Raw genomic sequence first — 115,343 nt, 5'->3', positions numbered from 1 at the left:
TTCATTTATTAAGGGGGAACAAAAGGATGAAAAGGTATGACACATTCCCAGAACCAATCGGCAGCTATACCGCCGCTCGTACCCAGATGGATTTTGAGTACACAGCATCAGATGACTCAAAAAGAGAATTGACCGCGTTTGTGTACTATCCGTCCGATAGCAGCGAAGGGAAGACTCCATCAACGTACATGTTTCCTGAAGTCTACGAAATGCTTCATGAGCAGTCACTTGTCACTGAGTATCTGAAAGAGAAGAATTTTTTCTCTATCGATATCAAGACTCATTGTTACGACGACCTTGCTCTTTCTGGGAAGAAAAAGCGCTATCCAGTGTTATTTTATGTTTGCGGCGGGGGCGGTTCACCGGAATGGGGGACAGCCATCTGTACAGACCTGGCAAGCCTGGGTTATGTTGTCGTCAGTATCGGCCATCAGAATAGCACAATGTATAAACGGAAAGATGAGAAGCTGTTGAATGTATCAAAGGATTTTTCGGATGTCATTATGGCGTTTTCTGAAGATCCGGAGATGATGGAGCTGGCTGGCAAGATGAAGATGCGGCCTGACGATGAAACGGCTATTGAGATGTGCCGTAACGTCCTGGCTCTGCCAATCATTAATCAGTTAACATTATATAGTGAACGACAGGCAGAAGATGTAAGGTACGTAGCCGATCATCTTCACAAACTAAACTCTGAAGAATTGGATTCTATCTTTCATGACAGACTGATGCTTGACGTCGGCATGGGCATCGTCGGACACTCTTATGGAGGACCTACGGCAGCGGTTGTTTGCCGGGATGACGACCGGTTTTCCTGCGGAATTGGCTTGGACAGCGGGGCATTCGGCCTTCTCGACAGCGACCTCAATAAACCCTTTTTGCTACTGTTTTCTGAACCGAACTATCATATGAATGCGATCATTGGCGCTAACAACAGCATGGAAACCTATTATTTCTCCGTTGATCGTGCTGCACATTTAGATTACTGTGACATCGTGTTTACCGGCGTAGATGAGCAACTGAGAGGCACAAGGGAGGCGGTAGAGATGCGAAATCTTGTGACGGATTATACGAAGACCTTTTGTGATCATTACATTCTGCAAAAGGCTGCACGTGTGGAAAGCCTGTCATATGATGGCGTGGACTTAATCAAGAAAACGAGCAACAAGTAATAACGGAGAAGCTGCTGATCAAAGCCGTTTCAAGCGTCAGCTTAAAGTTGAATATCTCAGCTTTTCCGTTAAATACCGAATGCTGATTGTTTGGAAAAGAAGAGACCGTCCTAAAAGATCTGTATTCCAAACAGCTTGTAGTGAATGAAGAGAAAAAAATGTAAAGTGGATAATCCATCATCTTGATGATTAAATTAAAAGGGAACCATTTCAATGATTGCTCATATTAGCCTACAAATACTTCTCCCTCCGGATAACGTATTGGGCTTTTGGTTCGTTTCATAAAGATAAATACAATGGTCAGAGAACCTACTCTGCCAATAAACATCAGAATCGAAAGAATCACCTTACCTAAAAACGTTAACTCCGGTGTTAATCCCATAGGTCAAATGAGTGCATTGGCGCTTTGATGATCCAGCAAAAGCAGAAGGAACAGAAGAAGAGAAATGGGCATTTTCCCAAAGGGTGAGAGATGAAATTGGGGGCTGATTACAGCAGTTTGCTGTGACTGAAAAATATAGTTTTACATGATAAGCCATATTGAATCAATGGCTTATTTTTGTTTCGACCAATTGAAGACGTTCAGGCAGCGTGACTTTAAAAGACTTGATATTTAGTAATAGCACATTTACAGCCATCTTGAATGAAACAGGAAGATGATAGCAGACAAGATAAAAACATTTGATCCAACTCAAAAAGATATCTAGTGAATAAACGCCGCAAAAAACGATTTTTCATTGTTCTAATGAGCGATTGAATTGTTTTCGAAAAACTAGGCATGAGACAGCAAATACTGCGAATGCGCCTGCTGATCCAGCAGCAAACATCAGCTCAAATTGTTCTGGTTTGGATTTGAATAACAAAGGGACAGAAAGAATGAGAGCAGCACCACTAAAGCTCAATCCTAATATCAACATTGCCAATAATTTATTCATAGAAACACCTCGCAGACTCAGCATTGAAACATTAGGAACCGACTGATCTAAGAATCATGTTATGATTTGAAATCCTTTAAAATCCCTAAATCGAAGTGTCCAATTTATATCCTATGGGTGTCGGATGATTGGGTTCATTACAATTAAAGCACAAATTCATGAAATAAACCATTTTAAACGAACACTGTTCTTTACGAACGATGTTCGTTATAATATAAATGAGATGTGGTTTTACACTACTTCCATAAAGAAGAGGAGATGCATACGATGCAGGCATTATCTAAAAAACAAAAGCAAATCGCTATCATTGGAGGAGGACCAGGAGGGCTAACACTCGCCTTAATTCTGCAAAATTACGGTATACAAACAACCATCTATGAACGGGAGATGCATGACAAGAGTCTTGAAAGAGGAGGCTCACTGGATATTCACGAAGAAACAGGTCAAAAAGCCTTAAAGGAAGCAGGAGTTTATGAGAAATTTCAAAAGAACGCTCGCTATGAAGGAGAAGATTTCCGGTTATTTGATAAAGCAGGAAGAATTTATCTAGACGAAGAAACTGAATCACATGAAAAAGGCACTCGGCCAGAAATTGATCGTGGTGTTTTGTGTGAAATGCTGTTAGATCAAATTGATGCTGAAAACATCAAATACGGATATAAACTAGATAGATGTGTTTCATTAGAAAACGGCATGACAGAACTTCATTTTGAAAACGGTGTTGTCGAGACGGTTGACCTTTTGATTGGGGCAGATGGTGCATTTTCTCGTGTACGTCCGCTGTTAACAGATATTGATATTGAATACTCCGGGCTCACGATGCTGGAACTGAATGTCCTAAGCGTAGAGGTGAACCACCCTGATTTAGCTGAATTTAATAAACGTGGTAAGATGTTTGCTTTAGCTGATCACAAAGGAATTATTGGTCAGTTAAACGGAGATGGACGAATAAAAGTGTATGCAAGCCTTATGGTAGAACGCAGCTGGATCGAGACTTGTGGCATTCCATTTAATCAAGCGAATGAAGCGAAAGAACCATTATTAGAGTTATTTAGTGATTGGGATGATCAGCTGAAAAATTATATTCGTTATGCAGAAGATGTCATCATTCCAAGACGTATTTATACGCTTCCTGTCGGTTTTAAATGGAACCGTCATAAAGGAGTAACGCTTATCGGTGATGCAGCTCATCTCATGACACCATTCGCAGGTGAGGGTGTAAACATGGCGATGTTTGATGCAATGGAGCTTGCACTTGCTATTGTCCGAAATCCTAATGATATTGAAAAGGCTATTGAAGAGTACGAAGAAATGATGTATGAATATTCATCGGAAAAGGCTCAGGAATCGGAGAATAGTTTAAAACTGTGTTTTTCAAAAGACGCTGCGGTCAAGCTTGCAGATATGATGAATTCTTTTCAAGTAAACGGTGATTGATGCTCAATTTACTATTTTACTTTGACATGTTATAAAGAGAGTATGAACAATTCAAATCGTCATATTATAAGTCGCCGGTCTCGGCCGGCTAAAGAGCCCTTAAGCCGTGAGCTTATTGTTAAAACTGCCTATGCGCTTCTTAAGGAGCAAGGGATAGAGGGCATGAGTATGCGTAAGGTGGCTAAAGCATTGGATACGGGGCCTGCATCCTTGTATGTCTACGTGAACAATTTTCAAGAACTAAGTGCTTACGTATTGGATTATGGTCTCGGCCAAATGGTTTATCCAGATTCAGTGGATGGCACATGGAAAGAAAAGTTATGTGAAATATTGCATACTTATTTCCTGCTGCTATTAGAAAAACCTGGTCTTGCTGAAATTTCTCTTTCCACCATTCCACAAGGAACGAACTTTCTTCAGTTGACCGAACATATTCTCGCTGCATTGCATGAAGGCGGGATCAAATCTACATCCGCAGCATGGGGAGTAGACCTATTGCTGTTATACGTATCTTCCGTAGCTTACGAAAAGGTCTCTTGGAAGAAACAAGGCTCTTCGCAGATTTCAGACACAAAAAAAGCATTTCATGATGCAGACAAAACGCGTTTTCCTTTCATTCATAGTGTAAAAGAAGAAATGTTTGCAGGTGATCCCGTATCAATGGAACGGTTCCGATGGGGAATTGACGTCATTTTGTATGGAATCCAGAAAGAAAGCAATTAGAAAGGAGCACAAGCAAAAAGCAGTCAATGGCTGCTTTTTTTATATGGTTATTTTCACATTTGTGATCTTGTGAGCATCATGATATATATATAAATAAATCTATATATTGTTTTTATATATAAAAAATTATATAATCTAGTGGAATAAAAAAATGAGGTGCTTAGGCATGGAACATATGAAGAATTTATTAGAGAGTTATATTCCTTTAGCAAAATCTACTGCAAAAATGTTTGGACCAAATTGCGAAGTGGTTATTCATGATTTAACGAACCCTCAAGCATCTGTCATGTTTACAGTAAATAACCATGTGACAGGAAGAGAAATCGGCCAATCATTTGATCATCTAGTAAAGACTGTATTACAATCAGAAGATTTTAAAGAAGATTATCTTGCTGGTTATACATTTGTAACAGAAGATAAGCGTACGATTCGTTCCTCGACTTCATTAATACGTGATTCAAAGCAAAAAGTGATTGGTGCTTTCTGTATCAATTTTGATGTTGAAGCCCTAAATCAAATGCAACATTTTATGGATACTTTTCTTTCTACACAAGTGGAAGCTCAAGAGAAAGAAACAACATCAAATGATGATCTTGAAAATGTGGAAGAAATAGTAGATCAATTGATTCAACAAATCATTCAAAACAGTGTTCATCCAGTCATGAAACGTCATGAAAAAATTGAACTAATTAAATTTATGGATGAAAAAGGCATCTTTTTAATGAAAGGATCTGTTGAGAAGGTCGCATCTATGTTAGGCATTTCCAAAGTAACCGTCTATAGCTATTTGGATGAAATCAAAAATAAATCGAGGTAAGGAGCGTCAAAATGGAAAGCATACTCGAGGTAGGAAATCTAAAATCAAACGGACACTATGCATTCGCAACCATTCATCAAAACACGGTCTATGTTTCAGGACAATTTGCCATCAATCCCGAAACGAGAGAAAAAGAATTCGGCACTATTGAAGAAGAGACATTGCAAGCGCTTAAGAATGTGGAAATGATTGTAGAAGCTGCTGGAAGTAAAAAAGAAAAGATTTTGCGCATGACATTATACATTTCGGATATTCATTTATGGGACAAAGTAGATGCTGTTTATACTGAATTTTTCGGTGAACATAAACCAGCACGTACTATTGTACCAACTAATGAATTACATTTTGGTTTCAAAATTGAAATTGATGCTATTTCATATATTTAAGATATTTTTTTGCCTATGATATATAAAAAATTATATTCTATATAAAAAAGTATTCGAAGGAGTTGATGATTGATGAATCAATTGATTTGTAACCATTGCGGGAAAAAGTATGAGATGACACCAACTCTATGGAAATGTGATTGTGATGGAGTATTAAACCTGGTGAAAGATACCCCAAAAATAGATATCGCAGCTTGGGATCACTATCCAAACTCATTATGGCGTTATGTTGAAACCATGCCATTTTCAAAAGGTTCTAAGACTTGGGAAACTGTCACAATGGGGGAGGGTCAATCACCTTTAATCGTTCTAGATCCTAATGAGCCAAACACTTATGTAAAAGTTGATTATATGATGCCGACCTTATCCTTTAAAGACCGAGGAGCCGCTGTTTTGATGACAAAAGCTAAGGAACTCGGGGTATCAAAAGTGATTGCTGATAGTAGTGGGAATGCAGGAACGGCGATTGCAGCTTATGCAGCACGTTGTGGTATTCCCTGTGACATCTATCTTAGCGATGAAACTTCGCCTAAAAAGGTCGCTCAAATAAAAGCACATGGAGCAACGATTAAAGAAATTCACGGGACACGAGAGGACATTGCAGCTGCGGCACAAAAGGCAGTAGACAATGAAAACGTTTTTTATGCAAGCCATGTCTATAACCCTTATTTTTTTGAAGGTACTAAAACATACGCCTATGAAATCTATGAGCAACTAAAAGGAGCACCTGATGCTTTAATCATTCCGGTTGGAAATGGTACTCTCCTCCTAGGTGCGTATTATGGCTTTAAAGAGTTATTTGAAAATGGTCTCATTCATAAAATACCGAAAATCGTTGCCGTACAAGCGAAAAACTGTGCACCCCTTGTGAAAGCGTATCAAAATAAAGAGGAATCAGCATCACCTGTTACGAATAAAGGGACCTTAGCAGAAGGGATAGCCATTGCTGCCCCAGCTCGTTCCAAACAAATTTTAGAAGTTGTACAAGATACGAATGGTACGTTTATTGATATTGAAGAAGATGAGATCCTGAATGCACGATCTAAACTGAGTGAGAAAGGATTTTATGTCGAAGTGACATCTGCAGTCAATTTTGCTGGCTACATGAAATATAAAAAGGAATCAGAAGAAACCATTGTCATACCTCTTTGTGGTGCAGGGATTAAATCAAAATAACCCTATTAGTATTGTCTCTCTTTGAAAATATGGAAATCCGCCATTGCGAAGCAGATTGGTCTTACACCGACTTCCATTTGAAAACTATCAAGATGACATCATTCCATTGCTGGATCTTTAGGATTCTGATAGTTACTTAATGCCAGATGTGTGTAAGACCGTTGCAGTTAGATTACGTCAACTAATCCGCACTTGGCCTGATGATGATATAGATAAAAAGAACGCTCTCTATTTGGTAGGAGGAATGGAGCTAGCGCATCAACAAAATGAGCCATTGGGATTTATATAAGAATAGGAATTGTCATATGACAGACCATTGAAAGAAATGTAGATCCATTTTATGCTTTATAAACAATAGTCAAATAAGGATTCTACAATAATCAATTTTTTTGATGAATAAAAAATAAAAGAAAAAAACATTAATCAATAATTTTAACGCGAATAAATTTTTGTTCAAATCATATAATCAATTGATTATATAAGTATTCAGTTATATAATATTGGAGGATTTGATAACAGGGACCGTCACCAATATTTAAAAGAGGGAGGGAATCATTGTGACTTCAGATGTTTCAATTGGTTTGTTACATATGTCGAATTGTTTAAAAATACTCAGTGATCAAACAAGACTCATTATGATGAAATTGTTTTTGGAGAAGGAATATTGTGTTTGTGAACTGGTAGATATGTTCGAAATGAGTCAACCAGCGATTAGTCAGCATTTACGAAAATTAAAAAAAGCTGGATTTGTTCATGAGAACAGAAAAGGGCAGTGGCGTTATTATTCAATCAATACACTGTCTCCAGAATTTGAGACGATTCGTATCATCTTAAATCAAATTGATAAAGAAGATGACCTTTTAAAAAGTATACAACATAACGCAACAAACATTTCTTGTTCGTAAGGAGGGATGGGTTTGAGTTTTGCCGTTTTATCATTACTCATATTTTTGTTAACTTTGGTATTGGTTATTTGGCAGCCAAAAAATTTATCCATAGGGTGGTCCGCATGTGGAGGGGCCGTTTTAGCATTAATCGTAGGTGTTGTGAATGTTGACGATGTGATCACCGTGACAGGCATCGTTTGGAATGCGACTTTAGCTTTTGTTGCCATTATCGTCATTTCACTCATACTTGATCGAATCGGCTTTTTTGAATGGGCAGCATTGCATATGGCAAAGGCTGCAAAAGGCAGTGGGCTGCGTATGTTTGTGTATGTGACCATCCTTGGTGCAATCGTCGCTGCTTTATTTGCAAACGATGGTGCAGCACTTATTTTGACACCCATTGTTTTAGCCATGGTCAGAGCATTACACTTCAATGAAAAAATTGTATTCCCTTTTATTATCGCGAGTGGGTTTATTGCAGATACAACTTCGCTTCCCCTTGTCGTAAGTAATTTGGTGAACATTGTAACAGCCGACTATTTCAACATTACGTTTATTGAATATGCATCCAGAATGGTCGTTCCAAACCTTTTTTCATTGCTAGCGAGTATCACTGTACTGTACCTTTTCTTTAGAAAGAGTATACCTAAACGCTATGATCTGACTGAGTTAAAGCACCCTAGTGAAGCAATAAAAGATCCAAAGATGTTTAGATTATCTTGGTATATATTAGCTTTTTTATTGATTGGTTATTTTGCATGCGAATTTTTATCTATACCTGTATCGGTCATAGCTGGTGTGATTGCCATTTTATTCTTGGTCATTGCACAAAAAAGCCCTGCTGTTCAAACAAAAAGCGTTCTAAAAGAAGCACCATGGGCGATCGTTTTCTTTTCCATAGGTATGTACGTTGTTGTGTATGGCATGCGAAATGCAGGGCTCACTGATGCTCTTTCAAGCGTGATCCAAGCTGTAGCAGATCAAGGTTTATTGGCAGGGACTCTTGGTATGGGATTTATCGCAGCAATGCTTTCATCTGTCATGAACAATATGCCGACTGTCATGATTGATGCATTAGCTATATCCGGTACCGATACACAAGGAATAATGAGAGAAACGTTAATTTACGCAAATGTCATTGGTTCTGATTTAGGACCAAAAATTACGCCCATTGGCTCCTTAGCAACACTACTATGGCTCCACGTCCTTTCTCAAAAAGGTGTGAAGATTTCCTGGGGCACATATTTCAAAATAGGAGTCATTTTAACTGTACCAACACTATTCATTACACTTTTAGCTTTGTATTTCTGGCTATTGATTATACATTAAAGGAGACGATCAACATGTCAAAGAAAACAATTTACTTTTTATGTACCGGTAATTCTTGCCGCAGTCAAATGGCTGAAGGTTGGGCTAAAAAACACCTTGGTGATGAGTGGAAGGTTTATAGCGCTGGTATTGAAGCTCATGGATTAAATCCGAATGCTGTAAAAGCAATGAAAGAAATAGGGATTGATATTTCTAATCAAACGTCTGACCTGATTGATCAAAAGATATTGCATCACGCTGACTTAGTCGTAACACTATGCGGTGACGCAGCTGATAAATGCCCGTTGACTCCTCCTCATGTCGAACGTGTCCATTGGGGCTTTGATGATCCAGCAAAAGCAGAAGGAACAGAAGAAGAGAGGTGGGCATTTTTCCAAAGGGTAAGAGATGAAATTGGAGATCGATTGAAACAGTTTGCTGAGACTGGAGAATAATATCTTTTATATGTGAAAGGAGACATCAATTCAGTGGATTGCGATGATCGAGTATGCAAAAATTCTATGGGATTGGCTAATAAGTCAAGCAAAGGAAAATGAGTGTGAACAATTTCATTTAGATTCTGGTGTTCATAGGCATGATGCACATAGATTCTACCTTAAAGTTGGATTAGATATTACTTGTCACCATTTTCAAATGTCTCTTTAACAAATGGATGGTCAGCATCGATTAGGTGGAATTAAGTTATATTTAGAAGAAACAAATGCATTCATTAATGTGCCATTTTTAGCTTTTCATTATTTGGAAGATGAGGAAAAGATCAGTTTATTTGATACTATCAACACTAAAGCTAAAGGTATAGGGTCTTCTTTAAGCCGATATCTAAAAAAGGAGAGAAGAAGAATTATGGAGATAACGCCTGTAGTATTAATAGGAGATAGAGTAAAGATACAACCTATGGAAGATTATCACGTACAGGAATTATTTGATGCGGGAAACAATCCAGATATATGGGCACACATGCCAATGAGGGTTCAATCGATTGAAGATATGAAGTCCCTTGTGAATGGAGCACTTCAAGCGAGAGAGCAAGGAAGCGAATTTCCTTTTGTTATCTTCGATAAGAATTCGGGGAAAATTGTGGGAAGCACTCGTTTTCTTAATATATCCATACCAAACCGTAACTTGGAAATTGGTTGGACATGGCTGTCTCCAACTGTTTGGCGAACTAGAATAAATACAGAATGTAAGTATCTTCTTTTGAAACACTGCTTTGAAACACTTGGGACAATTCGTGTTCAGTTGAAAACAGATAGCAGAAATGTGCGGTCTCAGCAGGCAATTGAACGGTTGGGTTTGGTAAAAGAAGGGGTGCTTCGAAATCATATGGTTATGCCTGACGGTTATTTAAGAGACTCTGTGTATTACAGTGTAATCGACCAAGAATGGGTGCTAGTGAAGGACAAATTGGAGAGTATGCTACAATAATCTCGTATTTTCGAAGTGTTGCTTATAAAACTAAAGGGTGCTTTGACTTAACAAAGGAGGTAGCTGCGGCACCTCCTTTTCTTATTGAACAAACGGAGCAACTAACTTTACTTGAACAATTATGACCCTAAAAAATATACATATAATAATAATTGTAGAGGTTTTTGATATTACATACAAAAGAGGCAGTTGGAGATGGATAAGAGGGACTGTACAACAATGGATCCACATTTACCTTCTAGTACATATGAAGCTATGAAGACGAAATCTTATTCATTTCTTTTTATTAGTTTACATAATATATATTCTAGGAAGTTATAAAAAGAATGTATTTCTTTTGTCTCAAATCTAAGTATACTTATCTTATTGAGACAAAAAAGAAAAAATCAAAATCCTTGTTTATTCGCCAGATTTTAATTCACCAAGATATTTTATGATTTTCGCAGGATTTCCGTCAACCACGACGTTTGCTGGAACACTTTTTGTCACAACGGCACCAGATGCTATGACAGCATTGTCGCCAATCCATACGTGGTTTCCAATGGTGACTGGTTTGCCGAATTCAATGCATTTTGCACGTTCTATCGGGTCAAGCGGGTGTTCAGCCGTATAATTATGTACATTCGGACCTAATAAACAGTGATGTCCAATGGTAATTTTGCAAACGTCTAATAATACTGCATCAAAATTTGCAAAAAATGCTCGCCAACCTCGATATTGTATCCGTAATCGCACTGCAGCCTTCCTTCAAAAACGACATCATTTCCGCAAGCGCCTAATAATTCCTTTAAAATGGATGTTCTTTTTTCTGGCTGATTGGTTTGCTGGTATGCAAATGTCAATTGTCTCGCTCTTTTTCGATCTGCAATTAGGGTTTGGTCACACTAGATACATAATGTTCTCCTTGGATCATTTTTTCCTTTTCACTTTTCATGTTGATCCTCTCCTCCCCTTCTATTTATCCTGATACATCATTTGGTAACCAATTGACCATTCGACATATTCCAAATGACGTCTGAACCTGTGATAGCGCTGCCTTTAAGTTTGTTTGTACATTTCTGGCTCAATCCCGTCTCCTTTCACCGACATGCTTCCTCCCCCTTTATGTTTATTTTACCTTCTCGTCAGAAGAATTAGGAAGGCAAGATTCCTTTTGACTAGAATTGTTCATGTTCCTGCCTCAAGTTATTTACGAATCAGCCCATCTCATTTATAATCGAGTAGATTTGTTCAGTAACAGATACATCTTTAAATGTGAGGGATTAGATGGAATTAAAGTGGTATAAAGCGATCATAGTTATTTTCACGATGTCTGGTATTTCCATCTCTACATGGTTTTCACGGACACCGGAAGTCAGAGATTTATTACAAGCCAATACAGGAACGATGGGACTTATTTTACTTGGCTTATCTGTTGGTTCAATTGTTGGGCTTGTTCTTTCAAATGTATTTGTTCGAAAAAAAGGCGGACGAGTGGCGATTGTGATCAGTGCTTTTTTGATGTTCCTTGGTTTCACCACTCTTGCCATTGGTTCAACACTCTCTTCTATCTTTGTCGTCACTGCCGGTCTATTTCTTTTTGGAGCAGGCTCAGGTATGTGCAATGTGGCGATGAACCTAGAAGGGACAGAAATTGAATACAGTATTAAGAAAACCATTTTGCCTATATTGCACGCTTCCTTTAGCATTGGCACTTTAATTGGAGCAGGAGCTGGCATTCTTTTTATCCATCTAGGGGTCTCTGTGTTGAATCACCTACTTGTCATTGCCCTTCTTTTCTTTCTCAGCATCTTGATTTGTACCCGGTTTATTCCGCACGGGACAGGAATGGATCAGCATGAGAAGCAGTCAAATACAATAGATGATACTCAAACGGCATGGCTGAACAAACGAACGGTCTCTCTTGCGATGATCGCCTTATGTCTTGCATTTGTCGAAGGGTCTGCCAATGATTGGATTCCACTTGCGATGGTGGATGGCTACCAGGTTTCACATTCCATGAGTACAGTCATCTATGCTTTATTTTTATGCGGGATGATTAGCGGCAGACTAATCAGCGGACGTTTGATCGATCGTTTCGGCAGGGTGTTATTGCTAAGAATTGCGATTTTATCAGCAGCCGCCGGACTATTTCTGGTCATTTTAAAGATTTCACTTGTTGTATGTATGATATCGATCTTTTTATGGGGACTTGGCGCTTCTTTAGGCTTCCCGCTAACCATTTCTGCAGCTGGCGATGATAGCCGGTACGCCGTGAAACGCGTCAGCATTGTGACCTTATCAGGTTACACAGCCTCTCTTTCTGGGCCGCCTATATTAGGGCTGCTTGCCAATCAAGTAGGACTGCTTCATGCCTTTATTTTTGTTTTATTCGCCATATGTATTGCAGGAATCTTCACAAAAGCTGTCGCGAAACCGCGTACATTACAAGTTCACTAAAAGTGTCTGATCCTCGATCATGGCACTTTTTTTAAATTAAAAAAATAAAATTGAAACCTTTCATGAAGTGAAACAGTCCTATAAATGTCCTGATGTTTATCGCTTTTTTAAAGAGGGAAAGTAAAAAAATAAGACTTTTCAAATAACAGAAAACGTGGTAAGATCATGAAAATAAACAGGAAGGGGTGAGATAAATGAAAAAAAATATGCTGCTAAAATTAGCTGTCTTATTCATAGCACTTGCAAGTTTTCATTTGTTCTCAATGCCTCATTCCGTTCAGGTATACCATCATGCAAAGGTGGTTGCCGATCAAGAATCACATGAAATGAAAATCGCTCAGACAATGGGTGATGAAAAGAAACAAAAACATGTGAGCGCAGTATTTGCCGCATTTACAGTACTGCTGATGATTGGCAGTATGACAGCTGGATTTGCACGCATCACTCATACTGATCAATTTGACCGGAAAAAGAAGCATTTACTTGCAGTATTCTATCAATCTTCTTATTTCCGACTATCTCGTGTTTAACCCAACCATCTAAATCAAAACAAAAATTGGGAGGTTTTACACGATGTTATTTTTCTTAAGAGTATTCATTCTAGGTCTATTCTCTGTCACTTCACTTTCTCTTTTCGTCTACCAAGGAATTGAAGTAGTGCACGCCATTACAAGCATGTTTGGCAACCACGAGAGCTAAATGACCCGTATATAAAAGAAACCCCCTGTTTATCGCAGGGGGTTTTCGTTTGCTTATTTATTGTCATCTGGTGCAGGTTGAGGTGTGACAAGGACATGTGTTACTTCTCCCTGCTCTTCCTCATCTACAATAAATGATCCATTACTATAGCGGTCATTCGCTCTTAAAGTAGAGATATCAAGCGGAATCGTTGCACCCTTCTCCGTATCAATTTCAAGTGTATCGTGCAGTGATGCAGCAATAACAGCCACAATACGGTGCGGGTTTTTCTTTAATTCTCTTAGCATCAGAACTCCGCGTTTGGCTCTAGATGTTTTATCAAATTCAGAGAGGTTCATTCGCTTCACAGCCCCTCTTTGTGTCGTCAGTACGAGGACATCGTTTTTCGGATCAATGATCTGGCCAGAGACTACTTCGTCCCCATCTTTCAAGTTGATACCTTTGACACCGGCCGCTCTCGGACCAACAACACTTACTTCTTCTTCATCAAACCACAATCCATAGCCATTCTTCGTCGCAATAAACAATTCCTGCTGTCCTGTTGTCACATGAACATCCACGAGTTCATCGTCCCCTTTTAGGTTCAAGGCGACAAGCGGTTTCGAATAGCGCTGCGCTTTATATTGAAGAAGCTCTGTTTTCTTCACCATTCCACCTTTTGTAAAGAACAGAAGATACGACGTTTCATCAAATTCTTTAATTGGTATGGCTTTTTGAATTGATTCATCACGATCAATTGAAATGATATTCGTAATATGCTGCCCCATGTCTTTCCAGCGTATGTCTGGCAGCTGATGAACTGGACAATAAATATAGCTCCCTTTATTCGTGAACAATAGGAGGACATCCGTTGTATTCATTTCAAACTGATGAATCAGGCGGTCTGTATCCTTCATGCCAAAGTCCTTACCGTTAGATGCAGCATAGGAGCGCTGACTTGTCCGTTTGATGTACCCATCCTTCGTCACCGTGACGTAAACATCCTCTGAGGCGATCATCACTTCAAGGTTAATCTTAATTTCTTCGATTTTTTCCTCAATGACAGATCGTCTCTCATCAGCATATGTCTTTTTGAGCTTTTTCAAACTGTTTGTAATGACCTTTAGCAACTTTTTCTCGTTACCTAAAATGTCTTCAAGTTCTGTTATACGCACATCAAGCTCACTAGCTTCGTCTCTTAATTGCGTAATATCCGTATTCGTTAAACGATATAACTGGAGGGAAACAATCGCTTCTGATTGTGCTTCTGTAAAGTCATATTTCTCCATCAAGTTGTTTTTCGCATCTCGCTTATCATTAGAGGAGCGGATTGTGGCAATGACTTCATCTAAGATGGAAAGCGCCTTAATTAATCCGTCTACAATATGGTGGCGTTCCTTCGCTTTTCGAAGCTCATATGCTGAGCGGTTCGTCACCACTTCTTTTTGATGGGCAATATATGCATCAAGTATAGTTGTCAGCGTCATTAAAGTTGGTCTACGATTATGTATCGCCACCATATTAAAGTTATATGGAATTTGCAGATCTGAGTTTTTATATAAGAAATTCAAGACACCATTTGCATCTGCTTCTTTTTTCAGCTCTACCACGATTCGAAGCCCAGTTCGGTCAGTCTCATCTCGAACCTCTGAAATTCCTTCAACTTTTCTTTCGATTCGGAACTCGTCCATCTTTTTGACAAGATTGGCTTTATTCACTTCATAAGGAATTTCTGTGATCACGATTTGCTGGCGTCCGCCGCGGATGGTTTCAATTTCCGCTTTTCCGCGAATCATAATCTTTCCTTTTCCTGTTTCATAAGCCTTCTTAATGCCGTCGACCCCTTGAATGATACCGCCTGTTGGGAAATCTGGACCTTTGATGACTTTCATTAAATCCTCAACCGTACAATGCGGCTGTTCGATTCGTTTAATGACACCATCAATCACTTCTCCCAGATGATGCGGCGGGATATCGGTGGCATAACCTGCTGAAATCCCTGTTGATCCATTCACGAGAAGGTTTGGAAACATCGCTGGTAAAACAACTGGCTCCTTGCTTGTATCATCAAAGTTTGCGACAAATTCGACCGTTTCCTTGTCTAAGTCCTTTAATAGCTCTGAAGCAATGGCAGAAAGCCTTGCTTCCGTATAACGCATGGCAGCAGGCGGATCTCCATCGATACTCCCGTTATTCCCATGCATCTCAATGAGCACATTTCGTACTTTCCAATTCTGACTCATTCTCACCATCGCTTCATAAACAGATGAGTCACCGTGCGGATGATAGTTACCAATCACGTTACCGACTGTTTTCGCGGCTTTACGGAAGTTTTTATCTTGCGTGTTTCCTTCTGCGTACATCGCATATAAGATTCTTCGTTGTACAGGCTTTAGTCCATCTCGCGCATCTGGAAGCGCACGGTCTTGGATAATATATTTACTATAGCGACCAAACCGGTCTCCGATCACTTCTTCTAATGGTAAATCATGAAATCGTTCTTGTTGTGCCATGTTTAAACCTCCTCAGCTAGCGACAAGTTTTCATTTTCAAGAATGTTGCTTTCCTCATCAAGTCCAAAGGCGACATTCTTTTCAATCCATTTACGTCGTGGTTCTACTTTGTCACCCATCAATGTCGTGACGCGGCGTTCCACACGTGCAGCATCGTCGATTTTGACCCTGACAAGTGTTCTCGATTCTGGATTCATTGTCGTTTCCCATAGCTGGTCGGCGTTCATTTCACCTAAACCTTTATAGCGCTGAATCGTGTACCCTTTTCCAACTTTCTTCAGTACGTCATCCATTTCTTCATCAGACCATGCGTACTCAATGATTTCTTTTTTCCCTGAGCCCTTGCTGACTTTATATAAAGGCGGTAGTGCAATAAACACTTTGCCATGCTCAATCAGCGGCTTCATATAGCGGTAGAAGAACGTCAGTAGAAGCACTTGAATATGCGCTCCATCTGTATCAGCATCTGTCATGATCACGATTTTGTCATAATTGATGTCTTCTACATTAAAATCGACACCGACGCCTCCACCGATCGCATGAATAATGGTGTTGATTTCTTCATTTTTGAAAATATCAGCAAGCTTCGCTTTTTCTGTGTTGATGACCTTTCCACGAAGCGGCAGCACCGCTTGGAATTTACGGTCACGCCCTTGCTTTGCTGATCCGCCCGCTGAGTCGCCCTCTACTAGGTACAATTCGTTTCTTGCCGGGTTTCTAGATTGAGCAGGTGTTAATTTTCCGCTCAGTGTTGCTTCGGACTTTTTCCGTTTCTTGCCGCTCCTTGCTTCTTCACGTGCTCTTCTAGCAGCTTCTCTTGCCTGCTGCGCTTTAATCGCTTTTTTCACAAGAAGAGTGGCTGTTTCCCGGTTTTCTTCAAGGAAATAAGCCAGCTTTTCAGAAATAACAGCATCAACAGCCGAGCGAGCCTCACTTGTCCCAAGCTTTCCTTTTGTCTGGCCTTCAAATTGAAGCAGTTCTTCAGGAATTCTGACAGAAATAATTGCTGACAGTCCTTCGCGAATATCAGTGCCTTCTAAATTTTTGTCTTTTTCTTTTAAAAGGGCTACTTTGCGCGCATATTCATTAAAGGCTCTCGTCATCGCCGTTTTGGCACCAGACTCATGCGTACCGCCATCTTTTGTTCTGACGTTATTGACGAAAGAAAGAATATTCTCCGAGTAGCCGTCATTGAATTGAAAAGCAAAATCTACTTCGATGGATTGATGCTCTCCTTCAAATGAGACCACTTCACTCAGAACATCTTTTTCTTCATTTAAATAAGCAACGAAGGCTTCAATGCCCGTCTCATAATAAAAGGTTTCTTGTACATCATGTCGTTCATCAATCAGCTCTATTTTTAATCCTTTTAATAAAAAGGCAGATTCTCTTAAACGTTCTGATAAAGTATCGAAGTTATAGGTCGTGACACTGAACATAGTTGGATCAGGTTTAAAATGAATCAGTGTTCCTGTTTTTTTCGTTTTTCCGACTTTTTCAAGTGATGTGGCAGGCTTTCCGCCGTTTTCAAAGCGCTGATGATAAATAAAGCCGTCGCGTTCAATTGTGACAGTGAGCCATTCTGACAGCGCGTTTACTACAGATGCCCCAACTCCGTGAAGCCCACCACTTGTTTTATATCCGCCTTGACCAAATTTTCCGCCTGCGTGAAGGACCGTTAAAATGATCTCAGGTGTCGGTTTTCCAAGCTTATGCATACCAGTAGGCATCCCGCGTCCTTTATCTTGGACGGAAATGCTATTATCTTTATGTATTTTGACAATGATATGATCTCCATGGCCAGCGAGCACTTCATCGACAGAGTTGTCTACAATCTCATAGACAAGGTGATGAAGACCGCGTGAATCCGTAGACCCAATATACATCCCTGGACGTTTACGGACCGCTTCAAGTCCCTCTAGCACCTGAATAGAATCATCGTTATAATCTACTTGCTGCTTTTTAACCAAATGCTTAATCCCCTTTCACTAACAAACATAACCGGCAAACCATCAAATGATCTCTCTAGATTTTAATGATGATCATGCTGCTCATTACTGTCCACTTTAATAAGCTGCATCATCACCATGCATGTGTGAATCAACAAAACATGCTCTTTTGCACGGCTATGAGAATGTTCTACATTCTGCAATCAGAACTAGAAGTCCATTATAAACAAGACTGTTTGATAAGCCAAATGCAATCATATGATGGTTTTCACAAAACAGAACAAACGTTCTACCTTTATCTTATCGCTCTTTTTCTTGATATGCAAGGTCACCGCTATGTCCCTGTCGCCTTATTTTATCGCTTTCTTCTAGAATCGCAAATATATTTCTGCAACAAAAAAGCAAAAATCCTTGAAAACCAAGGATTTTTGACGATTTAATGAGTTTTTGTCATTGCATGAGCCACCTTGATACATAAATCCATGATGGCGACCTTGCCATTTTCCTCAATCAGCCTTTTCGCTTCTTCGTGATAGATGCCTTGCTGCGCCCAAAAAACAGGTGCGTCCATTTCAAGAAATTCTTCTGCCACCTCGGGCAAAAACTCTGAACGTCTAAAGACATTGACGATATCAACAGGATCTTTGATGTCCTTTAAAGAAGCGACTGCTTTCACACCAAGTGCTTCATCAATCGTTGGGTTCACCGGAATGATCTCATATCCGGCATCCTGCATCGCTTTAGACACCATATAAGACGTTCGGTGCGGCTGATCTGATAATCCAACAACAGCAATTCGTTTACTGCTCTTTAATATACGGCCAATTTCTTGTTTCGTAGGATGATTCATCCAAACACCCCTTTTCCTCTATTTTAGCGAACTTCTGCTTAAAAACAAAGCTGAATCCATCTGCTTTTGATTTTTTCAAAAAAAGATCCCCATGTTTTTCATAAGATCATGTTAAAATGTAAGACAAGAGGGAGAATATAAAGGAGTTATGCAGATGTTAATTGCTTTGATGTTTATTTTGGCTTATCTTCTCGGCAGTATTCCATCCGGTCTCATTGTCGGGAAAGCTGCAAAGGGTATCGATATCCGTGAACATGGCAGCGGAAACCTAGGTGCAACGAATGCATTTCGTACACTTGGCGTAAAAGCAGGGTCTATCGTGATTTCAGCTGATATTTTAAAGGGAACCCTTGCTTCTGCTTTACCGTTTTTCATGCAACTGGACATTCATCCCTTATTAGCAGGAGTTGCTGCTGTTATCGGTCACAGCTTTCCTGTCTTTGCAAAATTTAAAGGGGGAAAAGCAGTCGCTACATCTGGCGGCGTGTTATTATTTTATGCCCCATTCTTATTTATTACGATGATCGCTGCTTTTTTCTTATTTTTATACATTAGTAAATATGTTTCACTATCATCTATGCTGACCGGTATCTATACATTCATTTACAGCATTTTCACCAAAGACGTATTCTTAATCATTGTTGTTGCCGTTCTAGCTGGTTTTGTAATCTACAGACACATCGCCAACCTCAAACGAATCCTCAACAAAACTGAACCGAAAATCAAATGGCTCTAGCCGTTTCATAAGTTTCATTATGTGGTAAAAGGAAAGAAAAGCTGTTTTTGCATCCTGCATTTAAAAAAACAGCATGACTTCAAAAAGGGGCGATCACATTGAAATTAACGATAAAAGAAGATGCACTCAATTGGTACAAGGATGAACTAGATTTAGAAAAAGGTGATCAAGTTCGCTTTTTTGTGAGATATGGCGGGTGCAGTAATGTACAAAAAGGCTTTTCTCTCGGCGTCGCAAAAGATGAACCTCAAAATGCCGGCGCAACCGCTGAAATAGAAGGTATTACTTTCTTTGTTGAAGAAAGTGATATTTGGTATTTTGACAACCATGATCTGCATATTGATTATAACGAGTCCGTGAAAGAACCAGAGTTTCATTATGAATAAACAAAAAAGATACCTCATCCCTCGGGTATCTTTTTTGTTTTATCCTTCAATATATAGCCCATACTCATGAATGTTTCCTAAAGACCGCTCCTTTTGCAGGATTCTTTTTTGTGGTTCACCAATCAAGTCAAAGTGTGGAAACCCTGCGCGGTCATGAATCCATTCTTTTTTGAGTCCATGTTTTTCTCCCCACTCAATTAACTGCTTCATATCCTGACAGGCTGCTTTAGTGACGGTATTGGCATGCGGGAAACGGTCATCAAGCCAATAATGGGTTAAAAAGGCCAGTTCTCCTTGCTGGACAGCTGATTTCCACGCATTTAGATCGCTTCTTTTAATACCAAACGCCATGAATTAAACCTGCTTCTTCGACTGTTCGTATACTTTGTGCCAGGCAGGAAAAGCTTTTCTAAATTGAATAGGTCTAAAGGTTTCTTTGTCTACACAAATATGTGAGGTTGTCCCTGTAATCGCTGTTTGTCCATCAGGCTTTTGAATTTCGTAGCCATACACCGTTTTGAGTCCATTGTATTCTTCTATCCATGTATGAACTGTCGCTGTTTCACCGTACAGCAATGGTTTTTTATATTGCACCTGTAAATCTATAACGGGTGCAAGAGCGCCGTCTGCTTCTAGCTGCGCATAGGAAAATCCTAATTCTTTAATCAGTGCTGTTCTGCCGACTTCCATCCAGATTAAATAATTGGCATGATACACGATGCCCATTTGGTCTGTTTCTGCATAACGGACTTCTATTTCTTTTTTAGATACATACACGTTTTCATCGCTCTCCTATCAAAACCTAAGGTCTCTGCCATTTTACCACAATCGAAATGGTTCTTCTAAAAGGAGGCAATAAAATAAACCAGGAATCCCTGGTTTATTCGGTATAGCCATTTTTTCTTGCTGCTTCTTCGTCCTTGATCTCAGAACGCATGGCATCAATACTCATTTTTCTATTTTCATTTTTTTGCTTGATCATCTGTTTTTCTTGATCTGTCGAAAGGGCCATCGCTGCTTCAGATTCATCGATATTGTCAAGAGTGTTTTCGATCATATCTTGCAGCTTTTCAACATTATCAGAACGATCATCTGGATTGGATTGATATGACTTTCCATTCATCATGATACCCTCCTTATTCGCCCTTCGTCTGTATGACATCAGGCTGTTCATTTGATTTATTATGCATCTTTTTTCCTTTATTACGTTTGTATGCTACAGGTTTTGTCCCTAAATGGTCTGGTGTAAACTGCGCTTGTTTATCATGCTCTCTACCCATCATTCATCCCTCCCTCTTCTTTAGGATGAACGAAAAAGGATAATTCATAACTTATTTCTGTCTAAAACGCTCTTCCAACTTTTCTTCAAGCTGGTTTAAAAATTCCTCATTGCTTAATAATTCTTTTTTATTTTCAAGTACAAGCTCTTCAAATGTACGTCGTTTTCTTCTTCTCATTGTACTCACCTCCAGTGTTTGTATTTCATTTTCGCCAAAACATTTAGAAAATAAGCAAAAAAGCTGAATCATTATAGATCCAGCTCTTGCTCAATTTCTTTTTTTGTCAGCATTTGATGCTTTACAGACACGATTCGTCCTTTTTCATCTAATATGTATGTCGTGGGGTATGAAAGCACCTGATATCGTGCTTGAATGCCTTTTTGATCCAATAAAATAGGAAAGCTCAGCTTTAATTCATCTGCAAATGCTGCAACATGATCTACACTTTTTTCAGTGGTCGTCAAATTCACCGCAAGTACTTCGACCTGATCATGTTCGCTTCTAATTGCGTCTAGATCCGGCATTTCTGTCCTGCATGGCTTACACCATGTCGCCCAAAAATTGACGAGCACCTTTTTCCCTTGGTAATCAGATAACGAAGCCGTTTGACCATCAAGGGTTTTAAGTTCAAAATCAGGGGCTTGATCCCCTTTTTCAAGACCGATTGCGGGCTCTTTTGGTCCAAGTAAATTCCACGCAAGTAAACCAATCAACACAAGTAAAACAGCGCTTGCCATTCCTTTTTTCCACATGATTGATCCTCCACTATTTTAAAAAAGAAGAGAAAGCTGTCTAGGCGCCTTCTCTTCTTTGCTGTATGAGTATTAATTGCTTGCCAATTTTTCACGAAGTACCATTTGAAGGATACCACCATGACGATAGTAGTCAATTTCGACTTCACTGTCAAAGCGAACAACCACTTCAAATGTTTTCTCATTGCCATCTGTATCAATTGCTTTCACAGTGACAAGATCACGTGGACGAACTGTTTCATCAACTTCAACTTCAAATGTTTCTGTTCCTGTTAGTCCATAAGTTTCTGCACTTTCTCCGTCTTTAAACTGTAACGGAAGTACACCCATGAAGACAAGGTTACTTCTGTGGATACGCTCAAAGCTTTCAGCTAGAACGAATTTAATTCCAAGAAGGTTTGTTCCTTTTGCAGCCCAGTCACGCGAAGAACCCATTCCGTAGTCTTTACCTGCTAAGATCGCAAGACCTGTTCCATCTTCTTTATAACGCATGCATGCATCATAAATGGATGTCACTTCACCAGTTGGCCAATAAGTTGTATATCCGCCTTCTGTCCCTGGTGCAATTTGGTTCTTAATACGGATGTTTGCAAAAGTACCTCTCATCATGACATGGTGGTTACCACGGCGAGATCCATATGAGTTAAAGTCTCTAGGCGATACGCCTCTTTCTTGCAAGTATTTACCCGCAGGTGTGTCTTTACCAATCGCTCCAGCAGGAGAAATATGGTCAGTTGTCACAGAGTCACCGAACTTGGCAACGACGCGCAAGCCTTTAAGCGGTTCAACTTTACCAGGTTCAACTGATAGGTTTTCAAAGAATGGCGGGTTATCAATGTATGTGGAATTTTCATCCCATTTATACAGTGCATCATCTGTCGTTTTAATTTCATTCCAGCGGTCATTGCTATCAAATACAGTTTCATACTCTGAACGGAAGAGTTCAGGTGTTACTGTGCTTTTCACGACGCTGTTGATTTCGTCCATTGATGGCCAAATATCATCGAAATAAACGTTCTCACCATTTTTATCCACACCGATAGGGTCTTTTGTTAAATCAATATTCACCGTACCAGCAAGTGCATACGCCACAACTAATGGTGGAGATGCAAGGTAGTTTCCTTTCACAAGCGGGTGGATACGCCCTTCAAAGTTACGGTTACCTGATAAAACAGAAGTGATCAGCAGATCATTTTCAGAGACAGCATCCTCGATTTCTTGCGCAAGCGGTCCTGAGTTTCCGATACATGTTGTACAGCCATACCCAACGATGTTAAATCCGAGGTCTCTTAAGTATGGAAGAAGTCCTGAGTTCACGAGGTATCCTGTAACAACCTTAGAACCTGGCGCTAGTGACGTTTTCACGTAGTTTGGCACCTTCATACCAAGCTCACTTGCTTTCTTCGCAACAAGACCTGCTCCGATTAAGACGTATGGATTCGATGTATTCGTACAGCTCGTTATCGCTGCAATCGCAATCGCACCTGTCTTCATCACAGCTTTTTCACCATTTGCTAGATCAAATTCAATTTGTTTATCCAGCTCCGATTTTTCTAAGCCAAAACCTTGGTTACCAGCTGGGCTTTCAATGTGTTGATGGAACGTCTCTTTCATTTCAGAAAGTGGAATCAAATCTTGTGGACGCTTTGGACCAGATAAGTTTGATTCAATTTTAGAAAGATCAATTTCCACAACATCCGTAAAAATTGGCTCTTCTGCATCTGGCGTATAGAATAAGCCATTTGCGCGAGAATATTCTTCAACGATATTAATTTGCTCTTCATCACGTCCAGTAAGGCGAAGGTAAGCAAGAGCTTCCTCGTCTACTGGGAAGAATCCGCAAGTAGCACCGTATTCAGGCGCCATATTCGCAATCGTTGCACGATCCGCTAACGGCAGCTGTGCAACTCCAGGTCCGAAGAATTCAACGAATTTGTTCACTACGCCTTTTTCACGCAGAACTTGTGTCACTTTTAATGCAAGGTCAGTTGCAGTCGTTCCGTTTGGAAGCTCTCCAACTAATTTAGCACCAATGACTTCTGGTACTGGGAAGTATGAAGGCTGACCAAGCATACCAGCTTCTGCTTCAATACCGCCAACGCCCCATCCAAGTACGCCGATACCGTTGATCATGGTTGTATGAGAGTCAGTACCAACCAATGTATCTGGGTAAGTGATGATCTCACCATCTTCTTCAATCGCATGAACAACACTTGCAAGGTACTCTAAGTTTACTTGGTGAACAATTCCTGTTGCAGGCGGAACAGCTTGATAGTTATTAAACGCTTTCTTTGCCCAGCTAAGGAAGTTATAACGCTCTGCGTTACGTTCGAATTCTAAATCCATGTTAATGTTTAAAGCATCTTCAGTTCCAGCTTTATCAACTTGTACTGAGTGGTCAATGACAAGGTCAACTGGAATTTCAGGGTTAATTTTATCCGGATCCCCGCCTACATCTGCCATTGCTTTTCTTAAAGAAGCAAGGTCAACGACGGCTGGTACACCCGTGAAGTCTTGTAAAATAACACGAGAAGGTTTAAATGGAACATCAATTTCTTTGACCTCGGCAGTTCCCCATTTTGCCAAGTTTTCAACGTGTTCCTTCTTGATCACTCTACCGTCTACTTGGCGAAGCACTGATTCTAAAAGTACCTTAATGGAATAAGGCAGCTTAGAAACATTTCCGATTCCTTGTTTCTCTAGTGCTTCTAACGAATAATAGTGATACGTTTTCCCATTTGTCGAAAACGTTTTTCTAGATTGAAAAGCGTCTTGTTTAGCGACTTGCTGCTGTTTCGACATGTCCAAAATCCCCCTTTTGATGATCAAGATCAATTTCAATTCTCAGAAAAATCGTCGTATTTCACCACAATTTTCTCACAATTTCATCTTAAAACAAATTCATACATAAGTAAATAACAATGCTTTTATTAAATTCAATAAGTTTAGCTTATCATCAGGAAATGATTACTCTTCATAAACCAAGCAGGGCGGGATCATACTACAATTGAGGTGATAGAACATGACAAAACGCAAAGCAAATCATGTGATTGACGGCATGAACGCAGCCAAAAGCCAAGGGAATGGTGCAGGTTATATTGAAGATGACCAACTTGTTTTAACAGAAGAACAAAGACAAAACAATAAAAAACGTAAAAAAAACCAATAAGAAAGGAGCAATCACCATGACGAATAAAAACACAGGAAAAGACATCCGTCAAAACTCACCTAAGGAGCATCAAAGCGGACAGCCTGAGCCATTATCAGGCAGTAAAAAAGTGAAAAACCGCAACCATACAAGACAAAAGCACAATTCTCATCACGATATGTAAACATTCACCTCTCATCCCGTGGCAAGGCGGGATGTTTTAGGTCTTTCACACATTTCAGTTCTCAACATATCATTTATTATGAGATGTGATGGAGGAGTGTTTATGGAGAATGAAAAGCAATCGAATTCCTCTGATTTTCTAGAAATAGATGATTGGCTCAATGTCTTAATGGATGATCCATTTGCATGGTATGATGAACACCTCCCAATTGATCTTTATGAAACAAGCCGCGATTATATTATTGAGATTGATGTCTCCACCCTGTCGATCACTGATGTAAAGCTGACCTTCGCTGGACATGAGCTGACTCTCGCTTACACGGTACAAAAGCCAAATGATGAAGGCGAACAGCCAATTGAAAAAAGTGTCATGCTCCCTTTTTATCTGAACGACAAAGATATTGAAACAGAATACGAAAACCGAATCATTTCGATAAGAATTAAAAAAAGTTCTGACCATCCAAGCGGGGCATTTTCCTTTCAAATCCCGCACTTCAAACATTAAGAGCCCACCTTCATTTGGTGGGCTCTCTTCCGTTCGTGTCAAGTCAATACCTTTTGCGAACCACCATGGCCAAATAGTAGAGTCGCTATATGATAATGTATTCTCTTTCTACTAGATGGTTTGGGTTTTTCTAGTAAATGGGCAGTTATGAATGAAAAAAGGCGTTCATAGAGATGAGAGACATACATTTTTGTTATTTTCTTCTATCATCTCTTCATGTAAAATAAGATAGAGAGACGAGGGGTATAAGGAGTGAGAACATGTTAAGCGGCTGGTTTTTGTGGTTCATTTTATTTTGGGGTACGGTGATGATCGGATTACTCGCAATCGGTGGCTTTTTTATGTTTCGCAAATTTTTAAAACGATTGCCGAAGGAAGATGGGAAATCAGAGCTTGATTGGCAGGATGAATATATTCAAAAGAGCCTCCACCTATGGCGGGAAGAAGACAAAAAGCTTTTAAATGAACTCGTATTACCTGTTCCAGAGCTGTTTAGAGATGTCGCCAAAGAAAAAATCGCGGGTAAGATTGGCGAGCTGGCTTTAAAAGAACAAGCTGCCAGCATTAATTTAGACTTAATCATTCGCGGCTATATTATCGCTACCCCAAAGCGGGATCATAAGTTTTTACTGAAGCGCCTTCAAGAAAAAGACATCGATCACACGCCATATGAATCGTTATTAAAATAACCTCCTTTATCAAAAGGAGGTTTAATTCATTTGAACCTGCTGCGGATCTAATTGCTTAGACAGCTTTCTAAACGACAAATACATAGCAACGCGCCAAGGTACGATCATGCCAAAGGCAAGAATCCAAAACATCCCGCTTAGAGAACCATAATCAATAGAAGAACTCAGGATGGTCTTCATCCCGATACGAAGAACAAGAAGTCCAATGAGAATAAACACAAATGCTTTTGATCGCTTTAAATAAATGTCATTCCCTCTAATTTCAAACTTCGATGTTTTGATTAAAAAGATGGAGAAAAACATCCCCACTGTGATCGCCTCTAGAAATTCAGCCCCAGTTACTCGAAACATAGGAACAAAAAACATTAGTGCCCCAGTGCTCATGAAAATAGGAGGTAATATAATTTTTTTCGCGGTTGCCGGTTTTGCAGATGACTTAATGCGAATAAACATGACGGCTACCGCCATACATATCGCAATTATAGAAGAGATCAAGACCATCATATCAAATCATTCCTTTATTCTTTAAGGTCAGCCTATGTATAATATACTCCAATTGACGAAAAAAAACCATTCGCCGCGACTGTAGAAAACGATTTCAAAAGCCTGTAAATCCGCCGAACAATGAGGAGAACATGATGATAATCCATGTGAGAAGATCAAAGAACAGCAATATCCCTACCACAATCATAATGATCCCGCCAATTCTCATGATAAGCTGCTGGCGCTTTCTGATCCACGTCATTTTCGTGATGAAAAAGGATAGAACAAAAAACGGAACGGCAAATCCGAATACATACGCAATCATATATGTGACAGCCGACTCCGGATTGTTACCAGCAAGTGTGATAACAGCAGATAAAATAGGTCCTGTACAAGGTGTCCATCCAGCGGCAAAGCCCATTCCGATGAGAATTGACCCAAAAAAACCAGCAGGACGATTTTGGAACTGCATTCTCTTTTCCCCCATAAGGAAAGAAGGCTGGAAGACACCAAGAATCATAAAACCAAAGAAAATAATGAGAATGGCTCCAACCTGGCGAATTGCTTGATGGTAATCATAAAAAAACTTCCCAACAAACGATGTCCCAAAGCCAATCGCAATAAATATAATAGAGAATCCAATTAAAAAGAATAAAGTATGAAGCAGACTTCTTCTTCTCAGCATCACCTTCTCAGATTTCACTTCATCTATACTAACGCCCGTAATATACGATAAAAAGGCTGGATAAAGCGGCAGACAGCATGGTGAGATAAAAGAAAGAAACCCTGCTCCAAAAGCTAAAAAGTAATTCAAATCTGTCAAAAGAACACCCCCTTCTTACAATATACAATAAGAGATGACAAAATCATTTCATTTTTTTTACATCCTCTCAATAAAGATGGTCTATTCTCTTAAAACCTTATATAATTTAATTTGACATCAAGATAACGAATCCTTTAAATTTGAAAATAAACCTTAAAATGGATATAATAAAATCGATTCTTTTTATCAAGATTTGCATGAAAGGAACATGACTTTGGTAAAAACATCATTATTAACTCAAATCGAAGAAAAAAGAGAAGAGCTGATGAAAGTTGTCTTGCATAATGGGATGACATCAACAGTGACCATCGAACATAGCCAGCAGCTAGATCATCTTCTCTTACAATATCAACGACACTTACACTCAAACTCAGCCAACTAATCATATCTCATGATATCTATCATGCTGCACGATTTTTAGAACAGTTGATATGTGACCATAAACGAAACAAAAACCTCTGATTACAGGGGTTTTTTGTTTTTAACAGGAGGCTGACGCCAAAATAAAAACCACCTTCCCTGCTTTATTCATGCAAGTACAGTGGTTTTAAAGCGTCTGATGAAGGTGAATTCAATAAAGATAGGACAACGCTTGTCCATTCTTTATAACCATGTTCCATCTATGATCATAATATCGTACGTATTATTTCGCTTGGTTGTTCATGGCTTTCATCATTTGATTGATTTTCTTCTGGGACGGTTTCATGCCCATTTGCATCATCATCATTCGAAGCATTTGTTCATTAATTGGTGGATTCTTTTTCAAGTAGCTCATCATATACTTACGAGCAATAAAGAATCCGAGTGCAACTCCTGCAAGCAGTGCAACAACGCCTACAAGGATGACAACCCATAAATCCATAATTCTTCCTCCTTCATGTTGTCTCGTATAAAGTGTACTAAACAAAAGGCTATTATACAACATTTCACGTTCAATTTTATTTTTTTAAACAAAATTCCTCACTTTTACCGGATTGAGCCACCCATGCTTCTTTGAACCAAAGTCCATCGCAAGAAAGCAAGGACTAATTTTTCTCAGCACTTCAAAAAACACCGCTTCTGCCTCGTAACTGCCGGTGGCAGACATTTGGATATAACGGTCTTTTATGATAAATGCAGCCGTTCCTTTTCCATCAGGTAAGGAAGCGCTGTATATCGAGCCAATTTGTGTATAGTGAATGTTCGTTAAGTTGTTCATTAATCGCTGGTGCATATGAAAAGCAGGGATTCGTTTCGTCACGTAATCCACTTGTTTCACAAGCATCACCAATTCATCTTCCGTGCGGTTCGTCCAGTGTAACGACTCAAACAAATGAAACAAAATCGATTCTCTGCCAAAATAATGATGTGCAAATTCATCCTCAATCCAATAAATATAATAATGGCGTTCCATGTCTATCCCTTCCTTTCACATTTCGTCAATCTCGTATATTGCTTGTATTATACAAAAATGCGAAAGAAAGAATTGTCTATATATGAAGCAAGAAGAAACTAGTTTTGTCAAAAAAACAAGAAAAAAGAAAAAAGTTTGCAGAGCGGATGAAAATGCTCTGCAAACAGATGAAAAAAAGCATGATGCTTGGAGACTGGTTATTTGTTCAGCTTCGCTTTCACACGGCTGACCACATTGCTGACCGTAAATCCGTATTTCTCAATAATGGTTTCACCTGGTGCAGAAGCGCCAAATTTATCAATGGCAATCACGTCACCATCAAGACCAGTGTAACGCTCCCAGCCAAGTGAAGCCCCCATTTCAATCGCAATACGTGCCCGCACTGCTGTAGGAAGGACTGATTCTTTGTATTCATCTGACTGCTGATCGAAACGATCCCATGCAGGAAGACTGACAACAGACGCGCGGATCCCTTCTTTTTCAAGTGCTTTTTGCGCTTCAATCGCTAAACCGACTTCAGATCCAGAAGCGAGTAGAAGTGCTTCGGGCTGTGCATCAGCAGCTTCAACGACGACGTATCCACCTTTTTCTACTCCCTCATACGCCTTCTCTGGTGCTTGGTCAATCGTTGGAAGGTTTTGACGAGTCAGTACTAGAGCTGTCGGTTTATCCGTTGAAGATACAGCAAGTTTCCACGCTGCAGCTGTTTCGTTTCCATCCGCTGGGCGAATGACAGAAAGATTAGGCATCGCACGTAATGAAGCAAGCTGCTCAACCGGCTCATGCGTCGGACCATCTTCCCCAACAGCGATACTGTCATGAGTAAAGACATAAGTGACTGGAAGTCCCATTAAAGCAGCAAGACGAATCGCTGGTCTTAAATAATCTGAGAAAACAAAGAACGTTCCGCCGAATACACGAAGGCCGCCGTGAAGTGCCATACCGTTTAACGCGGCACCCATTGCAAATTCTCTGACGCCGAACCAAATATTCTTGCCGGCATAATTATTTTTACCAAAGTCGTCTGTATTTTTAATCGTTGTTTTGTTTGAACCTGCAAGGTCAGCAGACCCGCCAATGAAGAAAGGTACTTGCTTCGCAATGCCATTTAATACTTCGCCTGAAGAAGCGCGGGAGGCAAGACTTGAACCTGCTTCATAAACAGGAACCTCTTGATCCCAATTCTCAGGAAGCTTTCCTTCAATCGCAAGCTTCAGTTGAGCTGCAAGCTCAGGGTATTCTTTTTCATATTGTTCAAATAGTTCATTCCAAGCTGCTTCTTTTTTCTGACCAGCGTCTTTTACAGCTTCTTTGAAATGATCGTACACTTCAGAAGGTACATGGAAATCTTCTTCAAACGTCCAAGAGTAAGCTTCCTTCGTCAGCTTGGCTTCATCGCTGCCAAGCGGTGCACCATGCACACCAGACGTTCCTGCACGGTTAGGCGATCCGAAACCAATCGTTGTTTTCACTTCAATCAATGTAGGTCTGTCTGTACTTTGTTTCGCCTTTTCGATAGCAGCCGTCACTTCTTCAATGTTGTTGCCGTCTTTCACATAGAGAACTTCCCAGTTCATCGCTTCAAAACGATTCTTCACATTTTCAGAGAATGAACGATCTAGGTCGCCATCTAATGAAATATCATTTGAATCATAAAGAACAATTAAACGGCCTAAGCCTAAATGACCAGCAAGTGAAGCAGCTTCAGAGGAAATTCCCTCCATTAAGTCCCCATCTCCGCAAATGCTGTATGTATAGTGATCTACAACATTAAAGTTGTCTTTGTTATACGTTTCCGCAAGATGTCTTTCTGCAAGTGCCATACCAACTGCCATGGCAATCCCCTGCCCTAAAGGACCTGTTGTAGCATCTACGCCCTCTGTATGTCCAAATTCAGGGTGTCCAGGTGTTTTGCTACCCCATTGGCGGAATTGTTTTAGATCATCGATGCTCAGGTTGTATCCGCTTAAATGAAGCATGCTATATAGAAGCATAGAACCATGCCCCGCAGATAAAACAAAACGGTCTCTGTTAAACCAATTAGGGTTTTGCGGACTTACGTTTAAGTGATTCGTCCATAAAGCGTATGCCATTGGTGCAGCACCCATTGGCATTCCAGGGTGACCGGAATTCGCTTTTTCAATTGCGTCTATGGAGAGAGTACGTATTGTTGCAATAGATTTCAATTCAATCGTTTCCATATAAATCCCCTTCCGTATCTTGTGTACACCATTATCATAAATCTACTGTCCTTTTTTCACAACTATTTCACGCTGAAAAAGAGTGATTTTGTCACATTTAGTTTATCGATCACCTAAAAAGTTATGCAAATATGAAAAAAGATGAGAATATACTTCCCATCTTTTCAAAATTTAAGAAATCACAGACTTAGTGAAGGTTTTGATCTCTTTCTCTTTTTAATTTTTCTGGTGTGACATCGTTTCCTTCAGGATCAACGATTTTCACGGTTTTAAGTGTATTTTTCATAGAAGAACGAAAAGCTTTTAAATACTCTTCTCTCAATAGCTTTTGTTCTGTTTTTTCAGCGTCTGATAAACCGGTCTCTTTCGACTTTTTTGAAAGCTCATTGATTCTTGCAAGCTGCTTTTTAGAAATCATGACAAACTCCTTTAAAACATTTTCTCTACATACTACTAAATATCAATCATTTTGACAACAAATCAAGCTTTAGGTGGTCAGACCTTTTTCATATTCTTGATACCTTCTATGGACCGTTGCTTTTGAAATGTCAAAACCTAGTGCCTGAAGAGTTGCTGCAATTTCTGCGAATGTCATGTTGTTTTTTCTTAATCGAACAATTTCTGAAATCGGCACTTCAATACGCTCACGGCCAGGCGCATGATCCTGCTGTTTTAAATTCAGTTCGGGCTGATACCCGCGCTCAACAGCTCTTCTCATTCCCCGCTTGATTTTCAGGTTATGAATTTTTCGTTGATACTCTTCAACTACTCCTACGATCTCAATAACCATTTCATCTGCTTCTGAAAGCTCAAGCTCGCCTCTATGAAACGTACTGTACACCTTTACGTTCTCTTTAAAAAGACAATGAAGAAGCGCAATTTTTGCTTGTCCTCTTCCGAGACGCGTTTCATCCTGGATAAGAACGGCATCAATTGACTCTTCTTTTAGTGCAGCTAGCATATCAAACACACCATCACGATCTAGATCATATCCGCTTGCTTTTTCTTTGATGACTTTCACCACATTCATCTTGTGCATAGCAGCTAAAGCCAGCAGTTCTTCTTCTTGTCTCTTCAGCGAGGTTTCCTGCTCTTCTTTGACAGTGCTTACTCTCGCATAGATGATTGCATTCATGACTTCAATCGACCTTTCTATTGTACTGTTGCAAGTTGATATACGACTGGATGCTCTTTTTTGACTGGTATGACAAGAATGTCACCAGGCTGGATTTCCGTTGAAGCAAGATCATTGTGTTCGGTGACCCAGTCAATAAACGCATTTTTGTCGATTGATTTGCTGTCGTTTACTTGATCAGCTAACCCCCAAAGAGTATCACCTGATTGAACCTCTATTTTAACATACTGATTTGGATCATTATGGCTTGTGACTGCAATAAGTGAGAGAAATATGCCAACGATGAATGAGAATACCCCAATAAAAATAATAGATTCTTTTAACCTCATAATGTCATCTCTCCTAACAGAATATGTGTTCGCTCTTTCTGTCACTCATTATAAATACGAACAAACGTTTCTGTCAAACGTTTTTTTCGAACCTATGTTTGTACTGTTAGGAAAAACATGCTATAATTTCTTTAAAATTGACGTTTTGAGGTGCAAAAGATGACGAAGCTATCAAAAAGACAACTCGATATCCTGACATTCATCAAAGAAGAAGTAAAAAGTAAGGGCTATCCCCCATCCGTTCGTGAAATTGGAGAAGCTGTCGGTCTAGCATCAAGTTCAACGGTTCATGGACATTTAGCTAGACTAGAAACAAAGGGCTTAATTAGAAGAGACCCGACAAAACCTAGAGCGATCGAAGTACTAGATGAAGAGGAAATGAATATTCCAAAGACTGCTGTAATGAACGTACCAGTCATCGGAAAAGTAACAGCAGGCCTGCCTATTACGGCTGTTGAGAATGTAGAAGAATACTTCCCTCTTCCAGAGACTTTTGCAGCACCAGATGAACAAGTATTTATGCTTGAAATTATGGGAGAAAGTATGATTGATGCAGGAATTTTGGACAAGGACTATGTCATTGTGCGTCAGCAAAGCACCGCTAACAATGGAGATATTGTCGTCGCCATGACAGAGGAAGATGAAGCGACAGTGAAACGTTTCTATAAAGAAGATACACACTTTAGATTACAGCCAGAGAACCCATCTATGGAACCGATTATTTTACAGAATGTAAGTATACTAGGTAAAGTGATTGGCGTATTTAGAAATATTCACTAAAAAAAGCCGGTATTTCATCAGCTGCTGATGAGAACCGGCTTTTTCTTTTATGAACAAAAATAGGCAAGGATACGCGAGCTTGGGAAGGAACCAAATGTAAAGTTCGGCCAAATAAAGCCAGTTGTTCTCCCGAAAGGCTGTGAGGATAGGACATACATTAAAAATACTTGACCGTTTCTCATGAACACAATCGTCCATCTTCTATTACATCCCGCTGCAAATTGAACAGATTGCTGGCCTCCACCTGTTTGCCCTGAAATAAGTGACTGCATGCTTTGAGGCTGTGATAATGCTTGCTGATACTGCGAAATGATATGCTGCGGCGGAGCTGGCGGAGCTGGCGGAGCTGATCCGCTTGATCCGGGTCCAGTGCCTCCTCCTCCGATTGGAAACCCTGGAAATCCTCCAACTTGAGGAATAGGGAGCGATGGCCATCCTTCCATCTGCCTGTCATATGAGTACCCATTCCACATACCTTCATACGGATGATACATATTCAACACCACTTTCTTAGACATTCATCACGATAGTATATGTCATAAATGAGAAAGCGTGTTAAACGTCCAAACAGAAATTTTTCCAAAAAACGTTTTGTTCTTCTTTAGAACGGTTAAATACTAGATATAAAGAAAAAAATAAAAAAATGAAAACTTTTTGTCACCCTCAAACGTTATATATATAGAAAGAAAAGAAATAAAAAACATTTAGATTTAATACTTGTAATATCACTGTAATTATTGTAACATTTGTAACATAAGAAGTTTTCATTGAGAAAAGGAGGCAATCGCCTTGAAAAAATTATTCGTTTTATTAACTGCTATTATGCTTATGATCTCATTACAATCTACAACATTGGCCGCTTCTAAAAAACCAGCCGCTTTGACAAATAAAGAAGCGTTACATATTGCCCTTGATGCACGAGAACACTTTTGGAGTGCGATGTCAGGCTACAAAATTAATGAACATTCTGATTACAAATTAAAATCATTTAGCTATAAAGATATGACTTACAACTATCTTTCGAAAACATTTGATACAAAGAAAAAACTAAACAGCTACCTATCTCAAGTTTTCACAAAAGATGCCATCAATCAAGGTTTAAAAGACTACCAGTTCATTGTTCATAAAGGCAAAATGGCTGTTCCAGTCGGTGATGGAGACAACATGCTTAATTGGGATAAAGCCACACCTAAACTTGTCTCTAAAAAACAAACGGTCCGCACCTATGAATTCACCGTCCCAACACTTGATGGACGCAAAGTAAAACGAACTGTTACGTACGAAAAAGTACAAAAAGATTGGAAAATCACAAAAATTGACGCTGTCATCTAAATCAAAAACCAGGCCTTTCAATCGGCCTGGTTTTTATATTGGAGAAAATTCAGTCATGCGATCCAGCGCGTGAGCAAGTGATGATGCCGTGCGAAATTCATTAAAAGGAAGCCCAAGCTGCACGGCTGTTTGGGCAATTTCTGGTCTGATGCCTGAAATGGTCGTCTCTACTCCAATTAACCGAAGTGATGTGACAAGATCAAAGATTTGATGAGCCACCATTGTATCAATAATGACAACGCCCGATAAATCAATACATAAATGCTGTACACCTTTTTGCGAGCACTGTTTCAGCGTATTTTCTAAAATCATCTTTGCTCTCGCTGTATCAATGTCACCTACTAACGGCAATAACGCAATATGATTTTTTAAGACAATGACAGGTGAGCTCAGCTCGTCAATCATGTCTCTTTGTGCCACGAGCTTCCTCGTTGTATTTTTCACATATTGCTGGATAAACACATGAATTGAAATATTAAACGCCTCTGAAATTAAATCATACCAATAAAAGATGCGGTCAATATCAATTTCATCTTGACGCTGTTTAATAAATTCTTTTAAGTAATGAAGGACCACTCTTTGATTGGACATGTATTCTCTCACAACATAATCTAATGGTGTATTTAAATGCTTCAGGTCACTGGCTAAGTCTTCAGACCACTTTTTAAACTCAGTATGTAAATATGTCTTGTCTTCAATAAGAGCACGTATAAAATGCTGGTAATAATCTTGATTTTGCCGTTTCAGCTCTGCTATGATGCTGGAATCTGTTGAACGATATATTGATTCTGGATCATCATCCTCAATTGATTCATACCAAGTTTCAGTCAGTTTCTCTGCATGTTGCATGAAAAAATCGTATAATGCACGGTTCTTATCCATAAGCATATGTCCCTTCACATTTTCTTCTTGTCAGTATTTGTACCTTATAGATCCATTGTACCTCTGAATCTTTTGTCCCTGCTAACTCCAATACGCTCTGATCATCAACAAAAAAGGCACCTACTCACAGGTGCCTCTCTTCCAGTTTTATTTCACAATAAATAAAATTCTTTTCCCATCAGGATAACTGCTAATCTGGTGTCCAACCCATGAGCCTGCTCCCCTATTATCAGATGGGCTGACATATTGAACACTCGCACCTTTTCCTCCCTCAAGACAAACCGCCATCGGCCACTCATCCCGGTCAAAGCCAGGTTTAGTCGGAATTCCTTTTAATGATTCTTGCCTGCGGGCATCTGCTCCATTTCGGTCTATCGTACACACATCTGAATGCCCTTTTCGAATGGCTTCTTGAATATGGCTGCCTGTTTCAGGGTACCGTTCCTTTGGAAATTGAATGACATGATCATATCGATCCGCACCTTTTGCCGCATGTTTCTCCCCAAATCCACCTAACAACGTGCCCATCCATATCACAAAGCATAAGGCGACACCAGTGATCCAGCCTCTTCTCATTTTCAAAAGTGTGAGACCTCCTCATTTTTCTCAAGCAGAATCTTGACTTAAAGGAAATGTGTCATTTTAATGTATGAGCGGTTCACGAATGACATGTGAAAAAAATGATGAGGCTGAGAACTCAATGAATCTCTCAAGCGTAGACAGATAGAAACCAGTGATTCTATCCATATAAAAAAGCTTGTCCCCTATGAAGGAAACAAGCTTTGTGCTCTAACTCTTATTGCGCTTTTGCATAGTTGATAAATTCAACAAAGGCAGCTGTCGCTTTTGGACCGCCATTAATCGTTCCGTTTGAATACCCTGCGTTATGAACCCCAACGATTTGCTGATTTTGATCTAGCATCGCTGAGCCTGAATTTCCGCTAAATGTATCAATCGTATAGTATGCGAGATTTGTATCTTCTCTTGTCACAGAACCTGACATCTCCCACTGCGACACCTTGCCAGTCGATCTCATTTTATCACCTGGATATCCAGAAATTTTAATCGTTGTCCCAGTTAAGTTTGTCACCTGACGGATAGAGCGGTAACCGACCGTATTGCCAATGTTCGTATCTGTTTTGATCACGGCAAAATCATATTGGCTCGCGCCTGTATTGATATATCCGCTTGGTACATAGAACTCCGTCATGTTTGCTGAGCCATTCACCGCAGTACTATCGTTCATGCCTGGATACACCGATCCTTTTGCACTATAACTTCTCGATGCTGTATTGTACACGCAGTGCCCGTTTGTCAAAATTTTGTTAGGGGCAATGAGTGTCCCCGTGCAGCTTGAGCCGCCAAATGTAATATAAGCAATTGAATTATATGGTGCCACTCTTGTGTTTGCTACTTTTGTTCTACCATCGTCTCCAATGACGACTTTTGTTTGAAAGTCTTTTAAATATTTTGATAGTGGTTTTACTTTTTCGCCAACAGTAGAAGAAAGATCATCCACTTTGTCAAAGGATGAGGGGGATTTCGTATCATTGTGGAAATCACTTGAAGAGATCACCTTCCCATCAGAAGTCACCATGTCATAATCAGACGTTAGTACTGAATCCGATGTGGCATGGGCAAAACTAGGCACACTTAAAGCACCAAAAACGAGTAGAGAAGGGAGTAACATTTTCACCTTTTTCATCATATTCCTCCTTTATGTCCTATATCAAAAATCATACGATTGTTTCATATTGGAGTAAATGAGAGAATATTCTTATTTTTTACAAAATATTTCATTTTTAAATTAGGTGTTTTGTATCTTTCCAACCTTCTTTCTATTGATCTCTCTCTGAAATAGAAAAAACCGCCTAATTGGCGGTCTTCCTAATTTTTCAGCTCCACACATCTTTTACATATCTATTGTCATTTGCAAGGGTTGTCAGCCAATTTTCAGCTGTTTCCTTCGAGCAATGTTTCTCGTTTTGATAGAGGTCGATAAGCGTAGCCTCTACGTCTGGTGCCATAACTTTTCCGTCCCCGCACACGTAAAGATACCCACCTTGGTCAAGTAACTTGATCAGCATGCCGCCGTCTTCTTTCAACAAATGCTGGACATATACTTTTTGCTCTTTGTGACGAGAATAAGCCCGGTGGATGTGAACAACTCCTTTTTGCGCTGCAAGCTGCATTTCCTCAAAATACAGATTATCTTCAAGAGGGTGACGGCAGCCAAAATACAGGTGAGCTTCGCCTAGTGGTTTTCCTTCCTTCTGCCACACTTCTCTTGCCTGAACAAACCCTCTAAATGGAGCGATTCCTGTACCCGGTCCGATCATGATCATCGGTACTTCGGATGAAGGTGGCAGCTGGAATCCTGCCTGCGCTTCGTGGAGGAAGCAGGCGACTTCTTCTCCTGCCTGCAGACCGCATAAATAGTTTGATGCGACTCCGGCATATTCTCCGCGGCCGCTCCACGCTTTACCTTTCACAACCGCCACTGTGATACTGACTCTTTTTTCTTCGACCTTTGGTGAGCTAGAAATTGAGTAATAGCGCGGCTTCAAACCTGGTAAAAGTGCTAAAAAGTGCACAAACGGCAGATCACACGCTTCATATTGATCTAATAAGTCCAGCATGGTTACTCGTTTCTTTAAAACGGCTTCTTGATATGCTTCACCAGCCATTTGCTCAAGCTCCACGCGGTGAGGCGGACAAACTGTATATGCTGCGAGCTCTCTTAGCTGCGTACGTGTTGCAGGCTCTTGAAGCTCAACATGTGACGCAAGTAATTCTCTCATTTGAATCGGCTGATCTAAAGGTAAATGACTTGCTTCTTTCTGAGAAGAAAGCTTGATGTGCTGCTTAGGATCAAGATTGAAGCGATTGATCACCTGCTGCACGAGTGCATCACTATTTTTCGGAACAATTCCGATATGATCCCCTTCTTTGTATTGTTTCCCTTCAGGCAATTGCAGTTCAATATGTCTTGTTTGCCGCTCACTTTTTTCAGATTGTAATTCCTCATTTTTCAGTACAACAGCTGAAAAAGCACCATACGTTTTCGCCACAGGACGTTCTACTAGCTCATTTGTATAAACAACTGATAGTTTTGGCTTTTCCTTACCTTTCTCTTGGAAGGTGAGCTTAAATTCTTTTGCAAGCTGCTTGAAGACCGTTTTCTGGAATGTTTCTTTATCCTCATCCATATCTCCGCCTGCATCGCCTTCTCCTAAATCAGCTACACGCTTTGCACTTTTTCTTTCAAGTGCTTCATCAATGAGACGCGGAATACGCTGGTACGTACTCGCCCAATTTCGATCTCCGCATCCAAAAACAGCAAATGTCACGTTTGATAAATCCTGCTCTTCATCCTGCGTGACCCAATCCACAAATTTTTTCGCATGGTCAGGCGGATGTCCATTGTATGAAGCGGTCACGATTAAGACTGCACCTTTATCTGGTAATTGGCGTGTATAGTCATCAAGCGGAGCAGTGGTCACGTCAAACCCTTTTGCTTTCCCGTCTTCAGCAAATTCGTTTGCGATTTGCTGCGCTGTGCCAAGATTTGATCCATATAGAACAAGCAGTGGTGTACCGTGACTGGCCACTTTTGACACATCAGATTTTGTGCTTTTTTTCGCCTCTTCTTTCGGTGGTGCCATAAAGAGTAGCTGCTTCCTTGGCCGCACTTTGATTTTAAAATCGTTTGGCTTAATCGTCAGAGATTCTTTTAAATCAAGTTCATATGATGTGTGATCAATCAATTCCAGATTGTGCAGAACCATCGCTAGCACCATAGTGGCTTCATGAAGAGCGAATTGCATGCCGATACATGCACGCTGCCCATTCCCAAAAGGCTTGTAGGCATGCTGCGGGATCTTTTCAGGGTGTAGAAACCGCTCTGGTTTAAATTCTTCCGCATCCTCTCCCCATACCGCTTGATCACGATGTAACTTAGGGAGCAGCACGGAGACACTTTGATTCTTTTCAATCGAATATTTCCCTCCGATGACGGTGTCCTCTTTCGCATAAAGAGAGAACGTAGGCGCTGTTGGCCAGAGGCGAAGTGATTCATTTAAAACCATACGAGTGTAATTTAGTTTTTGTACCTGCTTAAATGTTGGCAGTCCGCCTTGCAGCACATCATCTGCTTCTTGGACGGCTTTCTTTAATTTTTCTGGATTCTTTAATAAGAAATAAATCGCAAAGGATAGCAGCCCGCTTGTTGTTTCGTGCCCAGCTATTAAGAAGGTAATGATTTGATAGCGGATATTTTCATCTGACAGGCGCTCTCCTGTTTCAGGGTCCTTTGCATGCAGCATGAGGGACAGTAAATCATCGCCCGTTTTATCTTGTTTTTTTCGTTCTTGAATAATGTCATCTACTAATTGCTTCATAAAATCGACATTTTGGTCAAATTTTTTTCTTCTTTTGATCATTAGCTTATCTGCAACCGGCAACCGGCTCGCCTGATCCATCGCTTCGTTTAAACCATTCAGCATACTTTCGATGAATGGATGCTGATTTTCTTTATAAAAGCTGTTAAATCGAAAATCAAAACCGCAAAGTCCGATCGTATCTAAAGTAAGCTTTGTCATATCCTCTGCTACTTCAATTTCTTCATCACGGCCTGTTCTTTGCCATTTTTGTACAAGCTGTGTGGCAATATCGAGCATCATCTCATGATAGCCCTTCATGGCCTGCTGGCTAAACGCCGGCATCAAGATGTGGTGAGCCTTTCTCCAGTTCGGTTCTTCTGTCCAGCTCGTAAATAACCCATCTCCTGCAAATGCTCTTACTTTATTGAGACTGCTCCCAATGTATTTATCAAAACGGCTCTCATCACATATTTCTTGGACAAGTTCATGGCTGGAAACAAAAATACTTGTTGCTTTTGAAAATTCAAACTGAAAGATCGGTCCTAATTCATCTGCAAGACGCCAAAAGGTTTGAGAAAGCTCCCCCTTTTTGATATGGGGAATATTTTTAAAAGGTCCGTATGTTTTTGGTTTTGGAATGATTGATGTTTGTTGCATGTGCCCACTCCCTTTATATCATTAAGAAGCAACGCTAATGGCGCGCCATAAACATTGCTCAATGTCCTCTAGAAATTCAATCGTTGGCTCTATTTCTTCTGCAAGAATTTGTTTATGCAGCTGTACAAAGGCACCAAATACAATCGATAAAATGGTTCTACCTGAGAGATTTGGATGAATCCCATCCTTTTTCCCTTCTTCAAAGATAAGGAATAGCTCATGTAACAAAAGCTGCATTTTCTCTTTGCTCGTCTCGTCTAAGTAATGGGATCGTTTATCAATTTCTAAGAAATATAGCCCGCTTGGATTCTCCTTTGTAAATAAAACCAAGCAATAAAATACATGCTTAAAGTACGCCCGAATACTTGCCTTTGGATCTGGACTGTTTGTGTTCATTTTTTCGATAAATGCAGAAAGGCTGCGCTGGTACAAAATATTAACGAGGGCCTCTTTACTGTCGAAATAACGGTAAATGGTTCCTGCTCCGACATTTGCTCTTTTTGATATCATCGGCATCGTGGTCCCATCAAAGCCCCGTTCAATAAATAAATCTAGTGAAGCCTTCATAATCTGTTCTTGTTTATCAGTCACTGCTGGCACTTCATCCCCTCCTCATTTCAGGAATGAATGTTCATTCCGCATGCGGTATATTATATTAATATTTTAATTCCTTCTATATATACTTAAACACACTTATTTTTCTCCGTCATCACATTTTCTGAAAATAATAATAATAGAGAAATGATGCCTAGTCAGACAGCATCCAAAGGACTTAGAAATATTGGCAGATATGTGTCATGCGGGTGACCTCTGCACTACACGTTCATTCTTGATCAATCGGAGACTGAATATGGCCGTCATATGTATCAATCTGTTTGCTTTCCAAGAAGACGTGCTCCACCAAATAAAATCGCAAAAGCAAACATCGTTCGAAGAATCACTTCAATATGACCAGGCATATATGGGTCTACCTTTCAATTGCATCAAAAAAAGCCTTTTCCTTAGAAAAGACTCATGTTTAGACTATGCATTTATTTCATCATTATTCAATTGGGCAGCATCGCTTTGCTCAAATAGTGTTCGCAGCTCAATAATTGAGCTATTCCTGACATCATTGGCATCTTGCTCAAGAAGCCACGTATAAAATCTAGCTTGCTCCGCTGTTTGCAAAGCGTGCATATATTTTTGCGAGGAACGCTTCTCTGCGACGCGCTGCTTGATCGCGCGCATCTGCTTCCAGAATTGATAATAAGGGAGCTTGAGCTTGGTCATGAATCCGCGATGATCCTCTATGACAAATCCCTCTTCTTTAATCGAGTCGTCATGAGAGACTGCCTGATACCATTTATAAAAAGACGTCCAATCATGGAACACAGCCACTTCCTGCTTGCAGGACATTCCAAGCTGTTCGCTTAACCTTTTCACTTCAGTGAATGGTGCTTTTTCATAGCTTAGCTGACGCTTCACAATATCAAGCAAAATGAGTTGATCTTGATCATATGTGATAATATGTGGGTCTTTCTCTGGTAAAATGACTTCAAACACAAGAGATACTTTGTGGTCACGTACGTATGATTTGATGTAGTCGATCTGCACATCTCCGAAAGTCTGATAGAATAGCTCTTCGACCCAGGAAGCATGCAGATTTTGTTTCACATGAGATGTATACGATTTGGACGTAAACACCAATTCATCATCCATTTCGTTATACCCAACCGTTCCTAAATATCCATTTGCTTTATCATAGACGGTAACAGGGAATTGAAGATGGTTCACTAGATGATGCATTTTTGTCTCTGGACGCTCGTCAATCTTAAAAAATTTGTTGTAGCTTCTTGAAACAATCTGCTTTGACACCATATTGACAAACAAACCTCTTGCCTTCACATTCACATCATCCCACTGCCGTTCACTAAAAGCTTTTTTCGTAAAATTAAAAGATGAAATATGGTGAGGAAGCTTTAATTCATGTACATATTCATGCTGATCTAAGTGAGCTAAAAAGTCATCCAGTGAGATATCTGGTTGAATAGCAGCCGATGGGTTTTTCTCAGAAGCTCTATAGACTGGGTTGTCAATTTCATGAGTCTCAATCCCGTCAGCTGTGATTTTCAAGACCCTCAGCTGCCCCCCGAATTCAACCTGGCCTTCTAGATTATAAGACCTTTCCGATGCTTGAATAGGCAGCCTGTATAAATTGCGATGCCCGTGAATTTGAATGACATCTAATCCAGCGGTGTTTTGAACAAACAAGTGGTCAATGTCATCTGAATATTCACCTACACCGTGAATGAGCTGCTGTGTTGAGACATGCAGAAGCTCTTCTGGCAAATGAGCAAGCCCCCCGTGGGTAACAAGAAATGTCTTGCCATGGTACGTAAAATAAGTAAGCTGATGAAATGTTCTGACAAACTTCCGTACTTCTTTTAAATTAAAGTCTGCTGCTTCGATTTCAGGTGCAGTATGCCGGTTAAACATATTGCTTCTTACTTTTTCACCATGTGCAAACCGGTATAAATGCTGATCATGATTGCCCTCAATCACGATGACATTCCGGCATTCTCTATGTGCGAGCATCCATTCTAATACTTCCTTGTTTTCTATTCCTCTATCAAGTAAATCACCTGCAAAGATATAAAGTTCGTTTTCTTTAATGTCTCCTTGTAAATAGGTGGTCAGAGCGGTATGACAGCCGTGAATATCTCCAAAGACATGAATGGCCTCATATTGATCGAAGGATCGAGGCTGATAGGTCATCACTTGCGGATATTCCTCAGGCTGCAAAACAGTCACCCATGATGGGACCTTTTCTGTTTTTAACCGCTCGTTCATTTGATATAAAACAGACTCCCGCACAACTTTGTGAGGTTCCCGTGAGCGATTTTGCAGGAGAGCTGTTTCAAGCGGCACCTGCGTGAAATCGACAACATACACCCTGTAACGATACGATGTGGCTAACGATTTATATTGAGATATCGATTTGCTTGAAATATGTGTCGCATCAATCACAGTAAAGTCTCCGCGTTCCATACGTGCTGTAAGCAATTCAAATAACAAAGACCAGACTTTGTGGTCATGTTTGCTTGAAATTTCTGGTTTCCCATTGACAGATAACTGCGGCGGCTGGGTCAAAAGACGGATCTGATCCGCTGATAAAGTGTAGGGCTCTAAGCCTTGAGCTTTGATCCAAGTTGATTTACCTACGCCTGGGAGACCTCGTAAAAGGACTAAAGTTCTCATATTGGTTCTCCTTTAATGAGTGATATTTTACCTATTATAGATAAATTATGGATAAATCTCAATCTTTTATTGATTATGGTAATATATAGATAGAAAGGGAGGTTTTACGTATGTCTAATGGAGCGAATATGGCATTCAATCTTGGAGATTTTTTATTTCAAGTGTTCTCTCTTCTATTCATTGCTGTTATCGTGACTATGATTGTCACCTCTTTTCGAATGATCAGAAGAAGACGAATGGAATTGAAGAAGGTTGAGGAAAGATTGAACAAAGTGATTGAAAAAAATGATTTAAAAGAGTAAAAAATCCGGGATTTAACCGGATTTTTTTGGTTTCATCACAATTCCTTGACGCTGCTGCATCAAAAAGAAAAAGACGCCTAAAAGGACAAGAAGACCGCCAAGCATTTGAAACAGCGTGACTTTCTCTCCAAGTAGCCATACAGCAAGAATCGTGGCCCCAACAGGTTCGCCAAGTATACTCATTGAAATCGTTGTGGCATTGACATAAGTTAAAAGCCAATTATTAATGACATGAGACATGGTGGGAATGATGGCAAGCAATAAAAAAATCCCCCACTCTTTACCCGGATAGCCTGTAAAAGGAGTTTGCTGCATTAGGTTGAATAGAATTAAAAAAAGACCAGCAAAACCAAACACACAAAAACTATAAATCCAATGAGATATTTTCCTTACAGCCTGTTGACCTATTAATAAATAACAAACAACCGCGATCACACTTAAAAAGGATAAAATGTCTCCTAGGATGGCTTCCTGGCTATGACCTATGTCTCCCCATCCAATCATGAGTGCACCAGCAATTGCGGCACACATTGTCAAGAGTGCGGGCAGCGTGGTTCGTTCACGGAAAATGAGAAAGCCGCCTAATAAGGAGACCATCGGCTGAAGGGCGATAATAATAGTAGAGCTTGCCACAGTCGTCAGCTTCAGTGAGCCAAACCACAACACAAAGTGGAGTCCTAAAAAGAAGCCTGACATACATAAGAAAAACCAGTCTCTGCGCTTAATCGAGAGAAATTCTTTTTTTCGTGGCAGGATAAACGGCAGCATAAAAGCCGCGGCAAAGATCATTCGATACATGCTTAAAATAGCAGCAGGTGCATTTGACCATTTCACAATGATAGCAGAAAATGAAATGGCAATAATTGAAATCACAAGCGGTAGTGCAATTGATTTCTTTTGAGCAGTTGACTTCATTTCCATAAGCAGCTTCCTTTACATCAGCAGTAGATGAGAAGTTCATCTTGTATGTCGTCATCTTACTATGTCCAATCCGCTAGAGGCAAGATGATTTTAAAACTTGTGTGAGCTTTTTTGCATGAAAAAAAGGCTTTCATCTCGAAAGCCCTACTCATCATCTATCAATAGATAAACGGCCCGAACTGGACCATGAACACCTACCACTAAATTCATCTCAATATCCGCAGAGTTACTCGGACCTGATATGAAATGAATAGCACCTTTCGCCTGCTCCCCCTCTTCTACCGAACGATTAAGAGCCGAAACAGCCTGAATCATCCGCGGAACCACTGTGCTTTTTTCGATACACACAATATACATCATCGGTAAAAAATGCAGCGCTCTGCCTTGGCCTTGATGGGATGAAAGGACGACTGTACCTGATTCTGCAAGGGTGTAATCACTGAATTCAACCGAATATGTCGCTTGTTCTGCCAGCCTGATATTTTCTTCCCTTGATGCCTCAGCATTCCATCTGGTGACTGCGAATCCTTCGTGCTGCAAGCTGTCAAACATCGGATGAAATCCATATTGTTCAAAACGATGATCGACAGGCGTCATCACAGAACCCTCTCCATACTCTGTCATCAATAATCTTAATACAGAGGGCGCTTCCTCTGGTGTTGTTTCGACCACTCTTGTGTGAATTCGTTGACATTGCTTCTTCAGTTGCTCGACTATTTCTTCTTTAGCCAAAAGTCCGTTTGTTTCCCACTGGACTTGATGCTTCCAAGCTGGACGCTGAATAGATGCAGACGGGGAGGAATCTTTACCTAATTGCTTACGGATATGAGCTAAAAACGACTCTCGGTGAGAAATGGTTCCCTTCATCACTGCTCCTCCTTCTGTCTCTTTTTAAACCAATCCCTGAATCTTTCTTTACTTGGAGCTGGCAGGTCACGAATATCTGTCCAATTCTTTAAAGGACCTATTCCTTTTGAAATCTGTCCGTTTGAAGCCACACGATTCATCAATACAGGGGCTGCTTTTGTTCCGAATTGATACATTCCGGGAGTCGATGCGCCCATTCCGAACATTTTCATCGCCATCATTTCAGCTTTAGACGCTCTCCCCTCTTTTTCAACGATGACTTGTCGATGTTTTATTAATAACTCGTGAAGCGGGATCTTTACTGGACAAGCATCTGTGCAGGCTGCGCAAAGGCTTGATGCAAAGGGGAGCTCTTGGTAGTCATCATAGCCGCCAAGAAGCGGCGAAAGAACAGCGCCAATTGGCCCCGGATAAATCGATCCGTATGAATGTCCGCCCACATGCCGGTAAACTGGGCACACATTAATACAGGCTGCGCACCGGATACATTGGAGAACAGGCTGAAAGGCAGTACCTAATATATTGGACCGCCCATTGTCTACAATGACCAAGTGAAATTCTTCTGGTCCATCCACTTCTTCTCCTCCTTTTGGCCCGACGACAGAAATATAACTTGTTAATTTCTGACCAACTGCACTTCTGCACAAAAGACCAACAAGGACATCCAGTTCCTCCATCGTTGGAACAATCCGTTCCATGCCCATAACGGCGATATGTGTCTTCGGGATAGCTGTGACAAGATCCGCATTCCCTTCATTTGTCACAAGGCAGATGGAACCTGTATTGGCGACAGCAAAATTACAGCCAGTGACACCAATGTCAGCTTCGAGGAATTTTTCACGTAATATGGCTCTTACAAAACTCGTCATGTCTTCAGGTGTCTCTGACATCTCATACCCTAGCTTCTCATGAAATACTTCCCGTATTTGTTCTTTCGTCATATGAAGAGCAGGTGCCACAATATGTGAAGGAGGTTCATGATCATCTACTTGCAGAATATACTCGCCAAGATCGCTTTCCACCACCTCACAGCCGATCTCTTCAAGCGCTTGATTCATTTCAATTTCTTCTGTGACCATTGATTTTGATTTAACGATCTTTTTGGCCGCTTTTTTCTGTGCCACATTTTGTATATACGCCGATGCCTCTTCCTTTGTTTTTGCAAAAAAGACATGTCCTCCACGTGCACTAACGCTTTCACTTAATTGGTATAAGTAGTCATCAAGATGCGTCAGCGTATGCTGCCGGATTTCCTCGCCAAGTTCTCGCCACTTTTCCCAGTTGCCAAGCTCTTCGCTCGCAGATAGCCGCCTTTCATACAGGCGTTCCTGCGCTGAGGAAACAGCACCTCTCATGACAGTATCTTCTAACCCTTCCCCGATTCGTTCTTTAAAGCCCTTCTCTCCAATTTTCATACTCATGTGCCGTTCCCCCTCTTAAAGTCAGCGGCTATTTAATACTTCTGCGATATGCATCACTTGAATGGGCTTATCAAGACGATTCAGCCTCCCGCCAATATTCAGCAGACATCCGCAGTCAGCACCAATAATGTATTCAGCGCCTGTCTCCTCTATGCTTTGGACTTTCTCATCGACCATTTGCTCAGAAATAGGTGTCATTTTTACTGAAAAGGTTCCTCCAAATCCACAGCAATTTTCTGCGCGCGGCAATGGTGTCATCGTCAAATCTTTGACATGTGACAACAGTGTGAAAGGTGCTTCCTTAATTCGCAGCAGTCTCGTCATATGACAGGATGTGTGATAGGTTGCGTTTCCTTTCAGGCTCGCTCCTACATCTGTGACGTGTAATATATCAACAATAAACTCGGTTAATTCATATGTTTTCTCAGCAAGTGCCTCAGCTTTTGCAGTCCACACTGGTTCTTCTTTTAAAAGATGAGGATATTCTAAAAACATCGCCTTACAAGAACCTGATGGCGTCACGACATATTCAGCTGATTCAAAGGCTTTGATCATGTTTTTTGCTGCTTTGATGGTTTCTTTTGTATAGCCGCTGTTAAAGGCTGGCTGTCCGCAGCACACTTGTGCCTCTGGAAATTCCACCTCTACACCGAGCCTTTCTAGTACTTCCACTGTCGCCTTTCCTACATTTGGCTGCATGGTGTCAATTAAACAGGTAACGAATAAATGGACTTTCATCGGCGAACTTCCCTTCTTTGCTGCAATTTGAATCATCACTTTGGTCATCTGATGACGAAATAACAGGCCCTATTTTCATTTTAATCCCAAATTTCTGAAATTTCAACGAAGTGATTTGTCTAAATTTGGACATATGGCTCGTGTGGATGAATGAAAAAAACGCCCTTTTAAGGGCGCTTGAGAAGATTTATTTTGAAGTCAATTCACGAATTCTTTCTTCGATAGGTGTTAAGGGCCGGCCTAATAATGTTTCGAAATCACGGCTTTCAACAGCTAAGGCACCATCGCGAATGCCGCTTTGAATGGCTTTGACGAACGGAACAGCTTCTTTTGGTACACCATTTGAAGCTAAAAACTCTCCAAATGTGTCGACATCAATTTGCTCGACTTTGATCTCTTTTCCGCTTACCTCACTGACAATGTGTGCAAGTTCAGTATGCGTCCGAAGAGGTCCTGACAGCTCATATATCTCCTGATCATGTACAGGAAGTGTTAACGCATTTGCGGCCGCTTCTGCGTAGTCATTTCTTGTTGCCCAGCCAACCTTGCCATCACCAATTGGACTTAAAAATGGTGCGCCGCTAACGGCTGCTAGAATCGTATCTTTTTCGTTTTCTACATACCAATTGTTTCTTAAAAACACATGAGGAATGCCAGAGGCCACAATCGCTTCTTCTGTTTTTGCATGGTCATGTGCAAGGACAAGCTGACTCTCTCTTGCACTCACAACGCTTGTATAAGCAATAAAGGATACACCAGCTGCTTTCGCCGCTTGGATGGCAGCCGTATGCTGCTGCACGCGGTCTCCTTCTGCAGTTGAAATCATCAAAAGACGGTCAATGCCTTGAAAGGCTGCCTTAAGGGTGTCTGGCTGAGTAAAGTCTCCGTGGCGTACATCCACCCCAGATTCCTTCAAATGTGCTGCTTTTTGCGGGTTTCGAACACTGACCGCAATTTGTTCAGCCGGTACCTTTGTAAGCAAATGCTGGACGACGAGCGATCCAAGTTGTCCTGTTGCGCCTGTTACTAATAACTTCATTTGTTTGACCTCCTCATTTTGTGATTCGACGGTGATGTTTTGGTACAGTTTTACGTATCCGTTTATTCGTTATAACCATCTCGATTACAACAACTGGTGTAAAAAAAGCTCAAGTTCAGCCTGAGCTTCTTTTATTCTGACTCTGTCAACAATTGCTGGATGGTCACTTGTTTGAGGTGATTTTCAAGCGCTGCCTGAGCTTCTTTTAGTTCACTCCTCAGTCTTGTATCCATTGCTTGACCAATCGGACATGCGATGACTGGCTGATGGAAGTTAAATAATTCTTCATCCTCGCTTACATCGACAGCACGGTACACATCTAACAGCGTGATTTCCTCTGCCGGCCTTTTTAAGTAAGCACCGCCTACTCCGCGGCGTATCTCAATAAGTCCCGCCCGTTTGAGCATTGCCATCATTTTTCGAACAGTGGCTGGATTTGAATTCACACTTTCCGCAATAAAATCCCCTGTACACTCATTTGGAACACCTGCAATATATGACAAAATATGAACAGCAATTGGATACCTGCTGCTAATTTGTTTCACAATCTTTCACCACCGTTGTAATCAATATAGTTACAATTAGTGAATTTGTCAATCAATAAACGGATTTTTCTTTCTATCCCAGTCCTCATATGTCATGATATCGTAGTCTTCTGCTGTATCAAGTTCAAGCGGGGCAATGCATTCAAGCAAATTCTCATCTGGGTCAAGAAAATAGATCGCTGCATGAAATTGCGGCGGATTATCCAGAACTAAAGGCTGTTCCTCTTCTGAAAAACCAAACATTGGGTGAATACTGATGCCTTTTTCAACCAGCCAAGCCTTGATCTGTTCGATACTGGACGTTGTAATTTGAAAGGCAACGTGCCGAGTCGAGGGATGGTATGGAAAGGCATTTATATCTACTTTCCACAAGCCAAGCCAGCTCTTTCCTTTTTCAATCCATAAAAAAGCAACTCGTTCATTTTCGTGAGCAAGTGTCAATTCCAATTTTTCATAAAACGCAATAGATGCCTTCAAATCACTCACAGGTAAATGGGCTTCATACAAACCTTTTATCATCATCAAAACCACTCCTTTTCTCCCTTCTATTCTCCTGGATTTGATGAGATTCCGCCTCAGCAAAACGATGTATTTTATCCCCTTCATTGGTTTGAGAAGAATGATATGTTTGATCTATTGCAGATGGGGGAAGGTGTTCAAATAAAAGAAAGGAGCGGTTCATATGCCTTGGACGATGAACGATTATCCAGCTTCATTTAAATCATTAGACAACGTCATTCGAAAAAAAGCGCTTGAGATTGCCAACAAAATGATACAGGAAGGCTATGAGGAAAATAGAGCCATTCCAATTGCAATCAGTCAAGCGAAAGAGTGGAAGAAAAACGCAACGGAGAAAGAGATAGAGAATTTCTCATCTCATGGTTCTGTCAAACCTTCTGAGGGCAGCAGCTCCGCAAGACCAGAGCTCATGGATCATGCGCAGCATGTCGTCAAACATGAAGAAGGCTGGGCGGTTCAAACAGAGAAAGCAAAACGAGCAAGTGAGGTCAAAGAAACGAAACAAGAAGCAATTGACCGGGCAAAGGAGATTGCATCTAATAAAGGGACTTCTGTTGTTATTCACAGAAAAGACGGGGAAATTCAGGACGTGTTAAAACCGCAATAAGACCGCCCGTAAGCGATCTCAGCGTGTAGGCAAACCCTCGCATTCGTTGTCAGGTATGCGCTTCGGTGCTCACGAATGTCAAATTCGCTCCGCTCCGGTGCTCGTCCTTCCTAGACTTTAAAGGTTTTCTATCACGCTGAAAAGAAGAAAGTGAAGACCGCCCATAAGCGGTCTTTTCTTATGCATTCTTTTCTTTTTTCGCTGGTGCTTTTCTTTTTTTAGGTGCTGCTTTTTTCGCTTTGGCTGGTTTTGATCGATCGATTGAAGCCTGTAGAGCCGCCATTAAATCAGTCACATTGGATGCCGGATCTTTTTTGCCTGTCGTTTCTGGCTGAACCGTATGTTCTCCAGATATTTTATCGCCAATTAAATTCATCAGCTGTTCTCTGTATTCATCTTGATATGCCGCTGGATCGAATGTCGTGGTCAGCTGCTCGATTAAAAGGAGCGCTGTATCTAACTCCTTTTTCACAATGTTTTCCTCTTGGGGGATATTCGGTACATCTGATACCTGTCTAATTTCATCGGGGAAATGAATGGTTTCCATCAGCAAAATATGTTCATAGCACCTAACGATTGCTAATTGCTCCTTTGAGCGGATCATAATCTTCGCCACACCAATTTTTCCCGATTCCTCTAAAGCTTTTCTTAATAATGAATATGCCTTCGCACCGCCAGTATCCGGGGATAAGAAGTAACTTCTTTCATAATAGATTGGATCAATCTCTTCTATCTTCACAAAATCAATGATTTCGACGGCTTTTTCTTCATTTTCTTTTCGCAGTTTTTCTAGCTCTTCATCGTCTAATTCAATGAATTTATTTTTCGCATACTCGTACGCTTTGACGATTTGTTCTGGTGCCACCTCTTCCCCGCAGTTGGCACAAACCTTTTTATAGTTAATGGGCGTGTGACACTCTTTATGCAGCTGTCTTAATTTAATATCTTTGTTCTCTGTAGCAGTAAACAGCTTAACTGGAATATTGACTAGTCCAAAGCTAATGCCGCCTTTCCAAACTGTATGCATCGCGTCGCCTCCGTTCTTTTCTCCTTACTATGTAATGTTTTCATCAGACTTATGTATGCGAATGAAAATTTCATCCCACTCTAAGAACACATCATATGAGGAAGTGACATGACAATGAAACCTATGCGATTAACGGCGGCACATGATATTCCTACCGGTTCAGACTGGGTGTATGAATTAAAATATGATGGCTTTCGGACCATCCTGATGTGGGAGGAAAACGAGATTCATTTAGAAAGTAGAGCCGGAAAACGATTAAACGAACAGTTTCCTGAGGTTATTGAACAGTGCGAACAATTAAGGGACCAGTTTGCTCCTTTTTTACCGCTGACGCTTGACGGGGAATTGGTCTTTTTACTGGATGAACAGCAAAGCGATTTTGCAAAGGTTCAGCAAAGAGGCAGGCTGAAAAACAAAGATGCTATAAAGCTGCAGGCTGAACGGTTTCCATGTCATTTGATTGCATTTGATCTATTAAGATGCACAGGGAGATCCCTTGTTGATTTACCGTTGATGGATAGGAAAAAACAGTTACAGCAAGTTTTCCAAGAAGCAAAACTTCCGCCAACTGTTCAGCTGGAGCACCCTTCCCTTCTTCAACTCATTCATACAGACACAAATCATGAATATATGAAAAAGCTGATGACGGAGTATTTAGCGGAAGGACTCGTTGCGAAAAAAAAGACGAGTAAATGGCACGACAATACCCGGTCAAAAGAATGGCTGAAAGTCAAAAACTGGCGCTATGTCTCTGTCATTGTGACTCGTTTTGATAAAGAAAATGGCTATTTCCAAGGCTGTATTTATCAAGATCATCATCTCACCGAGGTTGTCCAATTCAAGCATGGGTTTTCTAAAGAAGAAGAACAAACGCTGCGTACACTCTTTCAAACAAAAGGCCAGCTAAAAGGAGCATCAGGATATGAAATCCCTCCTTCTATCGTCGCCAGCATTGCTTGTATATCCTTTGATGGATCCGCCTTAAGAGAGCCGCGTTTTTCTTCCTTTTTACTAGATACTGACCCAGCAGCGTGTACGTTTCAGCAAATGCTCAAACAGCTGTATCCGCTCCCTGCCGTGATTGACGTCACTCATCCTGAAAAACCGATTGTGCCGGCTCTTCATCTGAACAAGGCAGATTACTTACTTTATTTGAGACAAGCGGCTCCCTATCTCTTGCCCTTTTTACGTGAAAGACGACTTACTTTAATTCGGTTCCCTCATGGCGCTGGGGATGAATTCTTTTATCAAAAGTCGACACCTGATTATGCACCAGATTTTGTGTTGACCGATCAAGCTGATGATATTGCTTACACGGTCTGTAATGACCCTCAGACGCTTCTTTGGCTCGGTAACCAGCTTGCGATGGAATTTCATATTCCTTTTGAAACAAGGGATACGGACCGGCCGGTCGAAATCGTCTTTGATTTAGACCCGCCATCTGTTAACGAGTTTCACCTAGCCATAGAAGCTGCCAAGCGAATCAAAGCGCTTTTAGACGGGCTCTTTCTTACAGCCTTTATTAAAACAAGCGGCGGTAAAGGACTGCAAGTGTATATTCCATTAAAGAAAAATGCCTTCACATACGAAGAAACGAGATCATTCACCGCGTTTATATGCCAATTTTTATGTGAACAAGCTCCTGAGCTATTTACTTTAGAACGTCTTAAGAAAAAACGCGGCAATCGCTTGTATTTAGACTATATTCAGCACGATGCTGGAAAAACAATCATCGCGCCCTATTCACCAAGAGGAAATGAGCTTGGACTTGTAGCGACACCGCTTGAATGGGATGAACTCCATCAAGATGGACTTCATCCTTCTTTGTTTACCATGCCAGCTGTTATAGAGCGTCTAAAGGAAAAAGGAGATCCATTCCGCCGTATGAGGCATCTTGTAAATGATGACACTTTCAGACAAGTTTTGCATCGGCTTGAAGACATCATACCGGCACATAAGATGGACATACGCGGTCATTAAGCGTTACACTTATTCATTAGAGAGTAAGAAAGGGATGACCATTTTGACCGCACATTCATTTCGAAATATAGCACTAATCTTCTTGTGCCTTTCCGCAGGAATTGTAGATGTGATTGGCTATTTGAGCCTAGGGCATGTGTTTACAGCCAATATGACAGGTAATATTGTGCTGCTTGGCATTGCAGCAGGAAGCTCCTTGCAGCTAACAGCCCTTCATTCCATCACTGCACTGAGTGGATTCGTTCTAGGGGTTTTACTTGCTGTTGTGATAGGCGGAAAGCATGAGAAAACATTTTGGCCAAAAGCCGTTACACGTATCTTTATCATAGAAGTCATGATACTACTTCTATTTGCTCTCATGACCATATTCCCTTATACACAAGGTGCTTATTTTATGCTGATTATCCTTTTAAGTATGGCCATGGGTCTCCAGACAGCGGCCGCCCGCAAATTAAATGTGGCTGGCATTTCCACAACGGTTCTAACGAGTACACTCGCTAACCTATTTGAAGATTTGGCTCAGCGCATTTCACACCGGGAAAAAAGAAAAACTCCTATTCAGCATGTCAGTTTCATGCGAATAGGCTCTATTGTCTTTTACTGCCTAGGTGCCGCTTTAGCGGCATACACAGATGCGTACGATCCGTTTATCATCATTTGGCTGCCTATCTCTATCCTTGGGGTGATTGTGATCACTGCTGCATTTAAGAACTTTCACCAATTGAAATAGCCAATCGTTAGATGGCTATTTCAACGTTCACTCATAACTTCTCACATAAAAACCAGGAGGCCGCCCCATAATGAACGTGGAGCCATACGGATATCCAGAAAATGTCCCGAATCCCCCGTATCCAGGGAAACCGCCTAAACCAGAAAACACACCAGGGCTCACATAATACCCGCCAAAGCCGATATGAGAACCAAACGATCCGATATGTGCTCCCCCACCGCTAAAACCGCCTCCATGAAAACCTCCATAAACTCGTGGATACATACAATCACCTGCTTTCGTCTAACAACTCATCACATCATATGCATGACAAATGGAGCGGTGTTCCGACTTTTCCTTTTACTTCTATGTACAATAGACCAATTTGATAAAATGTGAATGAAAAGTCCTGCAAAAAATTAAATTAAGCAAAGAAAGGTGACCTTTTTAACTTGTTGCGCTGCCCTATGTTTATTTAGAATAATGGGGCAGGTAACAAATTTGCACACCCCCTTTGTTGCGAATTCTTCTTATTAAACGTTCTTGTAGCGTTTAATAAGAAGAGCCTATTAACAACATACAAAAAACCCTTGCTGACGATGATCAACAAGGGCGAGAGATAAATGGTGGATTAACCACCAATGATTTTTTCTGCTACTTCGAAAGAACCCGCAACGTTTTGAGTCAGAACTGACGCAGCGATCGCTAAACCTACAACGAATAATACTTTTAAACCTGTTTTCATCTTAAATCAACCCCATTCTTTTCATATGTAAATCCGCTTCTAAACTTTTGTTCAAGTAAAAAACAGACTGCTCATAAAGTGCTTGCTTTTCACAATACTTAGCCGCAAAATGTGAAAGCTCTTTTACTTCATGATATTCATTCTTCTCTTCTAACTTTCTTAATTTCTCATCAATTTGCTGAAATCTTTGTGGTGCATTCGTTAAGTAAAGGTCATGGACGATGCCTATTTTCAGCTGAAACACTTCATGAGAAGCATCTTTTATTCTGGCATACGCAGCCTCTATATATTGGCTTGCACGCTGCTTTTCACCAATCACACAGAGTTCCCGGCTGATCAGATACGTAGAATGGAAAAAGAAATCCGACTCATAATATTCTTGATGGGACAGTGCTTTTTCAAGATGACGTATTGATTCTTTCGGTTTGTTCCAAAATGAATATAAAATGGCTACATTGTGATGGAGCTGAGCCAGCATAAAGTCATCCTGCTCGTTTGTCAAAACCTCTTCCGCTAGGCGATAATTTTCAAGCGCCTCTTCATACCGGCCGATCTCTGTTTGATTCGCCGCAATGAGAGAGTATGAAAGTGCCGTTCTTCTTTCATAATGCTTGTGCCGTTTATAGACGTGAAGTGCTCTGCGGATATAGCTTAATGAGAGCATGATATGACTAAGTCGGTAGTAAAGCCAGGCCACCTTAAAATCGAAATCAGCACGTTCGATCTCACTTGGAATTTTATCTAAGAGCTTTTCAGCACTTTGATACATTTGCAATGCAACCTCGTAATTTCCTTGATGCTGCTCATACACACCCTCATAAAAATCAAAATAGTAGGCAAGTCGGTTAGACAAGTCATCCTCTTTTTTCCCGTGATGACCTTCTATACTTCTCGTTGAAACACTGCCCTTTTGCCCTCTTAAATTGTACATGAGAATGTGATGCCTCTTCTCAAGAAGAGAATAGTACATAAGAATGTCCGCATCGTCAATTTCCTCTACCGCTTCTTTCGCTTTAGCAAATAACCGTTCTGCCTCATCTGCATGATCTTTTTTGATTTCCATGTTCCAGTCATTTAATAATGATGCCAATTCCGCAACAGGAATCTTGCTCATTCTACACCCCCAATCACCTTCAGCTGCATCACATGATTTCACTAAATATGGAACTTCTATTAGCAATTGCTAATTAGTCCATTTGAGATCATTTTAATATGAATCACTTGAATCTTCAATAACCGTTTCCATTGAAAATGCGTTTCTTTCTTCTAGTCAATGATGTTTGTGTAAAAATTCCGCCTTTTTTCGGTTTTAAAGTAACCAATCATCTCGTAATGAAATGAAAAAGCCCTTTTTTGGGCTTTTTGTCCTTGAACGCTTGTGAGTAACGCCTTCATTTTTGTTTGATAGTTTATCTCTTTCAGTTTACTCATCAACAGGTTTGTCACCTTCTATCAGTCCAATTCAATGCTGTATACAAATCCATATGGTCTTTTATCATATGTGCCTTTGACTATTTTGTGCGATTCGCGTAAAGATCAGCGGCAGAAAGAGAACCCATGGAACTAATCGCAAAATTTACCGAACGAAAAGTCACTTTTAAAAGCTGTTCAATTCATCTATCGCATAATACGATATTACGTCATGCTCCGCCAAAAACGACGCCAGTTATACGCAAATAAAAAAACAAATCAATAAAGCTTTAAAAGTGTTAAAAGGTTTATTCATACATTGTGAAAATTATCACCTTATATAAATAGGTAAATTTAAGGTATTTTTACAAAATTCGACACAAAATGCTTTTTCTCTTTGATACTATTGAATTAACCTATTTACAAATAATAGGTTAATTCAAATTAAGGAGTTGTTTTGTTTGAAAAAATCAACATTAAAAAAAGCTGTATTATCTATCGCCTTTTCTGCAACAATGTTATTTTCTATGAATACTGCAAGTGCTGCTCCGTTAGAGTGGGTCAGAGATGCTTATCCTGATCAGTGGGATTACGTATTAATTAAACAAAATGGGGTAAGTTACACTCAAGTTTGGACAAGTAGTAACAGTTATTTCCTTGTAAAATGCGAAGTATTATCTAACGGAAAATGCTTTGTTTCAAAATAAAAATATTTACAAAACGACTTCCAATTTTGGGGTCGTTTTTTACTTCAAAGTCAAACTCCTCTAAACGGGTGCTTTAAATTAAACCTCATTGAGAGCATAATCCAGGTTTAGGAAAGTCTTTGCTTTTAAACGTGTATACAATCTTTCACTCATACCGATTTCATTATATACCTTGTAATAGTTAATTTTGGAGCATATTTTGGTTTAATCTCCCTAATCTCTTTATACATAGGTTTTTCTTTACAATAACCCTATTAGCATTTTACTATATATAATAAGATCAATAACTTCCGCGCCTCAGCAGCTCTAGAAGGCTAGAGCACTGTAAAACGAATTATAGCTGGCGAGCCGCAAGGTAAGGGTTTCAGAAGCATCAAAAAGCACACTGAGACAGGTGAAATTCCGTAGGGAAGCGTGTTGCCCCTAACCTATGCTTACCGGGTTCGAATCCCGTCTGAGACGTATGAGGTCGATGGAATTGGAGGATAAAACATCATGCATGTGTTTGAAGAATATGTAAGCAATATCGGTAATCCAAAGCTGAAGCAGCGCACACAAGACATTTTACAATGGATTTTAGACACATTCCCTCAATTAGAGCCAAGAATTGCTTGGAATCAGCCCATGTTCACAGACCACGGCACATTTATTATTGGGTTTAGCGTAGCAAAACATCACATTTCTGTCGCACCAGAAGGTAAAGGAATCGATCACTTTTCAGCTGACATTGTACAAGCGGGTTACGATCATGGAAAAAAGATGTTTCGCATGAAGGAAAGCTTGCCAGTTGATTATCCTCTCCTAAAAAAAATTATCGAATTTAATATCGAAGACAAAGCGGATTGTTCAACGTTTTGGCGAAAATAAAAAATACCCCGATCTGAGCCATTAACAGATCGGGGTATTTTGCTGCAACATGTTATTTTGTTCTCTTCCTTACAACTTTCTGCTCAAGCCACTCATAACATGACAAAATGGCATTAACGCTCCTTTGGCATATCGGCAAATATACAACAGCGACCGCTGTTAAACACGCTATGACAGCACCTGCTAAGACATCAAATGGATAATGGACACCTACCCAAATCCTTGAAAAACCAACGGCGCACGCAATGATCAGCCAATAAACATGGCGCTTGTGAAAAAGCCAAAAGATCAGACAAACAGAAAAAATAAAGATGGTATGATCACTCGGAAAAGAGTTATTTACTTCCTTTTGAATCAAAAGATTGACATGACTCATTTCGGCAAAGGGCTGCTGGTTGGAATAAAAAATTCCTGCAATTTTGCCAATTAACTCTGCCAATATGAAAGTAAATCCGGCAGATACGACCATCGCCCTATTGCTGCTTCGATTTTGAAACCAAAAGAACAGACACATGAGCGCTGCTAACAGCACTGTATATTCAGCTAGTCCAATGAATAACGGATTCAAGTAACCATGATCGATACTGAGCTGATTCACCCACCTAAATAAATCTTCATTATATCCCTGCATCTAATTTCATCCCTTTTTCCTCGATTTATGACAAGGATAATTGAAATGAGATGACCGCTCCATCGATCGAACGAACAAACCATGGAATCATATGACATGTTTGTCACTTTGCCGTCACCTGAACATCATTCACTAACTGCTTATAGAGAGTGATGTTGCTCCCATTCCTTTTTTAGCAAAGCATATTGGTACGTGTTTTCATATTTAGGGGTGCCGTCCTCATATGTAGTAAATGAAATAAACTCAAGAAAAAGGCCTTCTTTCCGCATGCCTAGTCGCTCACATAATGCCTGCGAACGGACATTATCATCTTCTACATAGGCATAAAGCCGCCTTGCTGCCTTTTCTACAAATAAATAGGACAAAAGAGCCTCAGCACTCTCACGTGCATACCCCTTTCCTTCATATGCTGCATTGAAATTCCAGCCGATTGAATACGTATCAGGCTCCTCTTTTAAATGAAACAACTCACCGATAATCTGTTGGCTTTCTTTTAAACAAACCGTTACATATGAATGGTCTTCTTTTCTCTGTTGCACTTTAGCCACAGCTTCTTCTAATGAAGAAATTCGATCACTAAGAAAACAATTTACTCTTGGATTAGACAAGTATTCAAGCATCCCTGCCGCATCTTCATCGCAAAACGGTCTAAGAACTAAACGATTCGTTTCTAATTGATTCATAGATGACTCCTCTTTGCATACTTTCGTGTTTTCTAGTCTCTCCATATTTTAGATGACATACACTAGCTTTGACAATCAAGTTGTTGTGAACTGTCTTCAATAACTGTAAAGGGGTCATGGGCGCTGGATTAGCCAAACAAATCAAAAGCAAATACCCCAATGTATACAAAGAGTATAAACAATTATGTACAGAACAAGGAGATGACTTGTTAAGCTCCGTTCAACTCATCACAACTAATGACGGAAAAACAATTGCCAACTTATTTGCTCAAACTGGATACGGAAGAAAAAGAATGCAAACTGATTACGATGCCTTACGCAGCTGCTTACAAAGCCTAAAAGATACAGTAACCCATTCACATGAAGAGAAAAACCGAACTTCCATCGCCATTCCTTACGGGATAGGCTGCGGACTGGCGGGCGGCGATTGGACGATTGTTGAAGACATGATTGAAGAGGTATTGGGTGATTGTGAAGTGACGGTTTATTGGTTTAGATAAAGTGAAAAGAAAGATTTAATTAGAAAAGAATATTGTGTTTTTCGATATTTTTGCTTTCGTGAATCGGTTTCTTTGACATGCTAATCAATACACAGTTGATTCCATATGTATTGATTTTTATTTTGTTGCTAAGTGTTGAATAAGAGCACCATTTCTGCTTGGAATGATGCTCTCAATATGTTCTCTAGTCTTTATTTCTTTAATCTATCAAAACGAATTTTATAACATCTCAAAAAGTTACTCCAATGTAGAGAGGTATTTTTCTAAATGTTTTTTACCAGAATTACTTTTAGGTATAATACCTAGATGATTATATTTCCAAATAGTTTTTCTTTCATGAGGGTTTGTATTCAAAAGGTCATCATAATTAAATTCTATATTAAAATGCCCCGTTTCATCAAATATCATTGTGAAGTTTGTCCAAGGTTCTTGACCATTTTGTTCAAACTCTCTCTTAAGTTCTTGGATACAGTCAACTAATTGATGCCATCTTTCTTTGTATTCATGTTCACTCACTTCAAAAAGTTCAGTGATCTCATGACTATATACCAGTTTACCCTCATTTTCTTTAGATGAAAAATAAAAGTAAACAGTTTGAGAACCTTCAACTACCTCACCATATAAATACACCTTTCCCCATTCAATTGGTATTGTTCCCACTACAACATCAACTATCTCTTTATATAAATGTTCTATTTTTTCTTCATTCATTACTTTTTACCTCCATACACATTGTCGAACCTTTTGAATACCATAAGGAGTCTGACACTTTAATCCACTTTATCGTTTTTTAACCAATTATCCTCCAGAGCTGCCTTTTGATGCGACTGTTTGGACATCATCATGTAGAAGTTGAATCAAACCACTTGATAATAGATTTTTATTTTATACAAAGAGTGCTCTGAGTTTCTTTAGACTGTTTTTCGTTTAGATAGAACGTTGTCAACAACAGTGACTACGACAGCAATAGCAAGGGTAAAAGCCCCAATCCAAGGAAGATAATTCAACAAACCATTTTTTACAGCAATACCGCCGATACCAGCTCCACCTGCCATTCCAAGTTGTCCCAAAGCACTGTGTAAACTAAGCACAATACTTGCTGCAGCAGGAGCAAGTCTTATTAGCTGAAATTGTATTGGCGAACCGGAAGACCAAGCTGCAAGCGCCCAGAAAATAAGCAATACATAGAAAAGAAAAGCAAATTGACCGATAAACGGGAATAACAATAGTGCAATAGCGTGGAGTACCATTCCTCCAGTTAATGTCCGAAATGCTCCCCACTTATCTGTACTAAAACCTCCTAATTGGGCTCCAATAGCACTAGCAATACCAAATATAAAGAGAGCTGTCGTTACCCCATGGTTACTCATTCCGAAAATGTCTAGGAAATATGGCGAAATGTACGTAAATACAACCGAATATGCACCTAACCATAGAAAAGTGATAAGCAAGTAAGCTGCGATACGTGGTTTCATAAAAAATTTAAACTGCTCACGCAAAGGTACGGGTTCTTCAGCGACTGTTTTTGGAAGAGCGAACAAAGTTAAGACAGAGAAAAGTAATCCTACTACACCAAGTCCAATGAATATGACATTCCAATCATAATGTGAAGCCACAACTCTACCTATAGGTACACCTGCAACCAAAGCAGAACTTTGTCCCATAATAACTGTAGCAATCGCACCTCCTTGCTTTCCTGGAGCTGCTAAAACTGCTGCAAGGGTTAGAACTGTGACTTGCATAACACCAGCACTAAGGGCAGAGATTATTCTAGCTGCCATTAGCATTTCATATCCTGTAATCATCGCAATAAGAATATTTATGACAGAGAAAACGGTTAAAGCATAGACAAGAAGTTTTTTTCGGTCCATTCGAGCAAACATAGCAATTAGAAAGGGTGTCCCTGCACCAAAAGCTACTGAAAACACAGTGATTAACTGTCCTGCAGATGAAACTGAAATGTGATTGCCCTCAGCAATTTTGTCTAAGATTCCTGCAATCACATATTCTGATGTACCATTAAGAAAACTAATGGCAGCTAATAAATAAATTTTCCACATATTTGACAAAATAATTCACACCTTTTATTTCTATATTTCTAGAACAATAGATTTAAGTTCAAAAACTAACCGCACGTTTAAAAAATTAATGAGAAAGAGCTACTCTTTACACGTGGGTAGATTGACCTTTATAGTTTTTTATTTAATGTTTTAAAAACTGACAAACCATGAATTTAACACGATTATGATAACGATAGGTGATTGCTTTAGTGATTTTTTCTAAAGTACTAGTAATAGATAGACTTAGAAGTCCCAATAAAAAACCGAAGATAGCATACCAAGCAAATCAGCCATAATCGAGAAAAGTGAAACTATACCTTTTTTTGCATATCTCTGTAAGTTCAGAAACACAAAAAAAGAGAAATCACGTCATCACATATGGAGCATACTTTCTGATCAACTCACGGTCTAAGATGTAGTATACATATGTGCTCTCTTTATGAGTACTAAGAAGTCCACAATCAGTTAACTGTTTTAAGTGATGTGATAAAGTTGATCCAGCAATTGATTCAAGTCTTATCCCGATATCCGAACAACATAAATTTGCTTCATTAACAAGCAAACGAGTAATTTTTAATCGTGTTGGTTCACCGAGTGCTTTATATATTTTAACCGCTTGCTGTAAATTCGAGTTATTCTCCATTATTATCACCCCCTTTCTGAATAAATACATCATATGAGTACAAGCTAACCTTACAGTTACAAGAATAGATTTATTTCACAGATAACCCCTCTTCTTTAGCATGAGCTCGCTTCGTAATTTTCCATCCCAGTAACATAACAATGAAACCTAAAAGTATAAGAACATATAATGTCGGAACGAAGCTTCCTAGACAATCATGAAGAAAGCCGATGATAAATGGGCCCACTGCACCAATCATATATCCAATTGCTTGAGTCATTGCTGACCAAGTACTTGCTTCCATAGGGGACGATGCCTTATCTATCGGTAATAATAAAGTTAGTGAGACAAGACCACCACTACCAACCCCTAAACATATACTTGCAACAATAGGTGTCACGTTTGTAAAACATAAAAGGGATAATCCAGTCATTACACTGAGGGTAAAGATTGTAATCCAAAGTCTTCTACTTGGTAGCACCCTCAAGAGACTAGGCAATAAAAGAGTAGCTGGCAACTGTGCAATCATAGCTATTGTACCTACAAGACCACCAAATGCTGACGTCCATCCTTTTTCCTCTACGATGGCTGGCAGCCAAGCTGCAAAACAATAAAACATAAGAGTGACAAGCCCTACAAAAGAGGTTAATAACCACGCCTTTTTATTTTTTAATGGCAAGGAGGCATTTCTCTTTTGTGATGCTGTATGTGTATGAGAATGTTTAATGACCATAAGCCAAAGTGGAACAGCGATTAGAGCAAGAATACTCCAGAATGCTAATCCGTTTTTCCATGAATTATTGAGCCAGTGTTGAAGTGGTGTCGTTAGCCCAATAGAAATGGATGCTCCAACTACCATTGAAGTAGAATATATGCCTATCATGGATGCTGCCTTCTCCGGAAAGTGACTTTTAATGAAACCAGAGAGTAAAGGACTTACAATCCCAATTCCCGCGCCAATGAATAAAGCCGTTATCAATAGATAGACTGACGAATTTGTAAAGACACGCGAAAACGTTACAATACCTATAAAAGCGATAAAGAATGTGATGGTTTTCTCTGATTGATAGCGATTTGCTAGACGACCAGCGAATAACGAACAAAAACCAAAACATAATAAAGGAATAGATGTAAGTAGACTAGCCGAAGCAGAACTCATACCTAATTCATTTGTTATTCCGTGCAAAACTGGACTAACTGAAGTTATACCAGGCCTAAGATTAAATGCAGCTAATATAAGTGCAAATAGAAATAATCTATTACGATTGATCATACTTGTTACCTCCGATACTTTTCTTGATGCGCAATCCTATTTAATGGTACATGAAGTCACAGCATAAATAAAATGCATATTAATCATATAATATATAACAAAATTGATATGATGGTTTCAGTGTAGAAGCAAGCTGCTGTTATGTAATGCAGATGAAAAAAGCTGAAGCCTCCAACGTTAGGAGTCATCAGCTTTTTAAGCTTACTTTTTCTATTCTTCAATTAGGGAAAAGCATTTATCAAATCTTATGGATCTGGCATCGATAAGATTTTAATGGTTCGGAACCTGATATGGGGTCGATCTCATCTGTACCTATTAATTGATTCACATTTGAACCTTCTACTGAAAATGGATCAAATCCAGCTAATTCTAGTTCATCACACTCATCCCACCAGCCCGCTTGAGTATATATCGTACCTACGGGTATACTTTCTGTCAGTCGAGCGACTGCCTTCATCCTGCCATGAGGAGAGGTTAAATGAATCCATTCACCTTCATTTAGCCTATACACTTGAGCTGTTTGGGGATGGATTTCAACAAAAGGATCGGGATGCATTTTCCTTAGTCTAGCAATATTACGATGCTGGCTATGACAAAAACCTTTTAGTTTAAATGAAGAAAGAACTAACGGAAAATCATTAGATTGATTCTGATATTGCGGAACAGTTAATGGTTTTTCAAATTGGGGCAGTGGATCATACCCATGCTCTAACAAAAACTCGGAATAAATCTCCAGCTTTCTTGTCGGGGTAGAAAAGCCTTTGACTCTTTTATTTATTTTTTCTCTATATTTACAATATTTTATTTTTAGGGGCACAGACAGACCTTCAGGATGAGATCGAAGTTGGTCTAATGTTACATTCACTGGTTCAAGATAGTCATTAAACGCTTCCTCAATATTTCCATTCCAAAACTCTTTTTGATAACCCATTTCTAACGCTATATCCATGATTATTTGCAGATCAGGACGAGCTTCCTCAGGAGCCTTTGACATTGCAGGTTTGTATTGAATATGTTGAGCCGTTTGTAAATTCCCCTCAAAACCGGCTAACAGACTCGGGGACTCCCATGCGTGTGCAGCAGGTAACACAATATCTGCAAACCGCGTCATTGGACTATGAAACATGTCAACGTGCACATGAAATTCTAATTTTTTTAAGGCTTTTATCATATTCTCGCTTTCTGGGTTTTGAGTGACCATATTACCCCCAAAACTTAATAACCCTCTCATAGAATACGGAGATTCGTTTAATACAGCATGAACAAAATCATACCCTGAAGCAGATATCTTTGGGGCACCTAAAGGTCTCTTATCTAACCCTAGACGCTTCTGCTCTTGTGAAGGTGGTAATAAATCTTGACCTTTTATTAAGTTTACTGGTAAAGATGGGAGGACAATATTCCCTCCTTGCTTATCAAAACAACCAGTCAGACTATAAAGGATACATAATGCTCGATTGGTTGATGAACTATTTACATGCTGTTCTAAGCCATTCCATGAATAATAGGCGATCGGATTTTCTTGGCATAATAACCCCTTAAGTTCCGTTAATTTCTCAGCTGGAATACCCGTTATTTTTTCTACATGTTCTATTGTAAATGAAGAGACTTGTTTCAATAATTGAGAAAAGACGGTTTCTGAAGAAACATTCTCATTTTCGTATTCACCTGAAAGTAAAATATGTTCTGACCATGTCTCGGGATCTTCCCGAGTATCGATTTTAAATGGCTTCTGTTTCTGATCAAGAGCTAAAAATTCATATGGCTGATGATGTTCCGGGCGAAGGAATTTTCCCGTTCGCTTATCCACTAAGAAAGGGGCATTGGTCCAGTGGAGCAGAAATTGCTCATCATATGAATGGTTCTCAATCAAAAACTGAAGACACCCTAATATTAAAGCGATATCAGTTCCATGATTCGGAGCAATCCATAAATCTGCCGCAGCAGCTGTCGTTGTTCGGCGTGGATCGATTACTACTAGTTTACTTCCTCTTTTTTTGGCTGCCATGAGCCTTTTCCAAGTCTGAAGATTCGTATCTGCTGGATTGTGTCCCCATATCAATATCAAGCTAGCATGTTCAAAGTCGGGTTGAGGCAATCCAACACCATATGTGTATTTTGACCCCTCGTCCCTTGCCCACTGGCAGACATTGGTATGAGAAATATAGTTGGGGGTGCCGTATAGATTCATCAAGCGCTGCAAATATGGCCCCCAGCTAAAGCTTCCGCTTGCACCAATCGTTGGAAAAGTGTAAGAAACAGTTTCTGCCCCTGTTTCAGAACGAATCTGTTTTAGTTTATCTGCAATGGTTTGGATGGCTTTTTCCCATGTGATTTTTTCCCATATCGGGTCTTGTCCCTTTGGGTTAGTTCTCTTTAAAGGAACAAGGATACGATCAGGATGATTGACGATTTGAGGTGCTGCTGCTCCTTTTGGACAGATTCCCCCATTCGGATGATTTTTATCCGGGAGCACCTTTACTAACTGATCATTTTCTGTAATGGATATAACTCCACATTTTGAAACGCATTGCGAACAAAATCCCGCTCTTCTTTTTTCACTAGTACTCATCGTCCTTCTCTCCTTTTTAAGATTGAAGTCATTGGTCAAAAACTAGGAATCTTTTCGGGCGCATGATGAAGCATACATAGGATAATTAACCTCACTTATTGTCTCGGATTAAATCTTGAAGTTCTATTTTCTTTTATGGTACATTAAGTTTCAATACAATTAAAATGCATATTAATCATATAGGAGATATCAAAAAAGCTATGAATAGATCACAAATTCAACTGATTGTCCAAATTTCTGAAACAGGAAGTTTTACAAAAGCCGGTGAGGAATTACACATGACACAGCCTGCGGTAAGTCGAGCCGTAGCAACAATTGAATCGCAACTAGGAACAAAGTTAATTGAAAGAGATAAGAAAAATGGGTTGTTTTTCACAGATGTAGGGGAGCGTATATTAGTTATTTTCAGAAAGATTCTGAGTGAATTACAAAAAGTAGATGAATTAGTTGCAGCTGAACAAGGATTAGAGATTGGGAAGTTACACATTGGAGCCTACCGAACTGCTTGTACTAGATTTGTTCCTAAAATCATACGTGCAATGGAGAATCAATATCCCGGCCTAGAAATCAAACTTTCAGAAGGGAGTGTAGGTCAAGTTAAAGAGTGGTTACGTTCTAAATGCATTGATGTAGGCATTATTATTCCTCCTGATAAAGATTTTGATACCGTACATTTAATGAAAGATCAACTGATTGTACTTATGCATTCAAGCCATCCTTTATATCAGAAAGAAACAATAGGTATTCCCGACTTACAAGGTGAAGATATACTAATGGGAAAAGGGGGTTATGAGGTACAGGTTCATGATTTATTTAAAAAGTATAACTTGACTCCTAAAGTTCGGTTTGAAATGGAGTATATAGAGACAGGATTAAGTATGATACAAGAAGGGTTAGGAATAACCATTACAACTAAAAAAAATATTTGGTCGCTGCCAGACCAAGTCGTTTTTCGTGAATTAAAACCAGATACGTTCAGAGATATCAATATAGCAGTGCTAGATATGAAAGATATATCAAAAGCAACAGATGCCTTTATTCAAACAGCTCTTACGCTTTTTGCTAACAAAGATGTTTAAATGTCGCTCAATATTTTTCAAGAAAAAATTTATAATATAGTACCTAAATAAGTGACCTTTTTCCTTATTTCTGATATTGTTCTATTTCACTGTGTTAGACAACTTAGAACTTTCTGTTCATTTTATGGAAAAGGCAAGCAACTTGGACAACCTACAGCATATAAAAAACCAACACTTATTATATAACCAGCTACCCCTTACCTACTTCAGTAAGGGTTCTTTGCTATTTTTTGATTGGACAGGCAAGCTTACTGCAGTAGCTACATAAATTATAGGTTGACCGTCTCTGTTTGAGTAAAATTCAGCATCATGAAGTTTAATTTCAAGGAAACTATCATTTACATTTTCTAACTCAAAATTCCCTAGATTCTCTTTCTCTGCTGCCCTTCAAAGAAAAGATATTGATTTGAAGAATCGAAACATAAATAAATCACTATTTCCAAAGAAAACCTGGTGAAGAAGCATTCGGGTAACATCTGATATTTATCTCATATCATCAAAAAATTTACAGGATTAAATGAATAAATATGAAGAGTATATCTCCAAGATCATGGAGTGATTTTTTCATCATTTTTTTGTGGGTGAATTGTGGGTGATGCCTGTTTTATTTTAAAATATAAGAAACACCCACAAAAACAAAAAACCCCCTGAAACCAGTGGTTCCAAGGGGTTTTCTCTATTAATACTGAGACATATACTGATCGCGTTCCCATGGGTGTACTTGGGTGCGGAACATATCCCATTCGATTTCTTTTGATTCGATGAAGTGTTCGAATAGGTGATCGCCTAGTGCGTTGATCATGACTTCGTTTGATTTCAGCAGCTCAAGTGCTTCTGCAAGTGTTGCAGGTAGGTCAGAGATGCCGTTTTCAAGGCGCTCTTCTTTGTCCATGACATAAATGTTTCTGTCGATTGGTGCTGGTGCGTCTAGTTTATTTTTGATTCCGTCAAGACCTGCTGCAAGTAATACGCTTAGTGCAAGGTATGGGTTTGCAGATGGGTCTACGCTGCGCACTTCTACACGTGTACTAATGCCGCGTGATGCAGGGATACGGATCAATGGGCTGCGGTTTTGTGCACTCCATGCCACGTAGCAAGGTGCTTCATAACCAGGTACAAGACGCTTGTAAGAGTTAACCGTTGGGTTTGTGACCGCTGTAAAGCTTGTTGCGTGCTTGACGATACCTGCGATAAAGTGTCTAGCAGTCTCGCTTAATTGTAAATCTGCTTTTTCATCAAAGAATGCGTTTTTGCCATTTTTGAATAATGATAGGTTACAGTGCATACCAGAACCGTTTACACCGAACAATGGTTTTGGCATGAATGTCGCATGAAGACCGTGCTTTCTCGCAATCGTTTTGACAACGAGTTTGAACGTTTGAATGTCATCACAAGAACGGATAGCGCCAGCATATTTGAAATCAATTTCATGCTGTCCAGGTGCTACTTCGTGGTGAGATGCTTCAATTTCAAAGCCCATTTCTTCAAGCTCAAGCACGATATCACGGCGGCAGTTTTCGCCTAGATCTGTTGGTGCAAGGTCAAAGTATCCACCTTTATCGTTTAGTTCAAGCGTTGGCTCGCCTTTTTCATCTAATTTAAATAAGAAGAATTCTGGCTCAGGTCCAAGGTTGAAATCACTAAATCCTAGTTCTTCCATTTCCTTTAAGACACGCTTTAAGTTATTACGTGGGTCTCCATCAAATGGCGTCCCGTCCGGCTTGTAAATGTCACAAATAAAGCGTGCAACTTTACCTTTTTCTGCTGTCCAAGGGAAAATAACAAATGTGTTGAGATCTGGGTATAGATACATATCTGATTCTTCAATACGTACGAAGCCTTCAATAGATGAACCGTCAAACATACATTTGTTATCGAGAGCTTTTTCTAACTGGCTCACAGGAATTTCAACATTTTTAATCGTTCCGAGAATGTCTGTAAATTGCAGACGAATGTACTTTACGTTTTCCTCATTTACTAATTTTACGATATCTTCTCTTGTGTATTTTGCCATTTCGTAAAACTCCTCCCCTACAAAAGGTAAAATTGTATAGCAATGCTTTTGCTAATTCGTTAACGGAAGAACCTTGACATATCCCCCTGCCTAAAGGTCGTTCCTTGTTGGAAACGTCCAGCCTGAATGAGTTCCTTCTTCAGTAGCTTCCTGAGTTCATCATCTGTCAAGTTGTGCTTGGCTGTGGTTTTCTCCTCGGTCTTTGTGTCAGACGCTGGATTTTCTGCCTCAGCTTTGGCAAAAAGTTTTTTGATTCCTGCCATGTTTACACCTTGTTCGATGAGGTTTTTAATTTCTAGTAATTTATCAACATCATGGAAAGAAAATAATCGGCGATTCCCATCACTTCTTGCTGGAAATACTAACCCATTTTCCTCATAATAGCGAATTTGCCTTGCAGATAATTCTGTTAGCTGCATGACAATCCCAATTGGGAATAAAGGCATTGAGCGGCGAATGTTATCACTCATCTCAACTGTCTCCTCCTCTTTGCTTAAATTTATTATATGTCATGTTATATTATGTGTCAACACTATGTTAGGAATATTAACATGGATTTTTTATTGAGCAGGTATGTCGATAAAACCTTGTTCCAATAAGGCATCTACAGCACTGCAAATCGCATTTTTCACATGGGCATACGTGAGTCCGCCTTGAACGTAGGCTGTATAAGGCGGTCTGATCGGTCCATCGGCTGACAATTCGATGCTAGCTCCTTGGACGAAGGTGCCCGCTGCCATGATGACATCATCCTCGTAGCCCGGCATATAGCTCGCATGCGGTGTGACGTGACTGTTGATCGGAGATGCATATTGAATCGCCTGGCAGAATGCAATCATCTTTTTAGGATCGCCAAATTCGACGGATTGAATCAAATCCGTTCTTTTCGCATTCCACGCTGGGTAAGTTTGGAATCCGAGCTTCTCAAGAAAACGAGCCGTGAACACTGCACCCTTTAAGCTTTGCCCCACAACATGCGGTGCTAAGAAAAATCCTTGATACATTTCCTGAAGCGAATACAGCGAGGCACCCGCTTCACTGCCGATGCCCGGAGATGTCATTCGATAAGAGCAAGCTTCTACCCATTTTTCTTTTCCAACGATGTAGCCGCCTGTTTTGGCAAGCCCACCGCCTGGATTTTTAATAAGGGAACCTGCCATAAGATCCGCTCCCACATGACATGGCTCTTGTAATTCAGTAAATTCACCATAACAGTTGTCCACAAACACAATGATTTCTTCATTGATCTCTTTTACAAATGAAATCATTTGCTCGATTTCTTCTATTGTAAAGGAGGGTCTTGAAGCATAGCCTTTCGAACGCTGAATGCCGATGACTTTTGTTTTCGAGGAGATCGACTCTTTTACTTTGTCATAATCGACGGATCCATCTTGCCTTAAATCAATGGCCTTGTAATCAATCTGGAAATCTTTTAATGAGCCTGTCCCTTCTTTGCCGCGGATCCCTACAATTTCTTCTAGCGTATCGTATGGTTTTCCTGTCATATAGATCAATTCATCGCCAGGTCTCAGCACACCAAATAACGCAATGGAAATCGCATGTGTGCCGGAAATGATCTGCGGACGCACAAGGCCGCTTTCTCCTCCGAAGACATCTGCGTAGATCTTTTCTAACGTGTCTCTTCCCATATCATCATAGCCATATCCAGTTGTCGGGTTAAAGTGAGAGTCACTGACTTTATGCTTTCGGTAGCTTTCAAGCACCCGCCACTCATTTTGTTCGCTCTTTTGATCAATTTGCTGATGCACGTGTAAAATGTCTTGTTCTGTTTCTGCTGCTACTTTTTCTAAAATACTGCCGTGTTTTAATGTATGAAACATCTTGATTTAATTCCTTTCTTACAACATATACTTCTTGATTTGACCTAAAATGGTCTGCTCCTCACCACTAAACCCGGTGATGTCATAAAGTTCTGCTTCTTTTTGAAATTCTAGTGATTCCACGAGCGTTTCTGATTTTAATGCGGAGATGAGCTTTCCTTCATACGCTGGAATCTTCACATGATATGGCTTTAAAAAGGTTTTTTTCAGTTCAGCCATGATATCCGCTTTTAACCGTTTCACATCTTCTTCGCGTCTCGCACTGATTAACAGATGACGATGCTTTGAAGATGGGATGAAATCTGGTCTGATTTGATCTTCTTTGTTATAAACCGTCAGCATCGGAATACGATCTGCTTCTAATTCCTCTAAAAGCTCATGAACCGTCCGTTCGTGACCTTCGTAATCCTCATTAGAAGAATCGATGACGTGAAGCAAATAATCAGCTTCCTTCACTTCTTCAAGAGTGGAACGAAATGCCGCAATCAGTGTTGTTGGAAGGTCTTGGATAAAGCCAACAGTATCTGAAATCAGCACACTGTAGCCAGATGCTAATGTCATCTTACGTGTCATTGGATCAAGTGTCGCAAACAGCAGATCCTCTTCATGACTATCTGCTTCTGTTAATTGATTAAACAAAGTAGATTTTCCAGCATTCGTATATCCGACAATGGCAATTTGGAACACCCCATTTTTCTTCCGGCGTTCCCGGTATCTTGTACGGTGTTCTTTGACTGTAGATAATTGCCCATTAATTTCGTGAATACGGTTTCGAATATGGCGTCTATCTGTTTCAAGTTTTGTTTCACCTGGACCTCTTGCGCCAATTCCGCCTCCTTGTCTTGAGAGGCTGATCCCTTGTCCGCTTAGTCTTGGCAAGGCATACTGAAGCTGGGCAAGCTCTATTTGCAGCTTCCCCTCTCTTGTACGAGCCCTTTTTGCAAAGATGTCTAAAATCAATTGTGTACGATCAATAATTTTCACATCTAAGGCAGTTGCCAAAGCTTTCAGCTGACTTGGAGACAGTTCATCGTTAAAAATAATGACATCACATTCGAATTCCTCGCAAAGCACTTCAAGCTCTTCTACTTTGCCTTTACCGATATATGTTGCGCTGTCTTGTCTATTTCTCTTTTGCGTCATCACGCTGACAGCTTCACCGCCAGCTGTTTTGGTTAAGGAAGCTAATTCTTCCATTGAGTATTGAAAGCGTTCATCCGTGACATGCGGCAATTGACAGCCGACAAGGATCGCTTTTTCTGTCATTTCATGTTCATTCAACGTCAGTTGTTTCCTTTCTGTACTTAAGTTTTCAGTAGTACCATCATACCAAACACATCACACGTATACCACTATTCGGATGGTTTATTTTAGTATCTCTTTATAAAAAGGATACGCCATTTTAAGAAGGCGTATCCTCTTTCATTTGCAGATCGTGACTTTTAATCGTGAGCAAATCTTTTTTATCATAATGATCCACAAGCAGGAGTCTCATCGCTTGGGTTCGAATGGCCTTTTCAATCGTGTTTCGCACAAAGCGGCCGTTACTGAATTTTGCAGGACTCGTGGTGCTTTTAATGTGCATTAAGTAATCTCGCAGCTTCCATTCAGCTTCTTGGGTAAATATATATTCTCTGTCAGCCATCATTCGTTTGGCAATGTCCATGAGCTGATCGACGGTATAATCAGGAAAGCTGATATTGATTGGAAATCTTGATTGCAGGCCGGGGTTTAATGATAGAAAATGATCCATTTCCTTAGAGTAGCCAGCAAGAATGAGAATGAATTCATGCTGTTTGTCCTCCATATGTTTTACTAGGGTATCAATCGCTTCTTTCCCAAAATCCTTTTCGCCTCCGCGGGCAAGAGAATAAGCTTCGTCGATGAACAAAATGCCGCCTAGTGATTTTTTAATTAAGTCTCTTGTTTTTTGAGCAGTATGACCGATGTACTCACCGACTAGATCTCCGCGTTCCGCTTCAATTAAGTGACCCTTTGAAAGGACATTCATTTCAAAGAAAAGCTTCCCGACAAGTCTTGCAACCGTTGTTTTCCCTGTGCCTGGATTCCCTTTGAACATCATATGAAGCGCTTGTTTGCCTACCTTTAACCCTTGTTCCTGCCTTTTTTGATTGACAAAGATCCAAGCATAAATCTCTTTTATGTTTCGTTTCATTTCATCCATACCGACAAGGCTGTTCATTTCACGCTCTATTTCCCGTAAGATGCTGTGCTTTGCCTCATTTTTCTGCAAGGCTTCTAAGTATTCTGCCTCTGAATCTGCATCAACCAATACTTGCTTTTGTCCGTTAAGTATAATATTGATTTGGCCGTTGTTTTTATATGTGACAGCTCGCTCCAACGTATTCACCTCTCGCTCTTCTCTCTTTATTCTATTCGGGTGGAGCTGTAATCGTGACAATCGCCCGCTTAAGCCCAAGTTTGCTGTCAAAATGACCCGAGATACCGAATATTGTAGGGATTTCTGCGGTTTCCCAGGAAATGATGTGCTATTTCCATTGTATTCATCCAATTTAGGCGGACAAACCAACAATTTGTTTTTTCTTAGAAAAATGTAGCTTTCTCATCACAAATTGTGCAGAAAAGAGTCTCAATGATTTCCGCATATTGTACAGGCAATTCTTCTATTTTCTCATAAAATAAAGACGAGGTGATGAATAGATGGTGAAAATTTTTATTGATCCTGGCCACGGAGGAACAGATTCTGGAGCTGCTGCAAATGGACTTTTGGAGAAAAATATAACACTGCAAATCGCGATTTTACTGAGAGATATGTTGATTAGTGATTATGATGACGTTTCTGTCCGCTTAAGTCGTTCAATTGACCAGTCCGTCACTTTGGCCCAGCGTACAAATGCGGCAAACAGCTGGGGAGCTGACTATTTCGTGTCTATTCATATTAATGCAGGCGGGGGCACAGGTTTTGAAAGCTTTGTGTATCCTGGCGTTTCAGCACCGACCACCACGTATCGCAATGCCCTTCATGATGAAATTGTTCGCTCGGTGGATTTTGCCAACCGCGGCAAGAAAACAGCGAACTTCCACGTTCTTCGAGAAACTTCTATGCCCGCTATTTTAACAGAGAATGGTTTCATCGATACGACAGCTGATGCCAATAAGCTCCGCAATGCGACCTTCCTTCAAGGCATCGCTCGCGCTCATGCCACTGGATTAGAGAAAGCCTTTCAGCTGAAAAAAAAAGCTAGTAATCTTTATAAAGTACAGGCTGGAGCTTTCAAGGTGAAAGCCAATGCAGATGAATTAGCAGCCACGCTAAAATCAAAAGGCTTTGACGCCTTCGTTGTATTAGAGGGAGGTATGTTCCGAGTGCAAGCTGGGGCTTTCCGCACAAAGCAAAATGCGGATGAGCTCGTCGCAAGATTAAAGCAGGCCGGTCACGACGCATTCGTTTTCCAATAAGCTGAAGCTATTATAACGAAACAAACCGGCTCAAGTCTGCTGCTGAGCCGGTTTGTTATTGATTCATTTATGCTAAAATGTTCACGACAAATTGAGACCACGTTTCAAGTCGATCGAAGTATTCGGGCTTTTTCAAATCGGATGCTTTCATCCATTTTCCTGAGATTTGATCTGTTTCTTTCACTTCTACATGAGCACCCGGCGCTAATTCAAGCGCTGATAACAGGCCAATGTGCACACGGCCGACACTGTTGTCATCATCATTAATTAAACCAAGGGTTTTCATCTCAAGTTTGTCTTCTTCTTGAATAGAAAGTTCCTCGTCCAGCTCACGATCCGTATTTTCTTTTAGAATTTCAGCAAAGTTTTTCCCTTCGATGAAATTCATGTGACCACCAAAGCCAAGAGACAACATATGATGCAATCGAGTCTCTCCCCCGCCTTGAAGCCTTTCATATACATACACTTCGTCCTCACGCATAATCACGACATAAGGAATCGGCTGCTTGAAGTCAGGATTTTCTTCCGCATCGCCTCTGCGCATCTGTTCGAAGTGCTCTTCGATTTTTTTCATAATGGTGTTGATTGTTTTCTCTTCACTATTCACACCATTAAACGCAAGCGTTTCGTTTTGGAACACGCGTGTGCGCGGTGCAACTAGTATGATTTCATCCATCTTTCCCATGCTCGGTAACCTCCAGTATGTAACGCATTGTATGAAATGGCAAAAAGCCAAAACGAGTGATGCGTTTTGACTTTTACGCCTTACTTATGATTCATCTCCAAAGAAGAAGTCATCATCTTTTAACGGCTCTACAGTTGCTTTTTTGTAGCCGTTCCCTTTCATTGAGAAGAAGTCATGTGACTTTGTTTTTGTATTGAGTCCGTTCAATACAATTGGGTTGATCTCTTCTTCTTCAAAGTAAGGGGCAAATCCAAGGTTCATTAACGCTTTATTGGCATTGTAACGAATGAACTTTTTCACATCATGTGATAAATTGACTTGGTCATATATATCTTCCGTGTAATGAAGTTCATTTTCATAAAGCTCGTTCAAGAGGTCAATCGAGAAATCATAGAGCTCTTTTTGCACTTCAGGTGTTTGTTTGTTGTAAATTTCTTGCGCTAATAATCCAACGTACACACCGTGAATCGCTTCATCACGCAAAATCAAGTTGATGATTTCACCACTTTGCATGAGCTTTCCTTGTCCATAGAAATAAAGCGGGTAGTAAAAACCACTGTAAAATAGGAAGCTTTCTAAATAAACAGAAGCAACCATTGCTTTAAAGAGGGAAATCGGATCGTCCTTTTGAATCGAACGGTATAAACTGACAATCATATCTGCTTTCTTTTGCAAGAATTTATTTTTCTTGACCCATTCAAACACTTCACTGATCGTTTCAGTTGGTGCGAGGGTCATGAAGATATTTGAGTATGATTTTGCATGTACCGCATTTTCCATCATCGCCATAAAGTTTAATACAGCTTTACGCTGATGGCCGTCTACATGTTCAGCCACAATCGGCATCCCTGTATTTCCTTGTTCTGTATCAAGTAAAGTCAGGCCAGCAAGTACCTTCATGTACGTATCTCGCTCTTTTTCACCTAAATATTTCCATGTTAAGAGATCCCCGTTTAAGGAAATCTCTTCAGGAAGCCAGAACTGCTTCACATTTTGGTTGTAAAACATTTGTGTAAAATCGTCTTCGTGTTTTGACCAGTTGGCTGCATCATAAATTTTTGTCACGTTAAACTCTCCTTTAATCAAACAACACAAGAAAGACAGCCTTCCTGCCCTGTATCCTTCGTTCTTGCATAATAAAGTGTCTTAATGCCTTTATGGTGTGCATACAGATCGATACGGTTTAAGTCACGCGTTGTCATCGTATCTTTCAGGAATAGTGTAAAGCTGATTCCTTGATCGACGTGCTGCTGAATCGTTGCGATCATATCGACCACTTTAAACATGTCCATATCGTACGCTTCTTTATAGAAGAACCAGTTCTGCGCTGAAAGACCTGGCATTGGGTAATAGGTTTTGCTGTTGCCGTATGTTCTTTCTTCGATACGTTCCATAATTGGCATAACAGAGGCTGTGGCCGATTGCACATAAGAAATGGAACCTGTTGGTGCAATACATAAGCGGTAGCTATGGTACATGCCATTTTCCGCTACAAAGTCTTTGAGTGCTGCCCAGTCTTCTTTTGTTGGAATGTGCATGCCTTCAAATAGTGCTGTTGCTTTTTCTGTTTTTGGTGTGAAATCATTCTCCACGTATTTATTGAAGTACTCACCCGTTGCATAGCCAGAGCCTTCATAACGATGGAATGTTTCTCCTTTTTCTTTTGCAAGCTCACTTGAGCGTTTAATTGAATAATAGTTCACCATCATAAAGAACGTATTCGCGAAATCTCTTGCTTCTTCACTTTCATAGGCAATTTGGTTTTGAGCCAAATACCCGTGAAGGTTCATCGCGCCAAGTCCGATTGATTTCATCGCTTTGTTCGCTTTTCGAACAGCCGGTGCATTGCGAATGTCTGTTGTTTCAGACACAAGTGTTAGTGAGTCTGTTGCAAGTTTGACCGTTTTTTCGATCGATTTGTTTTTCATGACATTCATGATATTTAATGAACCAAGATTACAAGAAATATCAAGACCGATTTCATCTTCTTGATCATAGTCCGTGTAAGAAGAGACCTCTGAAGCCTGAAGCACTTCTGAGCAAAGGTTTGAGAATTTCACTCGTGAAATATGGTTTAATGCATGCTCTCTATTCACATTATCTTGGAACATGATATATGGATAGCCTGATTCTGAGCGAAGAACAGCCAATTTTTCAAGAAGCTTTCTCGGATTGACTTTTTCTTTTTTGATTTCCGGGTTTTCTACAAGCTCATCATACATTTCTTCCATGTCCATCTCATCAAGATGCTGTCCATATTCTTTATAGACTGTGTGCGGATAGAAGGTGTAAGCTGTTTTATCTTCTCTTGCCAGCTCGATAAATTTGTCCGGGATGACGACACCGATGGACAATGTTTTCACACGAACATCTTCATCAGCAGAGATTTTTTTTGTATCTAAGAAATCATTGATATCTCTGTGGAAAATATTGAGGTAGGCACTGCCTGATCCTTGTCTTTGTCCCATTTGATCTGCATATCTGAATGCATTATCAAGAAGCTTCATCACGCCGACGACACCTTTTGTCGCGTTTTCAACATCTTTGATCGCTTCGCCTTTTGCACGAAGTTTTGACAGGTTCAAACTGACGCCGCCGCCTAGTTTTGAAAGCTGCATTGAAATATCAATCGCTCTTGAAATATCGTTTAATGAGTCATTCACTTCAAGCAAGAAACAGCTCACAAGCTCACCGCGTCTTTTACGTCCAGCGTTTAAGAATGTTGGTGTACTTGGCTGGTACTCCTGATTGATCATCAGTTCTACAAACTCAAGTGCTTTTTCTTTATCTCCGCCCGCAAAGAAAAGCGCTACAACTGAAATGCGGTCTTCATAGCGTTCAAGGATTTTCTTTTTATCATTTGTTTTCAGTGCATAGTCGTTGTAAAACTTAAACGCACTCATGAATGATGGGAATCTAAATTTCTTCGCATATGCAGCTTCGAATACTTCTTTAATATCTGCCATGCTGTATTGTCTTAAAAATTCTTCCTCATAGTAGTCGTTTTCTATTAAGTAATCAATCTTCTCTTCTAAGTTGTGAAAGAAGACCGTGTTTTGATTAATATAATCTACGAAATAACTATGTACAGCTTCTTTGTCCTTATCAAACTGAAACTTTCCTTCTTTTTGAATCATAATCTCGTTATTTAATTGTATCCACTTTGGAACCTGATTTTGTGACAATTCTTTCTACCTCCTGTGTAAACAATTCAACATCCCTTTTTGTTCCGCTTAGTTCAAAGGTGTGCAAAATAGGAACTTGATATTGTTTAGAAATCGTATCGGCGCTTTTGGCAAAATTATCTCCCCACACTTTGTTTCCACTCACCGCTACACCTAGTAAAAGGTGAGCATTTTTCTCTAAAAAGGATTGAGTGGTACTAGGGACTTGTCCAAATCCTGTCGTAAAGGTGACGAGAATAAACGGCGTATCCAAAAACTCTTCTCCAGTCAATTTTCGTTTGTCTGTAAAAGGGGTCTTGTCCAAAAAGCGTTGAACATTTCCTGTTTTTGAATCAAATACGATTTGAATCAATTCCATCACGACCTAGTTTTTAGTATTGTTGATCATTTCGTTATTCACTATATATAGTATACTATGTTTTTTCAAAACACAACATATAGATGTTCGAAACGAAAAAAATCAACCAACCCGGCCGAACATTCATAGCCGAACTCGTACGTTCAAATAAATAGAGCAGAACAGGATCTAAAAATAGACTGCTCTACTCCCTATTCAACTGAAACCGAAATCTATCATAACACGAAAAAAAATCGCTTAGTAGACTAGACTTTTTGTTTTATTTTTTGTAGGCATCGCACTGTAAATCTTCTGACACTTCTGTAATTTCCACTTCAACACCTAATTCTTTTAGCACCGCTTCAAGCGCAGAGACGATTGAAGCTTCTCTGACTAATTCTTTCCCATTTACAGAAACGCTTGTTCCATATTCGAAACAGGAGTCGTCTTCACAAGTTTGTTCCCAGTGATTAATTTTAATTTTGTGTGTCATGAACTCATCCTTTTCTGTCTAGATGTCTGATGCATGATTATAGTGTAGCGACTTCACATTCATTTGTAAATTTACGTGCTTACTCTTCAACAGAATCATCATCATATTCCTCGTCCCATTCATCTATGTACTTCGTTTTAACGAGGGTCAGTTCTCCCTCTTTTTCATCAAACCGGTACACATGTACTTCCTCATCTTTCACAACAGCAAAGTGATTATTTTTTAGTGCAACAGCTGATTGTAAAAGGCCCTCTATATGTCCATTATCATCTTGATTAGCATAGTTATGCGAGCTTTCCTGTCTCGATTCAATGTTTGAAATGGCGCACGATCCAAATAAGACAACAATCCCAATCAATAGAAGGATCACTCTAATCCTTCTTAATTCAAGCTCTGCATTTTCCATATCGCTTCCCTCACCTTTCTTCATATCCAATAAGGGATTATACGTAAAATAGACAGAAAAGTTTCACGGCATGCAAAATAGCCCCTCTGCACTGACAAAAAACGTAGCGGGTTCCGGCCGGTTTATTCGCAGATGCATGGGGCTATTAGGTCGAACATATCCTATTCTAATTCTAGATTTACATTCTTTTGAGGTGCAAATGTAGAAATGGCGTGTTTATAAATAAGCTGCTGCTTCCCTTCTGTTTCAAGCAGCACCGTGAAATTGTCAAACCCTTTCACTTGACCGCGAAGCTGAAAGCCATTCAGTAAGAATACTGTGACAAAGGTATTGTCTTTACGGATTTGATTCAAAAATTGGTCCTGAATATTAATCGGTTTCATGTTTCGTCCTCCTTGGTTCTGATAACTACAGTTTCGCTTTAAGTTCAAGCTTTCCTGCTATATATGCGAAAATTTCCTCTTTTTTGTCTGAAAAGTGGCAAGGCGGTGTCATGTCGAACCAAGTGACATCCATTTTATTACGAAACCACGTGAACTGACGCTTCGCATACCTGCGTGAATTTTGCTTTAATTGCCGGGTGGCTTCATCAAGTGAGCAGTCACCTTGAAAATACGCATACAGCTCTTTATAACCAATCGCTTGAACCGATTGACAATCCTTCAAGCCAGATTGATAAAGTGCGCTCACTTCCTCAATTAAGCCTTCATCTATCATCATATCAATTCTTTGGTGAATGCGCTCGTACAAAAGCTCTCGATCCATTTTCAGCCCAATGAAGGCTGTATCATAAAGAGGAACTTCTTGATGACCGTTTTGCATCTCCGACATTTTCTGACCTGTTGTATGGATCACTTCCAGCGCCCGGATCACGCGGCGGACATTATTCGGATGAATGGCTTTTGCAGCATCAGGGTCTACTGCCTTTAGCTTTTCGTGCAGCTGAAGGGGGCCATGCTGCTGTTCAAACAGCGCCATTTCTTCTCTAAAAGCAGGATCACTTTTCTCATCGGTAAATGTATAATCATATAAAACAGATTGGATATACAAACCCGTTCCGCCGACAATCATGGGTGTTTTCCCTCTAGCGGCAATCTCTTTGATTTTCAAACGGACCAGCTGCTGAAATTCAGCTGTAGAAAAGGATTCGTCCGGCTCTTTAATATCAATTAAGTGATGCGGGACACCATCCATTTCTTCAGGGGTGATTTTAGCTGTTCCAATGTCCATTCCTTTATAAATCTGCATAGAATCACCGCTGATAATTTCTCCATTAAATGCTTTGGCTATATGAATGCTCAGTTTTGTTTTGCCGACAGCCGTCGGTCCTACTAATACAATCACTGGTTGTTTCGTTTTTTTCATAACATCACTCTCTTTTACAAACTGCCTACAGTATAGCATAACTTCTCATTCTCTCCTATATACGGCCTATCACCAGCCGAGTGGTTCATTTCCGACCACTTCGTATGTTTTTCCTTTTAAACGGTGCGTATGCGTTGGCCGCTCTTCGTCCGGACTATAGACGACTCCTCCATACGGAATAGGGACAGAATCGTTATAGGCAGAAAACGTGACTTCCTCAATCTCGTGATAGTGCGTACCATCCACTCTCGGTATCGCAGGCCCTGTGATGCCGTAGTATCTGTGGAAATGCCCCCTCTCAAAAGAGGTGATCCCGCGATAAAAATGTGTATGCTGATCTGTATTGCTTCCATTGACAGGCTGAGAAATGCCTTCTATTAAATGATAATGCTCCTCTGTTACATCCGTTCGTGCTTTATAGGCATGAGCATGCGGCGGGCATTTTGCCCAATCAGATGGATACAGGCCCATTTTTAACATTCCTCCTTATATTAGGCATTCACCCAAACACATATAGGCCATTCGAATACACTGATGTCAGTTACAGTGATTTTATGTGAGAGGAGCCTTTTTTTATGAATTATTTTGACGCACAGCCATTTATGCAAGAAGACATGAGAAGACCTTTTGGTTTTGGACGCCCGGGCTTTGGGTTTGGGAGACCTGGATTCGGTTATGGTAGACCTGGATTCTTCGGACCTCCATTTTTAGGTGGTTTTGCTGGAGGTCTGCTTGCTGGGTCTCTGCTTGCGCCAGGATATGGATATGGGTACCCTTATCCGCCGCCGTATCCGCCATATGGACCATACCCTTATTATTAAATATGACGTTTTAGTGAAAATATCTGTTCATCAAATGAATCGATTGACACACTCGTTTTTGATGGGTTAACATTTACTTTACCGACCGTTCAGTAAAGTAGGTGTTTTTTTTATGTCTAAAACCAAAAAAGAGCAAATCTTTGATGCAGCTGCCCGCACGATTTTAGAAGAAGGATTAAGCCAGCTTACCCTTCAGCAAGTGGCAGAGCATGCACATATGACCAAAGCCGGCCTGCTTTATCATTTTGCAAGCAAGGAAGAGCTCATCCAAAAAATGAATGAGCACGCGATTCTTTGCTTTCGTCAGCAGCTCGAAACGTATCAAGAAACTTACAAACACGAAAAAGCGCCTTATGTACGTGCCTATATATTGGCCACATTACATGATCTTGATCATCAAAATACGACCCAGCTATGTACAAGTATGATGGCTACCATGTCATTTGATGAAGCGTTATTGAACCCTTGGCGTGATTTTTATGCGGAGTTCAAAGCGAAAGCAGCTGAGGAAATAAACGACCCTGCATTGAGTCAGCTAATTCGACTCGCATGTGATGGGATATGGTTTTCAGAAATGTTTCAGCTTGAACCGCTGAATCGAGAAGAAAAAACCCTTTTACTTCATCGGATTTTACACCTATTAGAGGAGGGATGATCATGATCCTCGGATATCTTTTTCTGGCTGTGGCCATTTTTTCAGAAGCCATTGGCGCCGTGATGTTAAAACTCTCAAATGGCTTTACGCGCTTTAAGCCTAGCGCTGTCGTTGTTGCTGGCTATACACTTGCATTTTATATGCTGTCATTGACACTTAACATCATTCCGCTTAGCATGTCTTACGCAACATGGTCTGGGGTTGGTACAGTCCTCACGGCTATTTTTGGCGTGCTTTTTTTCAAAGAAACCTTGAACCAAAGAGCAGTCATTGGGATGGCGATGCTTGTCTCAGGGGTTGTACTTTTAAATATGTCATAAAGGATGTGGGAGATCATGAAAGGAATGCTCTATTTAACAGGAGCCATTTTGACGGAGGTTTTTGGCAGTACGATGCTGAAGCTTTCACAAGGTTTTTCGCAACTGCTACCGAGTATTGGGGTCCTGATCGGATTTGGCTGCGCCTTTACCTTCCTCAGTTTGGCACTTAAAACGATTGAACTTTCGTCTGCTTATGCGACATGGTCTGGCGTTGGAACAGCACTCACTGCTCTTATCGGACTCGTGCTGTTTAACGAAACCATTCACATAAAAGGCTTCATCGGCCTTGCACTTGTGATATGCGGCGTGATTGTCTTGAACCTGTCCAAAAAACAAAAGGAAGAAAACAAAGAACAAATCGATCAAACCGAATGGACGTCATAAAAAAAGTCATTTTCTCCATTTAATAAGAGAAAATGACTTTTTTGTTTTTACCCGCCAACTTGAATGGTTTCTTCTAAGGAAATGGCCACATTTCCTTGAACAGCTCTTGAGATCATACATGAGCTTTCGGCTTTATGCGCGAGCTTGCGGGCCAGCTCAATATCTTGCGGGGAAGCGGATTGTTTGAGGATGATGACAGGCCGGTGAATGATTTTTTCATATGTAAACACACCATTGGTCACATCTACGACAGCCTCAGAACTCATCGTTAGATCCTCTTTCTCTAATTGGCTCCGCTCCATCATAGCGGCAAGTGTAATAATATAACACGTAGCCGCTGCACCTAAGAGCATCTCATCTGGATTTGTTCCAATGCCGGGACCGTCCATTTCTTTTGGAATTGAAATCTTCGTTTTTAACTGTTCACATGAGATTGTACCCACATCGTTACGCAGACCAGGCCAGCTCGCCTGAAGATGAAAATGATGACGCGCCATATTCGTCTCTCCTTTTGTTATACTTTTTATAGTGTAACAAGAATTCACGCTGCTTGTCTTAACATGTGCACCATCTTTATGTATATTCCTCATCCAGCACTGTCCGAATCGCCCTGACATACCGGTAGAACGTCTCGTTTTTTGTACTCGACCGCCGCCGAAAGTCAAAACTGTCAAATAAAGCTTCACGCTGACTTCTACTAATCTCTAGCTGTACACTTTGCCCTGTTTTTGTAAGATTATTAATATTATGATTGCTTGTTCCGCTCAGGGTTGCGTGTGCGACAGCCAGTTCAGCAGAAAATCCGTTCCGCTCTAATGAGTTCACAATTTTTTCTGCACGGTCGTAATCTGTTCCGCCAACGAGAGTATGGTCAATTCCTTCCTCACCTTTGTATCCATGAACTGCTAAGATATAATCGTGTGCTTTTGCCTGCGCGACGCCGACTGGCTCATCAAAGTTTGTGCTTGTAATATGAAGTTCTGACGCATTCTCTCTTAAGCCTTCAAACAGATACGTAGAGAAATCATTATCGAAAAAATGGACGATCTCGCTCACGCCGCCTTCAATCCTCCCGCCATGGGGTGACATCACTAGAAGACGGCTTCCAGGCACTGGGTTGGCTGTAATCTGATAGCTGCTTGTTGATTCGTTTTCTTCCAGTTCTTTAAAATTGCGATAAATATCATTTGAACCGCTTTCGTCTTCCCCACCTGATGACACTGGCTCATCATGTTCCTGTGCTTGCATTGTATAATAAACGCCCCATCCGATCGCAAGCAGGAGAAGCAAAGCAAAAAACTTCTTCATTCCCGTTCTCCTTTAACAGATTTCTAAGCCGTTTCTATGATTTATATTGAATCATCATTTCTTTTCATTTTTTCCACTTTTTCTCTTCAAATTTGATCATAACACTCTAGATCATGAGATTCCTCAAAAATAAGATAATTGCATTTATATACACAGAAACGCCTCTCCTCTTTGAAAACAGAGTTAGAATAGTATGACAGACAAATGAAGTTATGTTTAAAATGGCCTAGTTCTATCCAGTCTGTTTTCTTTAATTCGGCTTGTATTTATATGGATTTGATTTTTTTCCTCTGTGACAAGTCACATTTGTATGAGCATTGACCCTGTTTATCCCCCCTTTTTTCTGCAAAATCGATTGTTTCACCGGTTCTCTTTGAAGAACTCTCCCACCTATCATCGGCAGATTCTACATGTTTTTCACCTTTTTCTATTATTTTACAAAATGTAAGCGCTTTTCTTTTTAAAGAGAAATCAGTCAGCCGCCAATATGAAGAAAAGGAGGGGCATGAATCCGAACCAAGCAGCTCTCATTCTCATAACGTAATAGTGTACAAGAATGGATAGCTAGAATGGAGGGCATTACATGTTTGGATTTTCTATGGTGCAAATGGTCAGAACACATGCTAGTAAACTGGATCAGCCTTTAAGAGAAACCGTCCTTCACCTTTATAAACCTTTTAAATGGACGCCATGCTTTCTTCATCGTTTCTTGGAAGGAAGATTAAAGAAGAGAAAGAAGCTTCGTGTGATCATTGAATTTAAGGAAGGTGCGGTCGAAGCAGGTATTCAAAGCGCAAAACAGTTCATGAAAAAAAATAGAAAAACAAAAATTAAACGGCACTTTTCACATATCGACTGCTGCGCTGCTGACCTAACACCGGATGCTTTAGAGGAGCTGTTAGCGAATGGTGAGCATATTCGTAAAATTTATTTAGACAGGAAAGTTCATGCACTTCTGGATGTGGCCACACAAGCAAGTCATACTGATGAAGTCATCCGAAACGGTACAACCTTAACAGGGGAAGGTATTACGGTCGCTGTCATTGACACAGGGATTTATCCGCATGAAGATCTAGAAGGAAGAATTCGCGATTTTGTGGATTTAGTCAAGCAAAAAACAAAGCCTTATGATGATAACGGGCATGGCACTCACTGCGCTGGAGATGTAGCTGGAGACGGAGCTGCCTCAGATGGCTTGTACAAAGGACCTGCTCCAAAAGCTAATTTAATTGGCGTGAAAGTGTTAAATAAACAAGGGGCTGGATCACTTTCTACTATTATAGAAGGGGTTGAATGGTGCATCCAGTTCAATGAAGATCACCCTGATGATCCGATTCATATTATGAGTATGTCACTAGGCGGAGAGGCCCAGCGTTATGATGACGAACAAGACGATCCGATGGTGCGCGCTGTCAATGCTGCTTGGGATCAAGGCATTGTTGTATGCGTCGCTGCCGGAAACTCTGGTCCTAACAGCCAAACGATTGCGAGCCCTGCCGTCAGTCAAAAAGTTATTACCGTTGGCGCTTTTGATGACCGGAATACACCAGAATCAAACGATGATATCGTGGCACCATTTTCGAGCAGAGGCCCTACTGTTTATGGTGAAACAAAGCCTGATATTCTCGCACCAGGAGTAAACATCGTCTCTCTCAGATCACCAAGGTCCTTTCTAGATAAACTCGATAAATCAAGCAGAGTCGATGACGATTACACGACGTTATCTGGCACATCTATGGCAACACCGATTTGTGCTGGTATTTGCGCTCTTCTTTTAGAGCATTCACCAGATTTAACGCCCGATGATGTCAAAACCCTGTTAAAAGAAAATACAAGCAAGTGGTCTGGAGATGACCCGATGATTTACGGAGCAGGTGCCATTGACGCAGAAAAAGCCATCAAAGAATAAATTAAAAAAGCCCTTTACGTTGATTCGTAAAGGGTGTTGTTTGTCTGTTATTACGTGTGAAGTCTTTCATCTACTTGAGCAGCTGACATGTTATGCTTCGTTCTCATACATCTCATCTCCTTTTTGAATGTGCGTACGCGCTTCGATCACAATCTCAAAAAAAGTGGAAGATTCCTTGTACATGTCGCGTTCCTTATAATAATTAGCCGCATCAAGTGCTAATTCCTCTAAATCAGCAAACATTTTTTTGCTTCGCAGACCAAAAAGGGCCGACCTTAATTGCTCACAGCTGTCTTTTTCTATATAAAGCGCCTGCAAAAATTGGAATTTCAACTGATAAATTTCATCTTCCAATAAACAAGCCTCGTTCATTCCTTTACGTATAGCCTCGCCCGCCCGCTGGATATCTCCGAGTTTAAAACAAGTAAGGGCAAGTGAAAATAATGATTTGATCATCGTGGATGCTTGATCTTTTTGATAAAGGGAAATGGCTTGTTCAAAAAAGACAGTCGCTGTATGATACGTTCCCATACTATAATGACAAGCACCTAAGTTATTAAGAGCCATCGCTTTAAAATAAGATGTGCATTCTTGCCGTTCCATCGCTTCACAGACCTTTAACGCTTTTTCTAAATAAGGAAGCGCTTTTTGGTGCTGACTCACATCAATCCAATTACCTGCCATGACAAAATCACATTGAATGCTTCTTTTTCCATAAAGCTGATGTTTCTTATAAATGTCTCTCGCCTTTTTAGCATAATGCATGGAGAAATAAGTTTGTTTCATATGATAGTATACTTCAGCGATTTTATAGTAAAATTCCGCTTTTTCAATCTCATCTGTCACTAAGATCAGTTGATGTTCCGCATGCTTGTAATAGGAAATAGCCTCGATATACCGGCGCTGGATAAACGCATACATTCCATGGAAAAAATGAAAGTAATAGCCGAGCAAGCCTGTCATCTCATCTTCTCCATCTTCCATTTCTTTCGGAAAAGACACGGCTTGAAGCGTTTCACTCCCTGCATGGACTGGCGTTAAATGCTGAAGCATCATTTGATGGCGAAAATCCATTAGAGAATAGTATAGAAGTAAATCTTGATCCTCTTCCATCTCATGAATTTCTTCTTCAACAAGGCGCTTCATATCGTTTGCTTGTTCGACTTCAAATTTGCAAATATGCGTGTACCATTGATTGATCTTTACACCTACTTCGGAAGATGGTATTTTGTGTGCCATCCACTTCAGCCCCATTCTATCATATCAAACTGATAACTATCATTTTACATAATTTATGTTTTTAAGGCAAATTGTAAGTTATTACATAATTTATGTCTATTTCGCATATTTCTATCTTTTTTACCAAGTTTAAATAGAGTACTTTTGCCCATCAAAACGGTTTTTCTACGAAGATGGGTCAAATTCTCTTAATACTTCTTTTAAAGCACTGATATAACGTCTGAATGCTTTTTTCTTTCCTTTTCTCGTATCAAAATTGTCAAAAAAGGCTTCTCTCTGCGCCGTACTAATTTCTAGCTGAACACTTTCACCACTCGCATTTCGATTATTAATATTTTTGGGATCTGTTCCTGAAAGCCGTTCGCCTTCTTGCACCATTTCTGCAGAAAATCCTCGATCCTTTAATTCTCGAACAACTGCTCTTTGCATTTTTTCGTTTGTCCCGCCAACTAGCGTGTGTCTTTTATCACTTTTATAGCCGTGGATGGAAATGGAGAAGGGATACGTTTTAATCATTTGAACCAATATCGGTTCATCAAACTTTGTGCTTGTAATATGCAAATCACGATTATTGTCTTGTTTTGTTCCTTCAAACAAATACGTAGAGTACTTTTCTTGAAATGCTTCTACAATTTCACTTGTTCCTGGTTCAATTTCCCCTCCATGAGGAGAAAATACGAGTAAATCACTTCCACCCTTTTCGTGAAATTCTATTTCATAGCCTTCTCTTTCATGTCGGATAAGCTGTTTAAAGCTTTCATATTGATCCCCTTTTTTTCGCTCTTTATGATACTTTTCTACCTCTTCTTGATATTGCTTTTGCTCTTTTTTTTCTTGAACAGAATGGCTGCATTTCACCATTAAAAGAGCACACAGGATCAGAAAGATGAATCCACATATCAGTAGCCTTTTCATTTCACCGCTCCTTTTCATTCTCTTAGGTGTCATCTTATCGCATTATTTTACTATCAATGGCTAACAGAATTCAAAGGTTGTCCGGCTCATTTGAACGAATCAGGAGAACTTACCTGTTTTTTTATGCTGCCCTAGGTATTTCTGACTTCTTTGAATCATTCATTGCTTGAATAAAAACTGCATCGTATGACCTTATTTTAGCTTTAGTTAAAATCACCTACAAAAATGGACATATTCTTCTGATTTCAAACAAAAAAAGCCGTAAACAAAAGGTATGCCCTTCTGTTTACAGCCAATTACTGTATATCCATCATTAAACTCTTAGTTCATTCTCTAAAGCTGAAAGGACTTCATCTTGCGACAGTCCTTGTGCAAGAGAAATCTCACTCACTAACATGCCTCGTGCATCTTCAAGCATCTTCTTTTCACTTGAATTTAATGCTTTCTTCTGATTGCGTCTCATCAGATCTTTGACAACGTCTGCACCATCTTCGATCGCACCTGTTTTTAGCTTTTTCAGATTTTCATCATATCTTTGCTTCCAAGTAAGCGTGTCGTCGTTTGTTTCTTCTGCAAAATTGTTCATCACAACTTTCAGCGTTGCTTGATCTGCTACCGGACGTATACCTAGTTGATTGATTCTGCCTCTTGGGATCATCATCTGCATATTCGGCATTTGAATCAGAAAATATTCCTCCGTCTTACCTAAAATCTCTTTTTCTTCCATTCCTTCAATCACACCGGCACCATGCATAGGGTAAACAATTTTATCACCTATTTGAAACAAATCCGCCACCTCCGAAAGTATTCACATTATGATTATAACACATTTCATCGGTGGATAAAAATTTATATTCTATCATGTTATTTTAGCACTAGTCAATTCTTTTTATTTGAGTTTTTCAGAAAAAGCCTTTTTTTACAAAAAAAGCGCCATCATCCAGTCCCCTTGTCTTATTCTTGCATATACTAGCATTGAGTCACATTTAGGAGGGATGACAATGTGCAAATGCAAGTGCAAGTGCAAACATTCCCACTCAAACTGTTATAAAAAGCATGACGATCATTGCCATGAGGATCCATGTAAAGAAAAAAAGTTTCATCATAAAAAAGATAAATGGTTTGAGAGCGATTTCTGGGATACTTCTAGAAGCTACGATCCCTATTACTGTCCTAAAAGTGTCTGCAGCAGCTGTAAGAAGCGTCGTAGAAGAAGACATGGCTTCTCATATTAGCAATTGACGCTTTCACCTGCTTTTCGTTTTCCCGGCTGAAAAGCCGGTTTTTTTCATATGGATAGGCTCATGAAACGGATCATGCTCATAGGATATGGCAACCTGACATAAAGGATGAGATATCAAATGAACAATATGAATAGCCCAATGAATCATCATCACCAAGAAAATCCCTATCATACATTTGAGAATGTGTATACAGCCAATCATGAGCATGTGGTCGCGCCAAACATGCAGGATCCTATGAATATACCAAAGCATTATCATACCGGTAAAAAAGATATGTACAGCGGACACTATCCGCATCATCATTCAACCTATTCGACGTTTCCAAATCAGCATGATGTCTTTTCACATGTTCCAATGAAAGATCACCATCATCTTGGCCACTATGGTGGATACGGAATGATGCCATATCATCCATCCGGATATCAAGATATGCATATGATGATGCCAAATCAGCAAATGACAGGCCATGGTTATGGAATGAACCAACCAAATGCGTTTTTCCCCCGTTATTACTAAACAAGTGACAAAATAAGGGTATAATATACCATTTAATACCATATAGGAATATGGTAACCTTGTAGGTAAATAATGGGTGTAATCATCTATTATTTACCTATATTCAACAAGGGGGAAGGAAGAAATGAAAAAAACATGGACAATGATCATGATGGGAATGCTTACACTGGTCATGGCACTATCGGTACCGATTGCCGCATCCGCAGAAGGAGTCAAAACGGAGGAAGGCAAAGCATCAACGAATGCAAGACCAGCTGAACTTTATGCAAAAATTACAGGTACAAGTAAGCAGGAATGGTCTTTTTCTGACATTGAGCTGACATACCGCCCAAATTCTGTTTTAAGTATCGGTGCCATTGAGTTCACATTGCCTGCAGGCTTTCAAGCGACAACAAAAGACATCTTCAATGGAAAAGCATTAAAAGACAGCTACATTTTGAACAGTGGAAAAACTGTCCGCATTCCAGCTAGAATCGATTTATTAGGAATCTCACAATATAAATTACAACTTTCACATAAAGTACTTCCTGCTGCAGGTACATACACGTTCCGCGCAGAAAACCGTGCGCTTAGCATTGGTTCTAAATTTTATGCAGAGGACACCCTTGATATTCAAACACGACCAGTTGTGGTCACACCGCCAAATCCTTGTGGATGCTAAATAAAAAAGCGCTCTAATAAGAGCGCTCCAATTGACAAAGGGCTAAAATGATTTTTATTTTAGCCCTTTGTCTTTTTTTCATTTGATCACATGACCCGTTTAAACATTTTTTCCATTTCATATGTCGAGTGATGAATGATGATCGGCCGGCCGTGCGGACAAGTGAAGGGGTCCTTTGTCTGCCGGAGTTCATCTAATAGGGCTTTGATTTCATCATTTCGCAAATGGCGATTTGCTTTGATAGAACCTTTACAGCTCATCATGATCGCCGCTTCTTCTCTCAATTTTTTGATATCAACACGCTTCTCATCTAGCACTTGCTCTATAATCTCTTCGATCAGTTCAGCCTCTTCCCCTTTTGGAAACCACTGCGGATGCGACCGAACAATGTAGCTTCCTGAACCGAAAGGCTCTAAGAAGACGCCCACTTTCGTTAGTATCTCTTTATGCTCTTCAATAATCAGCATATCGTTTTTCGAGTAGTGGAATGTTAATGGGACGAGCATTTCTTGCACTTCCTGCTTGATCTCTCCTACCTTCTCACGATAATACTCATACTTGATTCGCTCCTGAGCCGCATGCTGATCGATAATATAAAGCCCTCGTTCATTTTGAGCCAAAATATATGTGCCGTGCATTTGCCCGATGGGATACATGACTGGAACACGTTCGTTTTCTGAAATGGTTTCTGCAACATCTTCTCTCAGTACCGTCTCTTCATATTCAAGTGAAGCGGCGGATTCCTCTAAATGAACACGCTCAGATGGAGCATCTTCATAAAATACGGGTGATGACGCCTCAGTCTTTTCCTGCTCAGGCGTCCCATATGTACCCGTCTGACTTGTCTCGTATACAACCGATTCGAGAGGCTCCGGCTGATAGGATAGCGGCGTTTCCGACACGCTTGTGTTTATTTTTTTCGCATCAAAGGTTAAGGATTGCTGCTCATTTTTGATAGCTGGCATTGGTGCTTTCTTTGGTACCGAAGCACTTGGAATGAGTTGCTGCTTTTGAAATACTTCCTTAATTCCTTGTTTGATTAGCTCATGAAGTTCCTGCTCTTTACTTAGTCTCACTTCAAGCTTCGAAGGGTGAACGTTCACATCCACTAAAATGGGGTCCATCTTCATCTCAATAAATGTAATCGGATGGCGGCCAATCGGCAGCAGGGTGTGATACCCTTCATGGACCGCTTTCACGAGCGGAAAATGCTTAACATATCTGCCGTTTACAACAGAAGACATATAATTCCGTGATGCCCTTGTCACTTCTGGCAAGGAGATATATCCTTTCACTTCAAAATCAAGTGATTGCACGTGAAGCGGCACCATTTTTTTCGCAACAGCTGTCCCGTAAATGGCCGCAAGCACATGCCGCACATCTCCGTTTCCATTCGTCTGAAGCAGAACTTTCCCTTGATGTCGCAAGCGAATTGATACTTCTGGGTGAGCCAGCGCAATTCGATTGACGACATCCGATATATTGCCAAGCTCCGTATGAACGGTTTTCATGTATTTTAAACGGGCAGGCGTATTGTAAAATAAGTTGGTAACGACAATCTCGGTACCGCGGCGGCCAGAGGTTTTTTTCTCTGAAATGATCTTTCCGCCTTGCAGTACCAGGTGCGTTCCAGCTCCTTCACCAGTACTTGTTTTCATTTCTAGATGAGAGACAGAAGCGATACTTGGCAGCGCCTCTCCCCTGAATCCGAGTGTTCTGACACGGAACAGATCATTTTCATCTTTGATTTTACTCGTTGCATGGCGCTGAAAGGCGAGCTTACAATCTTCAGCATCGATTCCAACACCATTATCAATCATTCTAATAGAGGAAAGACCTGCTTCTTCTACATCGATTTCAATGACTGTACTGCTTGCATCGATTGCATTTTCCATAAGCTCCTTTACGACAGAAGCCGGACGCTCAACTACTTCACCAGCAGCAATTTTATTGGATAGGTCATCGGATAACTGAATAATCTTTGCCATTTTGCTCACCTCACCTTATATTATAATTTCTTTTGCAATTCATATAGCTTTGTCATCGCTTCGAGCGGGGTCATATCCATTAGGTTGAAAGACTTTAATTCCTCGATCACCGCTTGATCTTTCTGTTTTAGAACTGGTTTAGTTTGCGGTTTTTCTTCTACTTCAAAGAAAGAAAGCTGCTGTTTTTCCTCGGTCTTTTCTGTTTTTGGGGCTGCAGATACGTGCGGGGTCACTTCATGTGATCCGCTCTCAAGCTCCGTCAAAATGGTCTGGGCCCTATCGATGATGGCATCAGGCAATTCAGCAAGCTGCGCTACATGAATACCATAGCTTTTATCAGCTGCCCCCTCTTTGATTTGATGTAAGAAAACGACCGTGCCTTCATGCTCTTCAGCACGTACATGGACATTTTTCAGCTCGCTTAATTGAGACTCAAGGACTGTGAGCTCATGGTAATGTGTAGAAAATAGCGTTTTGGCACCAATATGATCGTGAACAAATTCAATGATTGCCTGCGCAAGAGCCATTCCATCATAAGTGCTTGTCCCGCGTCCAATTTCATCAAATAAGATCAAGCTGTTTTTCGTTGCATGCACCATCGCATTTTTTGCTTCAAGCATCTCTACCATAAAAGTACTCTGACCAGAAATCAAATCATCTGCCGCACCAATGCGTGTAAAGATTTGATCAAAGATCGGAAGGGTCGCCTTTGATGCCGGCACAAAGCAGCCAATTTGCGCAAGAATTGAGATAAGCGCCATTTGTCTCATATACGTACTTTTCCCTGACATATTCGGTCCAGTAATGAGTAAGGTTTGCCGGCCTTTTCCCATATGGCAGTCATTTGGCACATACTCCTGATGATCCATCACTTTTTCAACGACTGGGTGACGGCCATCTATGACATCCACCTCATCCTCTGAGAATTCCGGACGGATATAACGGCGCTTTTCACTGACAGTCGCAAAACATTGGAGGGCATCCAGCTCACTCATTTGTTTTGCGAGCAGCTGTAATCTCGGAATATAGACTTTCACTTGTTCCCTGAGAGCTGCGAATAGTTCATATTCCAGTTCGCTTATATTTGATTCTGCCTCAAGAATCAGCGCTTCTTTTTCTTTCAATTCAGGTGTAATATACCTCTCTGCATTGGCAAGCGTTTGTTTTCTTTCATAACGCCCTTCCTCCAGAAGATGCGTATTCGCGCGTGTCACTTCGATATAATAACCGAACACTTTATTAAACCCGACTTTTAAGGAGCGAATGCCTGTGTATTCTCTTTCTTGCTGTTCAAGCCGTGCAATCCAGTCCTTCCCATTTCGGCTGGCATCACGGTATTCATCTAATTTTGCATTGTAGCCGTCTTTAATCAAATTGCCTTCTTTTAACGTCATCGGCGGATTCTCATATAGCGCATCTTCTAATAAATCAAGTAAGTCACCACAAGGGTCAATATCATTCGCTCTTGATTTCGCCATTTCCTCTGGCAATGAATGCACAAGCTCTTTAATGGCTGGTACTTGTTTTAAGGATTCCTTTAACTGAATGAGATCACGGGCATTCACGTTGCCAAATGCGACGCGTCCAGCTAAACGTTCGAGATCATATACTTGCTTTAATCGTTCTCGCAGATCCTCTCGTTCAAAGAGATGATCCATCAAAATTTGCACCATTTCCTGACGTTCCTTAATTTGCGAAAGACGAATTAACGGCCGGTCGATCCATTGTTTGAGCAGCCTTCCGCCCATCGCTGTTTTTGTTTCATCTAGCAGCCATAATAAAGAGCCCTTCTTGCTTTTTGAGCGGATCGTCTCTGTTAATTCAAGATTTCGTTTTGAGTAAAGATCAATTTTCATTGTTTGTTCGAGCTCAAACACTTGAACTTGCTGAAGGTGATCGAGACTTCTTTTTTGCGTTCTTCTTAAATAAGCATATAATGTCAAAAAGGCCGATCTTAGATGCTCGTTCAGGTGGGACACGAGTCGCTCAGCTTCATCGATCAAATCATCACTATCTTCGTATGAAATGGTCGCTTGGCACCGATCCTTTAAGGTCTTGACTGTTTCTTCATCCAGCTGCTTTGACACCACAATTTCTTTTGCACCGACAGAATAAATTTCAGACACGACTTCATCTAATCGATCGATGAAAGCCACCATATTTTCACCTGTAGATAAATCGGAAAGTGCAAGTCCGTATCCATTTTCAAATCTTGTAACAGATGCAATGAAGTTGTTTTCGTTTTCACTTAAGCCTTTACCATCCATCACCGTACCTGGTGTAATGAGTTGAACGACTTCTCTTTTGACGACACCTTTTGCCGTTTTAGGATCTTCCACCTGCTCACAAATCGCGACCTTGTAGCCTTTTGAAATCAATTGTTCTATGTATGCAGAAGCAGAATGATAAGGAACACCGCACATTGGTATTGTCCCGCCATCTCTGCTTGTTAACGTAATTTCCAATTCTTGTGCCGCTTCTTTTGCGTCATCAAAAAACATCTCATAAAAATCGCCTAAGCGAAAAAATAAAAAGGCATCTTGATACTCTGCCTTGATCTTTAAATATTGCTGTATCATGGGCGTATAACTTGCCATATTTCTAATCCCTCACTATATTACATTCGAATTCATACCATCTTTCATTATAGCATAAAAAATCCCCTTTTTTCTCCTAGATAGGACACAAAAAAACTAGGGGGATATGCGCCCTAGTCATCAATTACTCTTCTGGATCACCCGCTAGGAATTCTGGATGAATATCCTCTAACTCCTCATCCACCTCTTCTTCCCACTCGTGATCATCTTTTTCTTTCCAGCTTGAATTGACCTCTACAACAATTTTTGTTTCTCCTACCACTTCAGCAATGAATTCCCGCTCTGCTTGAACGATAATTTTATTGCCGTTTGGAGAAATGGTCACTTCTAAGCAATTCGGCTGCTGCAGCACTTTTGCAATCACTTCATGCTCATCATCAAGGAAATTTTTATCTTTATATCTCAGTTTGATGATGTCTACATATTTCACTCGTTCTGTGACGACTTCTGTTTTTGTGTTATCAGCGTAAGAATACCATACGTTAATATCAAAGGTTCCTTCAATCTCAACAGTTTTACCGACCTTTTCAGCATCATACTTATGATTAATGATCCAACCACCTAGGATGCTGGTTGGTTTTTGCGATGGAGAAATGGTGTGTGTGCTTTGGGTGAATTTCCTCCCTTTTGCAACCACCGCTTTTGTAATAATCTCTCTGTATTCAGACATTCCGGCATGCCTCCTTGTTCTTGATCGTTTTATCTTATGCTGGGCATTCGTCTAGTGTGTCACGATTTTGAACTTCATGTTCAATTAAATTCATTTCTGTTTCAGTGTATGCATGGTCGCCCATAAACTTGCCTTGAAAATTGGAAAAGTTGGAGAGTGAGAGATTTTGGGGTGACGAAGCAAGAGATAGAACGGGAAGGGTGAATTTCTTCTGTTCTTTCAAAAAATGATGGTAGCAAAGCAAAAAACCCCGCATCTGCGGGGTTTTCTCATTTAATGGAGCAACTTGGTGATGAGTTTTTCACTTTTGAACCGGTTTCTCCTAATAAGAGGTCACCGCCGGTTGAAAGAATGATTTCATCTGTTACTTGATTAGAAATCGTATGCGCTACGAGCTGAAGCAGGGAATTGACTTCCACTTGTGATTCTTTGAATTCTTGAATCACCGGGATGTCATCCAGTTCTTCTTGCAGGGCATCGATTTTTTCTTCCACTTGCTTTAAGGCTTCATGTTTGCCGTAATGCTTTAAATTCACAGCTTGTTTTTGAAGCGCCTTAATTTGATTAATAATCGTTGAAATTTTTGTATTTTCATTGATTTGCGCTTCTGCTTTCTTGAAGAAATCAACTTCTTCTGTTTCAGAAATCATTTTAGCGAGCTCTCTTGCACGCTCGACAATCTCTTTTTTTGAATAAAGCGTCATTTTAATTCACCTCGATAGCTTCTCCAACCATTTCTCCGTCAAGAGACCAAGTTTTGGCTTGTGTGATTTTCACTTTGACGATGTTGCCAATCGCTTCTTTTGGTGCTTTAAAATTCACAAGCTTGCTTTTACTTGTATATCCGGCTAGGATTTCAGGGTTGTTTTTACTTTCACCCTCTACTAATACTTCGACAGTCTGCCCTTCATATTCCTTCATTTTTTTCGCGGAAATTTCATTCACGAGGGCATTCAGGCGCTGCAGACGTTCTTTTTTCACATGCATTGGCACATTGTCTTGCATTTTCGCTGCTGGTGTTCCTTCTCTTGGAGAGTAAATGAACGTATAAGCGGCATCAAACTCAACCTCGCGATAGAGGGAAAGTGTTTCCTCAAACTGCTCATCTGTCTCATTTGGGAACCCAACAATAATGTCCGTTGTTAATGAAGCATTTGGCATGGCTTCTTTGATTTTGCGCACAAGATCAAGATAACGCTCACGGTCATATTTTCTCGCCATGAGTTTCAAGACAGAAGAACTGCCTGATTGAACTGGCAAATGAATATGATCGAGAAGGTTCCCACCCTTAGCAAGCACTTCAATTAAGTGATCGTCAAAGTCACGCGGGTGGCTTGTTGTAAAACGGATACGCGGAATATCGATTTTACGCAGCTCATCCATCAGGTGTCCAAGACCATATTCCATGTCTTCAAAATCTTTTCCATACGCATTCACGTTTTGACCAAGAAGGGTAATTTCCTTATATCCTTCTGCCGCTAAACGTCTGACCTCTTGGATAATTTCATCCGGGCGGCGGCTTCTTTCCTTACCGCGCGTGTAAGGGACGATACAGTATGTACAGAATTTATCACAACCGTACATAATATTCACCCAGCCCTTAATTTTTCCTTGGCGGGCTCTCGGAAGGTTTTCAATTACATCGCCTTCTTTTGACCAAACCTCGATGACCATTTCTTTTGAAAGGTAGCATTCAGATAATAGCTCTGGCAGGCGGTGAATGTTGTGTGTACCGAAAATCAAATCAACAAATGGATGTTTCTTCAAAATACGGTTGACGACAGATTCCTCTTGCGACATACATCCGCAGACACCTAAAATTAAATCTGGCTTTTCACGCTTTAATGCTTTTAAATGACCAAGCTCTCCGAACACTTTGTTTTCCGCATTTTCACGAATCGCACAAGTGTTTAATAAGATGACATTTGCATCTTCCGTTGAGTTTGTTGGCTCATAACCAAGCGCCATAAAGATACCAGCCATCACTTCTGTGTCATGCTCATTCATTTGACAGCCATATGTGCGAATATAAAACTTGCGGCCGTTCCCTAAACCTTGAAACCGCTCGTCAATTTGAAATTGATTGTATTCGACTTCTTCTTTACCCCGTTTTTTTGCTTCTTTTAAGGAAGGCGGAATGTACACAGCTTCAAAATACTGGCTGTAGTCCTTCTCGGATTTTTTGTCCGATGAACTTACTTGTCCGCTCGCTTTTCTCTGCTCTTCATTCATGAATTTGTACTCCTTTCAAACCAAGCTCCACCCTACAGTATAGACTATTTTGTGATGAATTGAAAATAAATTCATATATGCCATCACTTTTCAATCCACACGAATTCGGCATGAATATTGAGTAGGTTTCAGATGTAGATCGTCTTTGCCTAAAGGGTTTTGTATTTCTTTGACAATTTTCATCTGCTGTGTACCGACACTCTCAACTAAAGTAATCACATATGCTTCTTTTTCCTCTTCTGCTACCATTCTTTCTTGTTCAGATAAGAAAAATGGAAAGTCTTGATGAGTCAGTTTAGATCCTTTTACTTCTATGAGTTTCTCTTTTCCATCGGGGTAATAAGATTTGATATCAAATCCATGACCATCTTCCGTTTCAGCCACCCAATTGACAGCTTCCGCTAATTGTTCCTGACCCGCTGCTTTTAATTGCTCTACTTCCATATGATAAACAAATTTCTCAGCTATTCTACCTGTCTCTTCGTTTTGCTTTGCTCTTTCTTCTCTTAATTGTTTATAAACATCTCTATGAATGATTCTTTTTCTTTTAAATTTGTTCTGATGTTCCACTTTTGGAGTAAGGTCCTGATCCAAATATACTTCGTAAACAAAATCATAAAAAAACTCGTTTAAAGAATTGATATCTTCTATTAATTGGTGATGGTCAAAATGATCAATATTATACTTTTTAAAGACCAATGAGCTTGCTACATATTTTTTAGGTCTTAATGATTTACCCAAATGAAAATCACCTATATGAAAGCCCTCTAATCTTTTATGGTGCTTTAATTCTGGCTGTAGCCTTTCCCTCCAAACGGCTGCCTCTTCTTTAATTTCAGACAAAGATAAATTTTCAGTTCCAGTTTCAATTGTTAAATAAAAATCTTCCCCGTTCTCAGCAAATAAAATAACAATAAATATTCCTTTTTGTGTCGTTGTTTTTTGGGAATTAGGATTTGTGGTTAATCTCCTGTCTAAAAGTGCAATCCAAAAACATTCTGCAACTTTTCCATTTCCTGTAGATGCTTTAATATCGATCCTATCCAAATTCCTCATATGACGTTTTTCTAATTCACATTGAATTTTGTTTGGTATTTCTTTATTAAACATTTTGTGAAAAGGGTGATTCTTATCTGTTCTTGCATTGTTCTTATAATCTAAAAATTGCTTATAAAACTCATCTTTATTAAATAACATTTCTCTCATCACTTACCTCAATAGATCTTTTTACATACATTATACATAACAAACGGTAGATTTGATGAAATATGGAAAGAATAGTGCAAAAAAAGAGAGCCTGCGCTCTCTCAATCAAGTATGTTCAGTTTTTTTGCTTCTTCTTCGATCACCGTCAGTGCACGGTCTAGTTCTTCTTTTGTGTGCTCTGCTGTGATGATGGCTCTAATTCTCGCTTTTCCTTTTGCCACAGTTGGGAAGGCGATGCCTTGAGCAAACACGCCTCGCTCTATTAAAGCCTTTGAAAAGCGGAAAGTAAGGGCTTCGTCTCCAATCATAATTGGAATAATCGGTGTTTCTGTGGGTGCAACCTGAAATCCAAGACTGACGACTTTTTCTTTAAAATAGGCGGCGTTCTCCCAGAGCGTGCCAATTCGCTCCGGTTCATCTAACAGCACTTCAATCGCTTCTTCACACGCTCTAGTCACTGCTGGCGGATGTGAGGTGCTGAATAAAAACGGTCTTGCTTTATGTTTTAAATAATCAATTAAAACTGCTGAACCCGCTACATAGCCGCCAAGCACTCCGACAGCCTTACTAAGTGTCCCAACCTGAATATGCACTCTGCCGTCGAGTTTAAAATGGTTGACTGTCCCGCGGCCATTTTCACCAAGCACGCCCGAGGCATGCGCATCGTCTACCATCACAAATGCATCATATGCTTCTGCGATCCTCACAATCTCAGGAAGTGGCGCAATATCTCCATCCATCGAGAACACACCGTCTGTGACGATGAGACGCACGCGGTAATTCATAGATTTCTTTAAAATTTTCTCAAGCTCTTCCATATTGGAATGACCGTATACCTTTTTATCTGCTTTTGTTAATCGGATGCCGTCAATGATTGAGGCATGATTCAGTTCATCTGAAATCACAATATCATCTTTTGTCAGGATACTTGATAAGACCCCTTGGTTGGTCGTAAAGCCTGATTGGAACACAAGGGCTGCCTCTGTCTTTTTAAATGCAGCGAGCTTTTTTTCAAGACGTTCGTGCATCGTCATTGTGCCGGCGATGGTTCGTACAGACCCTGTGCCAGCACCAAATTCATCAATTGCCTCTTTTGCCGCTTTCATCAGCCTTGGATGTGAGGTGAGGCCTAAGTAGTTATTTGAGGAGAGCTGTATGACAGATTGTTCATTTAATGTCACAGTGGATGATTGTTTTGAGTCGATCTCTTTCAATGTTTGGTGGGTGCCTTGCTGCTTCATTGTTTCCAATTCATCTTGTAAATACGTGAATTCTTTCATCATTTCTTCCCCCTTTGATTTGATGGCAGCATCAGTACGACCTTTCCGCACGTACCATTTCTCATGAGTTCAAATCCCTTTTCGAACTGTTCAAATGGCAGCGTATGGGTGACAACTGGCTGGACATCGATGGTATTCGTTCTTAATAACTCAGATACTTGACGCCACGTCTCAAACATTTTTCTCCCCGTGATTCCTTGGACGGTTAATCCCCTAAAAACAATTTGATTCGTAATATCAATTGTCACTGGCCGTTCTGGCAAGCTTAGTATATTGACTTTCCCTCCATTTGCACAAGCTTCGAGTGCTTGATTAATGGCAACTGGATGTCCTGACATCTCGCATATCACATCTGCTCCTTCCATCCGTGTGAACTGCTTAATCACCTCAACAGGATCATCTTTTCCAATATCCACGATATGGTCTGCCCCCATTTTTCGGGCAAGATCCAGCCTGTATTCGTTTTGATCGACAGCAAACACTTGGACAGCACCGGAAGCTTTCGCGACGGCGATCGCCATTAAACCGATTGGTCCGCAGCCGAAAATCACCACTGACTTACCTGAAACGGGTGTGTGCAGCACTGTATGAACAGCATTTCCAAGCGGCTCTTGGATAGATGCAAGCTCTACTGGCATTTGAGCTGGATTGTGCCACACATTTTGTTCAGGTACTTTGACATATTCAGCAAAGCAGCCGTCAATGTCTACCCCTAAAATTTTCGTTTCACTGCACAAATGCTGCTGACCGGTTAAACACATATAGCACTGATTACATACAACATGTGTCTCTGCCGATACAAAATCCCCTACTTTTGCACGTGAGACTTGCTTCCCTACTTTGACAACTTCCCCTGTAAATTCATGTCCAAAAATGTAGGGCGCTTTGACTCTTCCTTTTGCCCACTCATCCCAGTTATAAATATGCACGTCTGTTCCGCATATCGAAGTGGCTTTCACCTGAATCAATACTTCATGATCATTGATTTCTGGAATCGGCATCTCCATCAGCACCGCTCCGTAAGCGCTTTCTTTTTTAACAATTGCTTTCATCTTTCCACACATGACGTACAACCCCTTTGTTAAAAAACTTCTCCCAATGAGATTTTAACACGTCTTATTTTAGTCGTAAATACCACTGTCTACTGTAAAAAGACAAATGAACACTCCACATATTTTTTTGGATATTTTTCTAAAAAAAAAGCAAATCCCCGTAGAGAAGGAGATTTGCTTTTTGCGTCACCGTCTTTTTGAAACGGCAATATATAAGGCTGGCACAATGAAGAGTGTGAGAATCGTTGAGAAAAAGACACCCGAAACTATGCAGATTGCCAGCGGCTTAAAGAGCGGATCATTACTTAATGCTACAGGCATAAGGGCAACCAGTGCTGTAAATGCTGTTAGTAAAATTGGCCTAATCCTAGCTCTTCCCGCTTCAATGACAGCTGTCTGTTGATCGAATCCTTGCTTACGCCGCTGCTCAATAAATTCGAACAAGACAACCGCATTTCGGACCACGATACCAGCTAATGAGACAATTCCCATTGTTGCCATGAAGCTGAACGGTGTTTGTGTGACAAACAGTCCTATAACAGCTCCAGATATCGCTAAGTAAACCGTACCTAGAACTAACAATGGAAGCATCAATGAATTGAACTGAAAAGCGATGGTCACATAAATGAGCAGCAAGACAACCCCAAATAAGAGACTAATTTCAATAAAGAACTGGGTTTGATCTTCATTTTCTCCACCTTGAGAAATGGTTAGCTCCTTCGCTGCATCCGTTTTTCCTACTTGATTGACGACTTCTTTCATGTCATCTTTAAACGACTCTGACGTGCCAGGGTACGCCTTCAGCGTAATGGTCGGAATTCCATTTTCATGTGGAATGCTTTCGTACTGCTCTGTTTCTTTTTCTTTTACATATCGGCTAAGCGGCTCGAGTGAAGGCATACCACCTTCATTTGAATTGACAGGCACTTTTATTTCTTTTAGCTTTAATCCATTTTGGTGTGTAGCCATATCCTGTTTGACCACTAGGTCGATATCATTTGATCCTTGTTTAAAGCTGCCTAATGGCATGCCTTCTGTCACTAGACCGAGCTGTTTGCTGACAAACTGAGCGCTGAGCCCATCCTCTGCCATTCGGTCACGGTTTAACTCAAAGGAGATGGTTTTTACCGGCTGATTGACATCGTCAGTGATCAAGCTCGCTCCTTTTTCTTTCATTTTACTTGTGAGCGTTTCTTTGATATTAATGAGCTTTGCAAAAGAGTCACCCGCAATGGTTACTGTCACAGGCGCACCGGTTGGCGGTCCTTGAACAATGGTTTTCATAAAAATATCAGCATCTTTGAATTTCTTACGCAATGGCTCTGTCATACGATCTATCAATTGTTTACTCGTCATCTGATCATTGTCTACTCTCACGACAACTTGACCAGTATGATCACTTGCATTTGAGATACTTTCATTAAACAGGTTCGGTACACCGCCGCCTGCAAAGATCGCCGTCTCTTCAATGCCTTTCTGCTGTTTCATCTCTTGTTCTATTTTCTCTAATGTTTCATTTGTTTTGTCTAATGTTGTTTCACTTGGAAGTGTGACAGTGACAACCACTTCTTTCTTATTCGCTGCAGGGAAAAATTCAAATGGTGTGACGAAAATCAGTAAAAAGGCAAGCGTTGCAACGAGCAAACCACTTAGGCCAATAAGCAGCGGACGCTTCACAATATTCGTCAGCACACGGTCTGCATAAAAATCAGCTAATTTTTTTAACGGTTTGCCTAGGAATCCTGGCTCTTTTTGAATTTTCTTGTTCTTTCTTTTTCGGTTCACGGTATATTGATAGACTGGCACTAGTGTCAGAGAAATCACCATAGACGCAAGTACAGTCGTGACTAGGACAGACGGTAATGCTCGTATAAATGAACCGTTTGCACCTGATAAGAAAACAAGTGGCAAGAAAGCAAACACAACCGCAAGTGTTGAAGTCAAAATAGACCCTGCAACTTCTTTCACACCTGCAATCGTTCCTTTAAGCGGACTTTCGTATTTTTTCATCTGCCTTAAAATATTATCGTTGACGACAATGGCATCATCGACAAGTATTCCTAGGGCAATGATAAAGCCGATAATCGAAATCTGATTGAGGTCCACTTGTAAAAATGGCAGCGGAATCGTTCCGATTGTGATCGATAATGGGATGGCAAGTGAAACGATGAACGCACCGCCAATGGTAAGACCAAGTGTGGTGACGATAATGACAGCGATGACCGCAACAATGGCTTCTTTTATCAAATCATTAAAAATGGCATCCACATCACTTTTTTGTGAATAGTAGTCTACCCACTCCACACCATTTGGAAGCTGCTTCTCTTTCTCAATAACATCACTGACTTTGTCATACATTTTAGGAATATCAAGCCCTGGTTTGATATTGACTGTAAATGAATAGGCGGGCTTTCCGTTATACGACACAATGTCACTTTTCTCTTTTTCTACTTCTTTTAAGCTGCCAAGCTGACTGATTGTGACCGGCTCACGGTTCGATTTGGAGAAAAGCTCAATCTTTTTCACTTGATCCAAACGATCATAGGCATCAATGGACAGCTTAACCTTCTCGCCACCTGCCCGAATGTCGCCTAGTGGAGATGTGTCAAATTCCTGATTGATGGCATTTGTGACATCCGTTACATTTAACCCTTCATCCTCCAATTTACTTGAATCTAAGTTTAATACCGCTTGTTTGTCATTGAATCCTTTGATGACGACACTGTCTACCCCTTTGATGTCCTCAACCTTTTCCTTCAACGCACGCAGCGATTCCTGACTATTTGCTAAGTCTGTTGATTGACTCGCCACAACCATATAAGAACCAACCGGCACGTTGCCGAACTCATCCTTTACATCCGGCTCCATCACTCCGTCAGGAAAGGACGACGCAGCACTTGTGGTTTCATTCTTAATTTGACTTGCCACCTCTTGAAAGTCGGCTTGATCACCAATTTCAAGCACAATATTTGAAAAACCAATGGCAGAAACAGAGCTCGTTTTCTCTACACCATTGATATCAGATATGGCTGATTCGAGCTTATTGGTTACATCAATTTCCACCTGTTTTGCATCCGCACCAGGAAACACGGTGGAAATCGTGACGATATTCGCTTGGAATTCTGGCAGTTCTCGCTTAGGAAGCTGCGCGAATAAATAGCCGCCAGCAATGAGAACAATAAAAAATAAAATAAAAACAAGCTTTCCTCTTTTCAAAAAAGCTTCAATCATTATTTCACCTACTTAAATATTTATTTTTGATGAAGTATTTTTAACTTAACCTTAATTTATCATCATGGTGAAAAAATGCAAGCTCTAATATGTCATTTTTATCAATTTCATGAACTGAATATGTTATATAAGAAATGTATAGTGGTAAACAAAAACAACCTGCTTACATGATGTAAGCAGGTTGAAAATAATAAAATTAGAATTATCGTGGTTCAACAATCAATTTGATTGCTGTTCTTTCTTCTCCATCGATAAGAATGTCAGTAAAGGCTGGAATGCATATCAAATCCACTCCGCTTGGTGCAACAAATCCCCTTGCTATGGCTACAGCCTTGACCGCCTGATTCAGCGCTCCAGCGCCGATTGCTTGTATTTCCGCTGCACCGCGTTCACGTAAAACGCCTGCTAATGCTCCTGCTACTGAATTCGGATTTGACTTTGCTGAAACTTTTAAAATTTCCATTTCTGCTCCCCCTTAAATTTACAATGGATAAGTGAGTGTTCATTAGAACAATCTTTGTTAGATGATGCTATTTTTTGAAAATCCATCCCCAAAATGTTTTTCAAAAATAGCAGGCTACCTACCATTTTTACTATATTCACGATAGAGGGCGCATATTCCTTCTTTCTGATTAATATTTTTCTGAAATAAATATGTGAACATTTATTCAAAGAAAATATGGTCATCATTTATCAAAATTCGATCAATTTTGACAGCTTTTTTCGACTGTTCGTCAATTTCTACGATTACTGCACTTAATGTTGTGCGTCCTTCTGCAATCTCAAAACGGACTGGAAGACTCGTTTTGAATCGTTTAATAATCGTCTCCCGATCAACACCTAAAATGCCATCATAAGGTCCTGTCATTCCCACATCTGAAATATACGCAGTTCCTTTTGGCAAAACGCGGTTATCTGCTGTTTGAACATGTGTATGCGTTCCAACGACACATGATGCACGGCCGTCTGTATACCAGCCCATCGCTTGCTTTTCACTTGTGGCTTCACCATGAAAATCAATAAAAATGAACGGTGTACGTTTGGATGCTTCCGCAATTAACTCGTCTACTTTTTGAAACGGGCAGTCAATTGGCGGTAAAAAAGTGCGTCCTTGTAAATTGATGACGGCCAGTTCTTTTCCTTGTTTTTTTATAAACGTAAGACCTTTACCAGGTGTGCCTTCTGGGAAGTTCGCCGGACGAACCATGTTGGCTGCGTCATCGATGAAATCAAAAATGTCTCTTTTATCCCATGTATGGTTGCCCATTGTAAGCACGTCAGCTCCTGCTTGCAGCAGCTCATGATAGATTTTTTCAGTTATCCCTTTCCCATGAGCAGCATTTTCTCCGTTGACAATGGTAAAGTGGGGCTGATATTTCTTCTTTAGCTTTGGTAAGTATTCTTTCAGTGTGTCTCGTCCAGGTGAACCGACGATATCTCCAACAAATAATATTTTCATGCGCTTTGAACCCTTTCTCTTATAAATTGACTTCTTATCAGTGTTGCATATTTACACAAAAAAATAAAGCGGCGCTAAGCGCACCGCTCTATTTTGCATACTCTACTGCGCGAGTTTCTCGAATGACCGTCACTTTAATGTGACCAGGGTAATCGAGCTCGTCCTCAATCCGCTTACGAATATCCCTTGCTAGACGGTGAGCTTCAAGATCATTAATTGAATCTGGCTTCACCATAATACGTACTTCACGTCCAGCCTGTATCGCAAACGATTTTTCAACACCTTCATAAGATTCAGAGATATCTTCTAATTTCTCAAGTCTCCGAATGTAATTTTCAAGCGTTTCACTTCTTGCACCAGGGCGTGCTGCAGATAATGCATCTGCTGCCGCAACAAGAACAGCGATAATAGATGTCGGTTCTTGGTCACCGTGGTGAGAGGCAATACTGTTGATGACAACAGGATGCTCTTTATATTTCGTCGCAAGCTCAACGCCAATTTCTACGTGGCTTCCTTCTACTTCATGATCAATGGCTTTTCCAATGTCATGCAGAAGACCTGCTCGTTTTGCAAGCTTTGCATCTTCTCCAAGCTCTGAAGCCATGAGACCTGCAAGATGTGCAACCTCAATTGAATGCTTCAGGACATTTTGTCCATAACTTGTACGGAATTTTAAGCGACCGAGAATTTTGATGAGATCCGGATGCAGACCGTGAACTCCGACTTCGAATGTCGTTTGCTCACCCATCTCGCGGATATAATCATCGACTTCACGGCGTGATTTTTCCACCATTTCTTCAATTCGTGCAGGATGAATGCGGCCATCCTGGACTAGCTTGTCCAGAGCTATCCTCGCTGTTTCACGTCTAATCGGATCAAAGCCCGATAGGATAACAGCTTCAGGTGTATCATCTATGATCAAGTCAATACCTGTTAACGTTTCTAACGTACGGATATTTCGTCCTTCACGTCCGATAATACGACCTTTCATCTCATCATTTGGAAGATTGACTACAGATACCGTCGTTTCAGCTACATGATCAGCTGCACAACGCTGTAACGCAAGTGAAAGAATGTTTTTCGCCTTTTTATCAGCCTCTTCTTTCGCTCGGTTTTCAGATTCTTTCGTCATGACTGCAATGTCGTGGGAAAGCTCATTTTCAACTTGATCCAGAATGATTTGTTTCGCTTCATCTCGAGTTAAACTAGAAATGCGTTCTAACTCGGCTTTCTGCAAACGAATCATATCATCCACTTTGCTTTCCATCTCTTCAATATGTTGTTGTCGTTCATTCAGAGAATGATCTCTCTTCTCCAACAGGGACTCCCGTTTATCTAAAGATTCGTCTTTGCGATCAAGATTTTCCTCTTTTTGAAGTAAACGGTTTTCTTGTCTTTGAAGCTCATTACGTCTTTCACGAACTTCTTGCTCCGCCTCTACACGAAAGGAATGAATTTCATCTTTCGCTTCCAAGAGCGCTTCTTTCTTCAATGCTTCCGCATCACGCTTTGCATCCTCAACAATTTGTTCGGCCATGTTTCTTGCGCCGGATATTTTTGCTTCTGCAATGGTTTTACGAACAAAGTAGCCAACAACTAAACAGATTAGGCTCAGCAAAATGGAGATGATCGTAAACATCGTAGGCGACATATTTTCACCTCCTCTTGCTATGAACTTGGTTTTACAAATAAAGTGTCGGCATGTACATTGTTTTGTGTCTCAACATACAGGGCCTTCACAGGGAATGAGATCCTCACTGCCCTTGTCAAGTTTAAATTAGTTATCAATCATGTTAAGAAAAACAAGTGATACATTCCCATTGTAATTGTGTCGGAAATACTTGTCAAGCTAGTCAGACTGAGGCGTAAGTCGTTATTTCAAGCAAAGACAGAACTTTTGACCTGCTAGCTGTCATGTAAATGTAAAAAAAAGACGCTTTTCAGCGTCTCAGCGTGTAGACAAACCCTCGCATTCGGAGTCAGGTCTGCGCTCCGGTGCTCACGAATGTTTAATTCGCTCCGCTCCGGTACTCGCCCTTCCTAGACTTCAAAGGTTTTCTATCACGCTGAAAAGAAGACAAAGGGCTAAAATAAAGATCATTTTAGCCCTTTGTCAACCATCTAAGACGCTTTTCAGCGTCTTTTAGTTTTTAAATTTCCAATTCCTCTTGTCCTTCTTCTTCTTCAGCTGCTTTCACTCCGTTTGTGTCCAAACCGTAGTGTTCTCTAATTTGTTCTTGAATCATGAGAAGAATATCTTTGTTTTCTTTAAGGAACTGTTTCGCATTTTCGCGGCCTTGCCCAAGACGTTCCTCTTGATAAGAATACCAAGCACCGCTCTTTTGTACGATATCTAGTTCGCTTCCAAGGTCGATGATTTCGCCCTCTTTTGAGATTCCTTCACCGTACATAATGTCTACTTCTGCAATACGGAATGGCGGTGCTACTTTGTTTTTCACCACTTTAATTCTCGTTTTATTCCCCATAATGTCATTGCCCTGCTTCAGCTGTTCAGCACGGCGCACTTCTAAACGAACAGACGAATAGAACTTAAGCGCACGTCCACCTGGCGTTGTTTCAGGGTTACCGAACATGACCCCAACTTTTTCACGAATTTGGTTAATAAAGATGGCAATTGTTTTCGATTTATTAATGGCACCTGATAGTTTACGAAGTGCTTGGGACATCAAACGTGCTTGTAAACCAACATGTGAATCACCCATGTCCCCTTCAATCTCTGCTTTTGGTACAAGAGCAGCTACTGAGTCAATAACAACAATATCAACTGCACCACTACGGACAAGAGCTTCTGCAATTTCAAGTGCTTGTTCTCCTGTATCAGGCTGAGAAAGTAACAGCTCATCAATATTGACACCTAGTTTTTGAGCGTAAACTGGATCGAGCGCATGCTCTGCATCGATAAATGCAGCTTGTCCTCCCTGCTGCTGAACCTCAGCAATGGCATGAAGTGCTACTGTCGTTTTACCAGAACTCTCTGGACCATATACTTCAATAATACGGCCGCGAGGATATCCACCTATTCCAAGTGCAGTATCAAGTGCTAACGAACCACTCGGTACTGTTGAAATGCGTGTATCTGTTTGCTCTCCTAGTTTCATAATAGAGCCTTTACCAAACTGTTTTTCTATTTGTTTAAGAGCCATATCTAAGGCTGCTTGACGATCACTCATTCTATTGTTTCCTCCTTTATCAATTCCACTATCTATACTATACCTTGTTTTACGTCATTTGCCAAGAAAAAAACGAACACATATTCGATTTTTTCTTGGCAGATTTTTAAGAAAAGAGTGATTTCTATTAGAAAAAACACTCTTTTATAAAGGAGTAAACCTAACAAAAAACAAAATTAACTCTCTTTTAATAAATTGAGCAAGTGATGCAGACCGTATTTCACAGCGCGCTTTCGAATGCCCGACCGGCTTCCTGTAAACATCCATTCAAACACGTCTGTATGGTCTTTCGTAGATAGCCCAATGAACACTTTTCCGACCGGCTGTCCCTCGTGGGTATCAGGGCCTGCTACACCCGTAAAACTAATGCCAATATCACTTCCCGCGAGCTTTCTAGCACCTTCAGCAAGCTCTAGAGCACACTCTTTGCTGACAGCACCATGAGAAGACAACGTTTCCTCCCGGCAGCCAAGCACCTGCTGTTTGACTTGATTTGTATAACAAACGACACTGCCGCTTAAAATCGACGATGCACCTTCAAGATCTGTCAGCCATTCAGAAAACATTCCGCCAGTCAGGCTCTCAGCCGCTGCCACTGTTTTCCCGTGTGCGTGCAAGGCCTTGGAAGCTTCACGGACAAGTGATGTATCACCATACCCGTAGAAGTACTCACCTACCCGCGCTAAAATTTTCGCTTCTGTTTCTTTTAACAGACGCTCCGTTTCTTTTTCATCCTCATGCTTAGCCGTGAGCCTAAGTGTCACTTCACCGTCAGATGCGAGAGGTGCAATCGTCGGGTTGGTTTGAGCATCAATTAAATCTTCTAGGTCTGTTTCAAGCTGTGATTCACCGATTCCGAAGAAGCGGAGAACAACAGACACGATTTTTTCCTTTAAACCCAGTTTCTCAGAAATCAGCGGCTTCGCCTCGTTCTCAAACATCGGATGCAGTTCACTTGGCGGTCCAGGAAGCAACATATAAAATGTATCGTCTCCTTGAATAAACATACCTGGGGCCATCCCAAACCGGTTTACGAGCACATCAGATCCTTCTAGAACGAGTGCCTGCTTACGGTTATTCGGCGACATGTCTCGTCCAGTCTTTCGAAAGTAGTCTTGAATGGATTCAAATGCTTCTTCATTTAGCACGAGCTCTTTTCCGAGCGTACTCGCAATGGTTTCTTTTGTTAAATCATCTTTGGTTGGTCCAAGACCACCTGAGAAGATAATAAAATTCGATCTTTCCTGCGCCACTTGAATGGCCCTTTTTAAACGCTCTGGATTGTCACCAACTGCTGTGTGGTAATAAACATTCACACCAATTTCAGCTAGCTGTTTGCTGATAAATTGTGCATTCGTATTCGTAATTTGCCCTAGCAAAAGTTCGGACCCGACTGCAATAATTTCTGCTTTTCTCTCTGACTTCAAAGCGTACACGTCCTTTTTAGTTAGAATTCTTTAAAGCTTCCCAGTTTTTTGCAAAGTAATCCCAGCCTGACACAACAGTGAAGAACACTGCTACCCACATCGCAAGGTCACCAAACGGGAATGATACAAGTTCAAATGGCAGGTTATGCAATAGAAGTGCTGAAATCGCAATGATTTGCGCCCATGTTTTCACTTTTCCAAGCATATTAGCTGCTACCACTTCACCGCCTCCGGCTAATACAAGCCTTAGACCGGTTACAGCAAATTCACGGCTAATGATCACAATCGCCATCCATGCCGGTGTGAGGTTGTATTGAACAAGTATAATTAAAGCAGCTGAAACAAGCAATTTATCTGCAAGCGGATCTAAAAATTTACCAAAGTTTGTCACTAAGTTCAGTTTACGCGCATAGTACCCATCAATCCAGTCAGTTGTCGAAGCGACAATAAACAGGATTGCTCCAACAAGATGTGTCACTTCGATGCTGACGTTACCAAAACGCGCAACACCCCAATCTAAAGGTGCAAGCATAATGATCATAAAAACAGGGATCAAGGCGATCCTAGAAAGAGTTATTTTATTCGGTAAGTTAAACATGAAATTCAATCCTCCAATAAGCCATTTTTTTATGTATATATAATAGTAGGAACAAAAGAAAAGTCATCTACTTGCTTAAGATGACTTTTCCTTTCCTTTATTCACAATCACAATGTTTTGTGTCATGGTGTTTTTAGGGTCTAATTCGTACTTAAGCGTTTCGTCATTCACCTTGATATCAATTCCAGTCGCATTGCCTAGACGGATATCGACCTGAGAGAGCTCAGACAAGTCTGTTTTAAACGATTCGCCATCTTTTAGTTCACCCATCTTCAGCACTTTTCCAGATTCGTCTCTGACGCGCAGCCATGAAGCTTTTGTTGCAGAAATGGTTAACTCCATCTCATCTGCACCTGACACTTCATACGTTGTCGTTGAGCCTTCCGTATTCGTTGCCTTCAAAGAGACCGTTTCATCGTCTTTGGATGAATCCTTTGATGAGTCATCTTTTTTAGATGATTTTTCTTGATCATCTGACGAAGCTTTTTCTTTTTTCTTTTGATCCTTTGCAAGAGATGAATCCTCAGATACTTCATATTTAGATTCTGACTGCTGAGGAGCCGTCTGATTGTTCTTCTGCCCGCTATCATGATTGACCGCCTGCACAATTACATAAATGATCGCGATGACCACAAGGACGCCTCCAATAATCAAGATGGTCGGCAGCAGCTCAAGCACCTTCGAGGCAGGCTTTGGCAGCTCTCTTTGCGGCTTAATATTTGATAATTTATCAGATACTTCATCGTTATACGTGCTCGGTACATCTTTACGAAATTCTTCGAACAATTGTTCAGGATTCAGTCCAACGGCTTCGGCATATTGTTTAATAAACGCTCTGACGTAAAATTTACCTGGAATAATATCATAGTTTCCTTGTTCGATTGCTAGCAAGTAGCGCTTTTGGATTTTGGTCACCGTCTGAAGATCCTCCAGCGACATCCCTTTTTCCTCTCTGGCCTCAATGAGCCGTTTTCCCAATTCAGTCAAAACAAACACCTACCATTACCATATTAAAAATCGAAGCCAGAAAAACCAGAATGATCAAACACTTGTGGTTCTTCAGCGTGCTCATATGTAATCTCTTCATCTGCACTATTACGCAATTCAATGATATAGTCGAAATCATCCATTGTATATTCTGAATTTTGAATAAAGATGTCTGGATGCTCAACCACCTTCGTTGCCGGCAGTCTCATAATTTCTCTTAAAAGCTGCAAGTGCTTCTCAGAACCTCTTCGCGTCGACACAATCCCATCAATAATAAAGACGTTATCTGGGCTGTATTCATCCGCAATCAGCTGACTTCGGATCGTCTGTTTCAAAAGAGTGGACGATACAAAAAGCCATCTCTTGCTGGCACATACACTTGAAGCTACAATTGATTCTGTTTTTCCGACACGCGGCATCCCGCGAATCCCAATCAATTTATGTCCTTCTTTTTTAAATAGTTCAGCCATAAAATCAACAAGAAGACCAAGCTCGTCCCTTTCAAAACGGAACGTCTTTTTGTCATCCGCATCACGCTGAATATATCTGCCGTGACGAACCGCTAAGCGGTCACGAAGTTTTGGCTGTCTTAATTTCGTTACTTTTATCGTTTCCATTGTATTTAAAATTGATTCAAGGCGCTTAATTTGATCTGTGTGGTCACAGCGCAAAAGCATTCCGCGTCTTGATACATCAACACCATTAATTGTCACAATATTAATTGAAAGCATCCCCATTAGAGAAGAAATGTCTCCTAATAGTCCGGGACGGTTTACCTGTATCTCATATTCAAAATACCATTCGAGCTTTGCCAAATGATATTACCCCCTTCATTGTGGCAAATTTTTACCTTCCTTTATCATAAAGCATTTTCACATTTTTAGAAAGCACAATGTTGCTAAACGGTTAAAATAAAAAGAGAGGCACAAACGACCCCTCTTTTTGTTTAGTGCGAGCTATTATTTTCAACCAGCTTGACCATCATATTGGCAATAGCGCGCTGCTCATCTTCTGATGCAACGCTCCAAAGGTCAGCAAGTACTCTTTCTTGCTCGTTCTTTGCTTCAACTTCGTTAGCTAAATATCCGCCAATTTCATACGCAAGGTTATTGATGGTATCATCTTTTAAACCTTTATCCTGCGCATGATTTAAACGGTCACCTAAAAAGTTTTTCCAATGGTCCCAGTTCTCAAGTACTGACATGTCGATTCCTCCATTCGAAAAGATGAATTACAGCCATAGCTTTTGTCATGGAGAGACGAATTATACACGTTTTTTAACAGTACCAGCCGCCATTAACGGATAAAATTTGACCTGTCATATAACTTGACTGCTTTGAGGCGAGAAACCAAATGACATTTGCAATCTCTTCAGGTGATGCAAGCCGGCCAAGCGGGATTTCTTCCTCAAGCATTGCAATATCTTCTTGTGTGAAGCTTTTCATCATGTCTGTACGGACAGCACCTGGCGAAACAGCATTTGCTCTAATTCCACTTGGGGCAAGCTCTTTTGCCAGACCTTTAATAAACGCATTTTGCGCCCCCTTCACCATGCTGTACAGCACTTCACACGATGCACCTGTTTCTCCCCATATCGAGCTTACTACAACAATATGACCTGCTTTTTTTTGAATCATGGCTGGCAATAGGTGTTGGGTGAGCTCATATGGACTTGTGACATGCAGCTGCACCATACTGGCTAATACATCTTTTTCTGTATCTGTCACTAATCCGACATGACTTTTACCGCTATTAAATACAAGAATATCTGGGGATACAGGCAGACGGCTGACGAGCTCATCTGCTCCGCCCATTTTAGCTAAATCCGCT

118 protein-coding genes and 3 pseudogenes (1 of these 121 cut by a window edge) are annotated in these 115,343 nt (G+C 40.4%); 39 read left to right on the top strand and 82 right to left on the bottom strand.

Translation table 11 applies throughout. The features are described 5' to 3' along the window. Window positions 1–26 precede the first annotated feature (26 nt). Entirely contained in the window at window positions 27–1,172 is a 1,146-nt protein-coding gene (locus MHH26_RS06725; protein ID WP_340972796.1) for an alpha/beta hydrolase, read from the top strand. A 396-nt stretch (window positions 1,173–1,568) separates the two neighbouring features. Further along, window positions 1,569–1,661: pseudogene (locus tag MHH26_RS06720) on the top strand (arsenate reductase); the annotation flags it as partial. A 245-nt stretch (window positions 1,662–1,906) separates the two neighbouring features. On the opposite strand, the gene MHH26_RS06715 reads toward MHH26_RS06720, so the two are convergent. Beyond that, complete coding sequence (locus tag MHH26_RS06715; RefSeq protein WP_034660801.1) at window positions 1,907–2,107, bottom strand: hypothetical protein; 201 nt, start codon at window positions 2,105–2,107, stop codon at window positions 1,907–1,909. 267 nt (window positions 2,108–2,374) lie between these two features. Here MHH26_RS06715 and MHH26_RS06710 point away from each other — a divergent pair, with 267 nt between their 5' ends. From MHH26_RS06710 to MHH26_RS06670, 9 genes are all read left to right on the top strand, one after another. Then, the gene (locus tag MHH26_RS06710) at window positions 2,375–3,544 is read left to right on the top strand and encodes an FAD-dependent oxidoreductase (protein ID WP_334749301.1); all 1,170 of its coding nucleotides are present in this window, start codon (window positions 2,375–2,377) and stop codon (window positions 3,542–3,544) included. Window positions 3,545–3,586: 42 nt separating this feature from the next. Continuing rightward, window positions 3,587–4,267 carry a TetR/AcrR family transcriptional regulator gene (locus MHH26_RS06705; protein ID WP_334749300.1) on the top strand — a complete coding sequence of 227 codons (681 nt, stop codon included), beginning with the start codon at window positions 3,587–3,589 and terminating at the stop codon, window positions 4,265–4,267. A 166-nt stretch (window positions 4,268–4,433) separates the two neighbouring features. Continuing rightward, the gene (locus MHH26_RS06700; RefSeq protein WP_307499690.1) at window positions 4,434–5,084 is read left to right on the top strand and encodes a helix-turn-helix transcriptional regulator; all 651 of its coding nucleotides are present in this window, start codon (window positions 4,434–4,436) and stop codon (window positions 5,082–5,084) included. Between the two features lie 11 nt (window positions 5,085–5,095). Then, complete coding sequence (locus tag MHH26_RS06695; RefSeq protein ID WP_307499688.1) at window positions 5,096–5,470, top strand: RidA family protein; 375 nt, start codon at window positions 5,096–5,098, stop codon at window positions 5,468–5,470. Between the two features lie 72 nt (window positions 5,471–5,542). After that, window positions 5,543–6,646, top strand: a complete 1,104-nt coding sequence (locus MHH26_RS06690) for a threonine synthase (RefSeq protein WP_334749299.1) — start codon at window positions 5,543–5,545, stop codon at window positions 6,644–6,646. Window positions 6,647–7,203: 557 nt separating this feature from the next. After that, window positions 7,204–7,551: an ArsR/SmtB family transcription factor gene (locus MHH26_RS06685; protein ID WP_307499685.1), complete on the top strand. Its 348-nt coding sequence runs from the start codon at window positions 7,204–7,206 to the stop codon at window positions 7,549–7,551. A gap of 12 nt (window positions 7,552–7,563) precedes the next feature. Next, entirely contained in the window at window positions 7,564–8,862 is a 1,299-nt protein-coding gene (locus MHH26_RS06680; RefSeq protein ID WP_334749298.1) for an arsenic transporter, read from the top strand. A gap of 14 nt (window positions 8,863–8,876) precedes the next feature. Beyond that, on the top strand, window positions 8,877–9,296 hold the full coding sequence (gene arsC, locus MHH26_RS06675) for an arsenate reductase (thioredoxin) (protein WP_307499683.1): 420 nt from the start codon (window positions 8,877–8,879) through the stop codon (window positions 9,294–9,296). A gap of 214 nt (window positions 9,297–9,510) precedes the next feature. After that, window positions 9,511–10,287, top strand: a complete 777-nt coding sequence (locus MHH26_RS06670; protein ID WP_340972793.1) for a GNAT family N-acetyltransferase — start codon at window positions 9,511–9,513, stop codon at window positions 10,285–10,287. A 399-nt stretch (window positions 10,288–10,686) separates the two neighbouring features. Here MHH26_RS06670 and MHH26_RS06665 read toward each other — a convergent pair. Then, window positions 10,687–11,221: pseudogene (locus tag MHH26_RS06665) on the bottom strand (sugar O-acetyltransferase). A gap of 332 nt (window positions 11,222–11,553) precedes the next feature. On the opposite strand from MHH26_RS06665, the gene MHH26_RS06660 reads away from it, so the two are divergent. From MHH26_RS06660 to MHH26_RS06650, 3 genes are all read left to right on the top strand, one after another. Then, a complete protein-coding gene (locus MHH26_RS06660; protein WP_307499682.1) occupies window positions 11,554–12,726 on the top strand; it encodes an MFS transporter in 1,173 nt (390 codons plus the stop codon). A 194-nt stretch (window positions 12,727–12,920) separates the two neighbouring features. Next, complete coding sequence (locus MHH26_RS06655; RefSeq protein ID WP_034660789.1) at window positions 12,921–13,256, top strand: hypothetical protein; 336 nt, start codon at window positions 12,921–12,923, stop codon at window positions 13,254–13,256. 43 nt (window positions 13,257–13,299) lie between these two features. Beyond that, the gene (locus MHH26_RS06650; protein WP_008343787.1) at window positions 13,300–13,425 is read left to right on the top strand and encodes a hypothetical protein; all 126 of its coding nucleotides are present in this window, start codon (window positions 13,300–13,302) and stop codon (window positions 13,423–13,425) included. A 53-nt stretch (window positions 13,426–13,478) separates the two neighbouring features. Here MHH26_RS06650 and parC read toward each other — a convergent pair whose 3' ends face one another. The 3 genes from parC to MHH26_RS06635 all read right to left on the bottom strand — a co-directional run bounded on the left by parC (window position 13,479) and on the right by MHH26_RS06635 (window position 18,716). After that, entirely contained in the window at window positions 13,479–15,917 is a 2,439-nt protein-coding gene (gene parC / locus MHH26_RS06645) for a DNA topoisomerase IV subunit A (RefSeq protein ID WP_340972791.1), read from the bottom strand. Between the two features lie 2 nt (window positions 15,918–15,919). Beyond that, on the bottom strand, window positions 15,920–17,887 hold the full coding sequence (gene parE / locus MHH26_RS06640; RefSeq protein WP_060596429.1) for a DNA topoisomerase IV subunit B: 1,968 nt from the start codon (window positions 17,885–17,887) through the stop codon (window positions 15,920–15,922). A 415-nt stretch (window positions 17,888–18,302) separates the two neighbouring features. Beyond that, on the bottom strand, window positions 18,303–18,716 hold the full coding sequence (locus tag MHH26_RS06635; protein WP_034660785.1) for a CoA-binding protein: 414 nt from the start codon (window positions 18,714–18,716) through the stop codon (window positions 18,303–18,305). A 154-nt stretch (window positions 18,717–18,870) separates the two neighbouring features. On the opposite strand from MHH26_RS06635, the gene plsY reads away from it, so the two are divergent. After that, window positions 18,871–19,452 (top strand): glycerol-3-phosphate 1-O-acyltransferase PlsY, encoded by a 582-nt coding sequence (gene plsY, locus MHH26_RS06630; protein ID WP_060596428.1) that lies wholly within the window; start codon window positions 18,871–18,873, stop codon window positions 19,450–19,452. Between the two features lie 98 nt (window positions 19,453–19,550). Further along, a complete protein-coding gene (locus MHH26_RS06625; protein ID WP_003210876.1) occupies window positions 19,551–19,838 on the top strand; it encodes a HesB/YadR/YfhF family protein in 288 nt (95 codons plus the stop codon). Window positions 19,839–19,877: 39 nt separating this feature from the next. On the opposite strand, the gene MHH26_RS06620 is transcribed toward MHH26_RS06625, so the two are convergent. From MHH26_RS06620 to acnA, 7 genes are all read right to left on the bottom strand, one after another. Next, window positions 19,878–20,189 carry a hypothetical protein gene (locus MHH26_RS06620; RefSeq protein WP_034660782.1) on the bottom strand — a complete coding sequence of 104 codons (312 nt, stop codon included), beginning with the start codon at window positions 20,187–20,189 and terminating at the stop codon, window positions 19,878–19,880. Window positions 20,190–20,192: 3 nt separating this feature from the next. Continuing rightward, window positions 20,193–20,615, bottom strand: a complete 423-nt coding sequence (locus tag MHH26_RS06615) for an acyl-CoA thioesterase (RefSeq protein ID WP_034660781.1) — start codon at window positions 20,613–20,615, stop codon at window positions 20,193–20,195. Between the two features lie 103 nt (window positions 20,616–20,718). Beyond that, window positions 20,719–20,961 (bottom strand): small acid-soluble spore protein Tlp, encoded by a 243-nt coding sequence (tlp, locus tag MHH26_RS06610; protein ID WP_003211760.1) that lies wholly within the window; start codon window positions 20,959–20,961, stop codon window positions 20,719–20,721. A 13-nt stretch (window positions 20,962–20,974) separates the two neighbouring features. After that, window positions 20,975–21,118: an acid-soluble spore protein N gene (locus MHH26_RS06605; protein WP_008357830.1), complete on the bottom strand. Its 144-nt coding sequence runs from the start codon at window positions 21,116–21,118 to the stop codon at window positions 20,975–20,977. A gap of 51 nt (window positions 21,119–21,169) precedes the next feature. After that, on the bottom strand, window positions 21,170–21,295 hold the full coding sequence (locus MHH26_RS06600; RefSeq protein ID WP_003211002.1) for an FbpB family small basic protein: 126 nt from the start codon (window positions 21,293–21,295) through the stop codon (window positions 21,170–21,172). A gap of 71 nt (window positions 21,296–21,366) precedes the next feature. Beyond that, a complete protein-coding gene (locus tag MHH26_RS06595) occupies window positions 21,367–21,870 on the bottom strand; it encodes a TlpA family protein disulfide reductase (RefSeq protein ID WP_307499679.1) in 504 nt (167 codons plus the stop codon). A 72-nt stretch (window positions 21,871–21,942) separates the two neighbouring features. Continuing rightward, window positions 21,943–24,672 (bottom strand): aconitate hydratase AcnA, encoded by a 2,730-nt coding sequence (gene acnA / locus MHH26_RS06590; protein WP_307499678.1) that lies wholly within the window; start codon window positions 24,670–24,672, stop codon window positions 21,943–21,945. Window positions 24,673–24,892: 220 nt separating this feature from the next. Here acnA and sspO point away from each other — a divergent pair, with 220 nt between their 5' ends. From sspO to MHH26_RS06570, 4 genes are all read left to right on the top strand, one after another. Beyond that, the gene (sspO, locus tag MHH26_RS06585) at window positions 24,893–25,039 is read left to right on the top strand and encodes a small acid-soluble spore protein O (protein ID WP_034660777.1); all 147 of its coding nucleotides are present in this window, start codon (window positions 24,893–24,895) and stop codon (window positions 25,037–25,039) included. A gap of 16 nt (window positions 25,040–25,055) precedes the next feature. After that, window positions 25,056–25,202, top strand: coding sequence for a small acid-soluble spore protein P (locus MHH26_RS06580; RefSeq protein WP_012010105.1), 147 nt, complete (start codon window positions 25,056–25,058; stop codon window positions 25,200–25,202). Window positions 25,203–25,304: 102 nt separating this feature from the next. Continuing rightward, window positions 25,305–25,706, top strand: coding sequence for an Hsp20/alpha crystallin family protein (locus MHH26_RS06575; RefSeq protein ID WP_034660776.1), 402 nt, complete (start codon window positions 25,305–25,307; stop codon window positions 25,704–25,706). 260 nt (window positions 25,707–25,966) lie between these two features. Further along, window positions 25,967–26,395, top strand: coding sequence for a DUF2621 domain-containing protein (locus tag MHH26_RS06570; RefSeq protein ID WP_034660775.1), 429 nt, complete (start codon window positions 25,967–25,969; stop codon window positions 26,393–26,395). 21 nt (window positions 26,396–26,416) lie between these two features. On the opposite strand, the gene MHH26_RS06565 is transcribed toward MHH26_RS06570, so the two are convergent. Both MHH26_RS06565 and MHH26_RS06560 read right to left on the bottom strand, forming a co-directional pair. Continuing rightward, window positions 26,417–26,899: a CcdC family protein gene (locus tag MHH26_RS06565; RefSeq protein WP_034660774.1), complete on the bottom strand. Its 483-nt coding sequence runs from the start codon at window positions 26,897–26,899 to the stop codon at window positions 26,417–26,419. A 94-nt stretch (window positions 26,900–26,993) separates the two neighbouring features. Beyond that, window positions 26,994–27,701 (bottom strand): cytochrome c biogenesis CcdA family protein, encoded by a 708-nt coding sequence (locus tag MHH26_RS06560; protein ID WP_334749281.1) that lies wholly within the window; start codon window positions 27,699–27,701, stop codon window positions 26,994–26,996. Between the two features lie 208 nt (window positions 27,702–27,909). Between MHH26_RS06560 and MHH26_RS06555 the strand changes: the two genes are divergently transcribed. Further along, window positions 27,910–28,083: an aspartyl-phosphate phosphatase Spo0E family protein gene (locus MHH26_RS06555; RefSeq protein WP_369810454.1), complete on the top strand. Its 174-nt coding sequence runs from the start codon at window positions 27,910–27,912 to the stop codon at window positions 28,081–28,083. A 261-nt stretch (window positions 28,084–28,344) separates the two neighbouring features. Here the strand turns inward: MHH26_RS06555 and MHH26_RS06550 are convergent, their stop codons facing one another. The 6 genes from MHH26_RS06550 to yneA all read right to left on the bottom strand — a co-directional run bounded on the left by MHH26_RS06550 (window position 28,345) and on the right by yneA (window position 32,759). Continuing rightward, on the bottom strand, window positions 28,345–28,563 hold the full coding sequence (locus MHH26_RS06550) for a YneF family protein (protein WP_003212379.1): 219 nt from the start codon (window positions 28,561–28,563) through the stop codon (window positions 28,345–28,347). 84 nt (window positions 28,564–28,647) lie between these two features. Continuing rightward, complete coding sequence (sirA, locus tag MHH26_RS06545) at window positions 28,648–29,094, bottom strand: sporulation inhibitor of replication protein SirA (RefSeq protein WP_012010100.1); 447 nt, start codon at window positions 29,092–29,094, stop codon at window positions 28,648–28,650. Window positions 29,095–29,291: 197 nt separating this feature from the next. Continuing rightward, a complete protein-coding gene (gene tkt, locus MHH26_RS06540; RefSeq protein ID WP_334749258.1) occupies window positions 29,292–31,295 on the bottom strand; it encodes a transketolase in 2,004 nt (667 codons plus the stop codon). Window positions 31,296–31,482: 187 nt separating this feature from the next. After that, complete coding sequence (locus tag MHH26_RS06535) at window positions 31,483–31,713, bottom strand: DUF896 domain-containing protein (RefSeq protein WP_034660771.1); 231 nt, start codon at window positions 31,711–31,713, stop codon at window positions 31,483–31,485. Between the two features lie 69 nt (window positions 31,714–31,782). After that, window positions 31,783–32,430 (bottom strand): YneB family resolvase-like protein, encoded by a 648-nt coding sequence (locus MHH26_RS06530; RefSeq protein WP_307499674.1) that lies wholly within the window; start codon window positions 32,428–32,430, stop codon window positions 31,783–31,785. Between the two features lie 17 nt (window positions 32,431–32,447). Continuing rightward, window positions 32,448–32,759 carry a cell division suppressor protein YneA gene (gene yneA, locus MHH26_RS06525; RefSeq protein WP_034660770.1) on the bottom strand — a complete coding sequence of 104 codons (312 nt, stop codon included), beginning with the start codon at window positions 32,757–32,759 and terminating at the stop codon, window positions 32,448–32,450. A 159-nt stretch (window positions 32,760–32,918) separates the two neighbouring features. Between yneA and lexA the strand changes: the two genes are divergently transcribed. Further along, window positions 32,919–33,539, top strand: coding sequence for a transcriptional repressor LexA (lexA, locus tag MHH26_RS06520; protein ID WP_282066824.1), 621 nt, complete (start codon window positions 32,919–32,921; stop codon window positions 33,537–33,539). Window positions 33,540–33,586: 47 nt separating this feature from the next. Here lexA and MHH26_RS06515 read toward each other — a convergent pair whose 3' ends face one another. Further along, on the bottom strand, window positions 33,587–34,033 hold the full coding sequence (locus MHH26_RS06515) for a hypothetical protein (protein ID WP_340972786.1): 447 nt from the start codon (window positions 34,031–34,033) through the stop codon (window positions 33,587–33,589). Window positions 34,034–34,328: 295 nt separating this feature from the next. Here MHH26_RS06515 and MHH26_RS06510 point away from each other — a divergent pair, with 295 nt between their 5' ends. Further along, entirely contained in the window at window positions 34,329–34,871 is a 543-nt protein-coding gene (locus MHH26_RS06510) for an IseA DL-endopeptidase inhibitor family protein (RefSeq protein ID WP_340972785.1), read from the top strand. Between the two features lie 33 nt (window positions 34,872–34,904). Here the strand turns inward: MHH26_RS06510 and MHH26_RS06505 are convergent, their stop codons facing one another. The 6 genes from MHH26_RS06505 to MHH26_RS06480 all read right to left on the bottom strand — a co-directional run bounded on the left by MHH26_RS06505 (window position 34,905) and on the right by MHH26_RS06480 (window position 44,032). Next, window positions 34,905–35,753, bottom strand: a complete 849-nt coding sequence (locus tag MHH26_RS06505; protein ID WP_340972783.1) for an STAS domain-containing protein — start codon at window positions 35,751–35,753, stop codon at window positions 34,905–34,907. A gap of 147 nt (window positions 35,754–35,900) precedes the next feature. Further along, the gene (locus tag MHH26_RS06500; protein ID WP_060596689.1) at window positions 35,901–36,281 is read right to left on the bottom strand and encodes a NucA/NucB deoxyribonuclease domain-containing protein; all 381 of its coding nucleotides are present in this window, start codon (window positions 36,279–36,281) and stop codon (window positions 35,901–35,903) included. A gap of 268 nt (window positions 36,282–36,549) precedes the next feature. Continuing rightward, a complete protein-coding gene (locus tag MHH26_RS06495; RefSeq protein WP_095285213.1) occupies window positions 36,550–37,458 on the bottom strand; it encodes a trypsin-like serine peptidase in 909 nt (302 codons plus the stop codon). Window positions 37,459–37,648: 190 nt separating this feature from the next. Further along, entirely contained in the window at window positions 37,649–40,792 is a 3,144-nt protein-coding gene (locus MHH26_RS06490; RefSeq protein WP_340972780.1) for a bifunctional cytochrome P450/NADPH--P450 reductase, read from the bottom strand. 21 nt (window positions 40,793–40,813) lie between these two features. Next, window positions 40,814–41,359, bottom strand: a complete 546-nt coding sequence (locus MHH26_RS06485; protein WP_249114887.1) for a TetR/AcrR family transcriptional regulator — start codon at window positions 41,357–41,359, stop codon at window positions 40,814–40,816. Window positions 41,360–41,815: 456 nt separating this feature from the next. After that, window positions 41,816–44,032 (bottom strand): RNA ligase, encoded by a 2,217-nt coding sequence (locus MHH26_RS06480; protein WP_340972778.1) that lies wholly within the window; start codon window positions 44,030–44,032, stop codon window positions 41,816–41,818. Window positions 44,033–44,142: 110 nt separating this feature from the next. Between MHH26_RS06480 and MHH26_RS06475 the strand changes: the two genes are divergently transcribed. After that, window positions 44,143–44,334: a hypothetical protein gene (locus MHH26_RS06475; protein WP_340972776.1), complete on the top strand. Its 192-nt coding sequence runs from the start codon at window positions 44,143–44,145 to the stop codon at window positions 44,332–44,334. A 12-nt stretch (window positions 44,335–44,346) separates the two neighbouring features. Here the strand turns inward: MHH26_RS06475 and MHH26_RS06470 are convergent, their stop codons facing one another. The 7 genes from MHH26_RS06470 to MHH26_RS06440 all read right to left on the bottom strand — a co-directional run bounded on the left by MHH26_RS06470 (window position 44,347) and on the right by MHH26_RS06440 (window position 50,387). Next, the gene (locus tag MHH26_RS06470; RefSeq protein WP_066030861.1) at window positions 44,347–45,255 is read right to left on the bottom strand and encodes a DMT family transporter; all 909 of its coding nucleotides are present in this window, start codon (window positions 45,253–45,255) and stop codon (window positions 44,347–44,349) included. A 144-nt stretch (window positions 45,256–45,399) separates the two neighbouring features. Next, window positions 45,400–46,122, bottom strand: a complete 723-nt coding sequence (locus MHH26_RS06465; RefSeq protein WP_340972774.1) for a LutC/YkgG family protein — start codon at window positions 46,120–46,122, stop codon at window positions 45,400–45,402. Then, complete coding sequence (locus MHH26_RS06460) at window positions 46,122–47,543, bottom strand: LutB/LldF family L-lactate oxidation iron-sulfur protein (protein WP_340972772.1); 1,422 nt, start codon at window positions 47,541–47,543, stop codon at window positions 46,122–46,124. The genes MHH26_RS06465 and MHH26_RS06460 overlap by 1 nt, the downstream gene beginning before the upstream one ends. A gap of 21 nt (window positions 47,544–47,564) precedes the next feature. Further along, window positions 47,565–48,281 (bottom strand): (Fe-S)-binding protein, encoded by a 717-nt coding sequence (locus tag MHH26_RS06455; protein ID WP_340973796.1) that lies wholly within the window; start codon window positions 48,279–48,281, stop codon window positions 47,565–47,567. A gap of 187 nt (window positions 48,282–48,468) precedes the next feature. After that, the gene (locus MHH26_RS06450; protein WP_340972771.1) at window positions 48,469–49,320 is read right to left on the bottom strand and encodes an SDR family oxidoreductase; all 852 of its coding nucleotides are present in this window, start codon (window positions 49,318–49,320) and stop codon (window positions 48,469–48,471) included. Window positions 49,321–49,451: 131 nt separating this feature from the next. Beyond that, a complete protein-coding gene (locus tag MHH26_RS06445; protein WP_334749237.1) occupies window positions 49,452–49,865 on the bottom strand; it encodes an Rrf2 family transcriptional regulator in 414 nt (137 codons plus the stop codon). A gap of 48 nt (window positions 49,866–49,913) precedes the next feature. Then, entirely contained in the window at window positions 49,914–50,387 is a 474-nt protein-coding gene (locus tag MHH26_RS06440) for a VOC family protein (protein ID WP_106037251.1), read from the bottom strand. Between the two features lie 160 nt (window positions 50,388–50,547). Between MHH26_RS06440 and MHH26_RS06435 the strand changes: the two genes are divergently transcribed. Next, window positions 50,548–50,991 carry a DUF2188 domain-containing protein gene (locus MHH26_RS06435; protein ID WP_095285204.1) on the top strand — a complete coding sequence of 148 codons (444 nt, stop codon included), beginning with the start codon at window positions 50,548–50,550 and terminating at the stop codon, window positions 50,989–50,991. 178 nt (window positions 50,992–51,169) lie between these two features. On the opposite strand, the gene ku is transcribed toward MHH26_RS06435, so the two are convergent. Continuing rightward, window positions 51,170–52,018 (bottom strand): non-homologous end joining protein Ku, encoded by an 849-nt coding sequence (gene ku / locus MHH26_RS06430; RefSeq protein ID WP_106037743.1) that lies wholly within the window; start codon window positions 52,016–52,018, stop codon window positions 51,170–51,172. Between the two features lie 114 nt (window positions 52,019–52,132). Here ku and MHH26_RS06425 point away from each other — a divergent pair, with 114 nt between their 5' ends. Together MHH26_RS06425 and MHH26_RS06420 are read left to right on the top strand one after the other, a co-directional pair. After that, complete coding sequence (locus tag MHH26_RS06425; protein ID WP_307500661.1) at window positions 52,133–53,998, top strand: DNA ligase D; 1,866 nt, start codon at window positions 52,133–52,135, stop codon at window positions 53,996–53,998. Between the two features lie 34 nt (window positions 53,999–54,032). Next, window positions 54,033–54,728, top strand: a complete 696-nt coding sequence (locus MHH26_RS06420; protein ID WP_307499667.1) for a YoaK family protein — start codon at window positions 54,033–54,035, stop codon at window positions 54,726–54,728. Window positions 54,729–54,755: 27 nt separating this feature from the next. Here MHH26_RS06420 and MHH26_RS06415 read toward each other — a convergent pair whose 3' ends face one another. Both MHH26_RS06415 and MHH26_RS06410 read right to left on the bottom strand, forming a co-directional pair. Continuing rightward, on the bottom strand, window positions 54,756–54,992 hold the full coding sequence (locus tag MHH26_RS06415; RefSeq protein WP_307499666.1) for a hypothetical protein: 237 nt from the start codon (window positions 54,990–54,992) through the stop codon (window positions 54,756–54,758). 461 nt (window positions 54,993–55,453) lie between these two features. Next, window positions 55,454–56,566, bottom strand: coding sequence for a response regulator aspartate phosphatase (locus MHH26_RS06410; protein WP_307499665.1), 1,113 nt, complete (start codon window positions 56,564–56,566; stop codon window positions 55,454–55,456). A gap of 757 nt (window positions 56,567–57,323) precedes the next feature. Here MHH26_RS06410 and MHH26_RS06405 point away from each other — a divergent pair. Beyond that, window positions 57,324–57,569, top strand: a complete 246-nt coding sequence (locus MHH26_RS06405) for a hypothetical protein (protein WP_034660753.1) — start codon at window positions 57,324–57,326, stop codon at window positions 57,567–57,569. Between the two features lie 495 nt (window positions 57,570–58,064). Then, a complete protein-coding gene (locus tag MHH26_RS06400) occupies window positions 58,065–58,436 on the top strand; it encodes an iron chaperone (protein ID WP_034660752.1) in 372 nt (123 codons plus the stop codon). Between the two features lie 52 nt (window positions 58,437–58,488). Here MHH26_RS06400 and MHH26_RS06395 read toward each other — a convergent pair whose 3' ends face one another. Continuing rightward, window positions 58,489–59,067: an undecaprenyl-diphosphatase gene (locus tag MHH26_RS06395; RefSeq protein ID WP_307499663.1), complete on the bottom strand. Its 579-nt coding sequence runs from the start codon at window positions 59,065–59,067 to the stop codon at window positions 58,489–58,491. A gap of 140 nt (window positions 59,068–59,207) precedes the next feature. Further along, complete coding sequence (locus tag MHH26_RS06390; protein WP_307499662.1) at window positions 59,208–59,750, bottom strand: GNAT family N-acetyltransferase; 543 nt, start codon at window positions 59,748–59,750, stop codon at window positions 59,208–59,210. A 113-nt stretch (window positions 59,751–59,863) separates the two neighbouring features. Between MHH26_RS06390 and MHH26_RS06385 the strand changes: the two are divergent. Continuing rightward, window positions 59,864–60,250 (top strand): annotated as a pseudogene (locus MHH26_RS06385) (macro domain-containing protein); the annotation flags it as partial. A gap of 237 nt (window positions 60,251–60,487) precedes the next feature. On the opposite strand, the gene MHH26_RS06380 reads toward MHH26_RS06385, so the two are convergent. From MHH26_RS06380 to MHH26_RS06360, 5 genes are all read right to left on the bottom strand, one after another. Then, a complete protein-coding gene (locus tag MHH26_RS06380; RefSeq protein WP_099725746.1) occupies window positions 60,488–60,961 on the bottom strand; it encodes an antitoxin YezG family protein in 474 nt (157 codons plus the stop codon). 200 nt (window positions 60,962–61,161) lie between these two features. Further along, window positions 61,162–62,310, bottom strand: a complete 1,149-nt coding sequence (locus MHH26_RS06375) for an MFS transporter (RefSeq protein ID WP_340973793.1) — start codon at window positions 62,308–62,310, stop codon at window positions 61,162–61,164. Between the two features lie 364 nt (window positions 62,311–62,674). Continuing rightward, the gene (locus MHH26_RS06370) at window positions 62,675–62,953 is read right to left on the bottom strand and encodes an ArsR/SmtB family transcription factor (RefSeq protein ID WP_189293827.1); all 279 of its coding nucleotides are present in this window, start codon (window positions 62,951–62,953) and stop codon (window positions 62,675–62,677) included. 70 nt (window positions 62,954–63,023) lie between these two features. Then, a complete protein-coding gene (locus MHH26_RS06365) occupies window positions 63,024–64,205 on the bottom strand; it encodes an MFS transporter (protein ID WP_340972762.1) in 1,182 nt (393 codons plus the stop codon). Between the two features lie 238 nt (window positions 64,206–64,443). Continuing rightward, complete coding sequence (locus MHH26_RS06360) at window positions 64,444–66,777, bottom strand: molybdopterin-containing oxidoreductase family protein (protein WP_340972761.1); 2,334 nt, start codon at window positions 66,775–66,777, stop codon at window positions 64,444–64,446. Window positions 66,778–66,977: 200 nt separating this feature from the next. Between MHH26_RS06360 and MHH26_RS06355 the strand changes: the two genes are divergently transcribed. Continuing rightward, window positions 66,978–67,856, top strand: a complete 879-nt coding sequence (locus MHH26_RS06355; RefSeq protein WP_189293825.1) for a LysR family transcriptional regulator — start codon at window positions 66,978–66,980, stop codon at window positions 67,854–67,856. A gap of 679 nt (window positions 67,857–68,535) precedes the next feature. On the opposite strand, the gene glnA is transcribed toward MHH26_RS06355, so the two are convergent. The 5 genes from glnA to spoVK all read right to left on the bottom strand — a co-directional run bounded on the left by glnA (window position 68,536) and on the right by spoVK (window position 74,073). Next, window positions 68,536–69,870, bottom strand: coding sequence for a type I glutamate--ammonia ligase (gene glnA, locus MHH26_RS06350; protein ID WP_060596374.1), 1,335 nt, complete (start codon window positions 69,868–69,870; stop codon window positions 68,536–68,538). Window positions 69,871–69,929: 59 nt separating this feature from the next. Further along, window positions 69,930–70,340, bottom strand: coding sequence for a MerR family transcriptional regulator (locus MHH26_RS06345; RefSeq protein ID WP_034662120.1), 411 nt, complete (start codon window positions 70,338–70,340; stop codon window positions 69,930–69,932). Window positions 70,341–70,430: 90 nt separating this feature from the next. Further along, entirely contained in the window at window positions 70,431–71,711 is a 1,281-nt protein-coding gene (locus tag MHH26_RS06340; protein ID WP_307499658.1) for a methionine gamma-lyase family protein, read from the bottom strand. Window positions 71,712–71,729: 18 nt separating this feature from the next. Next, window positions 71,730–72,992 (bottom strand): GTPase HflX, encoded by a 1,263-nt coding sequence (hflX, locus tag MHH26_RS06335; protein ID WP_307499657.1) that lies wholly within the window; start codon window positions 72,990–72,992, stop codon window positions 71,730–71,732. 121 nt (window positions 72,993–73,113) lie between these two features. Further along, window positions 73,114–74,073, bottom strand: a complete 960-nt coding sequence (spoVK, locus tag MHH26_RS06330; RefSeq protein WP_191096026.1) for a stage V sporulation protein K — start codon at window positions 74,071–74,073, stop codon at window positions 73,114–73,116. Window positions 74,074–74,393: 320 nt separating this feature from the next. Here spoVK and MHH26_RS06325 point away from each other — a divergent pair, with 320 nt between their 5' ends. Continuing rightward, window positions 74,394–75,152, top strand: coding sequence for an N-acetylmuramoyl-L-alanine amidase (locus tag MHH26_RS06325; protein ID WP_307499655.1), 759 nt, complete (start codon window positions 74,394–74,396; stop codon window positions 75,150–75,152). Window positions 75,153–75,219: 67 nt separating this feature from the next. Here the strand turns inward: MHH26_RS06325 and MHH26_RS06320 are convergent, their stop codons facing one another. The 9 genes from MHH26_RS06320 to MHH26_RS06280 all read right to left on the bottom strand — a co-directional run bounded on the left by MHH26_RS06320 (window position 75,220) and on the right by MHH26_RS06280 (window position 82,094). Then, entirely contained in the window at window positions 75,220–75,837 is a 618-nt protein-coding gene (locus tag MHH26_RS06320; protein ID WP_340972756.1) for a hypothetical protein, read from the bottom strand. 84 nt (window positions 75,838–75,921) lie between these two features. Beyond that, complete coding sequence (gene nrdF / locus MHH26_RS06315; RefSeq protein ID WP_034662137.1) at window positions 75,922–76,902, bottom strand: class 1b ribonucleoside-diphosphate reductase subunit beta; 981 nt, start codon at window positions 76,900–76,902, stop codon at window positions 75,922–75,924. A 17-nt stretch (window positions 76,903–76,919) separates the two neighbouring features. After that, complete coding sequence (gene nrdE, locus MHH26_RS06310) at window positions 76,920–79,022, bottom strand: class 1b ribonucleoside-diphosphate reductase subunit alpha (RefSeq protein WP_340972754.1); 2,103 nt, start codon at window positions 79,020–79,022, stop codon at window positions 76,920–76,922. Then, a complete protein-coding gene (nrdI, locus tag MHH26_RS06305) occupies window positions 78,982–79,374 on the bottom strand; it encodes a class Ib ribonucleoside-diphosphate reductase assembly flavoprotein NrdI (protein WP_008360380.1) in 393 nt (130 codons plus the stop codon). The genes nrdE and nrdI overlap by 41 nt, the downstream gene beginning before the upstream one ends. A gap of 265 nt (window positions 79,375–79,639) precedes the next feature. Beyond that, a complete protein-coding gene (locus tag MHH26_RS06300; protein WP_003212415.1) occupies window positions 79,640–79,852 on the bottom strand; it encodes a hypothetical protein in 213 nt (70 codons plus the stop codon). 79 nt (window positions 79,853–79,931) lie between these two features. Next, window positions 79,932–80,258 carry a YmzC family protein gene (locus MHH26_RS06295; protein WP_307499653.1) on the bottom strand — a complete coding sequence of 109 codons (327 nt, stop codon included), beginning with the start codon at window positions 80,256–80,258 and terminating at the stop codon, window positions 79,932–79,934. A 161-nt stretch (window positions 80,259–80,419) separates the two neighbouring features. Beyond that, window positions 80,420–80,641, bottom strand: a complete 222-nt coding sequence (gene hfq, locus MHH26_RS06290; protein ID WP_003211269.1) for an RNA chaperone Hfq — start codon at window positions 80,639–80,641, stop codon at window positions 80,420–80,422. Window positions 80,642–80,666: 25 nt separating this feature from the next. Further along, window positions 80,667–81,623: a tRNA (adenosine(37)-N6)-dimethylallyltransferase MiaA gene (gene miaA, locus MHH26_RS06285; RefSeq protein WP_106071503.1), complete on the bottom strand. Its 957-nt coding sequence runs from the start codon at window positions 81,621–81,623 to the stop codon at window positions 80,667–80,669. A gap of 69 nt (window positions 81,624–81,692) precedes the next feature. Next, complete coding sequence (locus tag MHH26_RS06280; RefSeq protein ID WP_060596355.1) at window positions 81,693–82,094, bottom strand: YmaF family protein; 402 nt, start codon at window positions 82,092–82,094, stop codon at window positions 81,693–81,695. A 104-nt stretch (window positions 82,095–82,198) separates the two neighbouring features. Between MHH26_RS06280 and MHH26_RS06275 the strand changes: the two genes are divergently transcribed. The 4 genes from MHH26_RS06275 to erbB all read left to right on the top strand — a co-directional run bounded on the left by MHH26_RS06275 (window position 82,199) and on the right by erbB (window position 83,803). Beyond that, the gene (locus MHH26_RS06275; RefSeq protein ID WP_106047819.1) at window positions 82,199–82,444 is read left to right on the top strand and encodes a spore coat protein; all 246 of its coding nucleotides are present in this window, start codon (window positions 82,199–82,201) and stop codon (window positions 82,442–82,444) included. A gap of 112 nt (window positions 82,445–82,556) precedes the next feature. Next, window positions 82,557–83,099, top strand: coding sequence for a TetR/AcrR family transcriptional regulator (locus MHH26_RS06270; RefSeq protein ID WP_066030878.1), 543 nt, complete (start codon window positions 82,557–82,559; stop codon window positions 83,097–83,099). A gap of 2 nt (window positions 83,100–83,101) precedes the next feature. Further along, window positions 83,102–83,419: an SMR family multidrug efflux transporter EbrA gene (gene erbA / locus MHH26_RS06265; protein WP_106030915.1), complete on the top strand. Its 318-nt coding sequence runs from the start codon at window positions 83,102–83,104 to the stop codon at window positions 83,417–83,419. A gap of 15 nt (window positions 83,420–83,434) precedes the next feature. Next, window positions 83,435–83,803, top strand: a complete 369-nt coding sequence (erbB, locus tag MHH26_RS06260) for an SMR family multidrug efflux transporter EbrB (protein ID WP_307499650.1) — start codon at window positions 83,435–83,437, stop codon at window positions 83,801–83,803. Between the two features lie 47 nt (window positions 83,804–83,850). On the opposite strand, the gene MHH26_RS06255 is transcribed toward erbB, so the two are convergent. Continuing rightward, window positions 83,851–84,300, bottom strand: coding sequence for an OsmC family protein (locus tag MHH26_RS06255; protein WP_034662163.1), 450 nt, complete (start codon window positions 84,298–84,300; stop codon window positions 83,851–83,853). A gap of 76 nt (window positions 84,301–84,376) precedes the next feature. After that, a complete protein-coding gene (locus MHH26_RS06250; RefSeq protein ID WP_034662166.1) occupies window positions 84,377–85,111 on the bottom strand; it encodes a poly-gamma-glutamate hydrolase family protein in 735 nt (244 codons plus the stop codon). A gap of 583 nt (window positions 85,112–85,694) precedes the next feature. Between MHH26_RS06250 and MHH26_RS06245 the strand changes: the two genes are divergently transcribed. Continuing rightward, window positions 85,695–87,020: a S8 family peptidase gene (locus MHH26_RS06245; protein ID WP_307499648.1), complete on the top strand. Its 1,326-nt coding sequence runs from the start codon at window positions 85,695–85,697 to the stop codon at window positions 87,018–87,020. Between the two features lie 90 nt (window positions 87,021–87,110). Here MHH26_RS06245 and MHH26_RS06240 read toward each other — a convergent pair whose 3' ends face one another. From MHH26_RS06240 to MHH26_RS06230, 3 genes are all read right to left on the bottom strand, one after another. After that, a complete protein-coding gene (locus tag MHH26_RS06240; protein WP_260336065.1) occupies window positions 87,111–88,259 on the bottom strand; it encodes a Rap family tetratricopeptide repeat protein in 1,149 nt (382 codons plus the stop codon). Window positions 88,260–88,424: 165 nt separating this feature from the next. Beyond that, the gene (locus tag MHH26_RS06235) at window positions 88,425–89,174 is read right to left on the bottom strand and encodes a poly-gamma-glutamate hydrolase family protein (RefSeq protein WP_334749199.1); all 750 of its coding nucleotides are present in this window, start codon (window positions 89,172–89,174) and stop codon (window positions 88,425–88,427) included. A gap of 313 nt (window positions 89,175–89,487) precedes the next feature. After that, entirely contained in the window at window positions 89,488–89,961 is a 474-nt protein-coding gene (locus MHH26_RS06230; protein WP_034662177.1) for a CarD family transcriptional regulator, read from the bottom strand. A gap of 574 nt (window positions 89,962–90,535) precedes the next feature. On the opposite strand from MHH26_RS06230, the gene MHH26_RS06225 reads away from it, so the two are divergent. Both MHH26_RS06225 and bslA read left to right on the top strand, forming a co-directional pair. Then, a complete protein-coding gene (locus MHH26_RS06225; RefSeq protein WP_340972748.1) occupies window positions 90,536–90,934 on the top strand; it encodes a hypothetical protein in 399 nt (132 codons plus the stop codon). Between the two features lie 124 nt (window positions 90,935–91,058). Beyond that, the gene (gene bslA / locus MHH26_RS06220) at window positions 91,059–91,595 is read left to right on the top strand and encodes a biofilm surface layer hydrophobin BslA (protein ID WP_034662185.1); all 537 of its coding nucleotides are present in this window, start codon (window positions 91,059–91,061) and stop codon (window positions 91,593–91,595) included. A gap of 86 nt (window positions 91,596–91,681) precedes the next feature. Here the strand turns inward: bslA and mutL are convergent, their stop codons facing one another. From mutL to ymfI, 19 genes are all read right to left on the bottom strand, one after another. Then, window positions 91,682–93,583, bottom strand: a complete 1,902-nt coding sequence (mutL, locus tag MHH26_RS06215; protein ID WP_340972746.1) for a DNA mismatch repair endonuclease MutL — start codon at window positions 93,581–93,583, stop codon at window positions 91,682–91,684. Between the two features lie 20 nt (window positions 93,584–93,603). Beyond that, complete coding sequence (gene mutS, locus MHH26_RS06210) at window positions 93,604–96,180, bottom strand: DNA mismatch repair protein MutS (protein WP_340972745.1); 2,577 nt, start codon at window positions 96,178–96,180, stop codon at window positions 93,604–93,606. Between the two features lie 124 nt (window positions 96,181–96,304). Beyond that, the gene (cotE, locus tag MHH26_RS06205) at window positions 96,305–96,850 is read right to left on the bottom strand and encodes an outer spore coat protein CotE (protein WP_003212450.1); all 546 of its coding nucleotides are present in this window, start codon (window positions 96,848–96,850) and stop codon (window positions 96,305–96,307) included. A gap of 269 nt (window positions 96,851–97,119) precedes the next feature. Beyond that, window positions 97,120–97,554 carry a RicAFT regulatory complex protein RicA family protein gene (locus MHH26_RS06200; RefSeq protein WP_106030907.1) on the bottom strand — a complete coding sequence of 145 codons (435 nt, stop codon included), beginning with the start codon at window positions 97,552–97,554 and terminating at the stop codon, window positions 97,120–97,122. Between the two features lies 1 nt (window position 97,555). Beyond that, on the bottom strand, window positions 97,556–99,082 hold the full coding sequence (miaB, locus tag MHH26_RS06195) for a tRNA (N6-isopentenyl adenosine(37)-C2)-methylthiotransferase MiaB (protein WP_060596336.1): 1,527 nt from the start codon (window positions 99,080–99,082) through the stop codon (window positions 97,556–97,558). A 90-nt stretch (window positions 99,083–99,172) separates the two neighbouring features. After that, window positions 99,173–100,288, bottom strand: a complete 1,116-nt coding sequence (locus MHH26_RS06190) for an MrcB family domain-containing protein (RefSeq protein WP_106071506.1) — start codon at window positions 100,286–100,288, stop codon at window positions 99,173–99,175. A 101-nt stretch (window positions 100,289–100,389) separates the two neighbouring features. Beyond that, the gene (locus MHH26_RS06185) at window positions 100,390–101,571 is read right to left on the bottom strand and encodes a glycine C-acetyltransferase (RefSeq protein ID WP_106030905.1); all 1,182 of its coding nucleotides are present in this window, start codon (window positions 101,569–101,571) and stop codon (window positions 100,390–100,392) included. Further along, window positions 101,568–102,632 carry an L-threonine 3-dehydrogenase gene (gene tdh / locus MHH26_RS06180; protein WP_307499640.1) on the bottom strand — a complete coding sequence of 355 codons (1,065 nt, stop codon included), beginning with the start codon at window positions 102,630–102,632 and terminating at the stop codon, window positions 101,568–101,570. The genes MHH26_RS06185 and tdh overlap by 4 nt, the downstream gene beginning before the upstream one ends. A gap of 174 nt (window positions 102,633–102,806) precedes the next feature. After that, window positions 102,807–105,851, bottom strand: coding sequence for an efflux RND transporter permease subunit (locus tag MHH26_RS06175; protein ID WP_340972742.1), 3,045 nt, complete (start codon window positions 105,849–105,851; stop codon window positions 102,807–102,809). A 202-nt stretch (window positions 105,852–106,053) separates the two neighbouring features. Continuing rightward, a complete protein-coding gene (spoVS, locus tag MHH26_RS06170) occupies window positions 106,054–106,314 on the bottom strand; it encodes a stage V sporulation protein SpoVS (RefSeq protein WP_003211281.1) in 261 nt (86 codons plus the stop codon). Window positions 106,315–106,515: 201 nt separating this feature from the next. After that, window positions 106,516–107,310 carry a TIGR00282 family metallophosphoesterase gene (locus MHH26_RS06165; RefSeq protein WP_034662209.1) on the bottom strand — a complete coding sequence of 265 codons (795 nt, stop codon included), beginning with the start codon at window positions 107,308–107,310 and terminating at the stop codon, window positions 106,516–106,518. 88 nt (window positions 107,311–107,398) lie between these two features. Next, window positions 107,399–108,961: a ribonuclease Y gene (rny, locus tag MHH26_RS06160; protein ID WP_003211958.1), complete on the bottom strand. Its 1,563-nt coding sequence runs from the start codon at window positions 108,959–108,961 to the stop codon at window positions 107,399–107,401. A gap of 499 nt (window positions 108,962–109,460) precedes the next feature. After that, a complete protein-coding gene (gene recA, locus MHH26_RS06155; protein ID WP_034662211.1) occupies window positions 109,461–110,501 on the bottom strand; it encodes a recombinase RecA in 1,041 nt (346 codons plus the stop codon). Between the two features lie 176 nt (window positions 110,502–110,677). Further along, window positions 110,678–111,928 (bottom strand): competence/damage-inducible protein A, encoded by a 1,251-nt coding sequence (locus MHH26_RS06150; protein WP_307499637.1) that lies wholly within the window; start codon window positions 111,926–111,928, stop codon window positions 110,678–110,680. Window positions 111,929–111,944: 16 nt separating this feature from the next. Then, window positions 111,945–112,526, bottom strand: a complete 582-nt coding sequence (pgsA, locus tag MHH26_RS06145; RefSeq protein ID WP_034662216.1) for a CDP-diacylglycerol--glycerol-3-phosphate 3-phosphatidyltransferase — start codon at window positions 112,524–112,526, stop codon at window positions 111,945–111,947. A gap of 75 nt (window positions 112,527–112,601) precedes the next feature. Further along, window positions 112,602–113,513: a helix-turn-helix domain-containing protein gene (locus MHH26_RS06140; RefSeq protein WP_106030901.1), complete on the bottom strand. Its 912-nt coding sequence runs from the start codon at window positions 113,511–113,513 to the stop codon at window positions 112,602–112,604. Window positions 113,514–113,536: 23 nt separating this feature from the next. Next, entirely contained in the window at window positions 113,537–114,328 is a 792-nt protein-coding gene (locus MHH26_RS06135; protein ID WP_003211480.1) for a DUF3388 domain-containing protein, read from the bottom strand. Between the two features lie 131 nt (window positions 114,329–114,459). Then, on the bottom strand, window positions 114,460–114,717 hold the full coding sequence (locus tag MHH26_RS06130) for a DUF3243 domain-containing protein (RefSeq protein WP_003211590.1): 258 nt from the start codon (window positions 114,715–114,717) through the stop codon (window positions 114,460–114,462). A 73-nt stretch (window positions 114,718–114,790) separates the two neighbouring features. Further along, on the bottom strand, window positions 114,791–115,343 hold the 3' portion of the coding sequence (gene ymfI, locus MHH26_RS06125; RefSeq protein WP_307499635.1) for an elongation factor P 5-aminopentanone reductase. 176 nt of this gene lie beyond the right edge of the window; 553 of the gene's 729 nt are visible here — the last part of the coding sequence; the start codon falls outside the window, past its right edge; it ends in the stop codon at window positions 114,791–114,793.

Origin of the sequence: Bacillus sp. FSL K6-2839 (genome assembly GCF_038003365.1) — a bacterium.
Lineage (GTDB): Bacteria > Bacillota > Bacilli > Bacillales > Bacillaceae > Bacillus.
The sequence above is the reverse complement of the archived record's forward strand: the minus strand, read 5'-3'. Positions and strand labels throughout refer to the sequence as shown.

What these genes read in the sequence shown, in the direction of transcription:
- MHH26_RS06295 (WP_307499653.1), bottom strand. Translation starts at nt 80,258, where the DNA reads ATGGAAAATGCAGAGCTTGAATTAAGAAGGATTAGAGTGATCCTTCTA.
- MHH26_RS06370 (WP_189293827.1), bottom strand. Translation starts at nt 62,953, where the DNA reads ATGGAGAATAACTCGAATTTACAGCAAGCGGTTAAAATATATAAAGCA.
- MHH26_RS06250 (WP_034662166.1), bottom strand. Translation starts at nt 85,111, where the DNA reads ATGAAGAAGTTTTTTGCTTTGCTTCTCCTGCTTGCGATCGGATGGGGC.
- MHH26_RS06380 (WP_099725746.1), bottom strand. Translation starts at nt 60,961, where the DNA reads ATGAATGAAGAAAAAATAGAACATTTATATAAAGAGATAGTTGATGTT.
- MHH26_RS06725 (WP_340972796.1), top strand. Translation starts at nt 27, where the DNA reads ATGAAAAGGTATGACACATTCCCAGAACCAATCGGCAGCTATACCGCC.
- MHH26_RS06660 (WP_307499682.1), top strand. Translation starts at nt 11,554, where the DNA reads ATGGAATTAAAGTGGTATAAAGCGATCATAGTTATTTTCACGATGTCT.
- MHH26_RS06605 (WP_008357830.1), bottom strand. Translation starts at nt 21,118, where the DNA reads ATGGGTAGAGAGCATGATAAACAAGCGCAGTTTACACCAGACCATTTA.
- MHH26_RS06355 (WP_189293825.1), top strand. Translation starts at nt 66,978, where the DNA reads ATGAATAGATCACAAATTCAACTGATTGTCCAAATTTCTGAAACAGGA.
- yneA (WP_034660770.1), bottom strand. Translation starts at nt 32,759, where the DNA reads ATGAGGTTAAAAGAATCTATTATTTTTATTGGGGTATTCTCATTCATC.
- MHH26_RS06700 (WP_307499690.1), top strand. Translation starts at nt 4,434, where the DNA reads ATGGAACATATGAAGAATTTATTAGAGAGTTATATTCCTTTAGCAAAA.
- MHH26_RS06555 (WP_369810454.1), top strand. Translation starts at nt 27,910, where the DNA reads ATGACTTTGGTAAAAACATCATTATTAACTCAAATCGAAGAAAAAAGA.
- cotE (WP_003212450.1), bottom strand. Translation starts at nt 96,850, where the DNA reads ATGTCTGAATACAGAGAGATTATTACAAAAGCGGTGGTTGCAAAAGGG.
- MHH26_RS06515 (WP_340972786.1), bottom strand. Translation starts at nt 34,033, where the DNA reads ATGTATCATCCGTATGAAGGTATGTGGAATGGGTACTCATATGACAGG.
- MHH26_RS06530 (WP_307499674.1), bottom strand. Translation starts at nt 32,430, where the DNA reads ATGAATGCAATCATCTATGCGAGAGTAAGCACTGTCAAAGAAGAGCAG.
- MHH26_RS06475 (WP_340972776.1), top strand. Translation starts at nt 44,143, where the DNA reads ATGTCTAATGGAGCGAATATGGCATTCAATCTTGGAGATTTTTTATTT.
- MHH26_RS06255 (WP_034662163.1), bottom strand. Translation starts at nt 84,300, where the DNA reads ATGGCGCGTCATCATTTTCATCTTCAGGCGAGCTGGCCTGGTCTGCGT.
- MHH26_RS06440 (WP_106037251.1), bottom strand. Translation starts at nt 50,387, where the DNA reads ATGATGATAAAAGGTTTGTATGAAGCCCATTTACCTGTGAGTGATTTG.
- sspO (WP_034660777.1), top strand. Translation starts at nt 24,893, where the DNA reads ATGACAAAACGCAAAGCAAATCATGTGATTGACGGCATGAACGCAGCC.
- MHH26_RS06235 (WP_334749199.1), bottom strand. Translation starts at nt 89,174, where the DNA reads ATGAAAAGGCTACTGATATGTGGATTCATCTTTCTGATCCTGTGTGCT.
- MHH26_RS06535 (WP_034660771.1), bottom strand. Translation starts at nt 31,713, where the DNA reads ATGATTTCTAAAAAGCAGCTTGCAAGAATCAATGAGCTTTCAAAAAAG.
- MHH26_RS06280 (WP_060596355.1), bottom strand. Translation starts at nt 82,094, where the DNA reads ATGGGCCTGTATCCATCTGATTGGGCAAAATGCCCGCCGCATGCTCAT.
- MHH26_RS06130 (WP_003211590.1), bottom strand. Translation starts at nt 114,717, where the DNA reads ATGTCAGTACTTGAGAACTGGGACCATTGGAAAAACTTTTTAGGTGAC.
- MHH26_RS06450 (WP_340972771.1), bottom strand. Translation starts at nt 49,320, where the DNA reads ATGAAGTTATTAGTAACAGGCGCAACAGGACAACTTGGATCGCTCGTC.
- MHH26_RS06245 (WP_307499648.1), top strand. Translation starts at nt 85,695, where the DNA reads ATGTTTGGATTTTCTATGGTGCAAATGGTCAGAACACATGCTAGTAAA.
- MHH26_RS06190 (WP_106071506.1), bottom strand. Translation starts at nt 100,288, where the DNA reads ATGAGAGAAATGTTATTTAATAAAGATGAGTTTTATAAGCAATTTTTA.
- MHH26_RS06240 (WP_260336065.1), bottom strand. Translation starts at nt 88,259, where the DNA reads ATGGCACACAAAATACCATCTTCCGAAGTAGGTGTAAAGATCAATCAA.
- spoVS (WP_003211281.1), bottom strand. Translation starts at nt 106,314, where the DNA reads ATGGAAATTTTAAAAGTTTCAGCAAAGTCAAATCCGAATTCAGTAGCA.
- MHH26_RS06595 (WP_307499679.1), bottom strand. Translation starts at nt 21,870, where the DNA reads ATGTGGAAAAAAGGAATGGCAAGCGCTGTTTTACTTGTGTTGATTGGT.
- MHH26_RS06600 (WP_003211002.1), bottom strand. Translation starts at nt 21,295, where the DNA reads ATGAGAAGAAGAAAACGACGTACATTTGAAGAGCTTGTACTTGAAAAT.
- rny (WP_003211958.1), bottom strand. Translation starts at nt 108,961, where the DNA reads ATGTCGCCTACGATGTTTACGATCATCTCCATTTTGCTGAGCCTAATC.
- MHH26_RS06340 (WP_307499658.1), bottom strand. Translation starts at nt 71,711, where the DNA reads ATGTTTCATACATTAAAACACGGCAGTATTTTAGAAAAAGTAGCAGCA.
- MHH26_RS06500 (WP_060596689.1), bottom strand. Translation starts at nt 36,281, where the DNA reads ATGGGCACGTTGTTAGGTGGATTTGGGGAGAAACATGCGGCAAAAGGT.
- MHH26_RS06495 (WP_095285213.1), bottom strand. Translation starts at nt 37,458, where the DNA reads ATGAAAAAGGTGAAAATGTTACTCCCTTCTCTACTCGTTTTTGGTGCT.
- MHH26_RS06505 (WP_340972783.1), bottom strand. Translation starts at nt 35,753, where the DNA reads ATGGATAAGAACCGTGCATTATACGATTTTTTCATGCAACATGCAGAG.
- MHH26_RS06575 (WP_034660776.1), top strand. Translation starts at nt 25,305, where the DNA reads ATGGAGAATGAAAAGCAATCGAATTCCTCTGATTTTCTAGAAATAGAT.
- MHH26_RS06490 (WP_340972780.1), bottom strand. Translation starts at nt 40,792, where the DNA reads ATGCAACAAACATCAATCATTCCAAAACCAAAAACATACGGACCTTTT.
- MHH26_RS06300 (WP_003212415.1), bottom strand. Translation starts at nt 79,852, where the DNA reads ATGACACACAAAATTAAAATTAATCACTGGGAACAAACTTGTGAAGAC.
- MHH26_RS06270 (WP_066030878.1), top strand. Translation starts at nt 82,557, where the DNA reads ATGTCTAAAACCAAAAAAGAGCAAATCTTTGATGCAGCTGCCCGCACG.
- MHH26_RS06670 (WP_340972793.1), top strand. Translation starts at nt 9,511, where the DNA reads ATGGATGGTCAGCATCGATTAGGTGGAATTAAGTTATATTTAGAAGAA.
- miaA (WP_106071503.1), bottom strand. Translation starts at nt 81,623, where the DNA reads ATGAAAAAAACGAAACAACCAGTGATTGTATTAGTAGGACCGACGGCT.
- MHH26_RS06175 (WP_340972742.1), bottom strand. Translation starts at nt 105,851, where the DNA reads ATGATTGAAGCTTTTTTGAAAAGAGGAAAGCTTGTTTTTATTTTATTT.
- MHH26_RS06395 (WP_307499663.1), bottom strand. Translation starts at nt 59,067, where the DNA reads ATGCAGGGATATAATGAAGATTTATTTAGGTGGGTGAATCAGCTCAGT.
- plsY (WP_060596428.1), top strand. Translation starts at nt 18,871, where the DNA reads ATGTTAATTGCTTTGATGTTTATTTTGGCTTATCTTCTCGGCAGTATT.
- acnA (WP_307499678.1), bottom strand. Translation starts at nt 24,672, where the DNA reads ATGTCGAAACAGCAGCAAGTCGCTAAACAAGACGCTTTTCAATCTAGA.
- bslA (WP_034662185.1), top strand. Translation starts at nt 91,059, where the DNA reads ATGAAAAAAACATGGACAATGATCATGATGGGAATGCTTACACTGGTC.
- tlp (WP_003211760.1), bottom strand. Translation starts at nt 20,961, where the DNA reads ATGAATGGAAAGTCATATCAATCCAATCCAGATGATCGTTCTGATAAT.
- glnA (WP_060596374.1), bottom strand. Translation starts at nt 69,870, where the DNA reads ATGGCAAAATACACAAGAGAAGATATCGTAAAATTAGTAAATGAGGAA.
- MHH26_RS06470 (WP_066030861.1), bottom strand. Translation starts at nt 45,255, where the DNA reads ATGGAAATGAAGTCAACTGCTCAAAAGAAATCAATTGCACTACCGCTT.
- MHH26_RS06650 (WP_008343787.1), top strand. Translation starts at nt 13,300, where the DNA reads ATGTTATTTTTCTTAAGAGTATTCATTCTAGGTCTATTCTCTGTCACT.
- MHH26_RS06415 (WP_307499666.1), bottom strand. Translation starts at nt 54,992, where the DNA reads ATGTATCCACGAGTTTATGGAGGTTTTCATGGAGGCGGTTTTAGCGGT.
- MHH26_RS06580 (WP_012010105.1), top strand. Translation starts at nt 25,056, where the DNA reads ATGACGAATAAAAACACAGGAAAAGACATCCGTCAAAACTCACCTAAG.
- MHH26_RS06455 (WP_340973796.1), bottom strand. Translation starts at nt 48,281, where the DNA reads ATGAAAGTCCATTTATTCGTTACCTGTTTAATTGACACCATGCAGCCA.
- MHH26_RS06715 (WP_034660801.1), bottom strand. Translation starts at nt 2,107, where the DNA reads ATGAATAAATTATTGGCAATGTTGATATTAGGATTGAGCTTTAGTGGT.
- MHH26_RS06185 (WP_106030905.1), bottom strand. Translation starts at nt 101,571, where the DNA reads ATGATGAAAGAATTCACGTATTTACAAGATGAATTGGAAACAATGAAG.
- MHH26_RS06275 (WP_106047819.1), top strand. Translation starts at nt 82,199, where the DNA reads ATGAATTATTTTGACGCACAGCCATTTATGCAAGAAGACATGAGAAGA.
- MHH26_RS06365 (WP_340972762.1), bottom strand. Translation starts at nt 64,205, where the DNA reads ATGATCAATCGTAATAGATTATTTCTATTTGCACTTATATTAGCTGCA.
- MHH26_RS06225 (WP_340972748.1), top strand. Translation starts at nt 90,536, where the DNA reads ATGAACAATATGAATAGCCCAATGAATCATCATCACCAAGAAAATCCC.
- pgsA (WP_034662216.1), bottom strand. Translation starts at nt 112,526, where the DNA reads ATGTTTAACTTACCGAATAAAATAACTCTTTCTAGGATCGCCTTGATC.
- erbA (WP_106030915.1), top strand. Translation starts at nt 83,102, where the DNA reads ATGATCCTCGGATATCTTTTTCTGGCTGTGGCCATTTTTTCAGAAGCC.
- MHH26_RS06200 (WP_106030907.1), bottom strand. Translation starts at nt 97,554, where the DNA reads ATGACGCTTTATTCAAAAAAAGAGATTGTCGAGCGTGCAAGAGAGCTC.
- hfq (WP_003211269.1), bottom strand. Translation starts at nt 80,641, where the DNA reads ATGAAACCGATTAATATTCAGGACCAATTTTTGAATCAAATCCGTAAA.
- mutS (WP_340972745.1), bottom strand. Translation starts at nt 96,180, where the DNA reads ATGGCAAGTTATACGCCCATGATACAGCAATATTTAAAGATCAAGGCA.
- MHH26_RS06425 (WP_307500661.1), top strand. Translation starts at nt 52,133, where the DNA reads ATGAAACCTATGCGATTAACGGCGGCACATGATATTCCTACCGGTTCA.
- tkt (WP_334749258.1), bottom strand. Translation starts at nt 31,295, where the DNA reads ATGGAAACGATTGAATTGAAATCTATTGCAACAATACGTACTCTCTCC.
- MHH26_RS06345 (WP_034662120.1), bottom strand. Translation starts at nt 70,340, where the DNA reads ATGAGTGATAACATTCGCCGCTCAATGCCTTTATTCCCAATTGGGATT.
- arsC (WP_307499683.1), top strand. Translation starts at nt 8,877, where the DNA reads ATGTCAAAGAAAACAATTTACTTTTTATGTACCGGTAATTCTTGCCGC.
- mutL (WP_340972746.1), bottom strand. Translation starts at nt 93,583, where the DNA reads ATGGCAAAGATTATTCAGTTATCCGATGACCTATCCAATAAAATTGCT.
- MHH26_RS06400 (WP_034660752.1), top strand. Translation starts at nt 58,065, where the DNA reads ATGCATGTGTTTGAAGAATATGTAAGCAATATCGGTAATCCAAAGCTG.
- MHH26_RS06360 (WP_340972761.1), bottom strand. Translation starts at nt 66,777, where the DNA reads ATGAGTACTAGTGAAAAAAGAAGAGCGGGATTTTGTTCGCAATGCGTT.
- MHH26_RS06695 (WP_307499688.1), top strand. Translation starts at nt 5,096, where the DNA reads ATGGAAAGCATACTCGAGGTAGGAAATCTAAAATCAAACGGACACTAT.
- MHH26_RS06705 (WP_334749300.1), top strand. Translation starts at nt 3,587, where the DNA reads ATGAACAATTCAAATCGTCATATTATAAGTCGCCGGTCTCGGCCGGCT.
- MHH26_RS06165 (WP_034662209.1), bottom strand. Translation starts at nt 107,310, where the DNA reads ATGAAAATATTATTTGTTGGAGATATCGTCGGTTCACCTGGACGAGAC.
- MHH26_RS06460 (WP_340972772.1), bottom strand. Translation starts at nt 47,543, where the DNA reads ATGAGTATGAAAATTGGAGAGAAGGGCTTTAAAGAACGAATCGGGGAA.
- parC (WP_340972791.1), bottom strand. Translation starts at nt 15,917, where the DNA reads ATGGCACAACAAGAACGATTTCATGATTTACCATTAGAAGAAGTGATC.
- recA (WP_034662211.1), bottom strand. Translation starts at nt 110,501, where the DNA reads ATGAGTGATCGTCAAGCAGCCTTAGATATGGCTCTTAAACAAATAGAA.
- MHH26_RS06375 (WP_340973793.1), bottom strand. Translation starts at nt 62,310, where the DNA reads ATGTGGAAAATTTATTTATTAGCTGCCATTAGTTTTCTTAATGGTACA.
- MHH26_RS06435 (WP_095285204.1), top strand. Translation starts at nt 50,548, where the DNA reads ATGCCTTGGACGATGAACGATTATCCAGCTTCATTTAAATCATTAGAC.
- MHH26_RS06710 (WP_334749301.1), top strand. Translation starts at nt 2,375, where the DNA reads ATGCAGGCATTATCTAAAAAACAAAAGCAAATCGCTATCATTGGAGGA.
- MHH26_RS06320 (WP_340972756.1), bottom strand. Translation starts at nt 75,837, where the DNA reads ATGGGAAAGATGGATGAAATCATACTAGTTGCACCGCGCACACGCGTG.
- MHH26_RS06325 (WP_307499655.1), top strand. Translation starts at nt 74,394, where the DNA reads ATGGTGAAAATTTTTATTGATCCTGGCCACGGAGGAACAGATTCTGGA.
- MHH26_RS06635 (WP_034660785.1), bottom strand. Translation starts at nt 18,716, where the DNA reads ATGAATCATCCTACGAAACAAGAAATTGGCCGTATATTAAAGAGCAGT.
- tdh (WP_307499640.1), bottom strand. Translation starts at nt 102,632, where the DNA reads ATGTGTGGAAAGATGAAAGCAATTGTTAAAAAAGAAAGCGCTTACGGA.
- MHH26_RS06550 (WP_003212379.1), bottom strand. Translation starts at nt 28,563, where the DNA reads ATGGATTTATGGGTTGTCATCCTTGTAGGCGTTGTTGCACTGCTTGCA.
- MHH26_RS06655 (WP_034660789.1), top strand. Translation starts at nt 12,921, where the DNA reads ATGAAAAAAAATATGCTGCTAAAATTAGCTGTCTTATTCATAGCACTT.
- MHH26_RS06690 (WP_334749299.1), top strand. Translation starts at nt 5,543, where the DNA reads ATGAATCAATTGATTTGTAACCATTGCGGGAAAAAGTATGAGATGACA.
- MHH26_RS06465 (WP_340972774.1), bottom strand. Translation starts at nt 46,122, where the DNA reads ATGAAGGGAACCATTTCTCACCGAGAGTCGTTTTTAGCTCATATCCGT.
- MHH26_RS06620 (WP_034660782.1), bottom strand. Translation starts at nt 20,189, where the DNA reads ATGGCGTTTGGTATTAAAAGAAGCGATCTAAATGCGTGGAAATCAGCT.
- sirA (WP_012010100.1), bottom strand. Translation starts at nt 29,094, where the DNA reads ATGGAACGCCATTATTATATTTATTGGATTGAGGATGAATTTGCACAT.
- MHH26_RS06390 (WP_307499662.1), bottom strand. Translation starts at nt 59,750, where the DNA reads ATGAATCAATTAGAAACGAATCGTTTAGTTCTTAGACCGTTTTGCGAT.
- erbB (WP_307499650.1), top strand. Translation starts at nt 83,435, where the DNA reads ATGAAAGGAATGCTCTATTTAACAGGAGCCATTTTGACGGAGGTTTTT.
- MHH26_RS06410 (WP_307499665.1), bottom strand. Translation starts at nt 56,566, where the DNA reads ATGAGCAAGATTCCTGTTGCGGAATTGGCATCATTATTAAATGACTGG.
- ku (WP_106037743.1), bottom strand. Translation starts at nt 52,018, where the DNA reads ATGCATACAGTTTGGAAAGGCGGCATTAGCTTTGGACTAGTCAATATT.
- MHH26_RS06570 (WP_034660775.1), top strand. Translation starts at nt 25,967, where the DNA reads ATGTTAAGCGGCTGGTTTTTGTGGTTCATTTTATTTTGGGGTACGGTG.
- MHH26_RS06480 (WP_340972778.1), bottom strand. Translation starts at nt 44,032, where the DNA reads ATGAGAACTTTAGTCCTTTTACGAGGTCTCCCAGGCGTAGGTAAATCA.
- MHH26_RS06485 (WP_249114887.1), bottom strand. Translation starts at nt 41,359, where the DNA reads ATGAAGGCTTCACTAGATTTATTTATTGAACGGGGCTTTGATGGGACC.
- MHH26_RS06565 (WP_034660774.1), bottom strand. Translation starts at nt 26,899, where the DNA reads ATGATGGTCTTGATCTCTTCTATAATTGCGATATGTATGGCGGTAGCC.
- lexA (WP_282066824.1), top strand. Translation starts at nt 32,919, where the DNA reads ATGACGAAGCTATCAAAAAGACAACTCGATATCCTGACATTCATCAAA.
- miaB (WP_060596336.1), bottom strand. Translation starts at nt 99,082, where the DNA reads ATGAATGAAGAGCAGAGAAAAGCGAGCGGACAAGTAAGTTCATCGGAC.
- MHH26_RS06420 (WP_307499667.1), top strand. Translation starts at nt 54,033, where the DNA reads ATGACCATTTTGACCGCACATTCATTTCGAAATATAGCACTAATCTTC.